Origin of the sequence: Paracraurococcus lichenis (genome assembly GCF_030657435.1) — a bacterium.
Lineage (GTDB): Bacteria > Pseudomonadota > Alphaproteobacteria > Acetobacterales > Acetobacteraceae > Paracraurococcus > Paracraurococcus lichenis.
On sequence record NZ_JAUTWS010000019.1, the window covers coordinates 1 to 111,283 of the forward strand.

105 protein-coding genes (1 of these 105 cut by a window edge) are annotated in these 111,283 nt (G+C 71.7%); 56 read left to right on the forward strand and 49 right to left on the reverse strand.

Translation table 11 applies throughout. From position 1 onward, the window contains the following. Window positions 1–312 precede the first annotated feature (312 nt). Complete coding sequence (locus tag Q7A36_RS19460; protein WP_305105401.1) at window positions 313–1,398, forward strand: GNAT family N-acetyltransferase; 1,086 nt, start codon at window positions 313–315, stop codon at window positions 1,396–1,398. Window positions 1,399–1,967: 569 nt separating this feature from the next. Here the strand turns inward: Q7A36_RS19460 and Q7A36_RS19465 are convergent. The 8 genes from Q7A36_RS19465 to Q7A36_RS19500 all read right to left on the reverse strand — a co-directional run bounded on the left by Q7A36_RS19465 (window position 1,968) and on the right by Q7A36_RS19500 (window position 9,575). Continuing rightward, window positions 1,968–2,867 carry a hypothetical protein gene (locus Q7A36_RS19465; protein WP_305105402.1) on the reverse strand — a complete coding sequence of 300 codons (900 nt, stop codon included), beginning with the start codon at window positions 2,865–2,867 and terminating at the stop codon, window positions 1,968–1,970. A gap of 200 nt (window positions 2,868–3,067) precedes the next feature. Then, complete coding sequence (locus Q7A36_RS19470; RefSeq protein WP_305105403.1) at window positions 3,068–3,604, reverse strand: IS5 family transposase; 537 nt, start codon at window positions 3,602–3,604, stop codon at window positions 3,068–3,070. Then, complete coding sequence (cbbX, locus tag Q7A36_RS19475) at window positions 3,601–4,485, reverse strand: CbbX protein (protein WP_305105404.1); 885 nt, start codon at window positions 4,483–4,485, stop codon at window positions 3,601–3,603. The genes Q7A36_RS19470 and cbbX overlap by 4 nt, the downstream gene beginning before the upstream one ends. Further along, window positions 4,482–4,907, reverse strand: coding sequence for a ribulose bisphosphate carboxylase small subunit (locus tag Q7A36_RS19480; protein WP_305105405.1), 426 nt, complete (start codon window positions 4,905–4,907; stop codon window positions 4,482–4,484). Before Q7A36_RS19480 ends, cbbX begins: the two co-directional genes overlap by 4 nt. A gap of 76 nt (window positions 4,908–4,983) precedes the next feature. Further along, window positions 4,984–6,438 (reverse strand): form I ribulose bisphosphate carboxylase large subunit, encoded by a 1,455-nt coding sequence (locus Q7A36_RS19485; RefSeq protein ID WP_305105406.1) that lies wholly within the window; start codon window positions 6,436–6,438, stop codon window positions 4,984–4,986. A 29-nt stretch (window positions 6,439–6,467) separates the two neighbouring features. Beyond that, window positions 6,468–7,553: a class II fructose-bisphosphate aldolase gene (gene fba / locus Q7A36_RS19490; RefSeq protein WP_305105407.1), complete on the reverse strand. Its 1,086-nt coding sequence runs from the start codon at window positions 7,551–7,553 to the stop codon at window positions 6,468–6,470. Between the two features lie 104 nt (window positions 7,554–7,657). Continuing rightward, window positions 7,658–8,533, reverse strand: coding sequence for a phosphoribulokinase (locus tag Q7A36_RS19495; protein WP_305105408.1), 876 nt, complete (start codon window positions 8,531–8,533; stop codon window positions 7,658–7,660). Window positions 8,534–8,543: 10 nt separating this feature from the next. Continuing rightward, complete coding sequence (locus tag Q7A36_RS19500; protein ID WP_305105409.1) at window positions 8,544–9,575, reverse strand: class 1 fructose-bisphosphatase; 1,032 nt, start codon at window positions 9,573–9,575, stop codon at window positions 8,544–8,546. Between the two features lie 109 nt (window positions 9,576–9,684). On the opposite strand from Q7A36_RS19500, the gene Q7A36_RS19505 reads away from it, so the two are divergent. The 7 genes from Q7A36_RS19505 (at window position 9,685) to Q7A36_RS19535 (ending at window position 17,762) form a co-directional block, all read left to right on the forward strand. After that, window positions 9,685–10,698 (forward strand): LysR family transcriptional regulator, encoded by a 1,014-nt coding sequence (locus tag Q7A36_RS19505; RefSeq protein WP_305105410.1) that lies wholly within the window; start codon window positions 9,685–9,687, stop codon window positions 10,696–10,698. A gap of 45 nt (window positions 10,699–10,743) precedes the next feature. Beyond that, window positions 10,744–11,655, forward strand: a complete 912-nt coding sequence (locus Q7A36_RS19510; protein ID WP_305105411.1) for a LysR family transcriptional regulator — start codon at window positions 10,744–10,746, stop codon at window positions 11,653–11,655. Between the two features lie 116 nt (window positions 11,656–11,771). Next, window positions 11,772–12,239: a formate dehydrogenase subunit gamma gene (locus Q7A36_RS19515; protein WP_305105412.1), complete on the forward strand. Its 468-nt coding sequence runs from the start codon at window positions 11,772–11,774 to the stop codon at window positions 12,237–12,239. Continuing rightward, window positions 12,236–13,789, forward strand: a complete 1,554-nt coding sequence (locus Q7A36_RS19520) for a formate dehydrogenase beta subunit (RefSeq protein WP_305105413.1) — start codon at window positions 12,236–12,238, stop codon at window positions 13,787–13,789. The genes Q7A36_RS19515 and Q7A36_RS19520 overlap by 4 nt, the downstream gene beginning before the upstream one ends. A 10-nt stretch (window positions 13,790–13,799) precedes the next feature. After that, entirely contained in the window at window positions 13,800–16,661 is a 2,862-nt protein-coding gene (fdhF, locus tag Q7A36_RS19525) for a formate dehydrogenase subunit alpha (RefSeq protein WP_305105414.1), read from the forward strand. Between the two features lie 10 nt (window positions 16,662–16,671). Next, window positions 16,672–17,481: a formate dehydrogenase accessory sulfurtransferase FdhD gene (gene fdhD / locus Q7A36_RS19530; RefSeq protein ID WP_305105415.1), complete on the forward strand. Its 810-nt coding sequence runs from the start codon at window positions 16,672–16,674 to the stop codon at window positions 17,479–17,481. After that, on the forward strand, window positions 17,478–17,762 hold the full coding sequence (locus Q7A36_RS19535; RefSeq protein ID WP_305105416.1) for a formate dehydrogenase subunit delta: 285 nt from the start codon (window positions 17,478–17,480) through the stop codon (window positions 17,760–17,762). Before fdhD ends, Q7A36_RS19535 begins: the two co-directional genes overlap by 4 nt. Before the next feature lie 58 nt (window positions 17,763–17,820). Here the strand turns inward: Q7A36_RS19535 and Q7A36_RS19540 are convergent, their stop codons facing one another. The 4 genes from Q7A36_RS19540 to Q7A36_RS19555 are packed head-to-tail and all read right to left on the reverse strand — an operon-like array spanning window position 17,821 to window position 24,398. After that, window positions 17,821–19,092, reverse strand: coding sequence for an NAD(P)/FAD-dependent oxidoreductase (locus Q7A36_RS19540; RefSeq protein ID WP_305105417.1), 1,272 nt, complete (start codon window positions 19,090–19,092; stop codon window positions 17,821–17,823). A gap of 30 nt (window positions 19,093–19,122) precedes the next feature. After that, on the reverse strand, window positions 19,123–20,700 hold the full coding sequence (locus tag Q7A36_RS19545) for an ABC transporter substrate-binding protein (RefSeq protein ID WP_305105418.1): 1,578 nt from the start codon (window positions 20,698–20,700) through the stop codon (window positions 19,123–19,125). Window positions 20,701–20,723: 23 nt separating this feature from the next. Next, window positions 20,724–22,376, reverse strand: a complete 1,653-nt coding sequence (locus Q7A36_RS19550; protein ID WP_305105419.1) for a hydantoinase B/oxoprolinase family protein — start codon at window positions 22,374–22,376, stop codon at window positions 20,724–20,726. A 6-nt stretch (window positions 22,377–22,382) separates the two neighbouring features. Then, a complete protein-coding gene (locus tag Q7A36_RS19555; RefSeq protein WP_305105420.1) occupies window positions 22,383–24,398 on the reverse strand; it encodes a hydantoinase/oxoprolinase family protein in 2,016 nt (671 codons plus the stop codon). A 115-nt stretch (window positions 24,399–24,513) separates the two neighbouring features. Between Q7A36_RS19555 and Q7A36_RS19560 the strand changes: the two genes are divergently transcribed. The 5 genes from Q7A36_RS19560 to Q7A36_RS19580 all read left to right on the forward strand — a co-directional run bounded on the left by Q7A36_RS19560 (window position 24,514) and on the right by Q7A36_RS19580 (window position 30,036). Continuing rightward, entirely contained in the window at window positions 24,514–25,119 is a 606-nt protein-coding gene (locus Q7A36_RS19560; protein ID WP_305105421.1) for a helix-turn-helix domain-containing protein, read from the forward strand. Between the two features lie 333 nt (window positions 25,120–25,452). Next, entirely contained in the window at window positions 25,453–26,007 is a 555-nt protein-coding gene (locus Q7A36_RS19565) for a hypothetical protein (protein WP_305105422.1), read from the forward strand. A 317-nt stretch (window positions 26,008–26,324) separates the two neighbouring features. Then, complete coding sequence (locus Q7A36_RS19570; protein ID WP_305105423.1) at window positions 26,325–27,380, forward strand: HlyD family secretion protein; 1,056 nt, start codon at window positions 26,325–26,327, stop codon at window positions 27,378–27,380. Beyond that, window positions 27,377–28,489, forward strand: a complete 1,113-nt coding sequence (locus Q7A36_RS19575; protein ID WP_305105424.1) for an HlyD family secretion protein — start codon at window positions 27,377–27,379, stop codon at window positions 28,487–28,489. Before Q7A36_RS19570 ends, Q7A36_RS19575 begins: the two co-directional genes overlap by 4 nt. Beyond that, on the forward strand, window positions 28,486–30,036 hold the full coding sequence (locus tag Q7A36_RS19580; protein WP_305105425.1) for a DHA2 family efflux MFS transporter permease subunit: 1,551 nt from the start codon (window positions 28,486–28,488) through the stop codon (window positions 30,034–30,036). The genes Q7A36_RS19575 and Q7A36_RS19580 overlap by 4 nt, the downstream gene beginning before the upstream one ends. A gap of 124 nt (window positions 30,037–30,160) precedes the next feature. Here Q7A36_RS19580 and Q7A36_RS19585 read toward each other — a convergent pair whose 3' ends face one another. Continuing rightward, entirely contained in the window at window positions 30,161–31,672 is a 1,512-nt protein-coding gene (locus Q7A36_RS19585; protein WP_305105426.1) for an ATP-dependent Clp protease adaptor ClpS, read from the reverse strand. Between the two features lie 238 nt (window positions 31,673–31,910). Between Q7A36_RS19585 and Q7A36_RS19590 the strand changes: the two genes are divergently transcribed. The 10 genes from Q7A36_RS19590 (at window position 31,911) to Q7A36_RS19635 (ending at window position 41,492) form a co-directional block, all read left to right on the forward strand. Then, window positions 31,911–32,111: a hypothetical protein gene (locus Q7A36_RS19590; RefSeq protein ID WP_305105427.1), complete on the forward strand. Its 201-nt coding sequence runs from the start codon at window positions 31,911–31,913 to the stop codon at window positions 32,109–32,111. A gap of 718 nt (window positions 32,112–32,829) precedes the next feature. Further along, window positions 32,830–33,594, forward strand: coding sequence for a PRC-barrel domain-containing protein (locus tag Q7A36_RS19595; RefSeq protein ID WP_305105428.1), 765 nt, complete (start codon window positions 32,830–32,832; stop codon window positions 33,592–33,594). A gap of 260 nt (window positions 33,595–33,854) precedes the next feature. Next, entirely contained in the window at window positions 33,855–35,057 is a 1,203-nt protein-coding gene (locus Q7A36_RS19600; RefSeq protein WP_305105429.1) for an aspartate aminotransferase family protein, read from the forward strand. A 5-nt stretch (window positions 35,058–35,062) separates the two neighbouring features. After that, window positions 35,063–36,007 (forward strand): ornithine carbamoyltransferase, encoded by a 945-nt coding sequence (gene argF / locus Q7A36_RS19605; RefSeq protein ID WP_456306817.1) that lies wholly within the window; start codon window positions 35,063–35,065, stop codon window positions 36,005–36,007. Then, on the forward strand, window positions 36,004–37,179 hold the full coding sequence (locus Q7A36_RS19610; protein ID WP_305105431.1) for a hypothetical protein: 1,176 nt from the start codon (window positions 36,004–36,006) through the stop codon (window positions 37,177–37,179). The genes argF and Q7A36_RS19610 overlap by 4 nt, the downstream gene beginning before the upstream one ends. Window positions 37,180–37,228: 49 nt before the next feature. Beyond that, window positions 37,229–38,938, forward strand: a complete 1,710-nt coding sequence (locus Q7A36_RS19615; protein WP_305105432.1) for a methyl-accepting chemotaxis protein — start codon at window positions 37,229–37,231, stop codon at window positions 38,936–38,938. A gap of 140 nt (window positions 38,939–39,078) precedes the next feature. Further along, window positions 39,079–40,056, forward strand: coding sequence for an Hsp33 family molecular chaperone HslO (hslO, locus tag Q7A36_RS19620; protein WP_305105433.1), 978 nt, complete (start codon window positions 39,079–39,081; stop codon window positions 40,054–40,056). Between the two features lie 43 nt (window positions 40,057–40,099). Continuing rightward, window positions 40,100–40,699, forward strand: a complete 600-nt coding sequence (locus tag Q7A36_RS19625; RefSeq protein WP_305105434.1) for a hypothetical protein — start codon at window positions 40,100–40,102, stop codon at window positions 40,697–40,699. 93 nt (window positions 40,700–40,792) lie between these two features. Beyond that, a complete protein-coding gene (locus Q7A36_RS19630; protein ID WP_305105435.1) occupies window positions 40,793–41,176 on the forward strand; it encodes a RidA family protein in 384 nt (127 codons plus the stop codon). Between the two features lie 67 nt (window positions 41,177–41,243). After that, on the forward strand, window positions 41,244–41,492 hold the full coding sequence (locus tag Q7A36_RS19635) for a hypothetical protein (protein ID WP_305105436.1): 249 nt from the start codon (window positions 41,244–41,246) through the stop codon (window positions 41,490–41,492). Between the two features lie 82 nt (window positions 41,493–41,574). Here Q7A36_RS19635 and Q7A36_RS19640 read toward each other — a convergent pair whose 3' ends face one another. The 13 genes from Q7A36_RS19640 to Q7A36_RS19700 all read right to left on the reverse strand — a co-directional run bounded on the left by Q7A36_RS19640 (window position 41,575) and on the right by Q7A36_RS19700 (window position 55,417). Next, a complete protein-coding gene (locus Q7A36_RS19640) occupies window positions 41,575–42,654 on the reverse strand; it encodes a sulfate/molybdate ABC transporter ATP-binding protein (RefSeq protein ID WP_305105437.1) in 1,080 nt (359 codons plus the stop codon). Continuing rightward, window positions 42,651–43,490 carry a sulfate ABC transporter permease subunit CysW gene (gene cysW, locus Q7A36_RS19645; RefSeq protein WP_305105438.1) on the reverse strand — a complete coding sequence of 280 codons (840 nt, stop codon included), beginning with the start codon at window positions 43,488–43,490 and terminating at the stop codon, window positions 42,651–42,653. Before cysW ends, Q7A36_RS19640 begins: the two co-directional genes overlap by 4 nt. After that, window positions 43,487–44,338: a sulfate ABC transporter permease subunit CysT gene (gene cysT / locus Q7A36_RS19650; protein ID WP_305105439.1), complete on the reverse strand. Its 852-nt coding sequence runs from the start codon at window positions 44,336–44,338 to the stop codon at window positions 43,487–43,489. Before cysT ends, cysW begins: the two co-directional genes overlap by 4 nt. After that, complete coding sequence (locus Q7A36_RS19655; RefSeq protein ID WP_370655685.1) at window positions 44,335–45,360, reverse strand: sulfate ABC transporter substrate-binding protein; 1,026 nt, start codon at window positions 45,358–45,360, stop codon at window positions 44,335–44,337. Before Q7A36_RS19655 ends, cysT begins: the two co-directional genes overlap by 4 nt. Before the next feature lie 228 nt (window positions 45,361–45,588). Continuing rightward, window positions 45,589–46,761, reverse strand: coding sequence for an acyl-CoA dehydrogenase family protein (locus Q7A36_RS19660; RefSeq protein ID WP_305105440.1), 1,173 nt, complete (start codon window positions 46,759–46,761; stop codon window positions 45,589–45,591). A 55-nt stretch (window positions 46,762–46,816) separates the two neighbouring features. After that, complete coding sequence (locus Q7A36_RS19665; protein WP_305105441.1) at window positions 46,817–47,758, reverse strand: LLM class flavin-dependent oxidoreductase; 942 nt, start codon at window positions 47,756–47,758, stop codon at window positions 46,817–46,819. Beyond that, window positions 47,755–48,594 (reverse strand): LLM class F420-dependent oxidoreductase, encoded by an 840-nt coding sequence (locus Q7A36_RS19670; RefSeq protein ID WP_305105442.1) that lies wholly within the window; start codon window positions 48,592–48,594, stop codon window positions 47,755–47,757. Before Q7A36_RS19670 ends, Q7A36_RS19665 begins: the two co-directional genes overlap by 4 nt. A 69-nt stretch (window positions 48,595–48,663) precedes the next feature. Continuing rightward, the gene (locus Q7A36_RS19675) at window positions 48,664–49,605 is read right to left on the reverse strand and encodes a dihydrodipicolinate synthase family protein (protein WP_305105443.1); all 942 of its coding nucleotides are present in this window, start codon (window positions 49,603–49,605) and stop codon (window positions 48,664–48,666) included. 73 nt (window positions 49,606–49,678) lie between these two features. Then, window positions 49,679–50,665 (reverse strand): Bug family tripartite tricarboxylate transporter substrate binding protein, encoded by a 987-nt coding sequence (locus tag Q7A36_RS19680; RefSeq protein WP_305105444.1) that lies wholly within the window; start codon window positions 50,663–50,665, stop codon window positions 49,679–49,681. Window positions 50,666–50,674: 9 nt separating this feature from the next. Next, window positions 50,675–52,393 (reverse strand): N-acyl-D-amino-acid deacylase family protein, encoded by a 1,719-nt coding sequence (locus tag Q7A36_RS19685; protein ID WP_305105445.1) that lies wholly within the window; start codon window positions 52,391–52,393, stop codon window positions 50,675–50,677. A gap of 163 nt (window positions 52,394–52,556) precedes the next feature. Beyond that, window positions 52,557–53,480 carry an amidohydrolase family protein gene (locus tag Q7A36_RS19690; RefSeq protein WP_305105446.1) on the reverse strand — a complete coding sequence of 308 codons (924 nt, stop codon included), beginning with the start codon at window positions 53,478–53,480 and terminating at the stop codon, window positions 52,557–52,559. Then, window positions 53,477–54,148, reverse strand: coding sequence for a cyclase family protein (locus Q7A36_RS19695; protein WP_305105447.1), 672 nt, complete (start codon window positions 54,146–54,148; stop codon window positions 53,477–53,479). Before Q7A36_RS19695 ends, Q7A36_RS19690 begins: the two co-directional genes overlap by 4 nt. A 21-nt stretch (window positions 54,149–54,169) precedes the next feature. Next, window positions 54,170–55,417, reverse strand: a complete 1,248-nt coding sequence (locus tag Q7A36_RS19700) for an MFS transporter (protein WP_305105448.1) — start codon at window positions 55,415–55,417, stop codon at window positions 54,170–54,172. A gap of 98 nt (window positions 55,418–55,515) precedes the next feature. On the opposite strand from Q7A36_RS19700, the gene Q7A36_RS19705 reads away from it, so the two are divergent. Both Q7A36_RS19705 and Q7A36_RS19710 read left to right on the forward strand, forming a co-directional pair. Then, window positions 55,516–56,679, forward strand: a complete 1,164-nt coding sequence (locus Q7A36_RS19705) for a serine hydrolase domain-containing protein (RefSeq protein ID WP_305105449.1) — start codon at window positions 55,516–55,518, stop codon at window positions 56,677–56,679. 76 nt (window positions 56,680–56,755) lie between these two features. Beyond that, a complete protein-coding gene (locus Q7A36_RS19710; RefSeq protein ID WP_305105450.1) occupies window positions 56,756–58,396 on the forward strand; it encodes a flavin-containing monooxygenase in 1,641 nt (546 codons plus the stop codon). Here the strand turns inward: Q7A36_RS19710 and Q7A36_RS19715 are convergent. From Q7A36_RS19715 to Q7A36_RS19730, 4 genes are all read right to left on the reverse strand, one after another. After that, the gene (locus Q7A36_RS19715; protein ID WP_305105451.1) at window positions 58,372–58,782 is read right to left on the reverse strand and encodes a helix-turn-helix domain-containing protein; all 411 of its coding nucleotides are present in this window, start codon (window positions 58,780–58,782) and stop codon (window positions 58,372–58,374) included. The two genes, Q7A36_RS19710 and Q7A36_RS19715, sit on opposite strands and share 25 nt — an antisense overlap. Then, entirely contained in the window at window positions 58,779–59,387 is a 609-nt protein-coding gene (locus Q7A36_RS19720) for a Smr/MutS family protein (RefSeq protein ID WP_305105452.1), read from the reverse strand. Before Q7A36_RS19720 ends, Q7A36_RS19715 begins: the two co-directional genes overlap by 4 nt. Window positions 59,388–59,393: 6 nt before the next feature. Next, complete coding sequence (locus Q7A36_RS19725; protein WP_305105453.1) at window positions 59,394–60,158, reverse strand: LutC/YkgG family protein; 765 nt, start codon at window positions 60,156–60,158, stop codon at window positions 59,394–59,396. 116 nt (window positions 60,159–60,274) lie between these two features. After that, the gene (locus tag Q7A36_RS19730; RefSeq protein ID WP_305105454.1) at window positions 60,275–61,708 is read right to left on the reverse strand and encodes a LutB/LldF family L-lactate oxidation iron-sulfur protein; all 1,434 of its coding nucleotides are present in this window, start codon (window positions 61,706–61,708) and stop codon (window positions 60,275–60,277) included. A 198-nt stretch (window positions 61,709–61,906) separates the two neighbouring features. Between Q7A36_RS19730 and Q7A36_RS19735 the strand changes: the two genes are divergently transcribed. The 14 genes from Q7A36_RS19735 to Q7A36_RS19800 all read left to right on the forward strand — a co-directional run bounded on the left by Q7A36_RS19735 (window position 61,907) and on the right by Q7A36_RS19800 (window position 77,124). Further along, on the forward strand, window positions 61,907–63,019 hold the full coding sequence (locus Q7A36_RS19735; protein WP_305105455.1) for a hypothetical protein: 1,113 nt from the start codon (window positions 61,907–61,909) through the stop codon (window positions 63,017–63,019). 91 nt (window positions 63,020–63,110) lie between these two features. Then, window positions 63,111–63,689, forward strand: coding sequence for a ribosome maturation factor RimP (gene rimP, locus Q7A36_RS19740; RefSeq protein ID WP_305105456.1), 579 nt, complete (start codon window positions 63,111–63,113; stop codon window positions 63,687–63,689). Between the two features lie 14 nt (window positions 63,690–63,703). Then, window positions 63,704–65,260, forward strand: a complete 1,557-nt coding sequence (gene nusA / locus Q7A36_RS19745) for a transcription termination factor NusA (RefSeq protein ID WP_305105457.1) — start codon at window positions 63,704–63,706, stop codon at window positions 65,258–65,260. Further along, complete coding sequence (locus Q7A36_RS19750) at window positions 65,238–65,906, forward strand: RNA-binding protein (protein ID WP_305105458.1); 669 nt, start codon at window positions 65,238–65,240, stop codon at window positions 65,904–65,906. Before nusA ends, Q7A36_RS19750 begins: the two co-directional genes overlap by 23 nt. Before the next feature lie 131 nt (window positions 65,907–66,037). After that, window positions 66,038–68,899: a translation initiation factor IF-2 gene (gene infB, locus Q7A36_RS19755; RefSeq protein WP_305105459.1), complete on the forward strand. Its 2,862-nt coding sequence runs from the start codon at window positions 66,038–66,040 to the stop codon at window positions 68,897–68,899. An 82-nt stretch (window positions 68,900–68,981) separates the two neighbouring features. After that, window positions 68,982–69,398, forward strand: a complete 417-nt coding sequence (gene rbfA, locus Q7A36_RS19760; RefSeq protein WP_305105460.1) for a 30S ribosome-binding factor RbfA — start codon at window positions 68,982–68,984, stop codon at window positions 69,396–69,398. Window positions 69,399–69,649: 251 nt separating this feature from the next. Further along, window positions 69,650–70,612 carry a tRNA pseudouridine(55) synthase TruB gene (gene truB / locus Q7A36_RS19765; RefSeq protein WP_305105461.1) on the forward strand — a complete coding sequence of 321 codons (963 nt, stop codon included), beginning with the start codon at window positions 69,650–69,652 and terminating at the stop codon, window positions 70,610–70,612. Between the two features lie 62 nt (window positions 70,613–70,674). Continuing rightward, window positions 70,675–70,947 carry a 30S ribosomal protein S15 gene (gene rpsO, locus Q7A36_RS19770; RefSeq protein WP_305105512.1) on the forward strand — a complete coding sequence of 91 codons (273 nt, stop codon included), beginning with the start codon at window positions 70,675–70,677 and terminating at the stop codon, window positions 70,945–70,947. A gap of 508 nt (window positions 70,948–71,455) precedes the next feature. Continuing rightward, window positions 71,456–73,690, forward strand: a complete 2,235-nt coding sequence (gene pnp, locus Q7A36_RS19775; protein WP_305105462.1) for a polyribonucleotide nucleotidyltransferase — start codon at window positions 71,456–71,458, stop codon at window positions 73,688–73,690. Between the two features lie 157 nt (window positions 73,691–73,847). Beyond that, window positions 73,848–75,248: an NAD(P)H-dependent flavin oxidoreductase gene (locus Q7A36_RS19780; protein ID WP_305105463.1), complete on the forward strand. Its 1,401-nt coding sequence runs from the start codon at window positions 73,848–73,850 to the stop codon at window positions 75,246–75,248. A gap of 6 nt (window positions 75,249–75,254) precedes the next feature. Continuing rightward, entirely contained in the window at window positions 75,255–75,548 is a 294-nt protein-coding gene (locus Q7A36_RS19785) for a hypothetical protein (protein ID WP_305105464.1), read from the forward strand. Next, window positions 75,545–76,054 (forward strand): hypothetical protein, encoded by a 510-nt coding sequence (locus Q7A36_RS19790; protein WP_305105465.1) that lies wholly within the window; start codon window positions 75,545–75,547, stop codon window positions 76,052–76,054. The genes Q7A36_RS19785 and Q7A36_RS19790 overlap by 4 nt, the downstream gene beginning before the upstream one ends. A gap of 69 nt (window positions 76,055–76,123) precedes the next feature. After that, on the forward strand, window positions 76,124–76,792 hold the full coding sequence (locus tag Q7A36_RS19795) for a cysteine hydrolase family protein (protein WP_305105466.1): 669 nt from the start codon (window positions 76,124–76,126) through the stop codon (window positions 76,790–76,792). Window positions 76,793–76,902: 110 nt separating this feature from the next. Continuing rightward, complete coding sequence (locus Q7A36_RS19800) at window positions 76,903–77,124, forward strand: hypothetical protein (protein ID WP_305105467.1); 222 nt, start codon at window positions 76,903–76,905, stop codon at window positions 77,122–77,124. A 7-nt stretch (window positions 77,125–77,131) separates the two neighbouring features. On the opposite strand, the gene Q7A36_RS19805 is transcribed toward Q7A36_RS19800, so the two are convergent. The 4 genes from Q7A36_RS19805 to Q7A36_RS19820 form a co-directional block, all read right to left on the reverse strand. Further along, window positions 77,132–77,662: a gamma carbonic anhydrase family protein gene (locus tag Q7A36_RS19805; RefSeq protein ID WP_305105468.1), complete on the reverse strand. Its 531-nt coding sequence runs from the start codon at window positions 77,660–77,662 to the stop codon at window positions 77,132–77,134. A 46-nt stretch (window positions 77,663–77,708) separates the two neighbouring features. Beyond that, window positions 77,709–77,924, reverse strand: a complete 216-nt coding sequence (locus Q7A36_RS19810) for a DUF2934 domain-containing protein (RefSeq protein ID WP_305105469.1) — start codon at window positions 77,922–77,924, stop codon at window positions 77,709–77,711. 63 nt (window positions 77,925–77,987) lie between these two features. Then, window positions 77,988–78,710, reverse strand: coding sequence for an LrgB family protein (locus Q7A36_RS19815; protein ID WP_305105470.1), 723 nt, complete (start codon window positions 78,708–78,710; stop codon window positions 77,988–77,990). Beyond that, on the reverse strand, window positions 78,710–79,054 hold the full coding sequence (locus Q7A36_RS19820; protein ID WP_305105471.1) for a CidA/LrgA family protein: 345 nt from the start codon (window positions 79,052–79,054) through the stop codon (window positions 78,710–78,712). Before Q7A36_RS19820 ends, Q7A36_RS19815 begins: the two co-directional genes overlap by 1 nt. Before the next feature lie 126 nt (window positions 79,055–79,180). On the opposite strand from Q7A36_RS19820, the gene Q7A36_RS19825 reads away from it, so the two are divergent. Both Q7A36_RS19825 and coaBC read left to right on the forward strand, forming a co-directional pair. After that, window positions 79,181–80,059, forward strand: coding sequence for a TauD/TfdA dioxygenase family protein (locus Q7A36_RS19825; RefSeq protein WP_305105472.1), 879 nt, complete (start codon window positions 79,181–79,183; stop codon window positions 80,057–80,059). Then, window positions 80,059–81,246 carry a bifunctional phosphopantothenoylcysteine decarboxylase/phosphopantothenate--cysteine ligase CoaBC gene (gene coaBC, locus Q7A36_RS19830; RefSeq protein WP_305105473.1) on the forward strand — a complete coding sequence of 396 codons (1,188 nt, stop codon included), beginning with the start codon at window positions 80,059–80,061 and terminating at the stop codon, window positions 81,244–81,246. The genes Q7A36_RS19825 and coaBC overlap by 1 nt, the downstream gene beginning before the upstream one ends. Window positions 81,247–81,293: 47 nt before the next feature. Here the strand turns inward: coaBC and Q7A36_RS19835 are convergent, their stop codons facing one another. Then, entirely contained in the window at window positions 81,294–82,532 is a 1,239-nt protein-coding gene (locus Q7A36_RS19835; RefSeq protein ID WP_305105474.1) for an amidohydrolase/deacetylase family metallohydrolase, read from the reverse strand. Window positions 82,533–82,612: 80 nt separating this feature from the next. On the opposite strand from Q7A36_RS19835, the gene solA reads away from it, so the two are divergent. Continuing rightward, window positions 82,613–83,743, forward strand: coding sequence for an N-methyl-L-tryptophan oxidase (gene solA / locus Q7A36_RS19840; protein WP_305105475.1), 1,131 nt, complete (start codon window positions 82,613–82,615; stop codon window positions 83,741–83,743). Window positions 83,744–83,863: 120 nt separating this feature from the next. Here the strand turns inward: solA and Q7A36_RS19845 are convergent, their stop codons facing one another. Next, window positions 83,864–84,907, reverse strand: a complete 1,044-nt coding sequence (locus tag Q7A36_RS19845) for an alpha/beta hydrolase (RefSeq protein WP_305105476.1) — start codon at window positions 84,905–84,907, stop codon at window positions 83,864–83,866. A gap of 123 nt (window positions 84,908–85,030) precedes the next feature. On the opposite strand from Q7A36_RS19845, the gene dut reads away from it, so the two are divergent. Genes dut through Q7A36_RS19865 form a run of 4 tightly spaced genes read left to right on the forward strand, consistent with a single transcriptional unit; the run spans window position 85,031 to window position 87,742 of the window. Continuing rightward, the gene (gene dut / locus Q7A36_RS19850) at window positions 85,031–85,504 is read left to right on the forward strand and encodes a dUTP diphosphatase (protein WP_305105477.1); all 474 of its coding nucleotides are present in this window, start codon (window positions 85,031–85,033) and stop codon (window positions 85,502–85,504) included. Between the two features lie 32 nt (window positions 85,505–85,536). After that, window positions 85,537–86,361, forward strand: coding sequence for a HesA/MoeB/ThiF family protein (locus Q7A36_RS19855; RefSeq protein WP_305105478.1), 825 nt, complete (start codon window positions 85,537–85,539; stop codon window positions 86,359–86,361). After that, the gene (locus Q7A36_RS19860) at window positions 86,362–86,736 is read left to right on the forward strand and encodes a DsrE family protein (RefSeq protein WP_305105479.1); all 375 of its coding nucleotides are present in this window, start codon (window positions 86,362–86,364) and stop codon (window positions 86,734–86,736) included. It begins immediately after the preceding gene. 37 nt (window positions 86,737–86,773) lie between these two features. After that, a complete protein-coding gene (locus Q7A36_RS19865; protein ID WP_305105480.1) occupies window positions 86,774–87,742 on the forward strand; it encodes an SH3 domain-containing protein in 969 nt (322 codons plus the stop codon). Here Q7A36_RS19865 and Q7A36_RS19870 read toward each other — a convergent pair. The 7 genes from Q7A36_RS19870 to rpmI all read right to left on the reverse strand — a co-directional run bounded on the left by Q7A36_RS19870 (window position 87,717) and on the right by rpmI (window position 94,787). Further along, window positions 87,717–88,469 (reverse strand): N-formylglutamate amidohydrolase, encoded by a 753-nt coding sequence (locus Q7A36_RS19870; RefSeq protein WP_305105481.1) that lies wholly within the window; start codon window positions 88,467–88,469, stop codon window positions 87,717–87,719. The two genes, Q7A36_RS19865 and Q7A36_RS19870, sit on opposite strands and share 26 nt — an antisense overlap. Then, entirely contained in the window at window positions 88,466–89,407 is a 942-nt protein-coding gene (locus Q7A36_RS19875) for a transglutaminase domain-containing protein (RefSeq protein WP_370655686.1), read from the reverse strand. Before Q7A36_RS19875 ends, Q7A36_RS19870 begins: the two co-directional genes overlap by 4 nt. Beyond that, window positions 89,401–90,333 carry a transglutaminase family protein gene (locus Q7A36_RS19880; protein ID WP_305105482.1) on the reverse strand — a complete coding sequence of 311 codons (933 nt, stop codon included), beginning with the start codon at window positions 90,331–90,333 and terminating at the stop codon, window positions 89,401–89,403. Before Q7A36_RS19880 ends, Q7A36_RS19875 begins: the two co-directional genes overlap by 7 nt. Window positions 90,334–90,528: 195 nt before the next feature. After that, on the reverse strand, window positions 90,529–93,000 hold the full coding sequence (gene pheT, locus Q7A36_RS19885) for a phenylalanine--tRNA ligase subunit beta (protein ID WP_305105483.1): 2,472 nt from the start codon (window positions 92,998–93,000) through the stop codon (window positions 90,529–90,531). A 1-nt stretch (window position 93,001) separates the two neighbouring features. Continuing rightward, complete coding sequence (gene pheS / locus Q7A36_RS19890; protein WP_370655687.1) at window positions 93,002–94,093, reverse strand: phenylalanine--tRNA ligase subunit alpha; 1,092 nt, start codon at window positions 94,091–94,093, stop codon at window positions 93,002–93,004. A gap of 100 nt (window positions 94,094–94,193) precedes the next feature. Then, entirely contained in the window at window positions 94,194–94,568 is a 375-nt protein-coding gene (gene rplT, locus Q7A36_RS19895; RefSeq protein ID WP_305105485.1) for a 50S ribosomal protein L20, read from the reverse strand. 12 nt (window positions 94,569–94,580) lie between these two features. Then, window positions 94,581–94,787: a 50S ribosomal protein L35 gene (gene rpmI / locus Q7A36_RS19900; protein WP_305105486.1), complete on the reverse strand. Its 207-nt coding sequence runs from the start codon at window positions 94,785–94,787 to the stop codon at window positions 94,581–94,583. A gap of 210 nt (window positions 94,788–94,997) precedes the next feature. Between rpmI and Q7A36_RS19905 the strand changes: the two genes are divergently transcribed. The 7 genes from Q7A36_RS19905 to Q7A36_RS19935 all read left to right on the forward strand — a co-directional run bounded on the left by Q7A36_RS19905 (window position 94,998) and on the right by Q7A36_RS19935 (window position 102,229). Further along, window positions 94,998–95,423 (forward strand): lysozyme inhibitor LprI family protein, encoded by a 426-nt coding sequence (locus Q7A36_RS19905; RefSeq protein WP_305105487.1) that lies wholly within the window; start codon window positions 94,998–95,000, stop codon window positions 95,421–95,423. Window positions 95,424–95,463: 40 nt separating this feature from the next. Next, window positions 95,464–97,104, forward strand: coding sequence for a helicase HerA-like domain-containing protein (locus tag Q7A36_RS19910; protein ID WP_305105488.1), 1,641 nt, complete (start codon window positions 95,464–95,466; stop codon window positions 97,102–97,104). Window positions 97,105–97,217: 113 nt separating this feature from the next. Next, a complete protein-coding gene (dapF, locus tag Q7A36_RS19915; protein WP_305105489.1) occupies window positions 97,218–98,045 on the forward strand; it encodes a diaminopimelate epimerase in 828 nt (275 codons plus the stop codon). Beyond that, window positions 98,042–99,358: a tRNA (N(6)-L-threonylcarbamoyladenosine(37)-C(2))-methylthiotransferase MtaB gene (gene mtaB / locus Q7A36_RS19920; protein WP_305105490.1), complete on the forward strand. Its 1,317-nt coding sequence runs from the start codon at window positions 98,042–98,044 to the stop codon at window positions 99,356–99,358. Before dapF ends, mtaB begins: the two co-directional genes overlap by 4 nt. A 494-nt stretch (window positions 99,359–99,852) precedes the next feature. Next, window positions 99,853–100,740: a signal recognition particle-docking protein FtsY gene (gene ftsY, locus Q7A36_RS19925; RefSeq protein ID WP_305105513.1), complete on the forward strand. Its 888-nt coding sequence runs from the start codon at window positions 99,853–99,855 to the stop codon at window positions 100,738–100,740. Window positions 100,741–100,868: 128 nt separating this feature from the next. Further along, window positions 100,869–101,441 (forward strand): peroxidase-related enzyme, encoded by a 573-nt coding sequence (locus tag Q7A36_RS19930; RefSeq protein WP_305105491.1) that lies wholly within the window; start codon window positions 100,869–100,871, stop codon window positions 101,439–101,441. Further along, window positions 101,441–102,229 carry a creatininase family protein gene (locus tag Q7A36_RS19935; protein WP_305105492.1) on the forward strand — a complete coding sequence of 263 codons (789 nt, stop codon included), beginning with the start codon at window positions 101,441–101,443 and terminating at the stop codon, window positions 102,227–102,229. The genes Q7A36_RS19930 and Q7A36_RS19935 overlap by 1 nt, the downstream gene beginning before the upstream one ends. Before the next feature lie 29 nt (window positions 102,230–102,258). On the opposite strand, the gene Q7A36_RS19940 is transcribed toward Q7A36_RS19935, so the two are convergent. After that, entirely contained in the window at window positions 102,259–102,621 is a 363-nt protein-coding gene (locus tag Q7A36_RS19940; protein WP_305105493.1) for a hypothetical protein, read from the reverse strand. After that, window positions 102,621–103,169, reverse strand: coding sequence for an NUDIX hydrolase (locus tag Q7A36_RS19945; RefSeq protein ID WP_305105494.1), 549 nt, complete (start codon window positions 103,167–103,169; stop codon window positions 102,621–102,623). Before Q7A36_RS19945 ends, Q7A36_RS19940 begins: the two co-directional genes overlap by 1 nt. Window positions 103,170–103,391: 222 nt before the next feature. Here Q7A36_RS19945 and Q7A36_RS19950 point away from each other — a divergent pair, with 222 nt between their 5' ends. After that, a complete protein-coding gene (locus Q7A36_RS19950; protein ID WP_305105495.1) occupies window positions 103,392–104,909 on the forward strand; it encodes a KAP family P-loop NTPase fold protein in 1,518 nt (505 codons plus the stop codon). A 19-nt stretch (window positions 104,910–104,928) separates the two neighbouring features. Here Q7A36_RS19950 and Q7A36_RS19955 read toward each other — a convergent pair whose 3' ends face one another. The 4 genes from Q7A36_RS19955 to tkt all read right to left on the reverse strand — a co-directional run bounded on the left by Q7A36_RS19955 (window position 104,929) and on the right by tkt (window position 109,805). Next, window positions 104,929–105,162 (reverse strand): hypothetical protein, encoded by a 234-nt coding sequence (locus tag Q7A36_RS19955; protein WP_305105496.1) that lies wholly within the window; start codon window positions 105,160–105,162, stop codon window positions 104,929–104,931. A gap of 161 nt (window positions 105,163–105,323) precedes the next feature. Continuing rightward, on the reverse strand, window positions 105,324–106,514 hold the full coding sequence (locus Q7A36_RS19960; protein ID WP_305105497.1) for a phosphoglycerate kinase: 1,191 nt from the start codon (window positions 106,512–106,514) through the stop codon (window positions 105,324–105,326). A 91-nt stretch (window positions 106,515–106,605) separates the two neighbouring features. After that, window positions 106,606–107,622: a type I glyceraldehyde-3-phosphate dehydrogenase gene (gene gap, locus Q7A36_RS19965; RefSeq protein ID WP_305105498.1), complete on the reverse strand. Its 1,017-nt coding sequence runs from the start codon at window positions 107,620–107,622 to the stop codon at window positions 106,606–106,608. A gap of 143 nt (window positions 107,623–107,765) precedes the next feature. Continuing rightward, window positions 107,766–109,805, reverse strand: coding sequence for a transketolase (gene tkt / locus Q7A36_RS19970; RefSeq protein WP_305105499.1), 2,040 nt, complete (start codon window positions 109,803–109,805; stop codon window positions 107,766–107,768). Window positions 109,806–109,949: 144 nt separating this feature from the next. Here tkt and Q7A36_RS19975 point away from each other — a divergent pair, with 144 nt between their 5' ends. Both Q7A36_RS19975 and Q7A36_RS19980 read left to right on the forward strand, forming a co-directional pair. Continuing rightward, window positions 109,950–110,519: a hypothetical protein gene (locus Q7A36_RS19975; RefSeq protein ID WP_305105500.1), complete on the forward strand. Its 570-nt coding sequence runs from the start codon at window positions 109,950–109,952 to the stop codon at window positions 110,517–110,519. Between the two features lie 45 nt (window positions 110,520–110,564). After that, on the forward strand, window positions 110,565–111,283 hold the 5' portion of the coding sequence (locus tag Q7A36_RS19980) for a VIT1/CCC1 transporter family protein (protein WP_305105501.1). 28 nt of this gene lie beyond the right edge of the window; only the first 719 of its 747 coding nucleotides appear in the window; its start codon is at window positions 110,565–110,567; its stop codon lies beyond the right edge, outside the window.

Genomic DNA, 111,283 nt, shown 5'->3' on the forward strand with positions numbered 1-111,283 from the left:
GGTATGTTGGCTTCTTCCTGTTTCGTGGCCAGATGGCCCCGCTATCCGCGTTCCGCGCGGGCGTCCACCAAGCACTGGACGCGGAAGGCCGAATGGCGAGGGACCACGTGTTCAACTTCGTTTTCCTGCCCGGATCGCCCCCTTAGTCAGGCCACTGGCGCGGCAGAGGGGCGAGTGGTGGCGCAGGTCAACGCCCGTCGCGCAGCCCAGGGACCGGTCGTCCCGTCCTTCTCGAAGGGCGAACCAACTTAGCGCCGGGTCGTGGGGGCGGTAACCGCCGTTCCCAGCACCCGGCTCGAGACTGCCGCACGCATGCCCACTCGCCCCGCCGCCCGCCTGCTGCCGGCCGCGCCCACCGGTCTCCCCGGCTGGTGCGACCGCTTCCTTGCCGACCCCGTGGCCGGCGAGTTCTTCGCAAGCCGCGCCTGGTACGACACGCTGCTTGCCGGCGCCCTGCCGGCCGGCACGCAGCCGGTCCTCGCCCTGGTCGGGGAGGCCGCGCTGCTGCCGTTGCTGCGCCAGGGGGGGCGGCTTGGCGGGCGGCTCGCGGCGCTGGTCTCGCCCTACACGCTGGACTGGCGGCCCCTGGCCGCGCCCGGCGCAGATGCGGCGGTGCTGCGCGCGGCCGGCGCCGCGCTGGGCCGCCGGCTGCGGCGCCGGCCGCCCACCCGGCTGGACACGCTGGACCCGGAGGCGCCGGGTCTCGTCCCGTTGCTGGAGGGGCTTTCGGCCGCGGGTCTGCGGCCGCTGCGCTTCCTGCACACCGGCAACTGGCACGAGGCGCTGGCGCCCGGCACGGGCTGGGAGGACTACCTCGCTGGCCGGCCGCCGGCGCTGCGCAACACCATCGCCCGCAAGCTGCGCGCGGCGCGCGGCGCGGGCCTCGACTGGCTGGCGGCGCCCGGCCGGGCGCTCGAGGAGGGAATCGCCGCCTATGCCGATGTCCGCGCCCGGAGTTGGAAGCCGGACGAGCCCTTCCCCGAGTTCGATGCGGCGCTGATGCGCGTGGCGGCCGGGCTCGGGGTATTGCGGCTGGGGGTGCTGCGGGACGCCGCCGGCCGGGCGATGGCGGCGCAGTACTGGATCCTTGATCGCGGCGGACGGCGCGCGACCGTGCTCAAGCTCGCGCATGCCGAGGACAGCCGCGCCGCCTCCCCAGGCACGGTGCTGACGGCGCGCATGATCCGGCGGCTCCTGGAGGAGGGCACCGCCGAACTCGATTTCGGCCGGGGCGACGACGACTACAAGCGGCTCTGGGTCGGGGCGCGGCGGCAGCGAATCGGGCTGCTGCTGGCGGACCCGATGCATCCGGCGGGGCTGCTGGCCCTGGCGCGGCAGGCGGCCGGGGCGCTGCGCCGGCGGCTCCGGCCGGCGGCAGGCGAGGTCCTGCCTGGCTGAACACCCCTGGCAGACCGACCCGAAGCGGCTGCCCTGGACCGTGCGGGGCATAATCGTGCGAGCAAAGTCGTTCACAAGTTAGGGAGCAATCCCATCGCCGCTGCCGGTCAGTATCCTGCCCGGTGTCACCGGAACAGGAGTACGATACCGCCGAGGACACCCCAGGTGGCGAGCGAGATCAGCGCGATGACCAGGATCGCGGTCGGCCAGGGCAGATATGGCTGCGCCTCCATTCTTAGCAGGCCCAGGCGTAGCGCCAATTCCTCTGTGCACCTTTGGGTCTGCTGCCCCTTCACCGCTGTCCTCCGAACTTGAAATGGCGCGCGGAACGGGCCGACGCCTTTCGTCAAATTAATGATAAATTCTAAAAAATTGGTAAATGCGAGTAGCCAGCATACTTTGATGAGGCGCTAGTGATAAATGGGTGTGATGGCAGGATAGGTGGCTGGAAAGCCGAAAGTTGGTGTCCCGGGCGGCGCGCAATCCCCGGCGAGTCCGGCGATGCCGAATATCGAGACGCGGCCAGACAATCCAACAAGAACTGCGGTGCCAGACCGCAGACGTCCAGCTTAGGACGGCAGCCCCGATGAAAGCTCCGACGCAGTTGCTCCTTTTTCGCGCTGCATGAGGGCTGTTGCACGGAATTCCGCTGCCAGTTTTTGATATATCCGTTTCGGCTTTAGGCCAATGAAGTGGGCAAATGTAGGGGACAGTTTGGTCACCTTGCGAGGCAGGAATGGAAGTTGGAAAAGGTGATCATCACCCTTATAGATGGTGGATACTCCCTGATGTGGTCGGAAGTCGCACCATAACGCCCGCCATGTTGAAACCATCCAGGAATTTTCTCCTAAATTCGCCACGTTGGTGCAGTCCATATTATTTTTCCCCATAAATAATCCTAGATACAATTCGAATGATTGGCTATTCGGGCCTTTATAGTTGGAAATTGAGAGACGTTCCTTACTCTTCACGTAATAATCTTTAAGACCTTTGAAAAAATCTTTCCCAGAATCCGACTTGTCGAAATAATAGACTCCAGCGTTCATTTTAACTAAATAGTTAATGTTCTCCTGCCGGATTACGTCCTCGATTTTTACGCCCTTCCATTCACCTGCCGTTTGCGGCAGACCGGTAATGGAGAACGCGCGCTGAGATGAAGCCCGCCACCAATGATCCACATCGTTCTTCACAAGTAAACAATCGGCATCAACAAACATACTAGCGTCGTATGGCGAATTGTCGAAAACCCTGATCTTGTTCATTACGTGCGGATATTGAGAATCTTGAGGCAGAACTATGATGTCTCGAAATAAGAAACGCGCAAACTCATCTGGCTTGTATGTTTCGTCACAAAACAGACATATGGGTCTTTTCGGATCCATTACCTGCAAAGACGCTGCAAGATTAATAGCCATATCAGTATATTTCTTGGGTCCTGTCGCGAGTGTTAGATAACCTTGTTTGATCATTTTTTTCCGTCTCTCAGCAGTCGGCTTCTCGCCTTGGAGGCGTATGTCTACCGCAAAAATACATCTAAGGGGAGTGCGGCATTAAAACGTCCTCGCCCGAGCAGGCCGCTTGAGAACGTCCAGGCCCGAAATTGAGGCAAGCCAGCGCCGCGTCCGGATGCGACGCTACGGTGCGGTCTCTAAAAGCCGGTCCGAGAAGTTTATGAGCGTGCCAAGCCCCTTGCCATGAGCTTGATCATCGCCAGACGGATCAGGGCAACCGAGGTTCGGACCAGATTTTCGAGGTTACGCGCGAGACGGCGACAGCAGGTCAGCCACGACAGCGTCCGCTCGACAATCCACCGCTTCGGCAACACGACGAAGCCGCGCCTACCCTCGGCGCGAGGGACAATGTGCAGCCGCCATCGGCCGCTTCGCCGCGCCGCGCTGGCCGCACGTGGTCCCTGGTATCCGGCATCGGCGAAGATGGTGCCGAGGAAGGGGAACAGGGCCCTGGTGCGGCGATCGAGCACGAGTGCCGCGCCGTCGCGGTCCTGCAGGTTGGCCACGTGCACGACGATGCTCAGCAGCAAGCCGAGCGTGTCGACGAGGACGTGGTACTTGACCCCCTTGATCTTCTTCCCTGCGTCGTAACCAACCGGGTCGACCGACGGACCCCGATGCTCCGTCGGGGCTCCTGCTTCCCGGCTTTCTGGAGCCCCGCAGGACCACGCCAGTTTTCCCGCCGCACGGATCACGTGGCGCGGTCCGCGGCAAGCACGCGGCTGGCCAGGATCTCCTCCGGCCCGATGGTCATGAGCTCCTCCGGCGTCACCGTCCCGCGGGCCTCGAAGAGCCGCACTGCCTGGCGCAGCCGTGCCCGGTCCAGCGCGTTGCGCACGCTGCGGGCATTCGCGAAGTGCGGCTGCGTCATCCGCGCCGCGAGATAGCGGCCGAAGGCCTCGCGCGCCGCCGGGCTGAAGCGGTAATTCTGCCCGGCAAGCATGAGTTCCGCGATGCGCATCAGCTCCTCTCCCGTGTAGTCCGGGAAGTCCACATGGTGGGCGATGCGGGACCGCATGCCGGGGTTGGAGGTGAAGAAGCGCTCCATGCGGTCGGCATAGCCGGCCAGGATGACCACCAGGTCGTTGCGGCGGTTCTCCATCACCTGCAGCAGGATCTCGATCGCCTCCTGCCCGTAGTCGCGCTCGTTCTCCGGCCGGTAGAGATAATAAGCCTCGTCGATGAAGAGCACGCCGCCCATCGCCTTCTTCAGGATCTCCTTGGTCTTGGGCGCGGTGTGGCCGATGTACTGCCCGACCAGGTCGTCGCGCGTCACGGAGACGAGCTGGTTCGTCCGGATGTAGCCGAGGCGGTGCAGGATGTCCGCCATCCGTGCCGCCACCGTCGTCTTCCCCGTACCGGGATTGCCGGTGAAGGACATGTGCAGTGTCGGCGCCTCGCTGGTCAGCCCGAGGTCGCGGCGCAGCCGGTCCACCAGCAGCAGCGCCGCGATCTCCCGGATGCGGCGCTTCACCGGGGCAAGGCCGACCAAGGTGCGGTCCAGCTCCTCCAGCACCGCGCCGAGGCCGGAGTCCTCGAAGGCGGCGCGCAGGTCGACGCTCGCCGGCGTGCTCATGCCCCGTACCGCGCGCCCGTCGGCTTGGCAGCGGCATAGGCGCGCGTGGTGTAGCGAAGGTTGCGGCCATCCGCCTCCGCGCGCTCCAGCGCGAAGCCGGGCTCCTCCGCCGGCCGGTCCGTCAGGAAGGACAGCCGCAGGCTCTCCCAGGTATGCGTGCTGTCGAAGGCGGAGATGCGGATATAGGCGCGGCCGCCCTGCACCTTGCGGCACTCGCCAAGCTCGTAGAGCACCGCGGCAGGGTCCTTGAGGTCGAACATCGGCAGGCCCCACATCTCCCAATAGGTGTTCCGGGGATGCGGGTCGTCGGTGTACTCGATGTTCACCGCCCAGCCCTGGCGGATGCAATAGGCGACCTGCTTGCCGATCTGCTCGTCGGTCAGGTCGGGCAGGAAGCTGAAGGTGCCCTGGGTCAGGCGCATGGGTGCGGTTCCCTGCTATGTTGAGCGGGCCGATTCAGGCCTCCGCGCCTTGCGGCGCTGCGGCCACCGGTCCGCGTCAGGCGACGGAGACGGTGGGGACGAAATCGGGCGTGTCGGTGGAGGCGTAGTTGAAGGTCACGTCCTTCCAGACCTCCAGCGCCTGGGCCAGCGGCGTGCAATGCCGCGCCGCGGCCTGCAGGATCTCCGGCCCCTCGGCCATGATGTCGCGGCCTTCGTTGCGGGCCAGCACCATGGCTTCCAGCGCCACGCGGTTGGCGATGGCGCCGGCCGCGATGCCCATGGGATGGCCGATGGTGCCGCCGCCGAATTGCAGCACCACGTCCTCTCCCAGCAGCGTCAGCAACTGGTGCATCTGCCCGGCATGGATGCCGCCGGAGGCGACCGGCATCATGCGCCGCAGGCTCGCCCAGTCCTGCTCGAAGAACAGCCCGTGCTCGAGGCACAGCGGGTTGTGGGGCTCGCGGCAGATGTCGTAGTAGCCGCGCGTCGTCGCCGGGTCGCCTTCCAGCTTGCCGACCACCGTGCCGGCATGGATGTGGTCGACGCCCGCGAGCCGCATCCACTTGGCGATGACGCGGAAGCTGACGCCATGCGTTTTCTGCCTGGTGTAGGTGGAATGCCCGGCACGGTGCAGGTGCAGGATCATGTCGTTCCGCCGCGCCCATTTCGACATGGACTGGATGGCGGTATAGCCGATGACGAGGTCGATCATGATGATGGTGGAGCCGAGCTGCCTGGCGAATTCTGCCCGCTCGTACATGTCCTCCATCGTCCCGGCGGAGACATTCAGGTAGGTGCCCTTCACCTCGCCGGTCATGGCCTGGGCGCGGTTCACCGCCTCCATGCAGTACAGGAACCGGTCGCGCCAGTGCATGAAGGGCTGGCTGTTGATGTTCTCGTCGTCCTTGGTGAAGTCGAGCCCGCCCTTCAGCGCCTCGTAGACCACGCGGCCGTAGTTGCGGCCGGAGAGGCCGAGCTTCGGCTTCACCGTCGCGCCGAGCAGCGGCCGGCCGAATTTGTCGAGCCGCTCGCGCTCCACCACGATGCCGGTCGCCGGCCCGTCGAAGGTCTTCACATAGGCGGTCGGCAGCCGCATGTCCTCGAGCCTGAGGGCCTTCAGCGGCTTGAAGCCGAAGACATTGCCGATGATGGAGGCGGAGAGGTTGACGATCGAGCCCGGTTCGAACAGATCGAGGTCATAAGCGATATAGGCGAACCAGGAGCCGGGCGCGCCCGGCACCGGGTCGATGCGGTAGCACTTGGCGCGGTACTTGTCGGCCGCCGTCAGCCGGTCGGTCCAGACCACCGTCCAGGTGGCGGTCGAACTCTCGCCGGCGACGGCGGCCGCCGCTTCTTCCGGGTCCACGCCGTCCTGCGGCGTGACGCGGAAGCAGGCCAGCACGTCCGTGGGCTTCGGCTCGTAGTCGAGGTCGAAATAGCCCATCTCCTTGTACTTCATCACGCCGGCGTCGTAGCGGCCCTTGCGTGCGGGCGGGGAGGCGACGTTCATCACGTAGATTCCTTCGCTGGCATGGGATGTCAGGCGGCGCGGGCGGGGGCGGACCCGATGACGGGGTCGAGCGCGCCCTTGGCATAGGCCGCCGCCATGGCGGGCAGCGGCACCGGCTTGAGCTTCGGCGCCTGGCCGGCGGTGCCGAACTCCTCGAAGCGTCGGGCGCAGAGCGCGGTCAGCGCCGCCATGGCCGGCTTCATGAAGGCGCGCGGGTCGAATTCCGCGCGCTTCTCCTGCGCCACCTTGCGGAACTGCCCGGCCATGGCGATGCGGCAATCGGTGTCGATATTGATCTTGCGCACGCCGTGCCGGATGCCCTCCTGGATCTCGGCGACCGGCACGCCCCAGGTCTGCGGCATCTGCCCGCCATGGGCGTTGAAGATGTCCTGCAGCTCCTGCGGGACGGAGGAGCTGCCATGCATCACCAGATGCGTATTGGGCAGCAGCGCGTGGATGGCGCGCACCACCTCGATGGCCAGGATGTCGCCGGTCGGCTCACGGGTGAACTTATAGGCTCCGTGGCTGGTGCCGATGGCGACGGCCAGCGCATCCACGCCGGTGCGCGCCACGAAGTCGCGCGCCTGATCCGGGTCGGTCAGGAGCTGCTCGCGGGAGAGCGTGCCCTCCGCGCCATGCCCGTCCTCCTGCTCGCCATGCCCGCTCTCTAGCGAGCCGAGGCAGCCCAGCTCCCCCTCCACCGAGACGCCGACGCTATGCGCCAGCTCGGCGACCTTCGCCGTGACTGCGACGTTGTAGTCGTAGTCGGCCGGCGTCTTGCCGTCCTCCCGCAGCGAGCCATCCATCATCACGCTGGTGAAGCCGTGCTGGATGGCGGAGAGGCAGGTGGCGGTACGGTCGCCATGGTCGAGATGCAGGCAGACCGGGACATCCGGCCAGGTGGCGACGGCCGCCTCCACCATCGCCTTCAGCATCAGGTCCCCGGCATAGGAGCGGGCGCCGCGGCTTGCCTGCAGGATCACCGGCGCATCGGTCCGCGCCGCCGCCTGCATGATCGCCAGGAGCTGCTCCATGTTGTTGATGTTGAAGGCCGGCACGCCGTAGCCGTGCTCGGCGGCGTGGTCCAGCAACTGGCGGAGCGTGACGAAGGCCATCCTTGTTCTCCCAGAGCGTGATCGTCGAAAGGTAGAGCCCGAAGGCGTGAATCACGCGACCAAACAACATCGAAGGCAGCGATCCCTGGATCGCGGCCCGGAGATCAGCGGGCGCGGCGGCTGCGGTCGACCAGTTGCAGCACCATCGGTGTCATGATGAGCTGCATGGCGAGGTCGAGCTTCGAGCCGGGGATGACGATGGAATTCGCCCGGGACATGAAGCTGTTCTGGATCATGCTGGTGAGGTAGGCGAAGTCGATGCCGCGGGGGCTCTTGAAGCGGATCACGACCATCGACTCGTCGGGCGTCGGGATCCAGCGGGCAATGAAGGGATTGGAGGTGTCGACCGTCGGCACCCGCTGGAAATTCACGTCCGTCTCGGTGAACTGCGGGCAGATGACGCGGACATAGTCCGGCATGCGGCGCAGGATGGTGTCCATGACCGCCTCGGTGGAGTAGCCGCGCGCCGACCGGTCGCGGTGGATCTTCTGAATCCATTCGAGGTTGATGACCGGCACCACGCCGATCTTGAGGTCGGCATGCCGTGCGAGGTCCACGCGCTCGGTCACGACCGCGCCATGCAGCCCCTCGTAGAACAGCAGGTCGGTGCCGTGCGGGAAGTCCTCCCAGGGCGTGAAGGTGCCGGCCGGCGCGCCGTAATGGGCAGCCTCTGCCTCGTCATGGATGTAGTGCCGGGTGCGGCCGCGCCCGTCGCGGCCATAGGCGGCGAAGACGCCCTCCAGCTCCTCCAGCAGGTTCGCCGCCTCGCCGAAATGGCTGAAGTGGCGGTTGCCGGAGGCCTCTGCCTCGGCCATGGCTTGGCGCATCTCGGCGCGGTCGTAGCGGTGGAAGGCATCCCCCTCGATCCAGGCGGCGGCCAGCCCCTCGCGCCGGAAGATCTGCTCGAAGGTGTGCTTCACCGTGGTGGTGCCGGCGCCGGAGGAGCCGGTGACGGAGATGATGGGGTGCCGGACGGACATCGCGCGCCCCTCAGGACCGGAACAGGCCGCGCGCGCCGAAGAGCGGGCGCTGCCCCGCATCCGGCACGCGTTCCAGGTGCATCTGCACGACGCGGGAGACCTTGTCGTGCGAGCCGAAGATCAAGGGCACGCGCTGGTGCAGGCTGCGCGGCGGGATCTCGAGGATCGGGGTGAAGCCATCCGTCGCGGTGCCGCCGGCCTGCTCCAGCAGCAGGGCGATCGGGTTCGCCTCGTAGACCAGGCGCAGCCGGCCGCGCTCGTAGCCGGGCCGCGCATCCCCGGGATAGAGGTAGATGCCGCCGCGCAGCAGGACGCGGTAGGCCTCCGCCACCACGCAGCCGAGCCAGCGGGTGTTGTAGTCCACCCCGCGCGGCCCGGCGGCGCCGGCGATGCATTCCTCGACGAAGGCGCGGATCGGCAAGGGCCAGTGCCGGGCATTGGCGGCGTTGATGGCGTATTCCCGCCGCGCCTCCGGGATCCGGACCAGCGGCCGGGTCAGGCGGAACTCCCGCGTGCGGCGATCCAGGGTGAAGGCCTGCACGCCTTCGCCGAGCGTCAGCATCAGCACCGTATGCGGCCCGTAGAGCACGAAGCCGGCGGCGAGCTGCCGGTCGCCGGTGGCGACGAAGGGCAGCCGCGGGTCGTCCTGCCGCTCGCTCGGCAGCAGGGTGAAGAGGCTGCCCATCGGGGCATCGATGTCGATGTTGTTGGAGCCGTCGAGCGGGTCGAGCGCCACCGCGATGGGCGAGGCGCCGCGCAGCTCGATGGCCTCGGGCATCTCCTCCGAGGCCACGGCGGCGACGGGCGCCGCGCGGAGGTGGTCGAGGAAGAGGTCGTTGGCGCGGACATCGAGCGCCTTCTGGCCGTCGCCATCCTCGCTGGCGCCGATCACCCGGCCGAGCTCGCCCGCCAGCGGCCCGTCGGCCACGATCTCCGCAAGATCGGTGGAGGCGCGGGCGAGCGCCGCGACGGTCTCCGCGATGGCCTGGCGCCCAGCGCTGGCGCCGGCCCAGACCCTCAGATGTTCCGCGAGCAGCGTCACTCGGCGTCCCTCCTCCTGCCCTGCGCCTTGTCCGGCGCATCGGCGGGCTCCGATGGAGCGACACTAGGAGGGCTGGCGCTTCAAAGAAATTCCTTTAATCTTGCTGTCAATGAAAGAAAAACTTGTCAACTTCGCCCGTCGCACCTCGCTCCGGCAGCTCCGCGCGCTGGGTGCGGCGGCGCGCACGGGCAGCGTGACAGCGGCGGCGGAGCAGCTTGCCGTTACTCCGCCGGCCGTCGCGCAGCAGTTGCGGCTGCTGGAGGAGGCACTGGACGGCATGCCGCTGCTGGAGAAGACTCCGGGCGGCCTGCGCCCGACCGAGGCGGGGCGCGAGGCGCTGGCCGCGCTCGCGCGGATCGAGGCGGCGCTGGCCGATTGCGCCGCGGCGGTCGAGGCGTTGCAGGGCATGGAGACGGGCCGCGTCGCCGTCGGCGTCACCAGCACGGCCAAGTATTTCGCGCCCTTCGCGCTGGCCGCCTTCCAGCGTGCCTATCCGCGGATCGAGCTGCGCCTGCTGGTCGGCAACCGCGAGCAGACGGTCGCGGCCCTGGAAGCCTTCGAGCTGGACGTCGCGGTGATGGGCTACCCGCCGGAACGCTTCCCGGTGGAACGGGCGGTGATCGGCGACCACCCGCATGTGATCATCGGCGCGCCAGGCCATCGCCTGGTCCGCCGCCGCGGCATCCCGCTGCGCGAGGTGACCGACGAGACCCTCCTGCTGCGCGAGCCGGGTTCCGGCACGCGCGACCTGATGCAGCGCCTCTTCGCCGCCGCGGGCCTGGCGATGCCGGCGGCGCCGAGCCTCGAGATCGGCAGCAACGAGACGATCAAGCAGGCGGTCATGGCCGGCATGGGCATCGCCCTGATCTCGGCCCATACCATCGCGGCCGAGGTGCGGGACGGAAGGCTGGCAATCCTCGACGTCGAGGGGCTGCCGGCAGTGCGGCAGTGGTTCGCGGTGCGGCGGTCGGAGAAGCGGCTGCTGCCGGCGGCACGGGCCATGTGGGACCACCTGCTGCGGCACGGCGCCGGCTACCTGCCCGCGGTCGGTGCGCCCGCGCAATCCGGCATTGCCCGGGCACCCAACGCGGCGCGATCATCGCGCGGCCGCGTTGACCGCTGACGCGACAGGGACAGGGACAGGGACAGGGAGGCGTCCGGGACCGGCGTGATCGACAAGCTTGAGATGCTGCTCGCCCTCGCCTCCGAACGGCATTTCGGCCGCGCGGCGGAAGCCATCGGGGTGACGCAGCAGAGCCTCTCCAGCGGCATCAAGCAGCTGGAGGAACGGCTCGGCGTGCTGCTGGTGCAGCGCGGTTCGCGCTTCCAGGGCTTCACCGCCGAGGGCGAGAAGGCGCTGGACTGGGCGCGCCGCATCGTCGGCGACGTGCGGGCGATGCGGCAGGACCTCCGCACGCTGAGCCGCGGCCTGGACGGGCACCTGCGCATCGCGGCGATCCCGACGGCGCTGCCGGTCATCGCCTCCCTCACCACGCCCTTCCGCGCGCGCCACCCGGATGTCCGCTTCACCATCCGCTCCACCACCTCGGCCGAGATCCTGAGCCTGCTGACCAACCTCGAGGCGGATGTCGGCCTGACCTACCTGGACAACGAGCCGCTCGGCCGCGTCACCGCCCTGCCGCTCTATCGCGAGAGCTACCGGCTGCTGACGGCCGCGGATGCGCCCTTCGGCCGACGCGATGCGGTGACCTGGGCGGAGGTGGCGGGCATTCCGCTCTGCCTGCTGACGCCGGACATGCAGAACCGCCGCATCATTGACGCGCATCTGCGCGCGGCGGGCGGGGAGCCGGCACCGACCCTCGAATCCAATTCCATGATCGTGTTGATGACGCATGTCCGCACCGGCCGCTGGGCCAGCGTGATGCCGCGCGTCCTGGCGGAGGTGCTGGGCCTGACCGAGCATGTGCGGGCCATCCCGATCACCGGGCCGGAGGTGTCCTACACCATCGGCCTGGTCGCGCCGCACCGCGACCCCGCCCTGCCCCTGGTCGGCGCCTTCCTTGCCGAGGCGCGGGAGGCGGCGCTGCGCCTGAGCGGGACGGACGACACCCTCGTCTGACGCTGCGGCGCAGCAGGGTCTCGACAGGCTTTGCCTGTCGCCCGACGGAACGGCTTGCTTGACCCGGACGCAACCGGGACGCGTCATCCTCCCAAGGATTGTCAGGGACGGAGACTGTGCAGGAACGCGAGTCCTGGGATGCCGCGCGCGCCGCGGCCATCATCGCCGGGCATGCCGGGATGGAGGGGGCGACGCTGCCCATCCTGCACGCCCTGCAGGAGGCTTTCGGCCACGTGCCGCCACAGGCCGTGCCGATGGTGGCGGAGGCGCTGGACCTCTCCCGCGCCGAGGTGCATGGCTGCCTCACCTTCTATCACGATTTCCGGCGGGAGCCGGCCGGGCGCCATGTGGTGAAGCTCTGCCGCGCCGAGGCCTGCCAGGCGGTCGGCGCCGATGCCCTGCATACCGAGTTGCTGGCGGCGCATGGCATCGGCTGGCACGGCACCACGCCCGACGGGCGGGTGACGGTGGAGTCGGTCTTCTGCCTCGGCCTCTGCGCCAATGGCCCGGCCGCGCTGGTGGATGGCGAGCCGGTCGCGCGGCTGGATGCCGCGACGCTGGCGCTGCGGCTGGGGGCGGCATGATCCGGGTCTTTCTGCCGCAGGACAGCGTGGCGCAGGCCTTGGGCGCCGAGGCGGTGGCGCAGGCGCTGCGGGACGGCGCGCATCGCCGCGGCCTCGACATCGCGATGGTCCGCACCGGCTCCCGCGGCATGCTCTGGCTGGAGCCGCTGCTGGAGGTGGAGACGCCCGAGGGCCGCATTGCCTATGGCCCGGTCGCGCCCGGCGATGTCGAGGCACTGTTCGAGGCCGGGTTCCTCGCCGGCGGCGCGCACCCGCTGCGGCAGGGACGGCCGGAGGAGATGCCCTGGCTGGCGCGGCAGCAGCGCCTCACCTTCGCCCGATGCGGAATCATCGACCCGCTCTCCTTTGCCGACTACCGCGCGACGGGCGGGCTGCGCGGGCTGGAGGCGGCCCTGGCCATGGGTGGGGAGGCTGTCGTGGCGGAGGTCACGGCCTCCGGCCTGCGCGGCCGCGGCGGCGCCGGCTTCCCCACCGGCATCAAGTGGCGCACCGTCCGCGCCGCCGCGGCCGACCGCAAATACGTGGTCTGCAACGCCGACGAAGGCGACAGCGGCACCTTCGCCGACCGGATGCTGATGGAAGGCGATCCCTTCACGCTCATCGAGGGCATGGTGATCGCCGGCCTGGCGACCGGCGCGACCAAGGGCTTCGTCTATCTCCGCTCGGAATACCCGCTGGCGCATCGCATGCTGCGCGCCGCCATCGCGGTCGCGGAGGGCGCGGGGCTGCTCGGCCCCGATATCCTCGGCAGCGGGCAGGCCTTCCACCTGGAGGTGCGGCTCGGCGCCGGCGCCTATATCTGCGGCGAGGAGACCTCGCTGCTCGAGAGCCTGGAGGGCAGGCGCGGCATCGTCCGCGCCAAGCCGCCCATCCCGGCGCTGCGCGGGCTGTTCGGCCGGCCGACGCTGGTCAACAACCTGCTCTCCTTCGCCGCCGTGCCCTGGATCCTGACGCATGGCGGCGCGGCTTATGCGGAGTGCGGCATGGGCCGCTCGCGCGGGACCATGCCCTTCCAGCTCGCCGGCAATGTCCGGCGCGGCGGGCTGGTGGAACTCGGCTTCGGCCTGACGCTCCGCGATCTCGTGGAGGGCTTCGGCGGCGGAACGCGCAGCGGCCGGCCGGTGCGGGCGGTGCAGGTGGGCGGCCCGCTCGGCGCCTATTTCCCCGAAGGCATGCTGGACCTGCCGCTGGACTACGAGGCGCTGGCCGGCGCCCGCGGCATGCTGGGCCATGGCGGCGTCGTGGTCTTCGACGACAGCGTGGACATGGCCCGGCAGGCCCGCTTCGCCTTCGAATTCTGCGCCGCCGAGAGCTGCGGCAAGTGCACCCCCTGTCGCATCGGCGCGGTACGCGGGATGGAGACATTGGACAAGGTGATCGCCGGCCGCGAGCCGCAGCGCAACCTCGCCCTGGTGAAGGATCTTTGTGAGGTCATGCAGGACGGATCCCTCTGCGCCATGGGCGGGCTGACGCCGCTGCCGGTGATGAGCGCGCTGACGCATTTCCCCGAGGATTTCGCGCCCGAAGCGGCGCCGCTGGCAGCGGAATAGGGTACGCGACATGGGCCTGATCCGCGAAGCCGATACCGGCACCCCGATCCGCCCGGCGGCGGAAAGCGTGACGCTCACCATCGACGGCCAGGCCGTGACGGTGCCGGCCGGCACCTCCGTCATGGCGGCGGCGGCGCTGCTCGGGACCAGGATCCCGAAGCTCTGCGCGACGGACATGCTGGAGCCCTTCGGCTCCTGCCGCATGTGCCTGGTCGAGATCGAGGGACGGCGGGGCACCCCCGCCTCCTGCACCACCCCGGCCGAGCCGGGCATGGTGGTGCGCACCCAGACGGAGCGGCTGGGGCGGCTGCGGCGCGGGGTGATGGAGCTCTATATCTCCGACCACCCGCTGGACTGCCTGACCTGCGCGGCCAATGGCGATTGCGAGTTGCAGGACACCGCGGGGCAGGTCGGGCTGCGCGAGGTGCGCTACGGCACGGAGGGCGCCAACCACGTCCACGCGGACTCGCCGCTGGCGCTGCCGAAGGACAGGACCAACCCCTATTTCACCTACGACCCGTCCAAATGCATCGTCTGCAACCGCTGCGTCCGGGCCTGCGAGGAGGTGCAGGGCACCTTCGCGCTGACCATCGAGGGCCGCGGCTTCGACAGCCGCGTCTCGGCCGGCGGCACGGACTTCTTCGCCTCCGATTGCGTCTCCTGCGGCGCCTGCGTGCAGGCCTGCCCGACCGCGACGCTGATCGAGAACACGGTGATCGAGCAGGGCCAGCCCGAGCATTCCGTCGTCACCACCTGCGCCTATTGCGGCGTCGGCTGCTCCTTCAAGGCGGAGATGCAGGGCAGCACCGTGATCCGCATGGTGCCCTACAAGGCTGGCCGCGCGAACGAAGGCCATTCCTGCGTCAAGGGCCGCTTCGCCTGGGGCTATGCCCACCACAAGGACCGGATCACGCAGCCGATGATCCGGGCGCGGATCACCGATCCCTGGCGCGAGGTCTCCTGGAAGGAGGCGATCGCCCATGCCGCCTCGGAGTTCCGGCGGATCCAGGCGCAATACGGCCGCGACGCGGTCGGCGGCATCACCTCCTCCCGCTGCACCAATGAGGAGACCTACTTGGTGCAGAAGCTGGTCCGCGCCGGCTTCGGCAACAACAACGTCGATACCTGCGCGCGGGTCTGCCACTCCCCCACTGGCTACGGGCTGAAGGCGACGCTCGGCACCTCGGCCGGCACGCAGGACTTCCGCTCGGTCGAGCAGTCCGACGTGGTGCTGGTGATCGGCGCCAACCCGACGGAGGGGCATCCGGTCTTCGCCTCCCGCCTCAAGAAGCGGCTGCGGGCGGGGGCGAAGCTGGTGGTCATCGACCCGCGGCGGATCGACCTGGTGCGCGGCCCGCATATCCGCGCCGCGCACCACCTGCAGCTCCGCCCCGGCAGCAACGTCGCCGTGGTGAACGCCATGGCGCATGTCATCGTCACCGAGGGGCTGGTGGACGAGGCCTATGTGCGGGAGCGCTGCGAGATCGGCGACTTCGAGGTCTGGGCCCGCTTCATCGCCGAGGCGCGGCACGCGCCCGAGGCGGTGGAGGACCTGACCGGCGTGCCGGCGGCGGAACTCCGCGCCGCGGCGCGGCTCTATGCCACCGGCGGCCGCGCGGCGATCTACTATGGCCTCGGCGTCACCGAGCACAGCCAGGGCTCGACCATGGTCATGGCCATGGCGAACCTCGCCATGGCCACCGGCAATGTCGGGCGGGAGGGGACCGGAGTGAACCCGCTGCGCGGGCAGAACAACGTCCAGGGCTCCTGCGACATGGGCAGCTTCCCGCATGAGTTGCCGGGCTACCGCCATGTCGCGGACGATGCCACGCGGCAGAGCTTCGAGGCGCTCTGGGGCGTGCGGCTCGAGGCCGAGCCGGGGCTCCGCATCCCCAACATGCTGGACGAGGCGGTGGAGGGCCGCTTCCTCGGCCTCTATGTCCAGGGCGAGGACATCGCCCAGTCCGACCCGGACACCCAGCACGTCACCGCCGCGCTGCGCGCCATGGAATGCGTCGTCGTCCAGGACATCTTCCTGAACGAGACGGCGAAATACGCCCATGTGCTGCTGCCGGGATCGAGCTTCCTGGAGAAGGACGGCACCTTCACCAATGCCGAGCGGCGCATCAACCGCGTGCGCAAGGTCATGGAGCCGCTGGGCGGCCTCGCCGACTGGCAGGTGACCATGGCGCTGTCCAGTGCCCTCGGCTATGCCATGACCTACGCGCATCCCTCCGAGATCATGGACGAGATCGCCGCCCTGACGCCGAGCTTCGCCGGCGTCAGCTATGCGAAGCTCGAGGCCCTAGGCTCCATCCAGTGGCCCTGCAACGAGGCCGCGCCCGAAGGCACGCCGATGATGCATGTGGACCGCTTCGTGCGCGGCAAGGGCCGGTTCATGCTCACGGACTTCGTCCCGACCGAGGAGCGGACCGGGCCGCGCTTCCCGCTGATCCTGACCACCGGCCGGATCCTCACGCAGTACAATGTCGGCGCGCAGACCCGCCGCACGCAGAACAGCCGCTGGCACGAAGAGGACGTGCTGGAGATCCACCCCTTCGATGCCGAGTTGCGGGGAATCAGGGATGGCGACCTGGTCTCGGTCGAGAGCCGCTCCGGCGACATCGCGATCCGCGCTCGGATCACCGAGCGCGTGCAGCCCGGCGTGGTCTATACCACCTTCCACCACGCCAAGACGGGCGCCAATGTCATCACCACGGACTTCTCGGACTGGGCGACCAACTGCCCGGAATACAAGGTGACGGCGGTGCAGGTGCGGCGAACCAACCGGCCGTCGGACTGGCAGGCCCGCTTTTTCGAGGAGGACGCGGCGCTGACCCGCCGCGCCGCACCCGCACATGCCGCCGAGTAGGGCGCTCCCCGTGGGTGCCGTCCCGGCCAGGGCGGTGGTCCTGCCCTTCGAGGGCGAGCCGGAGCATGGCGAGCGCGCCGTGCCGGAGGAGGTGGCGGTGAACATCGCCTATGCCAGCGTGCCCTTCGCCGTCATGATGGCGACGCCCGCCGACCTGGAGGATTTTGCCTATGGCTTCAGCCTGACGGAAGGCGTCATCGGCGCGGCCGCCGACATCCGGGGCGTGGTGGTCGAAGAGGAGGAGCGTGGCCTCCGCCTCACGGTGAACCTGGCGCCGGCCCGCCTGCATGCGCACCTGTCACGGCGGCGCGCCATGGTCGGCCGCACCGGCTGCGGTCTCTGCGGCATCGAGGCGCTGGAGGATCTGCCCGAGGCGCCGCGCGCCGCCGGGCCCGCGCCGCGCCTGGCGCTGGGCGCGGTGCGGCGCGCGCTGGCGGCGCTGGAGGCGCGCCAGCCGCTCGGCGATGCGACCCGCGGCGTGCACGCGGCGGCCTTCGCCGACGGGGCGGGGCGGCTGGTGCTGGTGCGGGAGGATGTCGGGCGGCACAACGCGCTCGACAAGCTCGCCGGCGCCATGCTGCGCGGCGGCATCGCGGCCGCGGACGGCTTCGTCCTCGTCACCAGCCGCTGTTCCTTCGAGATGGTGGAGAAGACGGCGATGCTCGGCGCGCGCGCGCTCGTCGCCATCTCCGCGCCGACCTCCCTCGCGCTCGAGCGCGCCCGGCACCACGACATGACCCTGCTGGCCATCGCGCGGCGCGATGCCGTCACCGTCTTCCACGGCGCAGAGCGCGTGCTGACCGAAGCGGTGCCGGCATGAGCAGGCAGGCCGAGACGCTGGTCCGCATGGCGAACCAGATTGCCGCCTTCTTCCACCCCTATCCGGAGGCCGAGGCGGTGGCGGGCACGCGCGAGCACCTCGTCGCCTTCTGGACGCCGCGGATGCGCGACGACCTCCTCGCGCTCTGGCGCGCCGGGGCGGCGGGCCTCGACCCGGTGGTGGTGTCCGCGCTGCGGGGCATGCCGGGCGGCGATAGCCCCATCGAAAAGGCGGTGGCCGGGCCGGAGACCGCCGGGGCATTGACGAGCGATGCCGGGTGACCGGCGGCGCCTCCGCCCCGGCGCGAAAGCCGGAAGCGGAGGACTGCTTCGAGGCTGATCACAGTCCCAGCCGGTCGCGCAGCCGTCCCTCCAGCACCTTCGCCGCCACGCCGACCCGCCAGAACCCGTGGAACGGCATGGGCCGGATCGGCGTCACCGGCATGGCGATCTCCGCGGCCGGGGTGCCCGTCGCCAGCCGCGCGATCTCGCCGCCCATGGCCGTCGCCAACGCGACGCCGCGGCCGTTGTAGCCGAGGCAGCAGATCAGCCCCGGCGCCGGCTGGTGGAGATGCGGGTAGTGATCCCGCGTCATCGCCAATTGCCCGTTCCAGCCATGCGTCCAAGCCACGCCGGCCAGCCCGGGCCAGAGCCGCTCCGCATAGCGCATCAGGTAGGCGACGGGCGAGGGATCGCCGATCGGCCGCTGCGGCCCGCGACCGCCCATCAACAGCCGGTCCTGCTGATCGACCCGCAGATAGACCGTGATATGCCCGCTCTCGTACAGCGAGGCGCGCATCGGCATGATGCCCCGCACTGCGGCGGCCGGCAGCGGCGCCGTCGCCGCGATGGAGCTGAAGACCGGCACCACGCTGCGCCGCAGCCCCGGCCAGAGGTCGTCCGTATAGCCATTGGTGCCGAGGACGACGGTATCCGCCGTGACCGTCCCCGATGGCGTTGCGATGCGCCAGCGACCCTCCGCGCGGGTCAGGGCGGTCACCGGCGTGCCGCCATGCACCCGCGCCCCCGCCTGCGTGGCCGCGCGCGCCAGCCCGCGCGCATAATCGAGCGGCTGCAGATCGCCGCCGCTCGCATCCCGCATCACCGCGGCATAGCGGTCCATACCCGTCGCATCCCGCGCCGCGTCGCGCTCCAGCAGCGTCACCGGGAACCCACGCCGCATGCCCTGCTCGGCGGAGCGACGCACGCCCTCCGCCGGCGCCGGCTGGTAGGCGGCGCGCAGCGTGCCGCCCTGGCGCGCATCACAGGCGATCTGCCAGCGCCGGATGAGCGCGAAGGTCGTCTCCGGCGCGCCCCAGGCGAAGCGCACCATGCGGCCGCCGAGCTCCGGCCCGAAATCCGCCTCCACCTGGTCGGGATCGGCCTTCAGGCCGGGATTGACCTGCCCGCCATTGCGCCCGGACGCGCCCCAGCCCGGCTCCTGCGCGTCCAGCACCACCACATCGGTGCCGCGCTCCGCGAGGTGCAGCGCCGTGGAAAGCCCGGTGAAGCCGGCGCCCACCACCACCACATCGGCCCGCCGGTCGCCCTGGAGCGGCGGCGTCGGCACCGCAGGGCGGGCAGTGGCGGCATAGAGGCTCGGCGGCAGCATCGGCGAACTCCTGGACCGGCCCGCGACCGGCTAGCCCTTGCGCAGGTTGTAGAAGAGCGGCATGCCCGAGAGCATCCCGGTCAGGTTCCGCCGATAGGCCGTCAGGTCCTTCCACTGGCCCGTCGGAATATAGGGCACGTCCTGGAAGGCCTGCTCCTGCAACTGCCGGGCGATCGCCTGCCGCGAGGGCACATCCGGTGCCTCCACCCATTGGGCTCGCAGCCTCTCCAGCGCCTCGCTGGTCGGCCACCCCGGCCAGGCGGCGAGGCCATTGCCGCGCAGGCCGAGATGCGCGGTGGGGTCCCAGAGGTCGAGCCCGGGCAGCAGCGTCGTCGTGCAACTCCAGCCGCCCTGATCGACCGGGCCGCGATTGGCGCGCCGCTGCAGCCAGACGCCGAAATCGACGGGAATGACCTCGACATTGAGCCCCGCGCGCGCGAACTGGTCCGCGGCGACGTCCACCTGGCGTGCCATGGTCCCGAAATTCACGGCGGAGAGGAAGCCGATCTTCTCTCCCCTGTAGCCCGCGGCTTCGAGGTCGCGACGAACCTTGGCGTAGTCCCGCGGCCCGTTCAGCACCGCCATGCCGGCATCCGAGGCCATGGGGGAGGCGGGGCAGAAGACGCCGACCTTCGCGTTCCAGAGCGCGGGATCGCTGCCCGCGACCGCCGTCATGATCTCGGCCTGGTCGATCGCGCCCAGCAGGGCGCGGCGGATGGCCGGGTTGTCGAAGGGCGGCTGCAGATGATTCAGCCGCAGGATGCCCATATTGCCGGCAGGGTTGTAGCTGCCGATGGTCACATTGCGCTCCCGCCGCAGGACGGGAAGCAGGTCGAGCAGCACGTCCTCGTACCAGTCGACCTCGCCGCTGATGACGGCCGCCGCGGCGGTGGAGTGGTCGGGGATGATGCTCCACTCGACGCGCTCGATATGGGCGTGCTTGGGACCGGCGGTGAATTGCGGCACCCCGTCCGGCCGCGGCACGTAGCCTTCGAACTTCTGCCAGACGGAACGGGCGCCGTTCACCCGCTCACTCGCCAGGTAGCGATAGGGCCCGCTGCCCACCACCTCGGTCACCTGTTTGGTGGGATCGGCGGCGAAGAGCCGCTCGGGCATCATGACCGGGATGTAGCTCGTGCTCTTGGCGAGCGCATGCAGCAGCAGCGGGAAGGGATGCTTCAGGCGGAAGACGATCGTCCGGTCGTCCGGCGCCGAGAGGTCATCCGTCGCGGCCATCAGCATCTGGCCCATGACGTCCACGCGGCCCCAACGGCGAAGGCTCGCCACGCAGTCGCTGGCCCGCACGGGCTCGTTGTCGTGGAACCGCAGCCCCTCCCGCAGCGTGATGCGCCAGAGCCTGCCCTCGTTCTCGGTGACGTGGCCCGCGGCCATCTGCGGCTGCGGGTTCAGCGCATTGTCCATGCCGTAGAGCATGTCGTAGCTCAGCAGCGCCAAGTACCGCGTGGAGAAGGCGGTGCTGAAGAGCGGATCGAGGATGGTCGCATCCGCATTCGGCTTGAAGCGGATGACGCGCGAACCCTGGGCCTGCGCCAGGGCAGGCGCCATCAGCGCGGCGCCCGCCGCCTGGAGGAAGGACCTGCGCTGCATCACCGTGTCTCCCCTGGCCGGCGCTATTGCGCCCAGGCCGCCGCGAGGTCTCTCGTGACGATCCCGTCCTCGACGTCGCGTGCGATCAGCGCGGCCGGGCGATCCGCGGGCGCGCCGTAGCCGCCGCCGCCGCCGAGGCTGATGGTCACCAGGTCGCCCCGGCGCAGCGCGAAGGAGACCTTGCTGTCGAGGCTGATGATCTCGTTGCCGCGGCGCACCTCGCATTTGCCCGAAGCGCCGGTGCCGCCGCCGAAGAGCCCGGCCGCTGCGCCGGTGAAGCGGTCGCTGTAGTAGGAGACCAGCGCCTCCTCGGCGAGGATCTCGTAGCTGCGGCTGAAGCCGGCGCCGCCGCGCCGTGCGCCGCGGCCGCTGCTGTCCGGCCGCAGCGCGTATTCGGTCACGCGGAAGAAGGAGAAGTCCTGGTCCATCGCCTCGACCGGCGTGTTGGAACAGTTCGACAGCGGATTGTCGACGGCGTCGCAGCCGTCATTGGCGAGGCCCGCGCCATAGCCGCCGCCATAGACCTCGAGATAGACCGACCAGCCCTTCGGCCCGAGCCAGGAGAGGCAGAAGGCCGTCGTGGTGTCGTAGCCCTGGGCGATCGCCTTCTCCGGCGCGGCCTGTGCCACCGCCATCATCACCGCGTTCCAGGCGCGCGAGGCGGAGATCATGCGCGCGCGCACCGGCGCCGGATGGTTCGGGTTCAGCAGCGAGCCCTTGGGCGCCGTCACCCGGATCGGCCGCAGCGCGCCGTCGTTGAAGGGGATGTCGGGGCTGGTCAGCGCCGCCTTGAGGCAGGAGACCGAGGCCGAGATCAGCGAGGCGAAGGGGCAGTTGAGGTTGGTGCCCACCTGCGGATCGGTGCCGGCGAAGTCCACCGCGATGGAATCGCCCGCGACCGTCACCGCCACGCACACGGTGATGGGCCTCTTGCCGAGGCCGTCGTCGTCCATCTGCGCCTCGCCGCGATAGGTGCCGTCGGGCACCTGCGCGATGGCCGCGCGCATCCGGCGCTCGGAATAGTCCTGCAGCGCGGCCATGGTCGCCTTGACCTTCGCCTTGCCGTAGCGCGCGGCCAGTTCCTGCACGCGCAGCACGCCGATGTTGTTGGCGGCGATCTGCGCGTCGAAATCGCCCATGGTCTGCTGCGGCACCCGGACATTCGCCCGCAGCAGCCGCTGGAAGCCGCCGCCGTGCCAGTCGCGCGCCATGTTGAGCTTCATGGGCGGGATGATGAGGCCCTCGGCATAGACGTCGCGCGCGGCCGCGTTCAGCCCGGGCGCGCCGCCGCCGAGGTCGAGATGGTGCGCGACCGAGGCGGCGAAGCCGATCACCTCGCCCTCCACGAAGATCGGGTGGAAGAAGAACACGTCCTGGAGGTGCTGGCCGCCGGAATAGGGGTCGTTGATGACGAGGAAGTCGCCCTCCTCCAGCGTTTCCCTCGGGAACATCGCCTTGCAGGGCTGGAAGATCGGGCCGATGCTGCCGAGCTGCATCGGGATCAGCTCGGCCTGCGCGACGGTGAAGCCCTCGGCGTCGAGCAGCGCGGCGGAGCCGTCCCGCGCCTCGCGCAGGATGGTGGAATAAGCGGAGCGGATGAGCTTCGCGCCCATCTCGCGCGCGGCCGCGATCACCGACTGGCTGAGGATCGCGTATTCGACCGGGTCGAGTTCCATGGGTGCCTAGCCCTCCCTCCGCAGCAGCATGTTGCCCGCGGCGTCGCGGGCGCCGTTCCAGCCGGGCGGGACCCAGGTGGTCGAGGAATAGCCCTCGATCAGCGCCGGGCCCTGCACCACCTCGCCGAGGCCGAGCGCCGCAGCATCGGCGAGGCGCGCCTGCACCGTGGCGGCGCCGGTCACGACCTCGGCGGTCGCCGGGCGCCGCAAGCCGGCCGCGCGCTCCCGCACCTCGGGCAGGGCGTCGAGCCGGCGGCGCAGGCCGAAGCGAAGCCCCACCAGCTCCACCCGCCGCCCGGGCTCGCCGCCATGCAGGTAGACGCGGCGATGCTCGTCCGCGAATCGCGCGCCGAGATCGGCGGCGGAGAGGGAACCGACCGTCGCGGGATCGACGGTCACCGGGATCTCGAAGGCCTGGCCGATGAAGCGCATGTCGAGCTCGAGGCTCGGCTCCAGCGGTCCGGTGAGGCCGAGCGCGGCGAACTCCGCCTCTGTCGCCTGGCGGAGCCGCGCGCAATCGGCGGCGATGACGCCGGGCGTCGCCTCGTCCAGCGTCACGCGCCGCGTCACGCCGCGCACCGTCACATAATCCGCCGAGAGCAGGCCGAGCGCCGAGATCACCCCGGGATTGGGCGGCACCAGGATCTCGCGGATGCCGAGTTCCTCGGCGATCTCCGCCGCCAGCAGCGGGCCCGCGCCGCCGAAGGGCAGCAGCGCATAGTCGCGCGGGTCGCGGCCGCGCTCGGTGGAGACGAGCTGCATGGCGCGGACGATGTTGGCGACCGCGAGCCGGATGGCCGCCGCGGCGGCGCCGCGGATATCGGTGCCGAGGCGCCTCGCCACCTCCTCGAAGGTGCGGTGCGCGGCATCCGGGTTGAGCGACATGCCGCCGCCGAGGAAGGCATCCGGGCGGATGGTGCCGCGCACCACATGCGCATCCGTCACGGTCGGCATGGTGCCGCCGCGGCCGTAGCAGGCCGGCCCCGGCTCTGCGCCCGCGCTGCGGGGACCCACGCGCAGCATGCCGCCGTCGTCGATCCAGACCAGGCTGCCGCCGCCCGCGCCCACGGTGACGATGTCGAGCACCGGCGTGCGGATCGGCAGCCCGTCCACCTCCGTCTCGGCGGCGAGCGCGGCCTCGCCATCCTGCACCAGCGCGACATCGGTCGAGGTGCCGCCCATGTCGAAGGTGACGAGGTTGCCGCGGCCCGACCGGGCCGCCTGCCGGATCGCGCCCACTACGCCCGCCGCGGGGCCGGAGAGCAGGGCGGAGATGGCGTTGCGCCGCATGGCGGCCGCCGGCATGCGCCCGCCATTCGACTGCATGACGCTGAAATGCCCGGCGAATCCGGCACCGGCCAGCGTCGCCTCGAAGCGCGCGAGATAGCCGTCGATCACCGGCTGCACATAGGCCGAGAGCGCTGTCGTGGAGGCGCGCTCGAACTCGCGGAACTCCGGGGCGATCTCGTGGCTGGCGGTGATGGTGACGCCGGGCAGCGCGGCGGCGATCAGTTCCTTCAGCCGCATCTCGTGCGCGGGCGAGGCATAGGCGGACAGCAGGCAGATCGCGATGGCGCGGTAGGCGCCCGCTTCGAGCGCGGGCAGCAGGTCGCGGGCCACCGCCGCCTCGTCCAAGGGCTGGATCACCGTGCCGTCGGCCCCGATGCGCTCGGTGACCTCGAAGCAGTCGCGCCGGCGGACGGGCGGGGCGGGCTTGGCATAGTGCAGGTCGTAGATGCGGCGGCGGTCGTGCCGCTGCATAAACAGGATGTCGCGAAAGCCGCGGGTGGCGATGAAGGCGATGTCGGCGCCGCGCCGCTCCAGGATGGCGTTGGTGGCGATGGTGGAACCATGCACCAGGTCGGTCACGCTCCCGGCGGGGATGCCGGCGGCGCCGAGCGCATTGAAGGCGCCGATATCGGGGCTGCGGGGCGTGGAGGGCACCTTGACGACGCGAACCTCGCCCCGGTCCACGGCGACCAGATCGGTGAAGGTGCCCCCCACCTCGATCCCTACGCGCATGCTTTGCTTCCTGGACTGCCGGCGACTACCTTACCGAAGCACGGCAGCTCTGCAACCCCATTGAAAAAGCAGGGCGAAATTTTTCAATGTCGAGGAAGGCCTGAGGACCACGGCGATGCCCGATATCCCCCCTGCGCCAGGGGCCGCGACCGCGGCGCCGGAGCGTGAACCCATCCTTGGGCTGCGCCTGCGCGGCATGCGCCAGCGGCGGGAATGGACCCTGCAGGATCTTTCGGCGCGCAGCGGGTTGTCGGTCGGGATGTTGAGCCAGATTGAACGCGGAGTCTCCGCGCCCTCGATCCGGTCGCTGCAGAAGCTCGCCGAGATCTTCGCGGTGCCGATCGGCTGGTTCTTCAGCGACCCCGGCGCCGCGCCGCAGGGGCCGGCCTGGATCCAGCGCCGCGCGCAGCGCCGCGTGCTCGACCTCTCCGCCAAGGGCATCACGAAGGAGTTGCTGAGCCCCGAGGGCGACGGGAAGATCGAACTGATGCTGATCACCATCGAGGCCGGCGGGTCCTCCGGCGAGGCGCCCTACCGGCATGCGGGCGAGGATGCCGGGACCGTGCTGGAAGGCGTGCTGGAGCTCGAGGTGGATGGCACCGCAGGCCTGCTGCAGGCGGGCGATTCCTTCCGCTTCCTCAGCACCCTGCCGCACCGCTTCGCCAATCCGGGGCCGCTGCGCTGCGTCGTCCTCTGGGCGGTGACGCCGCCGCTCTACTGAACGAAGCATCCCGAACGTGGTCGGGCGGATCGGCCGCCCCGAAGGATCCGGTTGCGGGCTGTCCCGGCGGCCACCATCACCGCCTCCGCGCCGCGCGGCCCACACCGGCAGGCCGACGAGGATACCAGCCGGTGCAACATGCCGGCCCCATGCCCGTTACGTCGTCAGGGCCGGCAGTGTGGGGCACCTCACGGCAGGCGGCGCGGGCGAAGCGGTACGCCACGACCCGAAGACATCGTCGGAGACTGGCGCCGCCTTCTCCCCGGCCCAATTGCTGCCGAAGTTCGGCCGCCTTGTCCTGCTTTCTGATACGCGAAAATCCGGGACGTAGCCATGTCGACCGACAGTTCCAGCGCCAATAGCCCACCGCTCGAGGCCGTGCTCTCGGCACTCGACCGTCTCGCAGGCGATCTGCGCCTTCGCGCCGAGGCAGCGGAGCGACGCGCGGAAGCGGCGGAGAGCCAGATTGACCTGGAACGCGAAGCCCGGCTCAGCGCCGAGGCCCGCGCGGCGCAGTGCGACCAGAGCGCCCGCGACATGCTCCGGCGCGCGGAAGCCATGGAAGCCGCCGTGCAGGACAGGATCGAACGGTTGCGCCACGATCTGCTGGACGCGATCGGTGAGGCTGTCACCGCCGCGCGAGGCACGACGGCAGCGCACCAGTCTCGCCCACCCGATGACGCAGGCCGCTTTGCCGCGGAGCGCCAGGAGCGTGTTCCTCCCCTGAAGCTCGGTCCGGAACTGGCCCATATTCCGCAACCGGCGGCCGGCAGGATGTCGGGTTCGTCCGAACCCTCCCCCCGGAAATGGGGCGAGGAGCGGGGCTATGCCTGGGTCGAGGATGAACCCGGTCCGTCCTGGTGGAGCAGATTGTTCCGCCGCTATTGAGCCGGCCCGGGCCGAGGGAGTGCATCGGCCCGATGCGATGCTTCCCTGCCGGGCGACGCGGCCTTTCGCGGCGATGAACGGGATGGGGCATGCGCAGCGGTCGCGCGTCCCGGTCCGATGCCCTTCGCGGCTGTCATCCGCCTTCCGAAGCGGCACCGCGTCGCCTCGCCGCGCCCACCTGCCCGGTGCCGCGAACCGGCCCCCGGCAACGACACACAATCGGTTGATGGCCCCCGCGGTCGCCTCTCCTGCGCCTTCTGTCCCGGCCGTGCGATGCGGCATAGGGCCAGGATTGCAGACCGGAGAGCGCTGCATCGATGCCACCTCGATCCTTCCTGCTGTTCCTCCTGGGTGTCACGGCGGTGGTCGGGGCGGCCATGCTCGTGCTCGGGACCCGCAGCGCGCTGAACCGGCGTGACGACCCGGTCACCGTGGATGCCTATGTGGACGGCGACCGGACGCCGCTCGCCTCGCACCTGCCGGCCTATGTCCGCCGCGTGCCGGTCGCGGACAACCAGCCGGTGCGCCGTGGCGACCTCATCGTCGAGTTGGTGGACGACGACTATGTCGCCGCCCGCGACCAGGCCCGCGCCAACCTCGTCGCCGCCGATGCCGCGATCCGCTCCCTGCAGGAGCAGCAGGGCGTGGTGGAGCAGGTGATCGAGCAGGCCCGCGCCGCGGTCCTGGCGATCGAGGCCGGGATGCCGGCCATCGCCAACGAATTGCAGCGGCAGCGGACCCTGCTGCCGACCCTGGCCGGCACGCGACGCAGCTTCGAGGCGGCGGAGGCCGACCAGATGCGCAGCCTTGCCACCCATGCCCAGGCGCAGGCGCAGCTCGCCCTGCGGGAGCGGCAGCGGGCGGTGCTGGCGGCGCAGCTCGACCAGGCCCGCGCCCGCCAGGCCGCCGCCGCGGCCGAGCTGCGGCTGGCCGAGCTGAACCTCGGCTGGACGCGCATCACCGCCCCCATCGACGGCAGGCTCGGCGCCCGGCAGGTGAGGGAGGGGTCCCTGGTCGCGCCCGGCACCGTCGTGGGCACGGTCACGCCGCTCGAGGGCGTCTGGGTGAGCGCGAATTTCACCGAGCGGCAGATCACCGATATCCGCCCCGGCGCGCGGGCGGAGGTGCGCGTGGACAGCTTCGGCCGCACCGCCATCCCCGCCCGCGTCGCCGGCATCGCACCGGCCACGGGCGCGCAGTTCAGCCTGGTGCCAGCCGACAACAGCACCGGCAATTTCACCAAGGTGGTGCAGCGGGTTCCGGTGAAGCTCGCGCTCGACCTGGCGGGCACCGGGCTCACGGGACGCGTCGCCCCGGGCATGTCGGCACGCGCCCAGGTCTTCACCCGCGCCGCGGCGGAGGCAGGGCCATGACGGAGCTGCGCGACCTGCGGCCGCAGACCTCCGCCCCCCTCCCGGCCGCGCCCACCGCACCGCCCCCGCCAAGCCTGCGCGGCATCGTCGTGCGCGCCGTGGTGGTGGCGCTCGGCCTGCTCGCCGCCGGCGTGTTGGTGGTGGACTGGGACGAGCTGCTGCTCGGTCAGTCGCGGCAATGGACCAACGACGCCTATCTGCGCGGCGATCCGCGGCAGCTCAGCGCCCGGCTCTCCGGCTATGTCGGCCGCGTCGCCATCGCCGACTACCAGGTGGTGAAGGCCGGCGACCTGCTCTTCGAGGTGGAGGATGCGGACTACCGCGCGCAGCGCGACCGCGCCCAGGCCGCCCTCGCCCAGGCCGAGGCCGCGCAGGCGTTGGCGCAGGCCCAGGCGGCGCAGCAGGAGAGCCAGGTGGAGGTCGCCCGCCGCACCATCGACGCCACCGCGGCCGACCTGCGCCGGGCGCAGCTCGAGCAGGTGCGGCAGGAGGAGCTGCGCAACACGCCCGCCTTCATTCCGCGCATCTGGGACCAGGCATCGGCGGATGCCCAGCGCTTGCAGGCGACGATCGCCGGCAATCGCGCCGATCTCGGCGCGCAGCAGGCGCAGCTTGCGGTGCTGCGCGCCGGGCTGGAACAGGCGGCCGCGGCGGTGCTCGGCGCCCGGGCGGCGCTGGAACAGGCGCAGGTCACGCTGCGCTACACGCGCGTGGTCGCGCCGGCGGACGGCATGGTCGGCAGCCGCGCCGTGCGGGTCGGCCAATATGTGCAGCCCGGCACGCTGCTGACGCAATTCGTGCCGCTCGACCATGTCTGGGCGGTGGCGAATTTCCGGGAGAGCCAGCTCGGCCGCATGCAGGCCGGGCAGCGCGCCCAGGTCACGGTGGATGCCTATCCCGGCACCGTCCTGCACGGCCGGGTCGACAGCTTCGAGCCGGGCAGCCAGGCGCTCGGCAGCCTGTTGCCGCCGGACCGCGCGGTCGGCAGCTTCACCAAGATCGTGCAGCGCCTGCCGGTGAAGATCCTGCTCGACGATCCCGGCCCGCTCGCCGGGCGCCTGCTGCCGGGCCTCTCGGTCGAGGTCACGGTCGAGACGACCGATCCATGACCCTAGGCCACCTGCTGCGTGCCCTGCAGCCGCCGCTGCGGGATCCGGCGCCTGCCGGTCCGCCGCCGCTGACGCCGCGGCTCCTGCTCGGCCTCGCCGGCGCCTGGCTGGCGGCGCTGATGGCGCTGCTGAACAGCCGCCTGGTGAGCTTCGGCCTGGCCGACCTGCGCGGCGCGCTGGGCGTCGATACCATCGACGGCACCTGGCTCTCCGTCGCCTATTCCATGGGCGAGATCGCGGTGGTGCCGCTGACGCCCTGGCTGGCCGGCATCTTCACCGGCCGGCGTGCGATCGTCGCGGCAACGCTGACGCTGACCGGCGCCGGCCTCGTCTGCAGCACGCAGCCCGGCTACCAGGTCCTGCTGGTCAGCCGCTTCCTGCAGGGCCTCGGCGGCGGGGCGCTGATCCCGCTGCTGCTGATGTCGCTGCTGCGCTTCCTGCCGCTGCACCAGCGCGCCTGGGGCTTCGCCGCCTATGCCTGCGTCACGGTGCTGACGCCGACCATCGCCGAGACGCTGGACGGCTGGTACACCGAGGCGCTGACCTGGAAGGCGATCTTCTGGCAGAACCTGCTGCTGGCGCCGCCCGCCTGCTTCCTGGTGCTGGTCGGCCTGCCCACCGAGCCGGTGCGGCTGGAGGCCTTCCGCCGCGGCGACTACTTCGCGCTCGGCACCAGCGCCGTCGGCCTCGCCGCCCTGGTCGCGGCGCTGCTGCAGGGGCAGAACCTCGACTGGTTCGATTCGGGCACCATCAACGGCCTCTTCCTGCTGGCGGGCGTCATGCTGGCCGCCTTCGTCGTGCACGAGTTGAGGCGGCCCAATCCGGTGATCGACCTGCGGCTGCTGCGGAAGCCGAACTTCACCCTCGACCTCGTGCTGATCCTCGGCTTCAACATCGCCCTGCTCGGGCCGGCCTATGTGCTGCCGCAATATGCCGTGCAGGTGCAGGGCTACCGCGAGGCGCAGATCGGCACGATCCTGATCTGGCTGGCGCTGCCGCAGATGCTGCTCGCGCCGCTGGCCGCGCTGCTGCTGCGGGTGATCGACGCGCGCCTGGTCCTGGCCTTCGGCTTCGCGCTCTTCGTCACGGGCGCGGGCCTGACGCTGCGCATGACCGGCGAATGGGTCGGCGCCGACCTGCTGCCCGGGCTGGTGATCCAGGGCTGCGCCTTTCCCTTCGTCATGACGCCGCTGGTCTTCATCGCGACCTCCAGCCTGCAGATGCAGGATGCGCCCTCCGGCGGGGCGCTCTTCAACATCGTCCGCTCGCTCGCCGGATCGCTGGCGAGCGCCGTGGTCGGCGCGGTCATCACCGTGCGGGAGCGCGTGCATGACGCGGTGCTGCTGGAGCATCTGGGGGGAGGCGCCCTCGCCGGCACGCCCGCGGCGGAGATCGCCGCACGAGCGCGCAATCAGGCTTTCGTGCTGGCCTGCACCGATGCCTATGGCCTGATCGGCCTCGCGGGCCTTGCGGCGCTGCTGGTCGTGCTGCTGATCCGCGAGACGCCGCGCTTCCCGCGCCCCGGGGCAGCGCGCTCGCCGGCGTGAGCCACCGCGGCGCGCAGGCATGCAGCGGCCCGGTCCACCGCTCAACGGTCGCGCCGCGGAGCGAAGGTTCCGAGCCGGTGCCGCGCGCCGACGCCTCGCACGACCCGGCCACCTGCCCGCGGCGTCAGAAGCAGTCGATGGTCGGAAAGCCGGCCTCGCCCGAGAGGCAATCGGCCAGGTAGACCGCGAGGCCAAGATCGCCGGTCCAGAGCGAGTAGCGGCCCTGCCCATGGCGTGCGCGGGCGTCGCGGTATTGCCGGATGGCGGCCGCCGCGAAGGCGCGCGCCCTGGCCAGCCAGGCAGCGTCGCCGGTATGCCGCCAGAGCTTCAGCAGGGCATAGCCATTCCCGGCGGTGCCGTGGCACAGCCCCGGACCCTTGGCGAGCGGACCGGCCCGCCAGACCAGTTCGCCCGCCGCGAGCAGCAGTGCGTCAAGATCGGCCGTGCGGACCGGCCCATCGGCGAAGCTCGTCACCATGCCAGGCGCGCCATGGCAGTGCTGCAGCAGGCGCGGCGGCGAGGCACGGGTCGCGACCGCGTGCCAGTTCACCGTAGTGCCATCCCCGGACCGCCAGGCGGTGGCCGCGAGGGTGCGGGGCACAGCCTCCGCCACCCGGGCGCGCTGTCTGGGCTCCAGCCACGCCCAGCCCCGCAGCAGCGCCAGCATGTTGCCGGCGAAGCCGTGAACGGGGCCGAGATAGCGTGCCCGCTGCCCGTACAGCTCCTGCGTCCAGAGCGGCCCGTCCCCGGTCTCCTCGAGGCAGCCGAGCAGGCGTTCCGCCTGCCGCGCATGGAGCGCGCGCCAGCGCTCCTCGCCGCCGGTCAGCCGGTCGGCCACGAGGCAAGCGAGCATGCTGCCGGGCAGGCCCCACATGAGCTCCAGCACGGGCAGGTCGAGATTGGCGGCGCAGCGCGCATGGAGCTCGTCCGCGACGGCGGCGCTCGGGGCGAGGCGCAGCGCGAGCGCCAGCACCCCGACCTCTCCCATCAGCCAGGAGGCATGCCGGGGATAGGGGCCGCGCGCCACTTCCTCCCGGCTCGCCGCCAGCAACCGCGGCAGCAGCGGCACGAGATCGCGCGCGACGCGCGCCGCCCCACGCCGGCGCAGGTGGTCGAGCGCCCAGACGACCCCCGTGGCGCCGAAGTAGAGGGATGCCGCCCCGTCCGCGAGCCCCTCGTCGAGCGGGTGCGCCGGCCAGAGCCGGGTCTCGTTGAATTGGTCGAGGGCGTCGTCGACGATCTCCTGGATGCCCGCGCGTGGCGCCTCCGGATCCCAGGCCTCCGGCCCGGGTGCCGGGAGGTGGCGCGCGGGCTCGGCCAGGGGCGCCCCGTCCGCCGTCTCGCCGGGCAGGTCGCCGCGCGGCTCGGCGCGGAAGGTGAGGGGGTGGCCGGCCTGGCGGGCGAGCGCCGCCGCCTCCGCCACCTTCGCCTCGGCCTCCGGTCGCGGATGGATACCGCAGGTGCTGCGGCCGAGCCGGTGCGCCTCGATCGCCGTCGCATAGGCCTGCTCGCGCGTCATGCCGCACAGCGTCTCGAGCACCGAGAGGACGAAGTCCAGCGGCGTCCGGTCGTCGTTCAGGAGCAGCAGTCGGAATGGCTCGGTGCCGCCATCGGTCGTCGCGGGCGCGCCGTTCATCCTCTGGATCCTCCTGCCGCCGTGCCCTCGGCAACTGCCCTGCGGCGGGCCGCGGCGCCCCGCCACATGCGGCCGCGAGGTGGCGCCGGGGCCGGTCACCGGCAAGTGCGGCACCGCACGCCCTGGATGGACGTAACCGTCGCCGAGCTTTGATGCCACCGATGAGGGCCGGCATCGTTCGATGTGGTGAATCCCGGGCGGCGCAGCCGGGGTGCTCTCACAGGTGCGGGCAGACACCATGACGCGCATCACGATCCTGACCCTATGCGTGGCCTTCGCACTGATCGGGGTGGCGGCCATCACGACCGGAAGCTCCGCGGCCAAGGTCGACCGGACCCAGGACCCGGACTGGCTGCTCGCCTTCGATACCGCCTGGAACGCGCCCCGCACCCAAGGCTTCTCCATGCCGAGGAACACGCCGCATATCCGCGGCTGGTGATCCTGCCCCGGACCGGCTGTTCGTCGCCGGGCAAGAGAGTCGATGACGTGCCGTCATGCTCCAGGAGTTGCAGACTGCCCGGCGCAGCCCTCTTCAGCGTGCGGCTCGGTGCAGGGCGTTGTCGGCGGTGCGTGCTGCGCGCAAACGCATAGCTATGCCCGTCAGGCGTCCAGTGGAGGCGGGCCGACCGGCCGCGTGCTGCTGACGGTGCCGGTCGGGTCCAGGATCATGGTGCGGGCTCTCCGGGTGGCCCACCGGCCTCGACCGGATCGGCACGGTCAGGGCAGAGGAACAGGGTGACGCGGGCCGCGAGGTCGTCGGCATCGAATTCGACCTGCGGAGCGACAGCGCGACCGAATTCCCCGCGAGTTGCGCATCCAACGAAGCGGCGGTTCGCGCCATAGGCAGCTTGGCCTCGACCCACGCCTTGCCTGCTTCGACCAGGTCAACTGCCACTCGGCGCAATTCTGCCGGGGTAGCCGGATGGAACATGCGCAAGCCACGATGGAGGGCGATGCCCCGGACGAATCACCGCCAGGCAGGGCGAGGTCCCGACCCGCATCGAGACTGAATCGCACCCCGACGGAACGATCCGGTGACCCGACCTGCAGGCGCGGTCCCGGGGAGCAAACCGCCCTCGTTGCGCGGCGTTGCTGCGGCTTGCACCGGCCCGGGGGGACCCGCGGCCGGCAATCCGGCAAGGAGGCAACGCCGCCCCATGAGCCCACGCCAGCGACTCCTCTCCCTGACGGCCGCCGCCCTGCTCGGCGCGCCCACCCTCGGCCTCGCCCAGGGTTCCTCCGGCAGTTCCATGATGCCGCAGACCACCCAGACCGGGCCGCAGCAGGGGCCGCTCTCCGGCACGCCGGGCGCCCGGGCCGGGGCGAATGCCGGCCAGGCCACCGGCCAGCAGATCCAGGGCGACAATGCCGGCAGCCCGACCGCGGGCGGCGCCGCGCCCGACCGGCAGACCCCGCCCAACATGCGCGCCCAGGGCCAGCCCGCCGGCCCGCAGTCCCGCAGCGCCGACAGTCGGGACGGCACGCCGGCGCCGAACCCGCCGAGCGCGGCCAATACCGGCACCGCCAGCCCGGCCAATGCCGGCAGCGCCCCGTCCGGCGCCAATACGGCCCGCAGCGCCACGGCGGCCGGCGCCACCACCGGCGCGCTCGCCGTGGACAGCGCCGCACTCCGCAACGGCCGGCGCGCCAGCAAGCTCATCGGCTCCTCGGTCTACAACGAGAACAACGAGAGCATCGGCGAGGTGGATGACATCATCATCCCGCCGGGCGGCAGCGGTCCGGTCGCGGTCATCTCGGTCGGCGGCTTCCTCGGCATCGGCGCCAAGCTGGTGGCGGTGCCCTATGACCGCCTGCAATCGGCCGGCAGCGGCAATCGCTGGACGCTGACCGGCGCGACGAAGGAGAGCCTAGGCAGCCTGCCGACCTTCACCTATGACAACACCGCGGAGAAGCGGGGCTAGCGAAGTTCGCCGCAGGGTGGAAAAGCCCGAGGGCCTATCCGATCCGTCGAGGACGGGATGGAGCATCCCCGCGCTGCCCGGTCGGCCTGAGGATCCTCCATGCATGGCCGCGGCGGCACGCGCCCCCGTCACGGCAGCACCCTGAAAATGTCACCCCGGACCGTTTGACGGGCGGGGGCGTTTCCGGCCAAATCCCAGGCTTCCCCGGAGGAGCGCCCGCAGGACCGCGACGGCGCAGGGGAAGTCTGGAGACCACACCGGTGATCCCCGCCCTGATGCCGACCTACAACCGCGCCGACCTCGCCTTCGAGCGGGGCGAGGGCGCCTGGCTGTGGACGGCGGAGGGGCGACGATTCCTCGATTTCGGCTCCGGCATCGCCACCGCCTCCATCGGCCACGCCCACCCGCACCTGGTGCAGGCGATCGCCGAGCAGGCGGGGCGCGTGATGCACACCTCGAACCTCTACCGCATCCCGCAGGCCGAGCGGCTGGCGGCGCGGCATGTCGAGGCCTCCTTCGCCGACAGCGTGTTCTTCTGCAATTCGGGCGCCGAGGCGAACGAGGGCCTGATCAAGGCCGTGCGGAAGTACAACTCGGAGGAAGGCCATCCCGAGCGCTTCGGCATCATCTGCTTCGAGGCCGCCTTCCACGGCCGCACCCTGGCGACGCTCTCCGCCACCGGGAACGAGAAATACCTCGCCGGCTTTGGCCCGCCGGTCGAAGGCTTCAAGCACGTTCCCTTCGGCAACATGAACGCCGTGCGGGACGCGATCGACGGCAGCATCGGCGGCATCCTGGTCGAGCCGGTGCAGGGCGAGGGCGGCGTGCGCCCGGCGAGCCTGCAATTCCTCCGCGACCTCCGCGCCTGCTGCGACGAGTACGGCATCCTGCTCGCGCTCGATGAGGTGCAGACCGGCATGGGGCGCTCCGGCAAGCTCTGGGCCCACCAGTGGGCCGGGATCGAGCCGGACGTCATGTCCTCGGCCAAGGGCATCGGCGGCGGCTTCCCGCTCGGCGCCATCCTGGCCAAGGAGAAGGTGGCGAAATACCTCAAGGCCGGCACCCATGGCAGCACCTACGGCGGCAACCCGCTCGCCTGCGCCGCCGGCAATGCGGTGCTGGATGTCGTCCTCGCGCCCGGCTTCCTCGACGGCGTGGACAAGGTGGCCCGCCATCTCTGGCGCGGGCTGCTGGATCTGGCGCAGCGGCATCCCACGGTGATCGAGGGCATCCAGGGCGCCGGCCTGCTGCTCGGCATCAAGCTGCGGTCGGAGGTGTCGAACGGGGAGGCGCAGAACGCCGCCGCCGCCGAAGGGCTGCTGACCGTCGCCGCGGGCATGAACGTGCTGCGCCTCGCGCCGCCGCTCATCATCACCGCGGCGGAGGCGGACGAGGCGCTGCGGCTGCTCGACCGCACCATGCTGCGCATCACCCCGTCCCAAGCCAGGGACGCGGCAAAGTGAGCGCGGTGGTGGCCCTGAAGTCCGGGGGGGAGTCTCCCCCCCGGCACTTCCTGGAACTGATGGATTTCGAGGGCGCGACGCTGCGCCGCATGCTCGACCTCGCGGCGCAGACCAAGCGCGGCGCCGTCGCCGGCAAGCCGCTCGCGGGCAAGACGGTCGCGCTGATCTTCGAGAAGCCCTCGACGCGCACCCGCGTCAGCTTCGAGGTCGGCGTCACCCAGCTCGGCGGCCATGCCGTCGTGCTTTCCTCGCGCGACATGCAGTCCTCCCGCGGGGAGGAGATGAGCGACACGGCCAAGGTGCTGAGCCGCTATGTCGACGCCATCATGATGCGCACGCATGACGTGAACCGCATCCGGGAGCTGGCGCGGCATGCGACGGTGCCGGTGATCAACGGCCTGACCGACATCTCCCACCCCTGCCAGCTCATGGCCGATGTGCTGACCTTCGAGGAGCATCGCGGCCCGATCGCCGGGCAGGTGGTCGCCTGGATCGGCGACGGCAACAACGTGGCGCAGAGCTTCATCCAGGCCGCCACGCGGTTCGGCTTCACGCTGCGGCTGGCGACGCCAGCCGCGCTGCGGCCACCGCAGGCGCTGGTGGACTGGGCGCGCAGCCAGGGCGCGACCATCGAGCTGACCGAGGACCCGGTGGAGGCCGTGCGCGACGCGCGCTGCGTCGTCACCGATGCCTGGGTCAGCATGAACGACGAGACCGACGACAGCGGCGCGCCGAACCGGCACAACCTGCTCGCTCCCTATCAGGTGACGCCGGAGCTCATGCGCCATGCGGCTGCTGACGCGATCTTCCAGCACTGCCTGCCCGCCCATCGCGGCGAGGAGGTGGCGGCGGAGGTGATCGACGGGCCGCAGAGCGTCGTCTTCGACGAGGCCGAGAACCGCCTGCACGCGCAGAAGGGCGTCCTGCTCTGGGCCTTGGGGGCGGGGTGAGCGACCTCGCCGTCGCGGCCTCCGCCCCGACGGCGATGGCGCCCGGGAACGTCCCCGGGGACCTCCTGGTCCGCGCCGGCCAGGTCACCGCGCTCCGGCTCTTCGACGTCGCCTATGCCGTCGACCTGAAGCGGGCCGAGACGCTCTGGGCCGCGCGCGCCGCCCGCGCCGGCGAGCGCCGCGGCCTGACCGGCACGCCACCCAAGGCCATGGCCTTCGGCGAGCCGCCGCTGACGCTCCGCCTGCCGCCCGTCCCCCTCGCGCTGCCCGGCGGCGATGCCGAGGCGCAGGTGACGGCGCGGGTCTATGATTTCGGCGTCGTCTCCCTCGCCTTGACGCTCCCGGTCGCCGACCTGCCCTGGTCCGCCTTCACCGTCCGGGTGAACCGGCTGCAGCAGGCCGTCGGCCCCGGCGCGGCCGCGGGCGATCTCTGGCGCGGCCTGCTTGAGGCCGTGCGCGCCCCGCTGCGGGAGGCGCTGGAGCGCCCGACCGGCCGGGTGCTGGAGGAGGACTACCTGCTGGCGGTGGTGAACCGGCTGGAGGAACCGCTGCCGGCCGAGGCGCTCGCCGAGTGCGTCGACCTCGTCCCGCTCCTCTCCGGCGAGACCCGTCCGCTCTCGGCCGGCGCCCGGGCCGAGCTGCTGCGCCAGCGCTTCAGCTACTATGCCGACGACCTCGTGGTCCTCACCTGGGACCGCGCCTTCGTCTACGAGCCGCGGCAGGAGACCGATGTGCTCGACGTGCTGGAGGTGGCGAACGCCCAGCTCCTCGAGATGCGGTTCTACGACGAGCTGCTGGATGAGGAGCTGCCGCGCATCTACGACCTGGTGGAAGCCGCCCGCCGCGCCCCGACCCTGCTCTCCGCCCGCCGCTATGCCCGCCTCGCCCGCCGCCTGCACGGGCTGGTCGCGGAGGTGACGGAGCTGACAGAGCGCGTCGACAATGCCCTGCAGGTGACCGAGGACGTCTACCTCGCCCGCGTCTATGCGGCGGCCATGGCACTGTTCCGCGTGCCCGTGGTCTCGGCGGCGGTGGACCGCAAGCTGCAGACGGTGCGGGAGACCTACCAGGCGCTTTATGACGAGGCATCCTCCAGCCGGGCGGAGCTGCTGGAGATAGCGATCCTGCTGCTGATCGCACTGGAGATCGTGCTCTCCCTGGTCCGCCACTGATCGCGGGATTCATCCACGATTCACCCATGCGCCGGTATGTGACCCTGCCATGCCGTGGGATCCCATGCTCGACCGCGCCCGCCAGCTTCTCGCCCGCATCAGCCTGCGCGCGCGGGTGCTCGCCCTCGTCCTCGCCCTGGTCGGCCTCGGCTTCGCCGGTTTCGGCGCGACCACCGCCTGGCAGGTCACGGCGCGGGAGGAAGCGGCGGTTGCCTCCCGGCTTGAGACCGCGCTTCGCCTGCTCCGCAGCCTGGCGGAGGAGAAGGGGGAGGACTGGCGGCTGGACCCGAACGGGCGGCTGCTGCGCGGCACGGTCGCGCTGAATGACCTGAACGCCCTGCCGGACCGGGTGAAGGCGGTGACCGGCGCCGTCGCCACCGTCTTCGCCGGGGAGACCCGGGTCGCCACCAATGTCCGCAAGCCCGATGGCAACCGTGCCACCGGCACCGCCCTCGCGCCCGGCCCGGCGCTGGAGGCCGTCCGGCGCGGCGAGGTCTATCGCGGCAGCAATACCATCCTCGGCGCCCCGCACGTCACGATCTACGAGCCGCTGCGCGACCAGAACGGCCGGCAGGTCGGCATCCTCTTCGTCGGCCTGCCGCTGACGACGGTGGCGGAGGCGGAAGCGGCGGCCCTGCGGCTTGCCCTCGGCCAGGGCGCGGTGGTGCTGGGGCTGGTCGGCCTGCTGCTCTGGCTGGCGCTGCGCTGGATGCTGCGGCCGCTCGGCGTGCTTGCCGCGGCGCTGCAGGGCCTGGGCGAAGGCCGGCATGACGTCGTGGTGCCCTGCACCGACCGGCGGGACGAACTGGGCCGGATCGGCCGCACGGTCGCGGCGCTGCGCGACGCGACGCGGGAGGCGCGGACGCAGGAGGCCGCGGCGGCCGCGGCCCGGGCGGAGGCGGAGCGGCAGCGGCGGGAGGCGCAGGCCCGCATCGCCGAGAGCCTCGAACGCGCCATCGGCCATGTCACTGACCGGCTGGCGGAGGCGGCAGGCGGCCTCGGCGGCGCGACCGACACGGTGGCCGCGGTCTCCGCCGGCACGGCGGGGCACGCTGCCGCCACCGCGGTGCGGGTCGGGGAGGTCACCGGGCATGTCCGGGCGATGGCGGAGGCGACGCGCGCCCTCTCCGGCTCGGTGGACCAGATCGCGCAACAGGTTGGCGAGGGCGCCCGCATTGCCGCCGAGGCGGCTCAGGTCGCCCGCGCGAGCGATACGACCGTCACAGGCCTTGCCGATGCCGCCGGGCGGATCGGTGATGTGGTGCGGCTGATCGGCGACATCGCCGGGCAGACCAATCTGCTGGCCCTGAACGCGACCATCGAGGCGGCGCGGGCCGGCGAGACCGGCAAGGGCTTTGCGGTGGTGGCGGGGGAGGTGAAGGCGCTCGCCGGCCAGACGGCGAAGGCGACCGAGGAGATCTCCGCCCAGATCGGCGCCATGCGCGCCGCGACCGGGGAGGCCGTGGGCGCGCTGCATGCCATCGCCACGGCGGTGACGCGGATGGAGGAGGTCACGGCGACCATCGCCGAGGCGGTGGAGCACCAGGGTGCCGCCACGCGGGAGATGGCCCGCAGCGCCGCCGCCGCCGCCGACGGCACCGCCGAGGCGCAGGAGGCCATGCGCCGCCTGCAGGTGGAGATCGCCGCCGCGGATGCCAGCGTGGAGCGCCTGCGGGAGGCCGGCACGGCGGTGACCCGGGAGGGGACCGCCCTGCGGAGCGAGGTCGCGGGCTTCGTGACCCGGCTGCGCGCGGAGTAGCACGGACCTGGCGGGTGGGCGGCGGCGCCCCGCCGATCCGACATGCCGGACAAGGGCGGCGGGACGGATGGCCGCGGGCCGGCGGAGAACCTATCTATGGTCCAGCCATCCCCCGACCCAGTCCCAGGGTACCCCCTGCATTGCCAGATCCCACCCAGCCCTCCGCCACGCCCGATTTCCTGCAGCATGACCGCCCGCCGGTACCCGACATCGTGGTGCCGCGCGGCCTCCAGCCCTTCCACCTGCATGCGCAGCCGGTACGCGGGCGCCTCATCCGCCTCGGCCCGCTCGCCGATGCCTTGCTGACCCGGCACGACAACCACCCCTCCGTCACCCGGCTTGCCGGGCAGACCCTCGCGCTCGCGGCGGGGCTTGCCGGGGCGCTGAAGTTCCGCGGCAGCTTCTCCATCCAGGCCAAGGGCAACGGGCCCGTCCCGATGCTGCTCGCCGACTGCACGGAGGGCGGCGCGCTGCGCGGCTATGCCCGGGCGGAGGCCGACCGCCTGGAGAGCCTGCTGGAGGAGGCGTCGATGCCGGAGGCGGGCGCGCTGCTCGGCAGCGGCTATCTCGCCTTCACCTGCGACCAGGGCCCGGAGATGGACCGCTACCAGGGTATCGTCGCAATCGAGGGCGAGACGCTCGCCGAGATGACGGACCACTATTTCCGCACCTCCGAGCAGCTCCGCACCTTCGTCCGCCTGGCCTGCGACCGCACCCCGGCCGGCTGGCGCGCCAGCGCCTTCATCATGGAGAAGGTGGCGGGCGAGGGCGGCATCGACCCCTCGCTGGATGCCGAGGCGCAGGAGGAGGCCTGGCGCACCGCCCTCGCCCTGGCCGGCACCCTGACGGATGCCGAGATGCTGGACGACGCGCTGCCCTCGCCCCAACTCCTGCACCGGCTCTTCCATGCCGAGGGCCTGGCGCTCGACCGGCCGCGCAGCCTCTCCTATGGCTGCCGCTGCTCCCGCTCGCGGCTCGCCGGCGTGCTGCAGGGCTTCCCGGAGGACGACCTCGACCACATGGCCGAGGACGGCCGCATCACCATGACCTGCGAGTTCTGCAACCTCGACTTCCGCTTCGACCGGGCGGAGGTGCGGGGTAGCGCCGGGCGAGCCTGAGCCGTACACAGACCGCACCGATCCGATGCGGGAGCCTCCCCTGATGCCGACCCGGCGCGCCGCCCTGCTGCTGCCGCTTGCCGTCGCCGCCTGCGGCGGGCCGGAGCCGGCCGATGTCCCGCCCGGCCCGATGGGCTTCACCTACCTCATGCCGCTGCCGCTCAACGTCGTCAGCATCGAGATGGCGGAGGGCGGCCCGCCGCCGCAGCCCGGCGATGTCGGGGCGCGGCTGCTGCCCTCCCCGGTCGAGGCGGTGCGCATCATGGGCCGCGACCGGCTGGTGGCGGCCGGCACCACCGGGGAGGCGCGCTTCGCCGTGACCCAGGCGGCGCTGATCTCCGGCCGCGACAGCCTGACCTGCCTGCTCGGCTGCCGGCTTGAGATCCTCTCGGCCGAAGGCCAGCGCATGGGCTTCGTCGAGGCGCAGTCGCGCCGGGCGGTCAATGGCACGGATGCCACCCGGCCCCGCGCGGCCGAGGCGCTGCTGCGCCGGACCATGGACGACCTGAACGTGGAGTTCGAGTTCCAGCTCCGCCGGTCCCTGCGCGACTGGCTGGTGCCGATGGTGCCCGGGCCGGACGGGACGCTGGCGCCGCCGCCGGCGCCGGGCGGCGTGACCGTCGAGGAATTGCCGAAGACCTAGATCGAGGGGGATTGGACGCGGTGCGCCCGATCCCCGCAAACTCCCCCGACCCCGGCCTGAACCTGGCCGGATAAGGAAGGGGAGGGATGACCCATGCCGCTCGAACTCTCGAACCCGCCCGGCGTGCACAAGCCGGGCGCCTATTCCCATGCCGTGCTGGTACGCGACGCGACCAGGCGCCTCGTCATCTCCGGCCAGGTCGGCACCGCGCCGGACGGCACCATCGCCGAGGGCGGGGAGGCGCAGATCGACCAAGCGCTCGCCAATCTCGGCAGCATCCTCGCCGCCCACGGCATGACGCCCGCCAATCTCGTGAAGATGACGGTCTTCCTGACCGATCCGGCGCTGATCGCGGCCTGGCGGACGAAGCGCGCCGCCTGGATGGGCGATCACCGCTCCGCCAGCACGCTGCTGGTCGTCGCCGGCCTCGCCGATCCGCGCTTCCTGGTGGAGGTGGAGGGCGAGGCCGCGGATTGATCCGCCGGGCGGGAACCGTCCCCGGCGCAGGGCGATGAGGCGCGTTGCACCCGGAAAGGAGTCCCGCATGCGCAACGTCGCCCTGTTCCTCTTGATCGCGCTCACCCTGCCCGCCTGCGTCGTGCGGCGGGAGGTCAGCGCGCCGCCAGCCTATTCCCAGGCCTCGCCCTATGCCGCGCCGGTCGCGCGCGACGGCTACTGCGCCGAGTCGATCGCCCAGGCGCAGGACGCCGCCGCCCGCGCCGCCGTCACCGGCAGCGGGCGCGACGCCAACCGCGCCGACCGCACCGCGAGCTACGCCCGCCGCGACTGCTGAGGCAGCGTGGGCCGGCCGGCCGGTCGGCTTCACCGCCCGTCACTCCGGCTGGCCTCTCGCGGCAGGGACCGGCCCCCGGCCGTCACCAGGCAGGCTCGGCCGCGTGCGGCCGGGCCAGCGCGCGGGCGCCGTCCGCGCCGAAGACCTGCGCCGAGGCGATGCGCAGCCGGCAGGGCGCGCCGCGCGCGGCCCAGCCCGGCGGGTCGGGCGCCAGCAGGGTATCCAGGGTGACGCCGCCCGCCTCCACCACTGCGCGCAACTCGCCCTCGGCGGTCGCGCGCAGCAGCCGGATCGCGGCCCCGCCAGGGCCGGGCAGCGCCTCCGCCTCGCGCGGGCGGAGGAAGGCGGTGGCCGGCCCGTCCGGCAGTTCCACCCGCAGCGGCGGCAGGGCTGATACGGCGAAGCGCAGCACGCCGCCGCACACCATGCCGGAGAGGCGCGCGACCTCCCCGACGAAGCCGGCGACGAAGGGCGTGGCCGGTGCCGAGAGCAGCATGGCCGGCGGATCGAATTGCACCACGCGCCCGCGCTCCAGCACCGCGACGCGGTCGGCGAGCTCCATCGCCTCTTCCTGGTCATGCGTGACCAGGATGGTGGTCAGGCCGATCCTGTCGTGCAGGCCGCGCAGCCAGCGCCGCACCTCCCGCCGCACCAGCGCGTCCAGCGCGCCGAAGGGCTCATCGAGCAGCAGCAGCCGCGGCTCGATCGCCAGGGCCCGGGCCAGGGCCACGCGCTGCCGCTGCCCGCCCGAGACCTGGTCGGGATAGCGCCGCTCGAGCTCCGGGATCTGCACCAGCTCCAGCAGCTCCCGCACCCGCCGCGCCACCTCGGCCCGGCCCGGGCGGAGCGCGCGTGGGCGCACGCGCAGGCCGAAGGCGACGTTCTCGAAGACCGTCATGTGGCGGAACAGCGCGTAGTTCTGGAAGACCACGCCGATGCCGCGCTCCCGCGCCGGCACGCCGGTCATCACGCGGCCGGCGATGCGGACCTCGCCGGCCTCGCTGCCGTCGAGCCCCGCCAGCACGCGCAGCAGCGTGGACTTGCCGGAGCCGGAGGGGCCGAGCACCGCGACGAACTCGCCCTCCGCGATCTCGAGCGAGACGCCGTCGAGCGCCGCGGTCGGGCCGAAGCGACGAACGAGGCCGCCGACGGAGACGGTCATGCCGCCCGCCCCCCGGCGCGGCCGGTCAGGCGTTCCAGCACCGCCTTGGCCGCCAGCGTCACCAGGCCGAGCAGCGCGAGCAGCGCGGCGACCGCGAAGGCACCGGCGAACTGGTACTCGTTGTACAGGATCTCGACATGCAGCGGCATGGTGTTGGTCTGGCCCCGGATATGCCCCGACACGACGGACACCGCCCCGAACTCGCCCATGGCGCGAGCGTTGCAGAGCAGCACACCCGAGAGCAACGCCCATTTCACGTTCGGCAGGGTCACGTGCCACAGCGTCTGCCAGCCGGAGGCGCCGAGGGTCGCTGCCGCTTCCTCCTCCTCCCGCCCTTGTTCCTGCATCAGCGGCAGCACGGTGCGCGCGACGAAGGGAAAGGTGACGAAGAGCGTGGCGAGGACGAGGCCGGGCAGGGCGAAGACCACCTGGATGCCGTGCTCCTGCAGCGATGCGCCGAGCCAGCCCTGCATGCCGAAGATCAGCACGAAGACCAGGCCCGAGATGACCGGGGAGACCGAGAAGGGTAGCTCGATCAGCGTGGTCAGCACGCGCTTGCCGGCGAAATCGTGCTTGGCGAGGCACCAGGCCGCGGCGAGGCCGCCGAGGGTGTTCAGCGGCACCGCGATGGCCGCGACCAGCAGGGTCAGGCCGATCGCGGCCTGGGTATCGGGCTCGGCAATCGCCGCCGCCGCGACCGCCCAGCCGCGCCGCAGCGCCTCGGCGAAGACGGCGGCGAGCGGCAGCGCCAGCACCAGGACGGCGACGGCCAACGCCAGCAGGGCGAGCAGGATGCGGGCCCAGCGCGCCTCCTCGGTCGCGGGGCGCAGCGTCATGCGCGACCCCGGCGGAGCAGGCGCTGCAGCAGGTTGAGCGCGAGCAGGATAGGGAAGGCCAGCAGCAGCATGGCGAGGCCGATGGCGGCGGCGCCGGCATAGTCGAACTGCTCGAGGCGCACCACGATCAGCAGCGGCGCGATCTCGCTGACCATCGGCATGTTGCCGGCGATGAAGATGACGCTGCCGTATTCCCCGACCGCGCGGGCGAAAGCGAGGCCGAAGCCCGCGAGCAGCGCCGGCAGCAGCGCCGGCAGCACCACGCGCGCCAGGGTCTGCGGCCGCGTCGCGCCGAGGGTGGCGGCGGCCTCCTCCGCCTCCGGGCCCAGGTCGCGCAGCACCGGCTCCACCGTGCGGGTGACGAAGGGCAGGCCGACGAAGACCAGGGCGGCGACCACGCCCCAGGGGGTGAAGGCGATCTTCCAGCCGAAGGCGGCGGCGAGCGGCGCGCCCAGCCAGCCATTCGGCGCCAGCAGCGCGGTCAGCGCGATGCCGGCCACCGCCGTCGGCAGGGCGAAGGGCAGGTCGATGGCGGCGTCCAGCAGGCCGCGGCCGGGAAAGCGCAGCCGCACGATCGCCCAGGCCAGCAGCAGGCCGAGCGGCAGGTCGATCGCCGCCGCCAGCAGCGCCGCGCCGAAGGAGAGCCGCAGCGCGGCCAGCACGCGGGGCTCGGTCAGCGACTCCCAGAGACCGATAGGGCCGAGTTCCCAGGGCCGGATCGCCAGCGCCGTCAGCGGCAGCAGCACGATGGCGGAGAGCCAGAGCAGCGTGATGCCGAAGGCCAGCCCGAAGCCCGGGATGGCGCGGAGGCGCCCGGGCCGCGCCGGCAGGGCGAGGGTCGCGCTCATCGTCCCGGCCGGTAGATCCGGTCGAAGACGCCGCCATCGCCGAAATGCGTGCGCTGCGCCGCCTGCCAGCCACCGAAGGCGCCGTCCACGGTGACAAGCTCCATGGCCGGGAAACGCGCGGCATCGGCGCCCGCCGCGCCGGCCTCGCGCGGCCGGTAGAAATGCTTCGCCGCCAGCGCCTGGCCCTCCGGCGCGTAGAGGCCCTGCAGATAGGCCTCCGCCAGGTCGCGCGTGCCGCGGCGGTCGACGTTCCGGTCCACCACGGCGACCGAGGGCTCGGCCAGGATGGAGAGGGAGGGATAGACGATGTCGAGCCTCGCCTCGCTGAACTCCTGCCGGGCGAGATGCGCCTCGTTCTCCCAGGCCAGCAGGACATCGCCCTGGCCGCGCTGGACGAAGGTGGTCGTGGAGCCGCGGGCACCGGTATCCAGCACCGGGACCTGGCGGTAGAGCGTGGCGAGGAATGCTTCCGCCGCCTTGTCGTCGCCGCCCGGCTGCGCCTTCGCCCAGGCCCAGGCCGCGAGGTAGTTCCAGCGCGCGCCGCCCGAGGTCTTGGGGTTCGGCGTGATGACGGCGATGCCGGGCTTCACCAGGTCGCCCCAGTCGCGGATCCCTTTCGGGTTCCCCTGCCGCACCAGGAAGACGATGGTGCTGGTATAGGGGGCGCTGTTGTGCGGCAGGCGCGTGATCCAGTCGCGCGCGATCAGGCCGCGCCCGGCAATGGCGTCCACGTCATAGGCCAGCGCCAGGGTCACCACATCGGCGGCCAGCCCATCGATCACCGAGCGCGCCTGCCGGCCGGAGCCGCCATGCGAGGTGCTGACCCGCACCGCCTGCCCGTTGCGCGCCTGCCAGGCGCGGGCGAAAGCGGCATTGTAGTCCCGGTAGAACTCGCGCGTCGGGTCATAGCTGACATTCAGCAGTTCGCGCGCCGCCTGGGCCCGCGCCGCCAGCGAGGGCAGCAGCATCGGCGCGGTCAGCAGGGCGCGGCGGGTGCTCACGGCGGGCGAGGTCCGGGTCATCGGGCTGCCTCCTCTCGAGGAATGCGCGACGGCCGGATGCGCGGCATCCTCCGCCAGGGTGCCGGCCAGCTAACACGCCCTGCTATCGTTTGAGAAGAAGTTACACTCTGTCCGATCGGGTGAACGGGACCGCCATCGGTCCGCTGCCGCAGGGAGGGGAGGCCGGTCCTGGCGGATTTTTCCGGAACGATATCGTGCAATCCCGCCCGGGCCGCAGCGCCCCGGCGGCTACAGGAAGCCGATGGGCGCCCGGTCCAGCATCACCTGCCCGGCCGCGGCGAAATGCCCACTGCGCGACTGGATCTGCTGCGACAGGGTATGGATGTCGCGGAAGCGCCGCTCGAAGGGGCTGCCGGGGAAGATCGCGTCCACCCCCGCCGCCTTGTAGGTGAAATCCGCCACCTCGATCGCGGCGTGGATGGCATGGGTGCAGCCGAGCCGCAGCCTCGCCCGCGCCTCCACCGGCAGCGGCATATCGGGCCCGGCCTCGCGCCACATCTCCTCCAGCATCTCCAGCAGCCAGGCGCGCGCGGCGCCGAGCTTCGCCGAGGACCGCGCCACCTCAGCCTGGATCGTCGCGTCGTCCGCCAGCAGCGCCTGGCCGCGCGGCACCTTGCGCGTGGCCAGCGCCATGAAGGCTTCCAGCATCGCGCCCGCGGTGCCCAGCGCCACGCCGGCGACGCCGAGGGCATAGAGGCCCTGCTGCGTGAAGGCGTAGAGCCGCCCGCGCTCCCGCCGCAACGTCGGATCCTCCCGCGTGCTGCTGAAGGCTTCCGGGACGAAGAGGTCCTCCACGGAGTAGGAGTCGGAGGCCGTGCCGCGCAGCCCGATCGGGTTCCATGTATCGAGCAGCCGGGCCTCGGCCACGGGGAAGAGCAGCGTGCGGATCGCCGGGCGGCCGAGATGGTTCGGCCGCAGCGACCCGTCCGGCTCCCGCACCCGGCAATGCACGCCCATCCAGGTGGCCAGCCGGCAGCCGCTGGCGAAGTCGAAGCGGCCGGAGACGCGGTAGCCGCCCGGCACCGCCTCGGCGATCGTCTCATTCGGCGGGCCCCAGGCGACGACGCTGCGCGGATCGCCGAAGACCTCCCGCGCGATCTCCGGCGGCAGAAAGGCGGCGATCAGGTCGGCGCTGTTGCCGACGAAGATGTTCCAACCGACCGAGGCATCGTGGCGCGAGACCTCCTCGATCGCGCGCAGATAGGTGCCCGGATGCACCTCGTCGCCGCCGGCCGAGCGCGGCAGCAGCATGCGCAACAGGCGGGAGCGGTGCAGCGCCTCGACCAGGTCGGGCGGGATGCGGCGCGTCGCCTCGATCTGCGGCGCGGCCTCCGCGATGGTTGGGCCCAGGGCGCGGGCCTCGGCGACGCTATCGCGCGCCGCAATGATCGGGTGGTCCATGGCCTGGCCCCGCTTCCTCTCCGGTCGCCATTGCGGACCGCGCGGGCCGGGGCTGTCAATCGATCCTTTGTTTCGGCCAGCGCGCGGCGAGGCGCGGCAGGACCTGCTCCAGCAACAGCCGCGTCTGGACGAGCGGCACCTCGTCCCCCTGGCCGACGGGGCGGAGGACGAACTTGGTGACGCCCGCGCCGACATAATCGGCGATGCGGTCCAGGATCGCGGCGGCGTCGCCCGCGACGATGCCGCGCGCAGGGTCGCGCCCGGTGCGCGCCCTGTAGGCGGCCATGGCGCGCTGCGGTTCGGCATCGGAGGGGCTGCCGAACCAGAAGGCGAAGCCGGCGCCGTAGTGGTCCTCGTCGATGCTGCGGCCGGCCTCGGCGGCGGCATGTCGGATGGCCGCGATCACCGCGCGCGCCTCCTCCGGCGTCTCGCCGCCCGCCTGCCAGCCGGTGCCGAAGCGGGCGGTGCGGCGGATCGCGGCCTCCGACCCACCGCCGATCCAAACCGGGATCTCCGCCTGCAGCGGCCGCGGCGCGATGGAGGCGCCGGAGAGCCGCCAGTGCTGCCCGGCGAAGTCGACGCTCTCCTCCCGCCAGAGGCGGGTGACGATCTCCAGCGCCTCGTCCGTCCGGCGGCCGCGCGTCTTCGTCGCCAGACCCAGCGCCTGCCATTCCGGCGCCAGCGGGCTGCCGATGCCGAAGGCGGGCAGCAGACGGCCCTCGCTCAGGACATCGATGGTGGCGCATTGCTTGGCCACCAGCACCGGGTCGCGGAAGGCGAGCGAGAGCACGTTCATGCCGAACTTCATCCGCCGCGTCCGCCCGGCAAGCGCCGCCATGACGCTCAGGCATTCCAGGATGGGCGAGCGGCTGACGATGCGGTCGGTCTGCCAGATCGAGTCCGCCCCGGCCTGCTCGCAGAGATCCACCCAGCGCCAGAAACCGGCGGCGCTGGCGAAGGGGTACTCCGCCAGGCCGAGGCCGAGCGCGACCTTCATGCGCCGACCAGCGGCGCCAGCTCGTCCAGCCGCTTCAGGATGCCGTCGCGGTCGAGGTCGGGCACCTCCAGCAGCACGCGGTCGATTCCGGCCTCGCGGTAGCGGGCGAGCGTCGCGGCCTCGGGCGGGGCACGGAAGACCGTGGTGGAGAGGGTCTTCGGGTCGCGCCCGCCCTTCTCGGCGGCGGCGCGCAGCCGGGCGACCGCGGCCGCCGGGTCGAAGCCGGCGCCGGCGCGCGGGAACCAGCCGTCGCAGAACTCCACCACGCGCCGCAGCGTGTGGTCGGTCTCGCCGCCGAGCAGGACCGGCGGATGCGGGTGCTGCACGGGCTTGGGATACATCCAGGAGGGTTCGATGCGCACGAACTCGCCCTGGTAGCCTGCTTCCTCCTGCGTCCAGAGCGCCTTCATGGCCAGCACGCGCTCGCGCATCAGCTTGAAGCGCGTCGCATATTGCGCGCCGTGGTTCTCCATCTCCTCCACGTTCCAGCCGCCGCCGATGCCCAGCTCGAACCGCCCGCCGGAGAGACGGTCGAGGCTGGCGACGGATTTCGCCGTCACGATCGGGTCGTGCTGCGGCACCAGCAGCACGCCGGTGCCGAGGCGGAGGCGCTTCGTCGCGGCCGCGGCGAAGGCAAGCGCGACGAAGGGATCGTGGGTATGCTTGTAGCGCTTCGGCAGCTCCCCGCCGCCCGGGAAGGGCGAGCGGCGGCTGACCGGGATATGCGTGTGCTCGCAGACGAAGAGCGCGTCGAAGCCCCGCTCCTCCAGCGCCCGGCCGAGCTCGCCCGGGTCGATGCCGTAATCGGTCGGGAAATAGAAGACGCCGGTCCGCACGATGCTCCTCCCTCGGTCGCGTCGGCCAAGACGTCCCGTATTTCGGCGCCCCTGTCCACCGGCGGGCGGTCAGCCCGCCGGCGCGAGCCGCGCGCGCGGGTCGGTGCGGCCAAGCCGCCCCAGCAGGTACTCCACCTCCGTCCGCGCCCTGGCGGAGAGCGCCGAGCCCGGCCGGCGCTGTGCGTCGGAGCCGATGATGCCGCGCCGCATCATGACGTATTTCCGCACGGCGAGGCCGACGCCGAATTGCTGCTCGTAGCGGATCAGCGGCAGATGCGCGTCGAACAGGTCATGGGCCTTGTCGCGCTCCCCGGCCGCGGAAAGCTTCACGAGGTCCACCAGCATGTCGGGGAAGGCGTAGCCGGTCATGGCGCCGTCGGCGCCGCGCTCCATCTCGAAGTCGAGGAAGAGTCCGCCATTGCCGCAGAGGATGCTGAGCGGCCGCAGCGAGCCATCGGCCTGGAAGCCGCGCAGTGCCGAGATCTTCTCGAGGCCCGGCCAGTCCTCGTGCTTCAGCATGACGCAGGAGGGCAGGTCCTGCACGATGCGGCGGATCACGCCCGGCGTCATCTGCACGGTAAAGAGCAGCGGATAATCCTGCAGCACCCAGGGGATGTCGTCGCCGATCGCCTCCACCGCCTGGCGGAAATAGGTGACGATCTGGTCGTCGGTGCGCAGCGTGCTGGGCGGGGCGATCATCACGCCGGCCGCCCCGGCCTCCATCGCACCGCGGGCCAGCGCGCGCATGGCGGCGAAGCCCGGGGCGGAGACGCCGACGATGATCTGCGCCTTGCCGGCACGGCGGATGATGCGCTTGCTGATGTCGAGCGCCTCACCCTGGTCGAGCTTCGGCGCCTCGCCCATGACGCCGAGGATCGTCATGCCGTTGCAGCCCGCCTGCAGGAAGAAGTCGGTCATGCGGTCGGTGCTGGCATCGTCGATCCGGCCATCGGGCAGGAAGGGCGTGGGGGCGATCACGTAGACCCCCTTGGCGGTGTGGTCGAGCGGCATGGGTCGCGTCCTCGGAACGGCGGGGCGGCAGGATAGGGCGGCGGGCGGCCGGCGGAAATCCGCCCGGCGCGGCCTATTCCGGCGTGATGCCGGCCTTGCGCATCAGCCCCTCGTTCAGGGCGAGGTCGCGGCGGGTGCGGGCGCGCATCGACTCCGGCCCCAGCGGCAGGGGCAGCAGGCCGAACTCCTCGGCGAGGCGCCGGGCGGCAGGCCGGGCGACGGCATCCCGCGCGCCCTGGTCCAGCGCCGTGGCGAGCGGCGCCGGCAGCCCGGCCGGCGCGGCGAGGCACCACCAGGCGCTGACCAGGAATTCCGGCAGCCCGTGCTCGATCATGGTCGGCACCGCGGGCATGGCGGCGAGGCGCTGCTCGTGCGGCGCACCCAGCGCGCGCAACCGGCCTTCCAGCACATGCGCGCGGGCCGGGGCGAAGGTGGTGAACATCAGGTCCACGCGTCCCGCCAGGATCTCCGTCAGCGCCGGCGCCGGGCCGCCGAAGGGCACGTGCAGCATCTCCGTCCCCGTCCGCTCGTTCATGTCGAGCATGAGGACATGCGCGGTCGAGCCGACGCCCCAGGTGCCGTAGGAGAGCGTGCCCGGAGCGCGCTTCGCCGCCTCGATCACCTGCGCGAAGCTGCCCCAGCGCGGATGCGCCACCAGCAGATAGGCGGAGGCGTAGAGCAGGCTGATATGGGTGAAGTCGGCGAGCGGATCGTAGCCGGGATTGCGATAGGCGAAGGGCGCCATGGCGAAGGCGGAATTGCTGCCGACCAGCAGCGTGGTGCCGTCCGGCTTCGCCCGGGCGACGTAGCGGGCGCCAACCGTCGTGGAGGCACCCGGCTTATGCTCCATGACGAAATTGCCGCCGAAGCTCTCGGCGAAACCCTCCTGCAGGATGCGGGCGACGACATCGGTGCCGCCGCCGGGGGTGAAGGGGACGACGAGGCTGACGCTGCGCCCCTGCGGCCAGCCATCGGGCTCCTTGCCCTGGGCGCGGGCAAGGGCGGGCGCGGAGAGGCCGGCCGCGAGGCCCAGCGCGCCGCGGCGGGACAGGATGGTCATCGCGCCGGTTCAGATCCGCCCGGCGCGGACCAGCCTGCCGGGCAGCGCCCCGGTATGCTCGCCATTCTCGAAGACCGGCACGCCGGAGACGAAGGTGGCCTTGTAGCCCTCCACCCGCTGCATCAGGCGGCGGCCGCCGGCCGGCAGGTCGTACCAGACCTCCGGCTTGTGCAGGCGCAGCCCCTCGTAATCGAGGAGGTTGACGTCCGCCTTCTTGCCCGGCGCCAGCACGCCGCGGTCGTGGAAGCCGAAGAACTCCGCCGTCTCGCTGGTTTGGCGCTTGACCACGAATTCCAGCGGCAGCCGCGCGCCGCGGTGCCGGTCGCGCGCCCAGTGCGTCAGCATCCAGGTCGGCACGCCGGCATCGAGGATGGAGGAGCAATGCGCGCCCCCGTCGCCGAGGCCGAGCACCGTCGCGTCATCCGTCAGCATGCTGTGGATGACGTCGTGGTTGTCCACGTTGTAGCCGGTGACGGGGAAGAAGATCAGGTTGGCAGGGTCGGCCGCCATGTAGTCATAGGCGACCTCGTCCGGCGTGCGCCCTTCCCGTTCCGCGATCGCGGCGATGCTCTCGCTCGCCGGCGGCTCGTAGTCCGGCGGGTCGCCCAGCTTGAACATGCGGTGCCAGCGGCGGACGATGTGCTGGCGGAACTGGCTGAGCCGCCCGACCAGCGCCTCGCTGGGACGGTCGGCCAGGATCTCGGCCCGCACCGCGGGGTCCTGCAGGCGGCGCATGCGCTCGGCGATCGGCAGCTTCAGCAGCGCCTGGTAGCTCGGGCGGATGGAGAAGGGGTTCAGCGCCGTATCGGCGCCGAGCAGCACGCCGACCGGCCGGCCCGCCACCTGCGCCGTCACCATCGCGCCCTGGGCGCGGGCGGATTTCACGCCCTCCATCAGCCGGCGCCAGCGCTCGTCATCCGTCGGGCGGTCGGTCAGCAGGAACCAGACGGGGCGGCCCGTCTCCTTGCCCAACTGCGTCATCCAGGCGAGCTCGCTCTCCTCGATGTCGAAGTCGCTGTTCATGCCGAAGGCGCCATGGCCGACATCGCCGAGCGCGCGGCCGATGCCGAGCAGCTCGTCGACCTCCGAATAGCGGCTCGGGACCATGCCGCCCGTCAGCGTCTTGTGGCTGTTGGTGCGGGATGTGGTGAAGCCGAAGGCGCCGGCCTTCAGCCCCTCCGCCGTCAGCCGGCGCATGGTGGCGATGTCGTCGGCCGTCGCGGCCTCGAGGTCGATGGCGCGCTGGCCCATGACATAGACGCGCAAGGGGTGGTGCGGCACCTGCGCGGCGACATCGATGGTGCGCTGCATGCTGTCCAGCGCGTCGAGGAACTCCGGAAAACTCTCCCAATTCCATTTCAGCCCCTCGGCGAGGGCGATGCCGGGGATCTCCTCCACCGCCTCCATCAGGCCGATCAGCTCCTCATGGTGCGTCTGCCGCACCGGCGCGAAGCCCACGCCGCAATTGCCGAAGAGGATGGTGGTGACGCCGTGCCAGGAGGAGGGCGCGAGCACCGGGTCCCAGGTCGCCTGGCCGTCGTAATGGGTATGGGCATCGACCCAGCCCGGGGTGACCAGCAGGCCATCCGCCTGGATCTCCCGCCGCCCCGGCCCGGCCTTGCCGCCGACCTGGGCGATCCGCCCGCCCTCGAGGGCGACGTCGCCCGTGAAGGCGGGTTTGCCCGTGCCGTCCACGATGGTGCCGCCGCGGATGACCGTGTCGTGCATCGCGTCTGGTCCTTCTGTTTGGGCGGGGGTGCCGCCATGCATGCCGGGCGGGCCGATGCAGCCCTTCGGGCCACCCGCGGCCGTGCCGCGAACCCCTCCGGTTCTCATCCCGCCTTGGTCCGTTTCCCTCTGGGCGCGATTGAAGGCCCGGCCCTCCCCGGGGTCAAGGACTCAGTCGGTCGCCCGTCCTGATGCGGTAGGTCTCCGCCGCCGTGCCGTACAGGATCCGGCGCTGGTCGGCCTCCGGCAGGTCGGCGATGATCGCGCGCATCCCGCCCATGACCTCGTCGAAGGAGGCGAGCAGCCCGTCCACCGGGAAGTTGCTGGCGACCATGCAGCGCTCCGCGCCGAAGAGGCGGACCGCCTCCAGCACGACAGGCGCCTGCAGCGCCGGCGCCCAGGGCTGCCCCGGCACGCAGCAGCCGGAGAGCTTCACCCGGACATTCGGCGCCTCGGACAGGCGCGCCATCGCCTCCCGCCAGGCAGCGAGGCCGGCGGGGCTGCGGTCCGCGGGCAGGCCGAGATGGTTCAGCACGATCAGCGTTCCCGGGAAATCGCGCGCGAGGTCCAGCGCATCCGGCAGGTGCCACCAGGGCGCCTGCAACTCGAAATGCAGGCCGCTGTCCGCGAGATGCCGGTAGCCGGCGCGCCAAGCGGGGCAGCGCATCGAGCCGGGGATGCGGTGCGCCGGGTCGTAGTCCTGCGGCCGCGCCACGCCCTTCGGCTTGTGCCGCAGGCTGCGGACCAGCGGCATGGCGGCCTGGGCGCGGATCACCGCGGCGGCATCGGCGCGGTCGAGGAAGGCGGCACCGGCCATGGCGTCCGGCAATCCCTCCCGCGCCGCGATGTCGTGCACCCAGCGCGTCTCGCGCAGCGGGTCGGCGGGGTCGTGCTCGGCTTCCATGTAAACCGTGGCGAAGACCTTCTGCCGCGCGGCGTCGCGGCGGTAGTCGGCCGGCAGGTAGTCGCGGCGCAGCGCGCGGTAGTCGCCGTAGCGGAAGGGGATCGGCGGCTCCTCCTGCAGCCAGGGATGCCGGTTGGCCGCGAGGTCCCAGATATGGTGGTGCGCGTCGATGATCGGGATCATGCCGCCAGCCCCTCCAAGGCGAAGACGCGGGCCGGCGCGCCGTCCGCCCCCGGCACCAGCAGCGGCGCGGCGCAGAGGAAGGTCCGCGGCCCGGGCAGCGCGGTGGTATTCACGAGGTACTCGATCAGCGTGATCCCCCGCCGCAGCAGCACGTCATGCGTCACGTGCTGGTCGAAGGGCACCTCCTGCCTGTCGAGCAGCAGGCGGATGGGGAAGTCCTGCGGGAAGTCGAAGGCGACCGCCTTGGGTTCGCGCGAGAGCAGCCAGTCCGCTGCCTCCCGCGTCAGCCAGGGCGCCTCCTTCCAGAACTCCGGCGTGTTCCAGTCGCGCTGCCGGTCCCAGCCGGCCGAGAGCAGCAGGATCTCCCGCGCCGGGCCGCCCGGATCGGCCGCCGCCAGCCGCTCCGGCCCGATCGGCTGGTTGGCCGGCACGTCGCGCAGGTCCAGCACCCGGCAGGGGCCGACCACGCGCTCGAGCGGCGTCGCCTCGATGGTCGGGGCATCTGCCAGGATATGCGCCGGCGCGTCCACATGGCTGAAGCCATGGCAGGCGGCATCGAGGCGGGAGATGCGGAACTGGTCCCCCGCCCTGATGTCGCCGGTGACGCTGACCTGCGTGCGCCAGCGGAAATGCGGCGCGATCGGCATGGAGAGATCGACGATGCGCATGGGTCCTCCCGAAGCCTGTTCTTATTGAGCGCGCGGCCTCGGCGGTCGCCGCAGCGCGTAGAAGGCGACCGAGCCGGCGACATAGGCGATGACCGAGCCGATGAAGGCGACGCGGTAGCTGCCCGTCACGTCGAAGACGAAGCCCGCGGCCCAGGAGCCGATGGCGGCGCCGAGGCCGGAGCCGATGGTGATGACGCCGAGGATGGTGCCGAGCCGCGGGCCGGGGAAGAGATCCGCCGTCTTCGCCGTAATTGCGGGGCCGCGCGCGCCCCAGGTCAGGCCGAAGAAGCAGGCATGCAGCCAGAGCAGCATGTGATCGCCCGGCCCGGTGATCGCCATGGCGCAGAAGACGCCGATGATGGAGATTCCATAGGCCAGCAGCGCCGACCACTCGCGTCCGATATAGTCGGAGAGGGTGCCGGTCGCGATCACCCCGGGCATGGCGAGGAAGCTGCCCATCCCCAGCACGCCCGCGGCATAGAGCGGATCGAAGCCGACATCGACCGCGAAGGCGATCTGGTGCAGGGAGACCAGGAAGCTGCCGATGCTGGTGAACATGTAGACGAGGAAGAGCAGCCAGAACTGCGGCGTGCGCACCGCCTCGCCCAGCGTCCAGCTCCGCACGGCCGCGGCGGCGGGCGCGGCGGCGGCACGGGCCACCCCGCCGCGCCGGTCGAAGAGGAAGGAGAGCGGCAGCAGCACGGCGGCGGCGACCGCGGCCGCGACGAGGTAGGCGCCGCGCCATCCCAAGCCCTCGATCAGCACCTGGCTGGCCGGGGCGGAGGCCGCGCGGCCGAAGCCATTGGCCGATTGCAGGACGGAGATCGCCATGCCCCGCCGCGTGGCAAACAGGCGCGAGATCAGCGGCACGAAGACCAGCAGGCCGACGCAATTGGCGCCGAAGGTCATCACCACGCCGTAGAGGAACACCACCTGCCACAGCGCCCCCGCCTGCGCGCTGCCGACCAGGCCCAGCACCAGCAACGCGCCGCCCAGCAGCACCATCCGCCGCACGCCCAGCCGGTCCACCATGCTGCCCACGAAGGGCGAGCTGGCGCCGCCGACGAGCTGCCCGACGGAATAGGCCAGCGAGCTCTCCGCCCGCGTCCAGCCGAAATCCGCGACGAAGGCCAGCAGGAAGACGGTGTAGGAATGCATGACGCTGGCGCCGACCGTGAAGGCCAGGAAGGCGCTGCCGAGGATCAGCCAGGCACGGCGGCCAGCCAGAAGGTTGTCCTGGGATAGGTCTTCTTGGGACGCTGGCGGCATGGCGGCGATGCTACGACCCGGCTGCGCGGGGTGGCAAATCGCCCTGCCTTGCCTGGCTCCGGGCTTCGCCGGAGACTGCGGCCGAGGGGGATAACGCCATGCCGAACCGCGCCGCCATTGATGCCGTCCTGCAGCGGACCGTGGAGGCGGGCGCGGTGCCGGGCGTCGTCGCCCTCGCCGCCGACCGGAACGGGGTGGTCTATGAGGGCGCCTTTGGCCGCCGCGACCTCTCGGCGGCCGCGCCGATGACCCTCGACACGGTCTTCTGGATCGCCTCCATGACCAAGGCGGTGACCTCGGTCGCTGCCATGCGGCTGGTGGAGGAGCGCCGGCTCGAGCTCGACGCGCCGCTCGGCGGGCTGCTGCCGGACCTCGCCGCGCCCGAGGTGCTGGAGGGATTCGCGCCGGACGGCACGCCGCGGCTGCGGCCGGCGAAGCGCCCGATCACCCTGCGGCATCTGCTGACCCATACCGCCGGCTTCTCCTACAATACCTGGAATGCCGGGATGGCGCGGTACATGGAGATCACCGGACTGCCGGCGCCGCGCAGCGGCAGGCTGGCCTCGCTTCGCGCGCCGCTGGTGCGCGACCCCGGCGAGGCCTGGGAATACAGCATCGCCACCGACTGGGCCGGCCGCGTGGTCGAGGCCGCGGGCGGCGCCGGCCTCGACGTGCTGCTGCGCGGCCTGGTGCTCGGCCCGCTCGGCATGGCCGATACCGGCCATGTCCCGGGACCCTCGCAGCAGGCGCGGCGGGCGCGGGTGCACCAGCGCGACGGGCAGGGCGCGCTCTCGCCCATCGACTTCGCGCTGCCGGAGGCGCCGGAGTTCCTGGGCGGCGGGGGTGGCCTGCTCTCGACCGGGCTGGACTATCTCCGCTTCCTCCGCATGCTGCTGGGCGGCGGCGCGCTGGACGGGGCGCGGGTGCTGCGGCCGGAGACGGTCGCCGAGATGGCGCGCAACCAGATCGGCGCGCTGGAATTCCGCCCCCTGCGCACGACCATGCCGGCGGTCTCCAACGACTTCGACCCCTTCCCGGAGATGTCGCGCAAATTCGGCCTCGGCTTCCTGATCAACACGCAGGACCTGCCGGGGCGGCGCGCAGCGGGCAGCCTGGCCTGGGCCGGGCTCGGCAATACCTGGTTCTGGGTGGACCCCGGGCGCGGCATGGCCGGCGTGCTGCTGACGCAGATCCTGCCCTTCGCCGACCATGCGGTGCTGGACCTGCTGGCCGGGTTCGAGACCGCCGTTTACGCCGGCTGAGGCTGCGAGGCGCTCGCGATTTGCCGCCCGGCGCCGGCCGGGGCTAGCCTTGCGGCAAACCCGGAGGAACGATGCGATGACCGCCGCGCAGGACATGCTGGAGCGCGCCGCCCCCGCCACCGCCACCCGGTTCGACGCCATCGTCATCGGCGCCGGCATGTCGGGCATGTACCAGCTCATCCGCCTGCGCGAGCTCGGCCTGACCGCCCGGGTCTTCGAGGCTGGCACGGGCGTCGGCGGCACCTGGTACTGGAACCGCTACCCCGGCGCGCGCTTCGACTCCGAGAGCTATTCCTACGGCTTCTCCTTCTCCGAGGAGCTGCTGCAGGATTGGAGCTGGTCGGAGCATTTCGCGCCGCAGCCGGAGACGCTGCGCTACCTGAACCACGTGGCCGACAGGTTCGACCTGCGCCGCGACATCCAGTTCAAGGCCCGCGTCAGCCGCGCGGCGTGGCGGGATGCGACGCGGGACTGGGCGGTGACGCTAGAGGACGGCAGCGAGTTCACCTGCCGCTATCTCATCACCGCCATCGGCGTTCTCTCCACCCCGACCCTGCCGCGCTTCGAGGGGATGGACAGCTTCCGGGGCCTCTCCTTCCACACCGCGCGCTGGCCGCATGAGAAGGTGGACTTCGCCGGCAAGCGCGTGGCCGTCATCGGCACCGGCGCCACCGGCGTGCAGACCATCCAGGAGGTCGCCAAGACCGCCGGGCACCTCACGGTCTTCCAGCGCACGCCCAACTGGTGCGCGCCGCTGCACAACCGCCCGATCACCGAGGAGGAGCAGAAGGAGATCAAGGCGAACTACGCCGAGATCTTCCGCCGCTGCCAGGAGACCTTCTCCTGCTTCCTGCACACGCCCGACCCGCGCGGCACCTTCGAGGTGACCAAGGAGGAGCGCGAGGCCTTCTACGAGCAGCTCTACGCCTCCCCCGGCTTCGGCATCTGGGTCGGCAATTTCAAGGACATGCTGACCGACCCGGCGGCGAATGCGGAGATCTCCGACTTCGTCGCGCGCAAGATCCGCCAGCGGGTGAAGGACCCGAAGGTGGCGGAGATGCTGATCCCGAAGAATCACGGCTTCGGCACCCGCCGCGTGCCGCTCGAGACCCGCTACTACGAGGTCTACAACCAGCCCAATGTCCTGCTGGTGGACAGCAAGGCGACGCCGATCCGGCGCGTCACGCCGACCGGCCTCGAGACCAGCGAGCAGGCCTACGAGTTCGACATCATCATCTACGCCACCGGCTTCGATGCGCTCACCGGCGCCTTCGACCGCATCGACATCCGTGGCGAGGGCGGGCTGACGCTGAAGCAGAAGTGGTCGGCCGGCGCGCAGACGCTGATGGGCATGCTGGTGGAGGATTTCCCCAACATGTTCATGCTACTCGGGCCGCACACGGCGCTCGGCAATATCCCGCGCAGCATCGAGTACAACGTGGACTGGGTGACGGCGCTGCTGCGGCACATGCAGGCCCGCGGCCTGACGCGGGCCGAGGCGCGGCCGGAGGCGATGGCGGCCTGGACCGAGCATGTGAAGGCGGTGGGCGCCGGGCTGCTGACCAACCAGGTCGATTCCTGGATGACCGGCGTGAACCTCAACGTGGAGGGCAAGCAGACCCGCACCATCGCCCGCTACAGCGGCAGCGCGCCGGAATACCGGGCGTGGTGCGACCGCATCGCGGCGGGCGGCTACCGGGAACTGGACCTCGCCTGAGGGCGGCTCCGGGCTGCCTGCCCCTCCGCCGCGGCGGCGCCGTCCAGCACCGCCTCGAGCGCCGCGATCGTCTCCGGCGGCAGGCGCCGGATCTCCCGCGCGATGCGGTTCGCCAGCGCCGTCGCCTCGGCCGAGAGGCCGGCGGTGTCCACCACCACCCGCGGATGGGAGAGGCGGGCGAGCCGCGCCACCTCCTCCGCATCGTCCCAGATCAGGCCGAAATACTCGTTCACCTGGTGGATCAGGCCGGAGGAGGGCCGGCCGCGATGCCCGTGCTCGAGCGCCGAGAGATAGGCGGGCGAGACCTGCAGGGCGCGGGCGAGATCGGTCAGGGTGACGCCCTTCGCCTCGCGCAGGGCGCGCAGCTTGGCGCCGAAGGGCGTCATTCCCGCGGGCCGCGGAGGCGGCGGAGCAGCAGCACCACCGCGCCGGGATTGCCGGCGGCGTAATGCGCGGCGCCGAGGATCAGGGGCCGCATGTCGGGCGCGTTCAGCCAATGCGGCAGTTCCCGCCGCAGCACGCCCATCTCCTGCCCGACCGAGCCCTTGCCGGTGACGATGGCGACGCAGCGGCAGCCCTCCGACTGGGCCTGATGCAGGAAGCGGCGGACGGCGGCATGCGCGTCCTGGGCGCGGCGGCCATGCAGGTCCAGCGTCCGCTCGGGCCGCGTCTCGCCCCGCCGCAGCGACTTCCAGCGCTTGCCGTCCAGGCCGGCGGGCTGGGCGCCGACCTGCAGCTCCACCGGGCGGTGCGGGACGGGCTTCGGCGCGGGGGCGGGCGCCGGCACGGCGACCGGCTGCGGGGCGGGAAGCGGCGCGACGGCCGGCGCGGGCGGGGTCAGGGCCTTGCCCGGCAGCGGCGCCACCTGGGCGCGCGCGGTGTAGAGGTGCCAGAGCGCGCGGTCGGCCTCGGTCAGGCTGCGCCGGGCGCGCGGGCGCGAGGCGGGCGCCGCCGGCCAGTCCTCGCCCGCCACCGGGCGCCGTGGCGCCATGGCGGATCAGTCGCCGGGCGGGGCGAGGCCGCCGGGCTCGGCGGTGCGCGGGGGCGCCACGGCATCGCCCATGGGCAGCGCGGCCGGGTCGTCATCCACCAGGATGATGTGCAGCCGGCGCGGGCCATGCGCGCCGAGCTCCAGCGTCTGCTCGATATCGGCGGAGCGCGAGGGGCCGGTCACGAACATGATGTTGCGCGGCATGAAGCCGCCGGACAGCGCGTCCTCGTGCTCGGCCCGCAGCCGGTCCCAGGCTTCCTCATAGGCGCCGGCGATCGCGGTGGCGCGCAGCACCACGACCTCGGTCTCCGCCAGCAGGTTCAGCGTGGTGGGGCGGCCGGGGCCTGAGGGGAGCATGAGCGTCCCCGTCTCGGCGATGCCGGCCCAGCCGTGCTGGACGCTGACCTGGTCGGTGGGCTGGGCGCGGCGGCGCTCGAATTCCAGCAGCGGGCGGTCGGACCAGGGGATGGCCTCGAATTCGGGGTTCGGGGCGAGGGCGAAGCGCGGCGGCAGGTTCTGCGCGGCGAGGTAGTCGGCCAGCGCCGCCGGGACCGCGGCCAGGTCCGGCACGCGGGTGACGGTGCCGAACTCCTTCTCCACGTTGCGGATGAAGAGCGCGACCTGGTCCGGCCGCGGCAGGCGGGAGCGGGCCGGGATCAGGTGGCGCGGATGGGTGGCCAGTCGCCCGGCCAGCATCGCCTGCTGGTCCGCCGGCAGCGGCCCGCGCTTCAGTCCGCGCCGGATGGCGCCCAGGATGGCCTCTTTGGTCATGCGGTGGGTGCTACTCCCTGGCGCGGGTGGCGGGAAGCCCGAGCGGGGTCAGCGCGCCGGCTCCACCAGGTCGAGCCGGCGGAGAGAGATCAGTACCAGGTTGTCGGGCCCCTCGCTCATCGCCCCGATCCCTGCTTCGCCTTGGCATAGCGCGCCATGAAGGTGCCCCCCGGCTCCGGCGCCGGCAGGTCGCGCCCCCGGGTCCAGCCGCCGGCCAGCGGCAATGCCTTGAACGCACCCTTGCCGCGGCCGAGCAGCCCGAGCGCGCCGATCGCCGCCCGCGTCGCCAGCCGGTAGGCCGCGGGCCGCCGGGCGAACCAGCCCCAGAGGCCGAGATTGGTCCTCTGCGTCGCCGGGGTCAGGTGCCGCTCGAACTCCCGCTCCCGCCAGTGCCGCATCAGCTTGGGCAGCGGGATCTTCACGGGGCAGACGCTCTCGCACTTGCCGCAGAAGGTCGAGGCATTGGGCAGCAGCCCGGTCCGGTCGATGCCGACCAGGGAGGGCGTCAGCACCGAGCCCATCGGCCCCGGATAGACCCAGCCATAGGCATGGCCGCCCACCGCGCCATAGACCGGGCAGTGGTTCATGCAGGCGGCGCAGCGGATGCAGCGCAGCATCTCCTGGAACTCGGTCCCGATCATGTTGGACCGGCCGTTGTCCACCAGCACCACATGGTATTCCTCGGGCCCGTCGAGGTCGGCGGGGCGGCGGGCGCCGGTCGAGAAGGTGGTGTAGACCGAGAAGTCCTGGCCCGTGGCGCTGCGCGCCAGCAAGCGCAGCATGTTGGTCGCGTCCTCCAGCGTCGGGACCAGCTTCTCGATGGAGGCCAGCGCGATATGCACCCGCGGCAGGGTCTGGGTCAGGTCGCCATTGCCCTCGTTGGTGACGATGACGCTGCTGCCCGTCTCGGCAATCAGGAAATTGGCGCCGGTGATGCCGACATCGGCGGCGAGGAACTTCTCCCGAAGCTTGCCGCGCGCCTCGGCCAGGATGTCGCGCCGCTCGGCGAAGACGCGGTCGGCGGGCAGGTCGGTGTGCAGGCGGCGGAAATCGGCCTCCCAGTCCTCCCGGTTCAGGTGGAAGGCCGGGGCGATGATGTGGGAGGGGTGCTCCTGCCGGAGCTGCAGGATATACTCGCCGAGATCGGTCTCGACCGGCTGGATCCCGTTGGCCTCCAAATGGGCGTTGATCCCGAGCTCCTCGGAGATCATGGACTTGCCCTTCGTGACGGTGCGGGCGCCCGCCTTGCGGCAGATCTCCAGCACCGCGGCGCGGGCGTCGTCGGCCGTGCTGCACCAGTGCACCTGGCCGCCGGCGGCCTTCACCTTCGCCTCATAGGCTTCCAGGTAGAAGTCCAGGTTGGCCAGCGTATGGTTCTTGATGTCGCGGCCGATGTTCCGGAGCTGCTCGAATTCCGGCAGGTTCGCCACGGCCTGGGCGCGGCGCTGCAGGAAGGCGCCCTTGGCGGTGCCCAGCGCCTTCTGCAGGCCGGGATCGGCCAGGGCGCGGGCGGCATTCTCCTTGAAGGCGGGCGAGGTGACGGCGACCACGGGCAAGCTCCTGTCCTGCCGTACAATGTAGCGCCGCGGGGCCGGGCGGTCAGGGGGCCGCAGCGGGAAAGCGCCCCTCCGCCCCGGCCATTCCGCGCCCGCGTCACGGCAGGGCCAGCGGGTCCGCAGCGGCCCCGTGCCGCCACTGCCGCAGCACAAGGACTCGGCGCGTGGCGGCGCCGAGGGCAGGAGGGCGGGATGGAGCGCGGGCAGAACCGCCGCTGGGCGAGGGCCGCCCTGGGCCTCGCCCTGCTGCTGGTCGTCAGGCCCGCCGGCGCCCTGCCGCCGCCCGACTGCATCCATGCGCTGGAGGGCGCGACCGCCCGCATCCCGCTGCCGCCCGGCCCGGGCGCCTGGGCGGTGCGGGACCAGGCCGGCCGGCCGGTCCGCCCCGCCGGCCCGGCCGATGCCGATGGCGGGCTGCGTGTGCCGCCCGGCGGCTGGTACCGGCTCTACCGCGACGACGCCCCTGTCGGCGGGCGCTTCGCGGCCGGGCATGTCGTGCTGGTCACCGGCCAGTCCCAGGCGGGCGGCCTGTTCTTCGCGACCTGGCCGCAGGTCGGCGCGCATCCCGTCGGGCCGGCCGACCCGCCGGCGCCGCCGGTCTCCGCCGTGCTGGAGGGCTGTCGCGAGCCGGCCGGCTGCCCCTGGGGCGAGACGCGCTGGCGCCCGGCCGGCGAGGCGCTCGGTGCCCGCATCCTGCTGGCCGAGCTCGCCCGGCTGCGGCCGGGAATCCCGGTCGCGCTGGCGGATACCAGTTGGGGCAATGCCGGCATCCTCGACCTGCTGGACCCCGCCGGGCCGGCACGGCCCTACCTGGTCCGGGTGGCCGAGGCGGCGGCGCCGGCCTCGGCCCTGCTGGTCCTGGCGCACGGCACCTCGGATGCCCTCGCGCGCACGCCGCCCGCGGCCTATGCGGCGGGGGTCGGGGCTCTGGCTGGGCTGCTGCGGGCGGCCGGCGGCAATCCGGCCATGCCGGCGCTGCAGGCGCCGTTGGCGCCGCTGCGGGACGCGGTCGCGCTGCTCGGCTCCGGCCGGCTGGCGGGCCTGGCGGGGATCACCTCGGCCGGCCACTGGACCCTCGCGCTCGGCCTGGCTTGGCACCGGCCGCTGGACCCCGCCACGGCGGCGCAGGCCGGGGCGATCCGGTACGCGCAGGCGGAGGCTGCGCGGCGCTTCGGCCTGCTCCCGGGCGGCGACATGGCGGCTGTCGAGAGCGGCGCCGATGGCATCCACTGGTCGGCCGAGGGCGTCCGGCGGGCGGCGCGGGAGGCGGCGGCGGCGCTCGCCGCCGCATTGCCGCCCCCCTGAACCTGCTTGCACCGGGGGAGCGAGGCTCCTATGTTTCACCCATCAATCACCATCCGGGCTTGCGGGGGGTGGCCTGAAAGGGCCGCCTTTTTTGTTTTTGGGCACCGAGATCGAACGACCGCACCACGAGGGGCTGGAGGCGCGCATCGCCGACGCCATCGCCCCCACCATCGAGCACATGGGCTACGAGCTCGTGCGCGTTCAGGTTTCCGGCAAGGAAAGGCCGGTCGTGCAGATCATGGCCGACCGCGCCGATGACGCGCCCTTCCGCGTCGAGGATTGCGAGGCGATCAGCCACGCCGTCGGCGCCGTGCTCGATGTCGAGGACCCGATCAAGGGCGAGTGGACGCTCGAGGTCTCCTCGGCCGGGATCGACCGTCCCTTGACCCGGGCCAAGGACTGGAACCGCTTCGCCGGGCATGTCGCCCAGGTCGAGCTGCTGGTCCCGCTCGAGGGCCGCAAGCGCTTCAAGGGCATCGCGCTGGGCGCCGATGCCGAGACGGCGCGGCTGCGGCTGGAAGACGGGAGCGAGGCAAGTTTCCCGCGGAGCAACATCCGCCGCGCCAAGCTGGTGCTGACCGACGAACTGATCGCCGCGACCGCGGCACCCCCCGCCGGATCGCCGGGCGCCGATGGCGCGGAGCGAGACTCCGGCGGGAAACCCCACTGAGGAGAACCGAGGCCATGGCCGTGGATGTCGCGATCGCACGCCCCGAATTGCTGCAGGTCGCCGATGCCGTCGCGCGCGAGAAGATGATCGAGCGCGAGGAGGTGCTGGAGGCGATGGAGCAGGCCATCCAGAAGGCCGGCCGCGCCAAGTACGGGCACGAGAAGGACATCCGCGCCGTCATCGACCGCCGCAGCGGCGAGGTCCGCCTGTCCCGCTGGACCGAGGTGGTGGAGCAGGAGCCGGTGGAGAACGAGGCGACGCAGATCCCGCTGCGCATCGCCCAGAAGTTCAAGCCCGGCATCCAGGCCGGCGAGTTCATCGTCGACCCGCTGCCGCCGATCGATTTCGGCCGCATCGCCGCCCAGACGGCGAAGCAGGTGATCGTCCAGCGCGTGCGCGAGGTCGAGCGCAAGAAGCAGTTCGACGAGTACAAGGACCGCGTCGGCGAGATCATCAACGGCATCGTCAAGCGGACCGAGTACGGCAACCTGATGGTCGACCTCGGCCGGGCCGAGGCGCTGCTGCGCCGCGACGAGACCATCCCGCGCGAGGCCTTCCGGAATGGCGACCGCGTCCGGGCCTACATCTATGATGTCCGGGAAGAACCCCGCGGCCCGCAGATCTTCCTGAGCCGCACCCATCCGGGGTTCCTGGCCAAGCTCTTCGCCCAGGAAGTGCCGGAGATCTACGACGGCATCATCGAGATCAAGGCGGTGGCGCGCGACCCCGGCAGCCGCGCCAAGATGGCCGTCATCTCCCGCGACAGCTCGATCGACCCGGTCGGCGCCTGCGTCGGCATGCGCGGCAGCCGCGTGCAGGCCGTGGTGCAGGAGCTGCAGGGCGAGAAGATCGACATCATCCCCTGGTCGCCCGACAACGCGACCTTCGTGGTGAATGCCCTCGCCCCGGCCGAGGTGACGAAGGTCGTCCTCGACGACGATGCACGCAGGGTTGAAGTCGTCGTCCCCGACGACCAATTGTCCCTCGCGATCGGGCGCCGCGGGCAGAATGTCCGCCTCGCCTCCCAGCTCACCCGCTGGGACATCGACATCCTGACCGAGGCCGAGGAATCGGAGCGCCGGCAGGAGGAATTCCGCAAGCGCACCGGCCTCTTCGTCGAGGCGCTGGACGTGGACGACGTGATCGCCGGCCTGCTGGTGACCGAGGGCTTCACCTCGGTCGAGGACGTCGTCGCCGTCGAGGACGAGGAGCTGGCGGGCATCGAGGGCTTCGACGAGACCGTCGCGGCCGAGCTCAAGCGCCGCGCCGAGGCCTTCCTCGAACGGCGGGATGTCGAGCTGGACGAGAAGCGGCGCGAGATGGGCGTCGAGGATGCGGTCGCCGAGGTCGGCGGCTTCACCCCGGCGCAGCTCGTGGCGCTGGGCGAGAAGGGGGTGAAGTCGCTCGACGACCTGGCCGACCTCGCCTCCGACGAGCTGATCGAGATGCTGGGCGAGGACTCCATGGACGAGGAGACCGCCAACGCCATCATCATGGCGGCCCGGCAGCACTGGTTCGAGGACGGGGAGGCCGCTCCGGAGGCGGTGGATGGCGACGGCACGCCCGGCTGAGGCGGCCCCGCCCGAGGCGGCGGAGGACGAGCCCGAGAAGGGCCCGCTTCGCCGCTGCATCGTGACGCGGGAGAGCCGACCGAAGGAGGCGATGCTCCGCTTCGTGCTGGGGCCGGACCGGACCCTGGTCGCGGACTTGGCCGGACGGCTCCCGGGCCGGGGAATGTGGTTGTCGGCAAGGGCCGATGTGTTAGAACGCGCGATCAAGCGCGGCGCCTTCGCGAAGGCGGCACGCGGGACCGTGCACCTGCCCCCTGACCTTGCCGCGCGGATCGAGGACGGCCTTCGGGTCCGCATCCGCGATCTCATCGGCTTCGCCCGGCGGAGCAGCCAGGCGGTCTGCGGGCGGGAGACCGTCCGCGAGTGGATGCAGGCCGGCAAGGCCGGCCTGCTGGTGGAGGCTTCGGACGGCAGCCCGGCGGAACGGGCGCGGCTGGTCGGCGGGTGGGACCTGCCGGTGATCGCGCCCATGCCGGCCGCGATGCTCGGCGGCATCTTCGGCCGGGACCATGCCGTTCATGTGGCGATCGCGCGCGGGCGCCTCGCCGATGCGATCGCGGTGGAGGCGACGCGGCTGGCCGGCATCGGCGGCGCGGCCCCTGCACCGCCGGAGGGCAAGAGGAGTAGCGGCCCGATGGGCCAATGAGCGGGTGAGGTTGGGCGCGCCATCTCGCGCCCGGTGGAATGACCGGACATGCCAGGCGGGAGCTTCCCGGGGGCGTGTCCCTTGGCACGAGTGGCATGACGGCAGCAGACGGATCGGGTTCGGATCAACGAATGAGCGACCAGAACGACCAGGACGCGGGCAAGAGCAGGCTGAGCCTCAGGCCGGCCGGCGGCCGCCTGGAGCTGGGCAAGACGGTGGACGCGGGCAGCGTGCGCCAGAGCTTCAGCCATGGGCGGAGCAAGACCGTGCAGGTCGAGGTGGTGAAGAAGCGGACGGGTGCGCCCGCGCCGCGCCAGGCGGCCGGTCCGGCCGCGCCGGTGCCCGCGGGCGGTGGCCCGCGCCCGGCGCAGCCGCGGGCCGGCGGCCCGCAGGCGCGCGGCCCGCAGCCGGCGGCCGGCACACGGCCCCTGACGGCGGCCGAGCAGGCGGTGCGCCAGCGCGTGCTGGAAGAGCAGCGCCGGCTGGAGGCGCAGCGCCAGCGGGAGGAGCGGGAGCGTCAGGCGCTCATGGTCCGCTCCGCCGCCGAGGAAGCGCGTCGGCGCGAGGAAGAGGAAAAGCGGGAGGCTGAGGAAGCGGCCCGCCGCGCCGAGGAGGAGGCCGCCCGCGCGAAGCAGGAGGCCGAGGAGGCCGCCCTCCGCGCCGCCGAGGAGGCCGAGCAGGCGCAGGTGACGGCCCGCCAGGTCCCGGCGGCCGCACCGGCCCCCGCCCCGGCGGAGGCCCGGACCCCGGCCCAGCCGGCCGCGCCCGCGCGCCCGGCGCCGGTGCGCCCGGTCGCGCCGCCGCTGCGGACGCCCGGCCGTCCGGGGCCGATCCCGGTCGGCCCCGGCGCCCAGCGCCCGCGTCCGGGCGGCCCGGCCCAGCCGCAGGCCCCGGCGGCCCAGGCCGCCGCGGCGCCTGGCGCCGCCGCCACCCCGGCGGCGGCCGCGGCCAGGCTCTCGCTCCGTCCCCGCACTGCGGAGGAGGAGGACGAGGCGCGCCGCACCGCCGCCCGCCGTCCCGGCCTGCCGGCCGCGGCACCGAAGAAGCCGGCGCTCGCGCCCGCCAGGAAGGGCCTGCCCGGCCCGGACCGGCGGGGCGGCGGTCGCATCGACGTCCAGGCGGCGATCGAGGGCGAGGACGAGCGCAGCCGCTCCATCGCCTCGCTCCGCCGGGCGCGTGAGCGCGAGCGGCGCCAGCAGGAGCTGGCGCGGCTGCGCTCGGGCACCGAGCGCGTGGTGCGCGACGTGGTGGTCCCTGAGGCGATCACGGTCCAGGAGCTCGCCAACCGCATGGCCGCCCGCGGCGGCGAGGTGGTCAAGGCGCTGTTCCGCATGGGCGTGATGGCGACACTCACGCAGACCATCGACGCCGACACGGCGGAGCTGGTGGTGCAGGAGTTCGGCCACCGCGTCCGCCGCGTCTCGGAATCCGACGTCGAGCTGGGCCTCGAGGGCGTGGCGGACGAGGATACCGACCTGCAGACCCGGCCGCCGGTCGTCACCATCATGGGCCATGTCGACCACGGCAAGACCAGCCTGCTGGACGCGCTGCGCAAGGCCGATGTCGCGGCGCACGAGGCCGGCGGCATCACCCAGCATATCGGCGCCTACCAGGTGCAGACGCCGGACGGCGGCAAGGTGACCTTCATCGACACGCCGGGCCACGCCGCCTTCACCGCCATGCGCAGCCGCGGCGCGCAGGTGACGGACATGGTGGTGCTGGTGGTCGCGGCCGATGACGGCGTCATGCCGCAGACGGTCGAGGCGATCAGCCACGCCAAGGCGGCGAACGTGCCGATCATCGTGGCGGTCAACAAGATCGACAAGCCGGGCGTCCGCCCCGAGCGCGTGAAGCAGGAACTCCTGCAGCACGACATCGTGGTGGAGAGCCTGGGCGGCGAGACGCAGGAGGTCGAGGTCTCGGCGACGCAGAAGATCAACCTCGACAAGCTGCTCGAGGCGATCCAGCTGCAGGCCGAGATCCTGGACCTGAAGGCCAACCCGTCGCGGGCGGCCGAGGGCACGGTGATCGAGTCCAAGCTCGACCGCGGCCGCGGCCCGGTGGCGACGGTGCTGGTCCAGAAGGGCACGCTGCACCAGGGCGACATCGTGGTGGCCGGCACCGAATGGGGCCGGGTGCGTGCGATGCTCGACGACAAGGGCCGCCAGTTGAAGGAGGCGCCGCCCTCGCTCCCGGTCGAGATCCTCGGCCTCTCGGGCGTCCCCGCCGCGGGCGAGAATTTCGTCGCGGTCGAGGACGAGGCCCGGGCGCGCGAGATCTCCGATTTCCGCCAGCGCAAGGCGCGGGAGAAGCAGGCGGCCACCGCCATGGCCGGCCGCGGCACGCTGACCGACATGCTGGCCCGCATCCAGGCGGGCGAGCAGAAGGAGGTGGCGGTCGTCGTCAAGGCCGATGTGCAGGGCAGCGCCGAGGCGATCGGCGTCGTGCTGGGCAAGCTGGGGAACGAGGAGGTGCGGGTCCGCGTGCTGCACAGCGCGGTGGGCCAGATCACCGAATCCGACATCCAGCTCGCCAAGGCCTCGAATGCCGTGCTGGTCGCCTTCAATGTCCGCGCGACCTCGCAGGCGCGGGAGCTGGCGCAGCGGGAGGGCGTGGACATCCGCTACTACTCGATCATCTACGAGGTGTCGGACGACATCGAGAAGATGTTCAAGTCGAAGCTGGCCCCGGTCGCCCGCGAGAACTTCCTGGGCTACGCGCAGATCCTGCAGGTCTTCGAGGTCAAGCGGGTCGGCAACGTGGCGGGCTGCCGCGTGACCGAGGGCGTGGTGAAGCGCGGCTGCGGCGTGCGCCTGATCCGCGACGGCGTCGTGATCCACCAGGGCGAGCTCAGCACGCTCCGGCGCTTCAAGGACGACGTGAAGGAAGTCACCAACGGCTACGAATGCGGCATGTCCTTCGCCAACTACAACGACATCCGCGTCGGCGACCAGATCGAGTGCTACGAGACGGAGATGGTGAGCGCGGCCTGACCCGCGCCACCCTCCGGCGTTGAACCGGGGCGCGGCGCCGAGAGGTGCCGCGCCCTTTCTCTTTGCGAAGGGTCCCGACCCCATGACCAAGCGGCACGCCGGCCACGGCGACGGCCCGTCCCAGCGCCAGCTCCGCGTCGCGGAGGAGGTGCGCCATGCCCTCGCCGCGCTCTTCGAGCGGCGCGACTTCCGCGACCCGGACCTCGCCAATATCCATGTCACGGTGACGGAGGTCCGCGCCTCCCCCGACCTCAAGCACATGACGGCCTTCGTCAGCGGCCTCGGCCGCGACCTGCCGGAGGCACAGTTCCAGGCGCTGAAGCGCGCTGCGCCCTTCCTCAGGACGCAGGTGGCCAAGGCGGTGCGGCTGAAATACGCGCCCGACCTGCATTTCCAGCCGGACACCGCGCTCGACTACGCCATGCAGATCGACCGGGCGCTGCGGCAGCCGGAGGTGGCGCGGGATCTCGGGCCGCGGGAGGAGAGCGGCGAGGAGTGATGCGGCGGCCCGTACCGGGGCCCTGGTCGATCCCGCATGCGCCGCGGTGCCGGCCCGCTTCACGCGGCGAGGCCAGCGGCAGCGCGGTGCGCGGGATGCTCACCTCGGCGGGGCGCAGCGGTCCCTGACATCGCCCAGGGTGGCCGGATCATCGCCTTCGCCGCGTGCAACGACGTGCGCCCCACCCTGGCCATCCCCGCGGAAGCGGGTAGAACCCCACCCCCTTTCACACCGGTCCGAACCCGCACCCTATGTCCCGCTTTCCCCGCCGCAAGCCCAAGGGCCAGCCGATCGATGGCTGGCTGATCGTCGACAAGCCCACCGGCATGGGCTCCACCGATGTCGTCAACCGCCTCAAGCGCCTCTTCCAGGCGCAGAAGTGCGGCCATGGCGGCACGCTCGACCCGCTGGCGACCGGCGTGCTGCCCATCGCCTTCGGCGCCGCCACCAAGACCGTTCCCTATGTCATGGACGGCACCAAGACCTACCGCTTCACGCTGCGCTTCGGCGAGGCCCGCGACACCGACGACGCGGACGGGAAGACCATCGCCACCTCCGACATCCGGCCGACCGACGCGCAGATCGAGGCGGCGCTGCCCGCCTTCCGCGGCGACATCATGCAGGTGCCGCCGATCTTCTCCGCCATCAAGGTGGCGGGCGAGCGCGCCTATGATCTGGCGCGCGAGGGGCAGGTGGTGGAACTCCAGCCCCGCCCGGCCCGCGTCGACCGGTTCGAGCTGGAGAGCCGCCCGGACGCCGACACCGCCATCTTCACGGTGCAGAGCGGCAAAGGGGTCTATATGCGCTCCCTCGCCCGCGACCTGGCGAAGGCCTGCGGCACGGTCGGCCATATCGCCGCGCTGCGGCGCATGCGGGTCGGGCCCTTCCACGAGGACAAGGCGATTCCCCTGGACAAGCTCGGCACGCCGGGCGATACCCCGCCCCCTTCCCCGGACCTCCTGCTGCCCGTGGCGACCGCGCTGGCCGACATCCCGGCGCTGGCCCTCTCGGAGGCGGAGGCCGTGCGGCTGCACCAGGGCCAGGCGCTCAGCCTGGTCACCCTGATGGGCCGCATTCCGGGCGACGCCAATCCCGATGGAGGGCTGGTGCGCGCCATGGCGGGGGGACGGTTCGTGGGTCTCTGCCGCCTGGACTCCGGCATGATGGTGCCGGAACGCCTGGTGGCGCAGGAAGGACCCGCGGCCGGCGGTTGAAGCATGCCGAAGGCGCCCCAGGGGATACCTGCTTGCGCCCGGCCAAGACGGAGAACAACCCGATGTCGGCCATTCCCGCGGAGCGCCGCCAGGCGATCATCGCGCAGTATCAGACCAAGCCCGGCGACACCGGCTCGCCGGAGGTGCAGGTCGCCCTGCTCTCCGAGCGCATCTCGGGCCTGACCGAGCACCTGAAGACCCATGCCAAGGACTTCCACAGCCGGCGCGGCCTGCTGGTCCTGGTCGGCCAGCGGCGCGGCCTGCTGGACTACCTGAAGGGGAAGGACCAGGGCCGGTACGAGCGGTTGATCGGCAGCCTCGGCCTGCGCCGCTGATCCCTGCCCTCCCTGCCGCCCCCGACCCGGGGGCGGCCTGAGCCTCTGGCCTGGGGGGGCGCAGATTTCCATGGAAATCCGCGCCCGACCGGGCCATATGTGCTGCCCGCAGCCGGCCGGCCGATGTGGCATCGAGCACCGGCCGGCATCCGCCGCGCACGCAGCGGGTTGACAGGATCGCGCCGCGACCCCGCCAGGGCTGGCAGCGGCGTTTCCGGCCACATGGATCCCCGGGCTCCGGGGGCGACCTCCCCAGCCGATGCGTTGGATGGTTCGCATTCCATGCAGCCCGAAGCGCCGGGCCTGAGCCCGCCGCGGGCGCCCCGCCATGCATATGCGGGGCCCTCGGCCGAAGACCGGCATCCCACCGCGTCGCACCACCCGGACCGCCAGCGGGGCAACCCCGCGGGCTGTCCGGCCTTGAAGCAGCGCCGGGTCCCCGATGGGTCCGGCCGGACCGCCAGCGCCGGGAGAAGCCCTGGCCGGCGGTCCCGCGAAGGAACGACGCATGTTCGAGAATTACTTCAAGAAGGATATCGCCTGGGGCGGCCAGCTCCTGACGCTGGAGACGGGCAAGATCGCCCGCCAGGCGGACGGCGCCGTCATGGCCCGCCTCGGCGACACCATCGTGCTCTGCACCGTGGTCGGCGCCCGCTCGGTGAAGCCGGGCCAGGACTTCTTCCCGCTGACGGTGAACTACCAGGAGAAGGCCTTCGCGGCCGGAAAGATCCCGGGCGGCTTCTTCAAGCGGGAGGGGCGCCCCTCCGAGAACGAGACGCTGGTCTCCCGCCTCATCGACCGGCCGATCCGCCCGCTCTTCCCGGACGGCTTCCGCAACGAGGTCCAGGTCATCGCGACCGTGCTGTCGCATGACATGGAGAACGACCCCGACATGGTGGCGCTGGTCGGCTGCTCCGCCGCCCTGACGCTCTCGGGCATTCCCTTCTTCGGCCCGGTCGGTGGCGCCCGCGTCGGCTATGTCGATGGCCAGTATGTCCTGAACCCGACGGCCGCGCAGCGCCAGCAGTCGCAGCTCGACCTCGTCGTCGCCGGCACCGCCGAGGGCGTGCTGATGGTCGAGTCCGAGGCGCAGGAGCTCTCGGAAGAGATCATGCTCGGCGCCGTCGAGTTCGGCCACAAGGGCTTCCAGCCGGTCATCCAGGGGATCATCGAGCTGGCCGAGGTCGCGGCGAAGGAGCCCTGGCCGCTGCCCGAGCCCTCGGAGGCGGAGAAGGCGCTGAAGGCCCGCATCGCCGAGCTCGGCCGCGACCGGATGGCCGAGGCCTACAGGGAGACCCAGAAGCTGGTCCGCCAGGGCAAGGTCGGGGAGGTCAAGAAGGCCGTCCTCGCCCAGCTCGAGGCCGAGGGGCTCGACGTCAACGCCGCCAAGGGCCTGCTGAAGGAGCTCGAGGCGGATGTGGTCCGCAACAGCATCCTCGACACCGGCCTGCGCATCGACGGCCGCAACACCCGCACCGTCCGCCCGATCACGGCCGAGGTCGGCATCCTGCCGCGCGCCCATGGCTCGGCGCTCTTCACCCGTGGCGAGACCCAGGCCTTCTGCGTGGCCACCCTCGGCACCGGCCAGGACGAGCAGATCATCGACAGCCTCACGGGCGAGTACCGTGAGAACTTCATGCTGCACTACAACTTCCCGCCCTACTCGGTGAACGAGACGGGCCGGATGGGCAGCCCGGGCCGGCGCGAGATCGGCCACGGCAAGCTGGCCTGGCGCGCCATCCACCCGGTGCTGCCGGAGAAGGAGAAGTTCCCCTACACGCTGCGGGTGGTCTCCGAGATCACGGAGAGCAACGGCTCTTCCTCCATGGCGACCGTCTGCGGCACTTCGCTGTCGCTGATGGATGCCGGCGTGCCGCTAAAGCGCCCCGTCGCCGGCATCGCCATGGGCCTGATCAAGGAGGATCGCGGCTTCGCGGTGCTCTCCGACATCCTCGGCGACGAGGACCATCTTGGCGACATGGACTTCAAGGTGGCCGGCACGGAGCAGGGCGTGACCTCGCTCCAGATGGACATCAAGATCACCTCCATCACCTTCGACATCATGCGCCAGGCGCTGGCCCAGGCGCGCGACGGCCGGGTGCACATCCTGGGCGAGATGGCGAAGGGCCTGTCGGGCTCCCGCGGCGACGTGGCGGTGAATGCGCCCCGCATCACCATCATCAACGTCCCGAAGGAGAAGATCCGCGACGTCATCGGCTCCGGCGGCAAGGTGATCCGCGAGATCACCGAGAACACCGGCACCAAGATCGACATCGAGGATGACGGCACCATCAAGGTCGCCGCGACCAGCACGGAAGCCGCGCAGAAGGCGATCGACTGGATCCGCGGCATCGTGGCGGAGCCCGAGATCGGCGTGATCTACAACGGCAAGGTGGTGAAGACCGCCGATTTCGGCGCCTTCGTGAACTTCCTCGGCGCCCGCGACGGCCTGGTCCATATCAGCGAGCTGACCAACGACCGCGTCAACCGGACCAGCGACGTGGTCAATGTCGGCGACGCGGTGAAGGTGAAGGTGCTGGGCTTCGACGACCGCGGCAAGGTGAAGCTGTCCATGCGCGTGGTGGATCAGGCCACCGGCGCCGACATCACCGAGCAGGTCGGCGCCCGCCGGCCGCGCGAGGATCGCGGCGAGAACGGCGGCGAGGAGCGCGGCGACCGCGGCCCGCGGCGCGACCGCGGCGACCGGCGCGAGCGCCGCGACCGGCACGAGACGGTGGAGTAGGGGAAACGACGGCCCGGACGGCGCGCCGCGAGCGCGCCCGCCCGGGCCGGCCGGCAGGCCCCGCGGCCTGTCCCGTGTTGCAAAGGCTGGGTCTGGAGTCCGATCGCCGCGGCGACGGGCTCCGGGCGGGCGTCCAGGGTCATCGAGGGTCAGTGGCGTGAAGGCGATCAACGCGATCCGCATGGGCGGGGTCGAGGTGCTGCCGTTGGTGGAAGGCGGCAAAGGCGTGGCCGTGTCGAACGGCGCGACCTGCGGCGGCTGGGCCTCGGGCGGCGGGGTCGGCACCTTCTCCGCCGTCAATGCCGACAGCTACGAGGCCGACGGCACCGTCATCCGGCAGGTCTATCACGGCAAGACCCGGCGGGAACGGCACGAGGAACTGGTCGCCTACGGCATCGCCGGCGGCATCGCCCAGGCGCGGGAGGCGCATGAGCGCAGCAACGGCCAGGGCCGCATCCACGCCAATATCCTCTGGGAGATGGGCGGGGCGGAGCGGGTGATCCGCGGCGTGCTGGAAGGCGCGAAGGGCCTGATCCACGGCATCACTTGCGGCGCCGGCATGCCCTATCGCCTCGCCGACATCGCCCGTGAATATGCGGTGCACTACTACCCCATCGTCTCCTCCGCCCGCGCGTTCGGCGCCCTCTGGAAGCGCAGCTACCACAAGGCGAAGGACTGGCTGGGCGGCGTGGTCTACGAGGATCCCTGGCTGGCCGGCGGCCATAACGGGCTGTCCAATTCCGAGGACCCGCTGAAGCCAGAGGCGCCCTATGCCCGCGTCCTCAAGCTGCGCCAGCAGATGCGCGACCTCGGCCTCGGCGAGGTGCCGATCATCATGGCCGGCGGCGTCTGGTGGCTGGAGGAATGGGAGGACTGGATCGACAACCCGGAACTCGGGCCCGTCGCCTTCCAGTTCGGCACCCGCCCGCTGCTGACGCAGGAGAGCCCGATCAGCGAGGCCTGGAAGCAGCGCCTGCTGACCCTGAAGGACGGCGACGTGCTGCTGCAGCGCTTCTCGCCGACCGGCTTCTATTCTTCCGCCGTACGCAACGACTTCATCCACGAGCTCGAGGCGCGCAACGAGCGGCAGGTGGCCTACAGCGCCGAGCCGGTGGGCGACCACACGGCCGAATACGGCGTCGGCCCGCGCAAGCGGAAGGTCTGGCTGACCCCGCACGACCTGGAGCGGGTCCGTGGCTTCGAGGCCGAGGGCTTCACCGAGGCCATGCGCACGCCCGACAGCACGCTGATCTTCGTGACGCCGGAGAAGCAGGCGGAGATCGTCAAGGACCAGGTGGACTGCATGGGCTGCCTGTCCTCCTGCCGCTTCAGCAACTGGTCGCAGCACGAGCCGGACTTCGACACCGGCAAGAAGGCCGACCCGCGCAGCTTCTGCATCCAGAAGACGCTGCAGGACATCGCGCATGCCGGCACGACCGAGCACAACTTGATGTTCGCCGGCCACAACGCCTTCCGCTTCGCGAGCGACCCGTTCTACTCGAACGGCTTCATCCCGACGGCGAAGCAACTGGTGGAGCGGATCCTGACCGGGAGGTAGGTGGCCATGTGGGCACTGGACCGTGCGGCGCAGGAAGCAGATCTCGCCAAGGCGCGCGAGGTCCTGTCGAGCACCCCGCTGCCACCCGAGCTGGTTCTCCAGGGGATCGAGCCGGGTGAGGACCATGCCGGCGAGCCGGCCCTGTGGTTGGTTTACGCTGTAAGGCTGCGCAACGGCGATCTGCCGGACCGGGCGCGAATGCGGGAGTTGGCACGGTTCGTTGCTGACCGTGCGGCAGATGTTGTGGCGGCCGGGACCGTATCCTGGCCCTATGTGCGCATGACAGAGATCGAGGGTTGAGCCTCCCTGACGATCTGCTGCGGCAAGCCGCGCACCTGGTCGTCTTCGACATCGACAACCCTACGCAGGCGAATCTGCGGCGTGCCGTGTCGGCCGCCTATTACGCCCTCTTCCACCTTCTGACAGCGGTCTGCGCAGCGCAGGCGGCGCCAGCGGAACCGCAATCGCTTCGGTCGGTCCTTCGCCGCGCGCTTACGCATGACGGCATGCGTCGGGCTTGCCAAGTCTTCGCACGAGCCGTTGGTAAGCCGCCGGACGCCGTTACGCCGCTGATCCCGGCTACCGTGCCACCGGCCCTGGCGGTGGTGGCCCAGCGCTTTTGCCTGTTGCAGGCCGCGAGGCATGCCGCTGATTACGACACGGATCTGCCTGTCACGCGAGCGGATGCCGAGGACGCCATTGCCTGGGCCCAGGAAGCGATAACCTCCTGGCAGACTGTGGAGGCCATGCCTGAGGCTCGCGCCTTCCTTCTCGCCATGCTGGTCATGGGCCGCCGCAACGGCTGAGCCCGCCGGTCCAAGGTTTGGCATCATTCTTGCAAGAGCGCTGTCCGAGACAGCCGGAGCGCGGTGTCCATGTCCATCCGCATCGACGCCGAGCCTGAAGCGGTCACCGCCGAGCGTGCCTCGACCGCCCTGCTGATCATCGACATGCAACGGGACTTCCTCGAGCCGGGCGGCTTCGGCGAGAGCCTCGGCAACGACGTCTCCCGCCTCGCGGCCGCCATTGCCCCCTGCCAGGCGGTCCTCGCCACCGCCCGCGCCGCCGGTCTGCTCGTCATCCATACGCGGGAGGGGCACCGCCCCGATCTCACCGACTGCCCGCCGGCGAAATGGGAGCGCGGGCTGCCCGGCCGGCGGATCGGCGATCCCGGCCCCATGGGCCGCATCCTGATCCGCGGCGAAGCGGGACACGACATCGTCCCCGCCCTGGCCCCCGCCCCGGGCGAGGTGGTGTTGGACAAGCCCGGCAAGGGCGCTTTCTGCGAGACCGACCTCGACCTCATCCTGCGCAACCGGGGCATCCGCACCCTGCTGGTCTGCGGCGTGACGACCGAGGTCTGCGTGAACACCACGGTGCGGGAGGCCAATGACCGCGGCTTCCGCTGCGTGGTGCTGGCCGATTGCTGCGGCTCCTACTTCCCGGATTTCCACGCTGCCGGCCTCGCCATGATCAAGGCCCAGGGCGGCATCTTCGGATGGGTCTCCGACTCCGCTGCGGTCGTCAGGGCGTTGGCGGGCTGACGGGCCGCCTCACCCATAGGTCATTTGCCGCACGCGCTTGCGAATAGGCTGCTTACCGCCTTCGCAACATATTGGTTGCTCTTGGCAGCCAGGAATGCGCGGGGAAGTGCATGGCGAAGCGGGTGATCGAAACAGTTGGGACGGATGGCGTGACGCCGCCCCTCTATTTCCTGGGCTATCGTGACCATGGTCAGGGCTGGGAATGCCTCTGGACGCCGAGTCGCACGCGCGCGCGCTTCTTCGACGCGGACGAGGCCGAGATCGAAATCCGCCTGATCGCGCCCTTCGTGGAGCCGCGGCGGATCCTCTCAGCCCAGCCGGTCCTGGCCTGATCGAAGTTCAGCCGATCAGCCGCAGCCCGGCGGCGAAGCGCTGCCAGTTCGCGACGTAATGAGTGGCCGAGGCGCGGAGCTGCTCGGCGACCGAGGGCGGCAATTCCCGCACCACCTTGGCCGGGCTGCCGACGATCAACGAGTAGTCCGGGAACTCCTTGCCCTCCGTCACCAGCGCGCCGGCGCCCAGGATGGAGAAGCGGCCGATCCTGGCCCGGTTCAGCACCGTCGCCCCCATGCCGATCAGGGTGCAGTCGCCCACCGTGCAGCCATGCAGGATAGCGTGGTGGCCGACCGTCACCTCCTCCCCCACCGTCAGGGGGCTGCCGCGGTCGGAATGCAGCAGGGCGGCTTCCTGCACGTTGCTGCGGGCGCCGATCGCCATCGGCTCGTTGTCGGCGCGGATGACGGCGCCGAACCAGACGCCGACATCCTCGCCCAGCGTCACGTTGCCGATGACATGCGCGTCCGGCGCCACCCAATAGCGGCCGGCGGGCGGCAGGGTCGGCACCAGGTCGTTCAGCGCATAGACGGGCATGGGCGGGTCCTCCTGCCCGCCGTCATACGCCCTGCCCGGCGGCCGGTCAGCCCCGGCCTGCGCCGGTGATGGGGGTGTGGGAGGGAGGGTCGCTCGCCGGGAAGCTTTCCATGCTCTCCTCATCCACCGCGGCCTCGTGCTCGGCCTCCTCCTGGGCGGCGCGCACCCAGTGTGCGTCGGCGCGCCCCTCCGGCCGGCCCTCGGCCTCCCACAGGTGATAGGCCCTTTCGCGGACCCGCTGCTCCCGGTCGGTCTCCGACATCGCTCTCTCCCATGCTCCGCCGGCGCAAGGCGGCGGCGGGCGGATCGTTGCCGCCGCCCCACATCAACCGCCCGCCAGCAGCCGCCAGAGCAGCGGCAGCAGCAGGGCGGTGGCCAGCGCGTTCAGCCCCATGGCGAGGCCGCTGAAGGCCCCGGCCGTGGCATTGACCGAGAGCGCCCGCGCCGTGCCGATGCCATGCGCGGCGGTGCCGATGGCCAGCCCCCGCGCCCGCCAGTCCCGGACGCGGGCGAGGTCCAGCACCGCCGGCCCCAGCGCCGCCCCGACCACGCCGGAGCAGATGACCACCGCGGCGGTCAGCGAGGGCAGGCCGCCGATCCTCTCCGCGATGCCCATGGCGACCGGGGTGGTGACGGAGCGCGGGGCGAGGGAGGCCGTCACCTCCGGCGTCGCGCCCAGCGCCAGGGCGAAGGCGACGCCTGCCGCAGCGGCGAAGACCCCGCCGCCGACCACGCTCAGCACCGCGGCGAGGGCCGAGCGGCGGACGAGCTGCCATTGCCGGTGCAGCGGCACGGCCAGCGCCACGGTGGCGGGGCCGAGGAGGAAATGGACGAATTGCGCGCCCTCGAAATAGGCGCGGTAGTCGATGCCCGAGAGCAGCAGCCCCGCCGCCAGCAGGGCGACGGCGAAGAGCACGGGATTGGCCACCGGATGCCGCCGGCAGAGGCGCTGCAGTTGCTGCGCCCCGAGCCAGGCGAGCAAGGTCGCCGTCAGCGCGGCCAGCGGCGCCCGGGCCAGGTAGACCCAGATCTCCGACAATTCCTGCATCAGCCGAGCCTGCGGAGCAGCGCCTGGGCCAGCCGCCCCGTCGCGGCGATGGCCAGCAGCGTGCCGGCCAGCACGGCCAGCGAGATCGGCGCCCAGTCCCGCGCCAGCAGCGGCAGGTAGAGCACCACCCCGACCCCGGCCGGGACGAAGAGCAGGCCGAGATTGCCGAGCAGCGCATCCGCGGTGGCGCCGAGCGCGGCCGGCGCCTCCCGCCCGCGCAGGACGAGGGCGGCGAAGAGCAGCACCATGCCGAGCACCGGGCCCGGGACCGGCAGGTGCAGGGCGCGGACCAGGACCTCGCCGGCCAGCTGGCAGGTGAGCAGGGTGGTCAGGGCGGCGATCATGCGGGGGTCCTCCGGGCGGTTGCGGCCATGGCCTGCCATCCTATCGCCCATGGGCCGGCCCGGATTGGCGCCCGCCATGCCGCGGCGCTAGCCTTCCGGCCACACGGCCCTGCAAGGAAAACCGGCATGTCCTCCCTCAGCGCCCTCGACGGCCCCCGCATCAAGGCCCGCGACGAATCCGGCCGCCCCTACGAGACCATCCGGATCGACCGCCTGACGCCGGTGATCGGCGCCGAGATCAGCGGCGTGGACCTGGCCGCCCCGACCAACCACCAGATGGACGAGATCCACCGGGCGCTGGCGGAGCACCTGGTGATCTTCTTCCGCGACCAGCACATGTCGCAGCAGCAGCACCTGGATTTCGGCCGCCGCTTCGGCGAACTGCACCTGCACCCCGCCGCGCCGCACGAGCCTGGCCACCCCGAGCTCATGGTCATCAAGGCCGACGAGAATTCCCTCCGCGCCAATGGCGAGGGCTGGCACTCCGACGTCTCCTGCGACGAGTATCCGCCGATGGGCAGCATCCTCTACATCAAGGAATGCCCGCCGGCCGGCGGCGACACGCTCTTTGCCAGCATGTATGCGGCCTATGACGCGCTGTCGGACCGGATGAAGGCCTATCTCGAGGGCCTGACCGCCGAGCACAGCGGCGAGCATGTCTATCGCGGGATGTTCGCGAAGGAGGGGGTGGCGGACAAGGCCAGCTACCCCCGCGCGGAGCACCCGGTGGTGCGCAGGCATCCCGTGACCGGGCGCCGCGCGCTCTACGTGAACCGCGGCTTCACCACGCGCATCCTCGGCATCCCGCGCGACGAGAGCGACGGGATCCTGCGCTATCTCTACGAGCACATGGAGAACCCGCTCTTCCAGTGCCGCTTCCGCTGGCAGCCGAACTCGGTGGCCTTCTGGGACAACCGCTGCGCCCAGCACCGGGCGATGTGGGACTACTGGCCGCACCGGCGCTACGGCAACCGGGTGACGGTGAAGGGCGAGCGGCCGGTCTGATGCTGACCGACCGCCGCGTACTGCTGGTCGTCTCCGGCAGCATCGCCGCCTACAAGGCGCTGGACCTCGTGCGCCTGCTGCGCAAGGCAGGTGCTGCAGTGACGGCCATCCTGACCGCGGGCGGCGCGCGCTTCGTGACGAAGGAGGCGCTGGCGGGCATCACCGGCCAGCGCGTGCATGACGACCTCTGGGCCGCCGAGGCGGAGATCGGCCATATCCGCCTGGCGCGCTGGCCGGACCTCGTGGTGGTCGCGCCGGCGTCCGCAGGCCTGCTGGCGCGCATGGCGCAGGGGCTGACGGACGACCTGGCGGCGACGGTGCTGCTGGCGACGCGCGCGCCGGTGCTGGTGGCGCCGGCGATGAACCCGGCGATGTGGGAGCATCCGGCGACGCGGGCGAACATGGCGGCGCTGCGGTCGCGCGGGGTGCGCGTGGTCGGGCCAGGCACCGGCGCGATGGCGGAGCCGGAAAGCGGGCCCGGACGCCTCGCCGAGCCGCCGGAGATCCTGGCGGCCATCGAGGCGATGCTCGCGCCCGGCGGGCGGCCGCTCGCGGGGCGGCATGCCCTGGTCACCGCCGGCCCGACGCATGAGCCGATCGATCCCGTGCGCTACATCGCCAACCGCAGCAGCGGCAAGCAGGGTTATGCCATCGCCGCGGCGCTGGCGGCGCTCGGCGCGCGCGTCACGCTGGTCAGCGGCCCGGTGATGCTGCCCGACCCGCCGGGCGTCACTGCCGTGCGCGTCGAATCGGCGCGCGAGATGCTGGCGGCCTGCGAGGCGGCGCTGCCGGCCGACATCGCCGTGATGGCGGCGGCGGTAGCGGATTGGCGCGTGGCGCGGGAGGCGACGCAGAAGCTGAAAAAGGAGCCGGGGGCGGCGGCGCCGGTGCTGGAGATGGCGCTGAACCCGGACATCCTGGCGACCCTCTCCCGCCATGCGCAGCGGCCCGGCCTGGTGGTGGGCTTCGCGGCGGAGACGGAGAAGGTGGTACAGCATGCGACGGAGAAGCGGCTGCGCAAGGGCTGCGACTGGATCGTCGCCAACGACGTCTCGGGCGACGTCATGGGCGGCGAGCGCAATACGGTCCACCTGGTGACGGCCGAGGGTGTGGAGGACTGGCCGGAACTGCCCAAATCCGAGGTCGCCGAGCGCCTCGCCCGCCGCATCGCGGAGGCGATGGCGTAAGCGAGCGCGCCGTCTGCGCGCTCGACGCGGTTGAAGGCGCCTCCGCCCTATGGCCAGGCAAACGGCGAAGGGAACGGCCGCCCGAAGGGGCGCCCGGCCTTCACCACCTGCACCGGCTTCAGCCACTGCTCCCCGCGCCGGCGGTTGTTGCGGGTGTCGACGAACTCCACCGGCTCCCGCACCAGTTCCAGGATGGAGACATCGCCCGGTGCGCCGACCTGCAGGGTGCCGAGCTTCTCCACCCGGTCGATGATGCGCGCCGGCGCGACGGTCGCCATCGCCACCACCTGCTCCAGGCTGTAGCCGTTGTTCAGGAACTTGCTCATCACCCAGGGCAGGAAGGGCAGGCCCGGCGTATTGCCGGAGACGGCGTGGATGTCGCTGCTGATCACGTCCGGCCCGAAGCCCTGGTCGCGCGCCGGCTCGAAGACCGTGTAGTCGAAGCTGCCGCCGCCATGCCCGACATCGATCACCACGCCGCGCTGCTTCGCCCGCAGTGCCGCCGGCACCACGCGGCCGTTCTGCACCGTATTGTTGCCCGCGCCGCTGAAGGCATGCGTCAGGATGTCGCCGGGGCGGAGCAGGTCCAGCAGTTCCTCGATGTTTCCCGGCGCGTTGCCGATATGGCACATCACGCGCGCCCAAGGGCCGGCCATCTCTGCGGCGCGGATGGCGCGCTTCAGCGGCTCCAGCCCGTTGTTGCCCACCACCTCCTGCGTCATCCGCACCTTGATGCCGAGGCAGACATCGCGGTTCTCCGCCGCGGTCTTCGCCGCCAGCTCCACCATCGCGTGGTCGATGTTCAGCATCTCCCCGACGGGGAAGCCGGCCAGGCCGAAATTGGCGATGTGGCAGAAGCCCAGCAGCCGCGTGCGGGCCCGCGCCATGACCGCATGGCGGAAGAGCGAGAAGGTGCTGCTGCCGGCATCGCCCGCACTCACATAGGTCGTCGTCGCGGTGAAGGGCACCAGCTCGTCGGCCGGCAGGCCGATGGCCGAAACCTCAGGATAGACATGCGCGTGCAGGTCCACGAGGCCGGGGCAGACCAGCTTGCCCGTCGCGTCGATCACGGCCGCGGCGCGGTCGGCGGGGATGTCGGTCTCCACCGCCGCAACGAGGCCGTTGCGGATGGCGACGTCCCGCCGGCCGCGCAGGGTCTGCGAGGGGTCCACGACCTCCCCGCCCTTGATCAGCAGGTCGTGCCGCAGGGTCTGCCCGCCGGCGGCGGTGCCGAGGGCGAGCGTGGCCGCCCCGCCCAGCAGGGCGCGGCGCGGGATGTCGTGCATGGTGTCCTCCCCTGGCGCGGCGGCCTATGGCACGCCGGCGCGGTCGTGGCAGGATGCCACGGTTCGGAGCGGGGTGCGCAATGGCCTTCGACGTCATCGTGGTGGGCATCGGCGGCATGGGCAGCGCCACCGCCTGGCAATTGGCACGGCGCGGCCAGCGCGTGCTGGGGCTGGAGCGCTTCGACATCCCGCATGCCATGGGCTCCTCGCACGGGGTCACGCGCATCATCCGCCTGCCCTATTACGAGGACCCGGCCTACGTCCCGCTGCTGCACCGCGCCTATTCGCTGTGGCGGGAGCTGGAGGCGGCGACGGGGGAGCGCGTGCTGCACATCCATGGCTCGCTGGATGGCGGCCTCGAGGAAGGCGTCGTCTTCAACGGCGCGCTGCACTCGGCCCGGCTGCACGACCTGCCGCACGAGGTGCTGACGGGCGAGCAGGTGAATGCCCGCTTCCCCGGCTATGCCATGCCCGCCGGCATGCGCTTCGTCCTGCAGCCCCAGGGCGGCTATGTGATGAGCGAGCGCGCGATCGTCGCGCATGTCCGCGCCGCCCAGGCCGCCGGCGCCGAGATCCATGCGCGCGAGCGGGTGCTGGGCTGGGAGGCGCGGCCGGGCGGCGAGGGCGTCGTGGTCACCACCGACCGCGGCCGCTACGAGGCGGCGCGGCTGGTGCTGACCGCCGGCGCCTGGATGGCCGACCTCGCCCCGCTGCTGCAGGGCGTGGCCGTGCCGGAGCGGCAGGTGCTGGCCTGGCTGCAGCCGCAACGCCCGGACCTGTTCGTGCCGGAACGCTTCCCAGTCTTCAACCTCGAGGCAAAGGAGGGCCGCTATTACGGCTTCCCGGTGGTGGAGGTGCCCGGCTTCAAATTCGGCCGCTACAACCACCGGCAGGAGCGGATGCCGGCCGAGCGGATGAACCGCGAGGTGGAGGCCGAGGACGAGGCGATCCTGCGCGCCTTCGCCGGCCGCTACTTCCCGCAGGGCACCGGCCCGACCATGGCGCTGCGTGCCTGCATCTTCACCAATACCCCGGACGAGCACTTCATCCTCGACCGGCATCCGGCCCACCGCCAGGTGGTGGTCGCCTCGCCCTGCTCCGGCCACGGCTACAAATTCTGTTCCGTGATCGGGGAGGTGCTGGCCGACCTCGCCACCGGTGACGGGACGACGCGGCACGAGATCGGCTTCCTGCGGCTGGGGCGGCTGTAAGGCTGGGGAGGAGATGTTTTTTGTGAGTCGGGTGCCGCCGCGCGGCAGATGCCGACTCACAGAAATAGAGGTGGGGCTCGGGGAGGATACTTCCTCCCCGACTTTGTGCCTGTGCTTCGCCTACTTCGCCAGGTGCTTGTCGAAGAACCCGGCGATCTCCGAAAACGCCTCGCGGCTCTCGGGCGCGGTGTCGTCGCGGTAGTAGTGCGCGTGCGACTGACCCTCGAAGACCTGCAGCGCCGCCTCCACCCCCGCATTGCGCAGCTTGCGGTGCATCCGCACGGTGTTGCTCAGCAGCAGGTCGCGCGTGCCGGTCGTCAGGATGGTCGGTGGGAAGCCCGTGACGTCGCCATGGATGGGCGAGAGCAGCGGGTCCTTCAGGTCGTGCCCCTTGGCGTAGAACTGCGTCGCCGCATGGCAGAAGCCGTCCACCGCGACCAGCACGTTGTCCACCAGCGCATTGGTCTGGAAGCTGTCCCCGACGCCCGTCACGTCGGACATGGGCGTGCCCGGCGCGATGGCGGCGGGCAGCGGCAGCCCCTCGGCCTTGGCGCGCAGCACCATCTCCAGCGTCAGCGCCCCGCCAGCCGAACTGCCGAAGACCGCCATGCGCTTCGGGTCATTGTCGCGCAGCGCCGCCTTCCACACCGCCAGGACGTCATCCAGCGCCGCCGGGAAATAGGCCTCCGGCGGCATCCGGTAGTCCACCGAGATCACGCGATAGCCGCCGAAGCCGGCCATGAAGATCGCCTCGGGCAGCCCGGCCTCGCCCGGGTTCAGCACGTAGCAGCCGCCATGGATGTGGATCAGCAGGCGGTTGCGGTTCTCCGGCCGGATCTCCTTCGGCGTGACCCTGAAGACCTTCACCCCGCCCATCTCGCCGGGCTCGACATCCACCTTCAGCCGGTCCTTGAGGCCAGGCAGCGCCTGGCGAGTCGCGGCCGCGCCGGTCTCGGCCAGTTGCCGCCAGCCCTCCGGCGTGGTGGGCGGCGTGTTCCAGCCGGTCCGCAGCGGCGCGGCGATCAGACGCTGCACCTGCGGGCTGACATCGCCGGGCACGGGCAGGCTGCGGGCCGGCACCTCGCGCGGCGGCTGCCCCTGTGCGAAGGCGGCGGGCGAGAGGCCGAGCAGCGCCGCGGTCAGCATGAGGCGCGGGATGGACATGGCCGATTCCTCCTCGGTTTCGCCCATCCCACCGGAAGCGCGGGGCGGCGGCAAGCCACCGGGGCTTGACCCGGGCCGCGTTTCCGGGCCGAACCGCAGCCGGACAGGGCCAGGGGGCGGGCAATGGGCGGACCGGTGATCGAGCTGAAGGTGCTGGACGCGCGCCTGCACGGCTGGGGCATGCCGCGCTACCAGACGGCGATGGCCGCCGCCATCGACCTGCATGCCTGCCTCGACGCCCCCATCGAGATCGCGCCGGGCAGCCCGCCCGCCCTGATCTCCTCCGGCATCGCGGTGCATATCGGCGACCCCGGCATGGCCGCCCTGGTCCTGCCCCGCTCCGGCATGGGCCACAAGCAGGGCCTGGTGCTGGGCAACCTCGTCGGCCTGATCGACGCCGACTATACCGGCCCCATCATGGTCAGTGCCTGGAACCGCAACGGCCCGGGCACGCCGCCCATCCGCCTCTCGCCCGGGGACCGCTTCGCGCAGATGGTCTTCGTGCCCATCCTGCGGCCGGAATTCACGGTGGTGGAGGAGTTCACCGCCCCCTCCGAGCGCGGCGCCGGCGGCTTCGGCTCCACCGGGCACCGCTAGCCGCGCGTGCCCGGCCGCCCCATATCGGCTCCATGGACCTCGATTTCACCGACGCCGAGCTGCATCGCTATTCCCGCCACATCCTGCTGCAGGATGTGGGCGCGATCGGCCAAGCGAAGCTGCGCGCGGCGAAGGTGCTGATCGTCGGCGCCGGTGGGCTCGGCGCGCCGCTCGCCCTCTACCTCGCGGCGGCCGGCATCGGCACGATCGGCATCGTCGACCACGACGCGCTCGAGCTCTCGAACCTCCAGCGCCAGGTGATCCACGCCACCGGCCGCCTCGGCCGCAACAAGGCGGAGAGCGCGGCGGAGACGCTCTCGGGCCTTAACCCCGAGATCCGGATCGATGTCCATGCCACCCGGATGGATGCGACGGCGGCCCGCGACCTGATCCCGCGCTATGACATCGTCTGTGACGGGACCGACAACTTCCCCACGCGCTTCCTGCTCGGCGATGCCTGCCACCTGCTGGGACGGCCGCTGGTCTCGGCCGCGGTGCTGCGCTTCGAGGGACAGCTCTCCACCTACAAGTCGCATTGCGGCCCGCCGCATCCCTGCCACCGCTGCCTGCATCCGGAGATGCCGCCGGAGGGGCTGGTGCCGAGCTGCTCCGAGGCCGGCGTGCTCGGCGCGGTCACGGGGGTGATGGGCACGCTGCAGGCGACGGAGGTCCTCAAGGAAATCCTCGGCATCGGGGAGGGCATGTCGGGCCGCCTGCTGCTCTGGGACGCGCTCGACACCCGGTTCCGCACGGTGAAGCTGCGGCGCGACCCCGGCTGCGCCCTCTGCGGGGAGCACGCGACCATCCGCGACCTCTCGGCACATGCCGTGCCGGCGCTGGTCGCCTGCGCGGTCTAGATGGCGAAGCCCCTCGGCGTCCTGCTGCTCTCGGGCGGGCATGATCGCGCCCATTACGCCCTGGTCGTCGCCACCGGCGCCGCCGCGCTGGGGCGCGACGTCACCCTCTTCGTCACCAATGCGGGTTGCCGGCTTCTCCTCGCCGAGCAGCCCCTGCTGGCCGATCCGCGGGAGGCCGCGCTCGAATCCCGCGGCGTCGCCGGCATCGCCACGCTGCTCTCGGCCGCCGAGGAGCTCGGCATCCGCCGCATTGCCTGCGAGGCCGGGCTGCGCGCGGAGGACCTGACCGCCGCCCCGCTGCGCCCTGGCGTGGAGGTTGCGGGCGTGGCCACTTTCCTTGCATCCATCGGCGATGGCCAGGTCATCACGCTATAGCTTGACCCGAGGGGCATCGGCTTGGCATGGCGGGTCCGTGACCCGCCCCATCCGCGCCGCGCTGCCGATTCTCCTCCTCCTCGCGCCGCCGGCCCTGGGGCAGACCAGCCTCGGCCAGCCCGGCAACCTGCCGCCGCCACGCCCGGCCGGGCAGGCGCAGCCCTCGGCGCCCACCACGGCCCCGGCCGCGGCGCCGAAGCCACCGACGCCGCCCGCGCGGCCCCAGGTCGCGACCCCATCCGCACGGCCGGGAGGCGCAACGTCGCCCGCGCGGCCGGAAGCCACAACATCACCCGCGCGGCCGGAGGCCGCGACGCCCGCCAGGCCGCCCGCGCCGCCACACCGCCCGCCGGCCACCACCCCGACGGTGCAGCAGCGGCCGGGGACCAGCAATTCCCCGAAGCCGGCGACGACGGCGGCGCCCGCCAGCCCGGCCCAGTCCTCCGCCCGGAAGAAGACTGCGGCGGCCGCGGCCGGGGCCGCTGCGGGCTTGGCCGGCGCGGCCGCGCTGAACGCCGCCCGCCCGCCGGAGCCGGCGCAGCCCGCCGCGCCGCCCCAGCCGCCCGCGCCGAAGGTCGGCAGCGCCACCGGCCTGCCGCTGCCGCGCTATGCCGCGCTGGGCTCCAACCAGGTGAACCTGCGGATCGGCCCCGACCTCCGCTACAAGATCGAGTGGACCTACCAGCGCAAGGACCTGCCGGTGCAGATCGTGGAGGAGCACGACATCTGGCGCCGCATCCGCGACCCGGAGGGCACCGAAGGCTGGGTGCAGCGGCCGCTGCTCACCTCCCGCCGCACTTTCCTGGTCGAGGGGGCGGAGCGGGTGCTGCGCAGCCGCCCGGCCGAGAATGCCGAGGCGGTCGCGCGCCTCAAGCCCGGCGTTATCGGCAGCTTGCGGAAATGCGATGCCGAGAGCACCTGGTGCGAGGCCCGGGTCGGCGACTACCGCGGCTGGATCAAGCGCAGCGAGATCTGGGGCGTCACGCCGGACGAGGCGGTGAACTGAGCGCGTCCCGCAACGCACGGGCGAGGCGCTGCGCCCAGGCCTCGATCCCGGCCGCCTCGCCGAGCAGGTCCTGCCGGACCTCGAGCAGCGCGGCGTCCAGCCCGCGCGCGTCGCCGTGCCGCGGCACGGTCCAGTCCATCTCCGCCTCGATCCGGTAGGGCTCGTTGTCACCCACGGTCAGACCCGGTTCCGCCCGCAATGCGGCGACCAGCGCGGTGCCGAAACGCCGGGCCTCGCCATAGAGGATGCCGGCCTGCCAGGGGCGCGGCACGCCCAGATAGACCGGGGTGAAGCTGTGCACCCCGACCACCACCGCCTGCCGCCCGGCCGCCGCGCGGGCATCCAGACAGCGCGCGACGGCGGCGTCGAAGGGCGCGAACCAGGCCGCCGCCCGCCGCGCCCGCTCCGCCGGCGTGATCCCGGCATTGCCGGGGATGGCGGTCGCCTCGCTCACCTCCGGGATGCTGGTGGGGGAGCCGGGCGGGCGGTTCAGGTCGATCACCAGCCTCGACACGCCGCCGAGGAAGAGCGGCGCATCCAGCAGCGCCGAGAGCCGCCGCGCCAGCGCCGCCGCGCCGATGTCCCAGGCGATGTGCCGCCGCAACTCCGGGTCCGGCAGGCCGAGGTTGCCATGCTCCGCCGGGACCTGGTTCGAGGCATGCTCGCAGAGCAGCACCAGCGGCGAGGCGCCGCCCTCGTTGACCAGCGTGACCGGCGCCGGCGTCATCCGAGCGGCCGGCCGCGGTCGTCCGACAGCGCTTGGCTCATGGAGGCCGCGCCGCCCGGCACGTCCGGAATGGCGGCCGGCGCCGGCGCGTCGTCATGCGGCGCGGGGTGCCAGGCCTGGCCCACCGCCTGCGGCGCGACCTCGTCGGTGATGACCTTGAAGCCGGCCAGGATGCTGGGCCCGAAGACGGTGCTGATGGCGACGTCGGTCGCGTCCCGCCCGCGCGCCATCAGGATGCGGCCGATGCGCGGCGTGTTGTGCCGCGCGTCGAAGGTGTGCCAGTGGCCGCCGAGATAGGCCTCGAACCAGGCGCTGAAGTCCATGGGGTAGTCGACCGGCGGGATGCCGATATCGCCGAGATAGCCCGTGCAGTAGCGCGCCGGGATGTTCATGCAGCGGCAGAGCGTGACGGCGAGGTGCGCGAAGTCGCGGCAGACGCCGCGGCGGTCGGTATGGCCGCCATGCGCGGTGCGGGTCGGGTCGGCATGCTCATAGCCGAAGGTGATGCGATCATGGACATAGTCGCAGATCGCCTGCACCCGCGCCCAACCCGGCGGCGTATTGCCGAACAGCGCCCAGGCGGTGTCGAGCAGCTTGTCCGTGTCGCAGTAGCGGCTGCCGAGGAGGTAGACCAGCACCTCGTCCGGCAGCGCCTCCACCGGGTGCTGCACCGCCTCCGGCACCACGGCGTCGGGCGTGCCGGGGTCCTGCACCAGGAACTCGGCCGACATGGTCAGCCGCCCCGCGGGCGCGACGATGCGGTGGCAGATATTGCCGAAGCCGTCACGGTATTCGGTCGCGCCGATCGGCGGGTCGAAGCGGATGGCATGCGCGCCGAGCACGTCCCGCATGCGGTCCGGGTGCACGCTCAGTGCCAGCAGCATGGGCGTCGGCTGCGGGCAATCATAGGCGATCTCGAAGCCGGCGCGGATCAGCATGCTGGCGTGCTCCTCTTGGGAACCGGGGTGGCAGCGACGGGGATGGCGGGCACAGGGGCGGCGGTGACGCTGACCTCGACCTCCATGCCGAGGCTGTCGGCGGGGAAGCCGGTCCAGGTGCCGTGCAGGGGCAGGGCCTGCGCCGGGTCGCGGGCGATGGCGACCCGGATCAGGTCGCGGTTGCCGAGGATGCCGTTGGTCGGGTCGAACTCCACCCAGCCGGCGCCGGGCAGGTAGATGCGCGCCCAGGCATGGGTATTCCCGCCGCCGCGGTGCCCTTCGCCGTCGCGGCCGGGGCTGTAGAGGTAGCCGGAGACGAAGCGCGCCGCGAGGCCGAGGGAGCGCGCCGCCTCCATCATCAGCACGGCGAAGTCGCGGCAGGTGCCGCTGCCGAGGGCGAGCGTCTTCGCCGGTTCCTGGATGCCGCGCTCGTGCCGGGGGATATAGGTCAGCTCCTCCCGGATCGCATGCGTCATGGCCTCGAGCAGCGCCATGGTGCCGGTCGGGCCGCCGCGGCGGAGGAAGCGGCGCGCCCAGCGGTCCACGGCCCGCTCCGGGTCCCGCCAGTGCCGCTCGATGGAGCGGGCGAGATCCGGCATCTCCTCCGTATCGTAGGCGAAGGGCCAGATCTCGGCGTGCTCCGCCAGCGTGAAGTCGAGGGCGTTGAGCGGCCGGTGGTCGAGCCGCACGCGGCTGTCGAAGCGCAACTCCCGGTGGCGGCCGGCGAAGCGGGCGATGGCGACGCTGTTGCCGAAGACGTCGTGCAGCCAGCGCAGGTCGCGCGGGGCGGGCACGATGTCGAGCGAGGCCTCGATCAGCCGCTGATCATGACCCTCCCGCGGGCGGAGCATCATCCGATGCTCGCCGAAGGCCACCGGCTGGCGGTAGCGGTAGGTCGTGACGTGGCGGACGGTGAGCAGGGGCAAGGTGCTGCCTCAGCCCCGGATCGTTGCCGCGGTTCGGTGCGTGATCATCGCGGGATGGAACCGTCGTCCCCGCCAGAAGTTCGCCGCGGCGCAGCAATTTTGCGGTCCGGTGTCAGCCCCGGGCCGGCCGGAGGTCCGGAAGCGGACTCACAGAAATAGAAGGGGGTGCGGGGGAATACCTTCCCCCGCCCCTTGTCAGGCCCGCAACGTCGCGCCCGTCGCCTTGGTGACGGCCGCGACGATGCGGTCGGCCGCCGCCTCGATCTGCACATCCGTCAGCGTCGCCTCGCGCGGTTGCAGTGTGACCTGGATGGCGAGGCTGACCTTGCCCTCCGGCAGCTTGTCCCCGGCATAGCGGTCGAACAGCGCCACCTCGGTGATCAGCGCCTTGTCGGCGCCGCGGGCGGCGCGCAGCACCGCCTCGGCCGGCACGCCCGCATCCACCAGGAAGGCGAAGTCGCGCCGCAGCGGCTGGAAGGCCGGCAGGTCGGGCGCGCCCTTCTTCCGGCGCTTCGGCTCCTGGATGGCATCGAGGAAGACCTCGAAGGCGACCGCCGGCCCGGCCAGGTCGAGCGCGGCGCGGACCTTCGGATGCACCTCGCCGAAGGTGGCCAGCACCGTCTTCGGCCCCTGGCGCAGCACGCCGCTGCGGCCGGGGTGGTAGAAGCCCGGCGCATCGGCGGTGACCGTCACCGCCGCCATCGGTACGCCGAGCGCGGCCAGCACCGCCAGCGCATCGCCCTTGGCATCCATCGCGTCCACGGCACGGGAGGGCTCCGCCCAGTGCCGCGGCGTGTTGCCGGCCCGGATGCCGGCGACCACGGACAACTGCCCGGTCGGCGAGGGGTCGCGGTAGGCCGCACCGAGCTCGGCCAGCGCCACGTCCGGCCAGCCGCGGGCGGCATTGCGTGCCGCGGCCAGCAGCAGGCTGGCGACCGGCGTCGGGCGCATCTGGTCGAGGTCGGCGGCGATCGGGTTCTCCAGCCGGGTCGCGTCCGGGGTCTCGCCGAAGAGCGCCGCGGTCTTCCGCTCGAGGAAGCCGAAGCTGACGCAGTCCAGCATGCCGCGCGCCGCCAGCACCCGCCGGGCCAGCGCCGCGCGCGCCTGCTTCGGCGTCAGCGCCGGCGGCGGGACGATGCCTGCCACGGGCAGCGACATGGCCGGGATGGTGTCGAGGCCGCGGATGCGCAGCACCTCCTCCACCAGGTCGGCCTCCGGCTCGACCGCGGCGCAGCCCTCGGCCGCGGCGCGGGCGCGCTCGGGCGGCAGCCCCGGGTCCTGGTCGAGGTGCATCGGCGCCGCGATGTCGTTGCGCCAGGAAGGGACGGCGACCGTGACCTTCGCCGCATCGCGCGCCTGCACCGCGAAGCCGAGCCGCTCCAGGATGCCGACCGCCTCGTCCGGCGGGACCTCGGCGCCGCCGAGGCCGGCCAGCCGCTCGAAGCGGAGCGTCGCGCTGCGCTGCCAGGCGGGCGGCGTGCCGGCGGCGGAGACCTCGCTGGCCTCGCCACCGCAGAGCTCGATCATGAGCTGCGTGGCGAGGTCGAGGGCGAGCGGCGGCAGGGCCGGATCGACGCCGCGCTCGAAGCGGGCCCGGGCATCGGTGCGCACGTCATGCCGCCGGCCGGAGAGGGCGATGCGCACGGGGTCGAAGAGCGCGCATTCGATGAAGCACTCGGTGGTGCCCTCGTCGCAGCCGGAATGCTCGCCGCCGATGATGCCGCCCAGCGCCTCCGGCCCCGCCGCGTCGGCGATGATGCCGTCCTCGGGCGTGAGGTCGTAGGTCTTGCCGTTCAGCGCGACCAGGCTCTCGCCCTCCCGCGCCATGCGCATGGTGAGCACCTTGCCCTTCACCTTCGCCACGTCGAAGACGTGCAGCGGCCGGCCGAGGCCGTAGGTGAAGAGGTTCGTCACGTCCACCAGCGCGTTGATCGGGCGGAGGCCGATTGCCACGAGCCAGTCCTGCAGCCATTTGGAGCTGGGCCCGTTCCTCACCCCGCGGATGGCCCGGCCGAGGACATGGTCGCAGGCCCGCGGGTCGGCGATCTCCCAGCGCAGCGGCGAGGGGTAGGCCGCCTTGACCTCCGGCCGCGGCAGCGGCTTCAGCCGGCCGAGGCCCGCCGCCGCGAGGTCGCGCGCGATGCCGTGGACCGACAGCGCGTCGCCGCGGTTCGGCGTGACGCCGATCTCGACCACCGGATCGTCCAGGCCGGCCCAGGTCACGTAGGTCTCGCCGACCGGCGCGTCCTCGGGCAGGTCGATGATGCCGGTATGGTCGTCGCCGAGGCCAAGCTCGCGGGCGGAGCACATCATGCCCTCGCTCTTCACGCCGCGGATCTCGCCGGTCTTGAGCGTAATGCCGGTGCCCGGGATGTGGTCGCCCGGCAGGGCCAGCACGCCCTTCATGCCGGTGCGGGCATTCGGCGCGCCGCAGACGACCGAGAGCAACTTGCCGTCGCCGGGATCCACCTTCAGCGCGCGCAGCCGGTCCGCATTCGGGTGCTGCACCGCCTCGACCACATGCGCGATGCGGAAGGAGGCCAGCGCCGCGCCGCGGTCCTCCACGCCCTCGACCTCGAGGCCGATGCGGTTGAGCACCGCCAGGATCTCGGCCAGCGACGCCTCGGTTTCGAGATGCGCCTTCAGCCAGGACAGGGTGAACTTCATCTCACACGCCCTCCGCCAGCGAGGGGGGCGAGAGCGGGTCGGAGGCCCAGTGGCGCAGCCAGCGCACATCGCTCTCGTAGAAGGGCCTGAGGTCGGGCATGCCGTGCTTCAGCATGGTGATGCGCTCGATGCCCATGCCGAAGGCGAAGCCCTGCCACACCCGCGGGTCGATGCCGCAATTGGCCAGCACGCGCGGGTGGACCATGCCGCTGCCCAGGATCTCCAGCCAGTCGCCGCCCTTGCCGAGTTCGCCTGTCTTCCGGTTCCAGCCGATATCGACCTCCATGGAGGGCTCGGTGAAGGGGAAATACGAGGCCCGGAACCGGACGGGCAGGTCGCCGATGCCGAAGAAGGCTCTGAGAAAGTCGATCAGGCAGCCCTTGAGATGGCCGAGGGTGATGCCGCGGTCGATCACCAGCCCCTCCACCTGATGGAACATCGGGCTGTGCGTCGCGTCGTGGTCGGCGCGCCAGGTACGGCCGGGGACGATGACGCGGATCGGCGGCTCCTGCGCCACCATGGTGCGGATCTGCACCGGGCTGGTATGGGTGCGCAGCACCGGCCGCCGCCCGTTCGAGCCGGGGGCGACGGGCAGGTAGAAGGTGTCGTGGTCCTGCCGGGCCGGGTGGTGCTCCGGGATGTTGAGGGCGCCGAAATTGTGCCAGTCGCTCTCGATGTCGGGTCCTTCCGCCACCGAGAAGCCCTGCGCGCCGAAGAGGGCGATGAGCTCCTCCATCGTCCGGCTGATCGGGTGGATGCCGCCCTGCTCGGCGCCCGCCGGCGGGTACACGCGCGGCGGCAGGGTCACGTCCATGCGCTCGGCCCGTAGCCGGGCCTCGAGCGCGGACTCCTCCAACGCGACGCGGCGGGCCTCGATCGCCGCCTCCAGCGACTGCTTCAGGCGGTTGAGCGCGGCGCCGCGCTCCTTCCGCTGCTCGGCCGGCACCTGGCCGAGGCCCTTCAGCAGCGCGGTCAGCCTGCCGCTCTTGCCCAGCGTGCCGACGCGCACCGCGTCCCAGGCGCGCAGGTCGGCAGCGGCGGCGAGGGCGGCCGCGGTCTCGGCCTCCAGCGCGGCGAGGTCGTCACCCGACATGGTCGTCTCGCTCATGGATCTTGGTTCCGGATGAACAGAAAGGGCCGCACCCTGCCGGGAGCGGCCCTTCCTTGGCGTCGGTCTTCCGAAAAGGGAAGGGTCAGGCGGCCTGCTTGGTCACCGGACGCGCGGCGCGGGCCTTCTCGACCAGCGCGGCGAAGCTCGCCGGGTCGTCGAAGGCGATCGCCGCCATCACCTTGCGGTCCAGCTCGATCCCCGCGGCCTTCATGCCGGCGATGAACTGGGAATAGGTCATCCCGTGCTCGCGCGTCGCGGCGTTGATCCGCTGGATCCACAGCCCGCGGAAGTCGCGCTTCTTGTTGCGGCGGTCGCGATAGGCGTATTGCAGCGCCTTCTCGACCCGCTGCAGCGCGGGGCGGTAATTCGTGCTGGAACGACCGACATAGCCCTTGGCGAGCTTGAGGATCTTCTTGTGACGGGCGTGGGCGGTGACGCCGCGCTTCACACGTGCCATGGCGCGCTCTCCTTACCGGACCAGACCGTAGGGGGCCCACTGCATGACAGTGAGGCCGTCCTGGTGGCGCAGCACCTGCGTGCCGGTGTTCTGCCGCTTCACCTTGGAGGAGCGGTTGCGCAGCATGTGCCGCTTCTTGCCCGGGCCGGCCAGCACCTTGCCGGTGGCGGTGGTCTTGAAGCGCTTCTTCACAGAAGACTTCGTCTTCATCTTGGGCATTTCGGACCTCCTGGGGTCGGGAAGCGTCCCCATAGGCGGAATGCCTGAAGGGGACGCGGGAACGCGGCCGGGCATGCCCACACAAGCACCGGCGCGCGGAGAGGGGCGGCGTATAGCCATGTGTCCCGGCGGTTGCAAGCGCGATCGGGCTTGCGCCGCCCCCGGGCCGCCCCATAGCAGGCGGCAGGACGCACCGCGGAGGGCCCGCCCATGCACCGCCTGCTGCCGGCCCTGGTCGGCCCGATGCTGCTCGCCGCCGCCGCCGCGGCGCAACCCGCCGCCCCGCCCGGCTGGGAGAGCCGCGACTACACCGCCTGCCTGGACCGCGCCGGCGGCGTCACCCCGGCCATGATCCAGTGCAGCGGCGAGGAGACGGCGCGCTGGGACCGCCGGCTCAACGCCGCCTATGGCACCATCCAGCAGGACCGCCGTTGGAGTGCCGGGACCAAATCCCTCCTGCGGGAGGCGCAGCGGGCCTGGATCGCCTATCGTGACGCCGCCTGCCGGGCCGAGGGCGAGCTGGAAGCCGAGGGCGGCACCCTGGCCCGCATCGTCGCGGCGGACTGCGTGGCCAGACTGACGGCCGGGCGGGCCGGCGAGCTCGAGCAGCTCCTGCGGGATCAGGCCAGGCAATAGGCAAGGGGCCCGCATCCGGGACGGCAATGAGAGGGAGACGATGACCGAGGGCATCCTGATCGGCCGGGGCGACCGGCCCTGCGAGCTCCTGCTCAGCCGCGCCAGCCGCCACGGCCTCGTCGCCGGCGCGACGGGCACGGGCAAGACCGTGACCCTGCAGGTGATGGCGGAGGCCTTCTCCCGCGCCGGCGTCCCGGTCTTCTGCGCCGACATCAAGGGCGACCTCGCCGGCATCGCCGCCCCGGGCAGGCCGAACCCGAAGCTCGAGGCCCGGGCGCATGAGCTGGGCGTCGCGGGTTTCGCCTATGAGGCGGCGCCGGCCATCTTCTGGGACGTCTTCGGCCAGCAAGGCCACCCCTTGCGCGCGACGGTCGCCGAGATGGGCCCCCTGCTGCTGTCGCGCATGCTGGAGCTGAACGACACGCAGGAGGGCGTGCTCAACATCGCCTTCAAGGTGGCCGACGACGACGGGATGCTGCTGCTGGACTTCAAGGACCTCCGCGCCATCCTGACCCATGTCTCGGACCGCGCGGCGGAGTTGCGCGGCCATTACGGCCAGGTCTCGAAGACCACCATCGGCACCATCCAGCGCCGGTTGCTGGTGCTGGAGCAGGCCGGGGGCGAGCAGTTCTTCGGCGAGCCGGCGCTCTCGCTGCAGGACCTGATGCTGGTCACGCCCGACGGCCGCGGCGCGGTCAACGTGCTGGCCGCCGACAAGCTGATCCACAGCCCGCGCCTCTACGCCACCTTCCTGCTCTGGCTGTTGAGCGAGGTGTTCGAGAAGTTGCCGGAGGTCGGCGACCTCGACAAGCCCAAGCTCGTCTTCTTCTTCGACGAGGCGCATCTGCTCTTCCGCGACGCGCCGAAGGCGCTGGTCGAGAAGGTGGAGCAGGTGGTCCGGCTGATCCGCTCCAAGGGGGTGGGGATCTATTTCGTCACCCAGAACCCGCTCGACCTGCCGGCTGCCGTGCTGGGGCAACTCGGCAACCGGGTGCAGCACGCGCTGCGCGCCTTCACCCCGGCCGAGCAGCGGGCGGTGAAGGCGGCGGCCGAGACTTTCCGGCCCAACCCGCGCCTCGACGTGGCCGATGCCATCACCCACCTGGCGGTGGGCGAGGCGCTGGTCTCCACCCTGCAGGCGGACGGCACGCCGAGCATGGTGGAGCGCGCCCGCATCGTCCCGCCGCGCGGCCGCATCGGGCCGCTGACGCCGGAGGAGCGGGCCGAGGTCATCCGGCGCAGCCCGCTGGCCGGCCATTACGACCAGGCGGTGGACCGCGAGAGCGCCTATGAGATGCTGGTGGGCCGCGCGACCGCGGCGCCGGCCTCCGGCCCCTGGCAGGCGGCACCGGCGCCGGTGCGCAACGACAATCCCTGGGGCGGCGTCAGCCTGCCGCCGCGGCCGATGCCCGAGGCGCCGGCGCGCCATGGGAACGTGCCGCAGGCCCCTCGCCGCGAGGCGCCGGGGCCCTGGGGCGGGTCGGCGCCGCCGCAGCCAGGGGCCCAGGGCGGCGGATGGGGCGACATCCTCGGCACGGTGCTGACCGGCAACCACGGGCGGCGGGAAGGTGCCCTGGAATCCATGGCGAAGAGCGCGGCGCGCAGCGTCGGCAGTTCGGTTGGGCGGCAGATCGGCAATGCCGTGCTGCGCGGGGTGCTGGGCAGCCTGATGAAGCGGTAGCCGGAGGCGCGCCGACGGTTGGGGCCGTCATGCCAGCCATTCCGCCGCTGGCGGCCCCCGGTGGTAGGCAGGGCTTGGCCCGGGGGCAGGCGGGGGGCATATCTGCCCCCGCCATGGTTCCCTTCCGCAAGATGCACGGCCTGGGCAACGACTTCGTCGTGCTCGATGCAAGGCGCAGCGACCTGCCCATCACCCCCCACCGGGCTGCGGCCATCGCGGACCGGCGCTTCGGCGTGGGCTGCGACCAGTTCATCCTCCTGGAGCCGGGGGCGGAGGGCGCCGATGTCTTCATGCGCATCCGCAACCCCGACGGGTCGGAGGCCGGGGCTTGCGGCAATGCCACGCGCTGCATCGCCTCCCTGGTCGCGGCGGAGGCGGGCAAGGATCGCGTCGTGGTCCGCACCGTCGCCGGCGACCTGCCGGTGGAGCGCCTGCCGGACAATCTCTGGCGCGCCGATATGGGCCCGGCGCGCCTCGGCTGGCGGGAGGTGCCGCTGGCGCGGGAGGTGGACACGCTGCACCTGCCCATCGGCGCCGGCCCGGTCGCGGACCCGGCGGCCTGCTCCATGGGCAACCCGCACGCGACCTTCTTCGTCCGGGACCTCGCGGCGCTGGACCTGGCCGCGATCGGCCCGGTGCTGGAGCACGACCCGATTTTCCCCGAGCGGGCCAATATCGGCTTCGTCCAGGTCCTCTCGCCGGAGCACATCCGGCTCGCGGTCTGGGAGCGCGGGGCGGGGCTGACGCTTGCCTGCGGCTCCGGTGCCTGCGCCGCGCTGGTCAATGCCGCCCGCCGCGGCCTGACCGGGCGGCGGGCCACGGTGACGCTGCCCGGCGGCGACCTGGTGATCGAGTGGCGGGAGGACGGGCATGTCCTGATGACCGGCCCGGTCGCCACTGCCTTCACCGGCGAGATCGACCTCGAGGCCTATCCGGCATGAGCGGCCCCGAGCAGGTCGAGGCGCCGGCCGCCCTCGGCGACGCCGGCGGCATCGAGGTCCTGACCTTCGGCTGCCGGCTCAACACCTACGAGTCCGAGGCCATGCGCGACCTGGCCGCGAAGGCCGGGCATGCGCGGACCATCGTGGTGAACACCTGCGCCGTGACGGCGGAGGCCGAGCGGCAGGCCCGTCAGGCCATCCGCAAGGCGTCGCGCGACAACCCAGGCGCGAACATCGTGGTAACAGGCTGCGCCGCGCAGATCGCGCCGGAGCGCTGGGCCGGCCTGCCCGGCGTCGCCCGCGTCATCGGCAATGCCGACAAGCTGAAGCCGGAGACCTGGGCGCTTGACGCCCCGCCCGCGCCGGTCACCGACATCATGGCGGCGACCGAGACCGCGGCGCATCTCGTGACGGACTTCGCCGGCCGCGCCCGCGCCTTCGTGCAGGTGCAGCAGGGCTGCGACCACCGCTGCACCTTCTGCGTCATCCCCTTCGGCCGCGGCCCCTCGCGCAGCGTGCCCATCGGCGCCATCGTTGAGCAGGTGCGCGCCCTGGTCGCGCGCGGCTACCGCGAGGTGGTGCTGACCGGCGTCGACATCACCAGCTACGGGCCGGACCTGCCGGGGCGGCCGAGCCTTGGGCAGATGGTCCGCCGCCTGCTGGCCCTGGTGCCGGAGCTGCCGCGGCTACGGCTCTCCTCGCTCGATCCGGTCGAGGTGGATGACGACCTCTGGCGGCTGATCGAGGGCGAGGAGCGGCTGCTGCCGCACCTGCACCTCTCCCTGCAGCACGGCGCCGACCTGATCCTGAAGCGCATGAAGCGGCGGCACCTGCGCGCCGATGCGCTGGCCTTCGCCCGGCGGGCCCGGGCCCTCAGGCCGGACATGGCCTTCGGCGCCGACCTGATCGCCGGCTTCCCGACCGAGACGGAGGCGCAGTTCCGCGAGACCCTCGACCTGGTGGCCGAGATGGAACTCAGCTTCCTGCATGTCTTTCCCTATTCCGAGCGGCCGGGAACGCCGGCGGCACGCATGCCGCAACTGCCGGTGCCGCTGCGCAAGGAGCGCGCCGCGCGCCTGCGGCAGGCCGGGGCCGAGGCCGCGGCGCGCTTCTACGCGGGACGGCTGGGGCGGGAGGAACAGGTGCTGTTCGAGCGTGACGACCGCGGCCACACCGCGCATTTCGCCCCCCTGCGCCTGGTCGGCGGCACCGCCGCACCGGGCGAACTCCGCCGCGTCAGGGTGACCGGCATGGCGCCGGACGGTCTGCTGGCCGAAAGCGAAGCGCGCAGCCCGCACGCGGATGCCGCCTGATGGCGCTGCGCGACTGGATCACCAAGCTCCGCGGCAAGGAGGCGCCGCCCGCCGAGACGCCGCTCTCCCCGCCGCCGGGCGTGCCGGCACCGCCGGTGCCGCCGACCGGCGCGCCGACCCTGCCGCCGCCGGCCGCGCCCGACATCCCGGTGCCGCCCCTGCCGCCGGAGCCGGTGCCCTTCACGCCGCCGAGCCCCCTGGCCCGCACCGGCAGCGAGCCGGCGCCCCTGGCCGAGCCGCCGCCGTCGCCCGAGACGGAGCTTCGCCCGCGCGACGACGAGGCCGCGCTGCGGGAGGTGGAGGCGCGCGAGGCGGCGGAACGCGACCTCGCCGGGCCCGAGGGGCTGGAGGGCGCCGCGACGCCCTTCGAGCCGTTGCCGACCGACGACGCCGTCCCGGCGCCGGTCCCGGCCGGGCAGGCCGAGGCCGGGACGCCGGAGCCGCAGGACGGCGCCGATGGGCGCCGGGGTTGGTTCTCCCGCCTCCGGGCCGGGCTGTCCCGCTCCACCGCCAAGCTGACCGAGAGCGTCACCTCCCTCTTCAAGAAGCGCCGCCTGGACGAGGAGGCGCTGGAGGAGCTCGAGGAGACGCTGATATCGGCCGATCTCGGCGTCGCCGCCTCCCGCCGCATCGTCGAGGGCTTCCGCCGGACGCGCTTCGGCAAGGAGGTGACGGACGAGGAGGTGAAGGCGGCGCTGGCCGAGGAAATCGCCGCCATCCTCGCCCCCGTCGCGCAGCCCATGCCGCTGGACCCGGCGCGGGCGCCGCATGTGGTGCTGGTGGTCGGCGTGAACGGCACCGGCAAGACCACGACCATCGCCAAGCTCGGGCAACAGTACCGGGAGCAGGGCCTCGCCACCGCTTTCGTCGCCGGCGACACCTTCCGCGCCGCGGCGGTGGAGCAGTTGCAGATCTGGGGCGAGCGCACCGGCTGCCGGGTGCACACGCCGGTGAAGGAGGGCGCGGATGCCGCCGGCCTCGCCTTCGACGCGCTGAAGGCGGCGCGGGAGGACGGCACCCAGGTGCTGCTGGTGGACACCGCGGGCCGGCTGCACAACAAGTCGGCGCTGATGGAGGAGCTGCGCAAGGTCATCCGCGTGATGAAGCGGGTGGACGAGAGCGCGCCGCATTCCGTGCTGCTGGTGCTGGACGCGACCACCGGCCAGAACGCCATCCAGCAATGCAAGGTGTTCGGGGAGATGGTGAACGTCAGCGGCCTCTGCGTCACCAAGCTGGACGGGTCGGCCAAGGGCGGCGTGGTGGTGGCCCTGGCGCAGGAATTCGCCCTGCCCGTGCATTTCGTCGGCGTCGGCGAGAAGGCCGGCGACCTCCGGCCCTTCGAGGCGCGCGACTTCGCCCGTGGGCTGATGGGGCTGGACTGACCGGCGCGGGGGCTTAGGGTCGCCCGGGACGGATCGCCGGAAGGCCGGATGGCCCGGGGGCGTGAATCCGCCTCGACACCGATCATGCCTGGCGGGCCGGATGGCCCGTCCGGGTGGAGTACCCCGCCATGACCGCTGCCCCGATCAGCCGCTACCCCGTCCCGCGCCTCTCCGACCTGCCGGAGGACATCCGCGCCCGCATCGAGAAGGTGCAGGAGAAGTCGGGCTTCATCCCGAACGTCTTCCTCATGCTGGCCTACCGGCCCGAGGAGTTCCGGGCTTTCATGGCCTACCACGACACGCTGATGGACAAGCCCGGCGGCCTCTCCAAGGCGGAGCGGGAGATGATCGTGGTCGCCGTCTCCTCCCACAACCAGTGCCAGTACTGCGTCATCGCGCATGGCGCGATCCTGCGCATCCGGGCGAAGAACCCGCTGATCGCCGACCAGGTCGCCGCCAATTTCCGCAAGGCCGACATCACGCCGAAGCAGAAGGCGATGCTGGAATTCGCCCTCAAGGTCACCCAGCGCGCCAACGAGGTGGAGGAGGCCGACAGCGCGGCGCTGCGCGACCTCGGCTTCAGCGACGACGACATCTGGGACATCGCGGCCATCGCCGCCTTCTTCGGCATGTCGAACCGCATGGCCAACATCACCAGCCTGCGGCCGAACGACGAGTTCTATTCGATGGGGCGCGGCTGATGACGGAACTGCGCTGGGAGCGGATGACCGGGCCGGAGCTGAAGGCCCTGGCCGCGAGGGATGCGCTGGCGGTGCTGCCGGTCGGCAGCCTGGAGCAGCACGGGCCGCACCTGCCGGTCTGGACCGACAGCTTCTGCGCGCATGAGATCGCGCTGCGCGGCGCCGCCGCGGCGGGCGACCTGCCTGTCGTGGTGCTGCCGCCGATGTGGATGGGACTGTCGGAGCATCACCTGCCCTTCGGCGGCACCATCACCCTGGACCATGCCACCTTCCACGCCGTGCTGCGCTGCGTCGTGCGCTCGCTGCTCGCGGATGGCTTCCGCCGGCTGCTGATCGTCAATGGCCATGGCGGCAACAAGGACCCGCTGGCGGTCAGCACGCGGGAACTGGCAGTGGAGTTCGGCATCCCCATCGTGGTCACCACCTGGCCGAGCCTGGCGCCGAAGGCGATTGCGGACACGCTGACCACCCAGCCCGGGATCCAGCACGCCTGCGAGGGCGAGACGAGCCTCTGGCTGGCGCTGGATGCGGCGCAGGTCCGCAAGGACAGGCTGGAGGCGGCGATCTCCAACCCGCCGCCCGACCCGCCGCCCGGCATGGTGCGCTTCTGGTCCTTCGAGGAGCGGGCGCCGCGCACCGGCGTCCGCGGCGACCCGCGGGCCGCGACGGCGGAGAAGGGCGAGGCCATCCTGGCCGCGGTGACGCAGGCGCTGGCCGCGGCCATGCGCGACAAGGCGCTGTGGAGCACGCCCGATGACGTCTGGACACCCGGCCGCGGCCAGCGCTGACCCAGGCCGGGGGCCAGGGAAATCCTCCCTCAGTAGGAGAACGGCGCCTGCAGCCTGACCCCCGGCGCGGGCTTGAACAGCTTGTCCTCCAGCAGGTCCGGGCTGCCCTGGTCCACCTGGCCGCGGCCGGGCATGCTGCGGTTGATGATGCTGGGGTTCAGCCGGGTACGGTCCTGTTCGACCACCTTCGGCCCTTCCCGGCTGCGGTCAGGCACCGGCGCCGCGCTGGAATTCGGAACCTGGCCGCCCTTCATCGAGGGCGGCGGTACGGCGGGCTGCTTCGGCAGTTCGAGCGGCGGCGGCTTCCGCCCGCCACGCCCCACCTGCTGCGCCCCGGCCGGCAGGGCGGCCAGCGCCAGGGCCAGTGCGGCCAGCAGGCCCCGTCGGCGCATCACAGCGCGGCTTGCCGCGGCATCGGCCGCATGCCGCGCGGGTCCTCGGCCGGGTTGCCCACAGGCGCGCCGAGCGCCTGGCCCTCCAGCGCGCGCCAGCGGTGCAGCGCCCAATGGACCGAGGGGAAGGCGATCTCCTCCCAGGGGAGTTCCTCCCAGGCGAAGAGGCGGCATTCCAGGCTCTCCGGCCCCGGCGCGAAGCCCGGGCTCTCGAAGCCGGCGCGGAAGATCACCTGCACCTGGCCGATGCGGGCGATGGAATAGACCGCCATGACGCCCTCGAGCGCGATGCGGGCCTGGGCTTCCTCCCAGGCCTCGCGCCTCGCGCCTTCCTCCACCGTCTCGGCCATTTCCATGTAGCCCGCGGGCAGGGTCCAGAAGCCGCGGCGCGGCTCGATCGCCCGGCGGCAGAGCAGGATCCGCCCGCCTTCCGAGACGACGCTGCCCACCACGATCTTCGGGTTCTCATAGGCGACGAAGCCGCAATCGGGGCAGGTCAGCCGCTCCCGGTCGTCGCCGGGCGGAACGGTGCGGATGAAATCCGGCATGGCCCGACGATGGGCGGGACCGGGCGCGCATGCAAGGGGGCAGGAAACGGCAGGTGGAAAGCCGCTCGCGCTTCATCCTGTGCTCCGGAACACAGGGTGATGCCCCTCGATGATCGTATTTCCAGGAATGGGAATGCCGGACACGGGGCATCTCCGACACTCTCCTGACGCTGGCTTCAGGCTGCCGGCGGCGCCCTGCACCATCGCGCTAGGCAACGTCCAATGACACAAGTCGACTCCGATCTTGCATGGCTTCGCAGCTATGCACCCGAGGACACCGCGCCACCGCTGCAGCGGGCACGCGTTCAGCAGCTTCACAAGACCCTCACTGCCGCGATCGCCGGCGGCCGGCTGCCCTTCACGATCGGCATGTTCGGGGGGTGGGGCACGGGCAAGACGACCACCCTCGGTCTGCTGGCCAACCGCATCCTGGACGGCGGAGCGGACGCGCCCCGCGTGATCTACTTCAATGCCTGGAAATATGCAGGCTTCATGGAGATCGTGCCGTCGCTGATCTACAAGGTCCTGAAATACGGCAACCACCCGCAGAAGGATATCGGCGCGCGGATCAGCGCCATCATGCTGTCGCTCGGCAAGGCCTATGCCGACCGGCTCGGGGGCTGGGCGGCCCATTGGTGCGGCTTCGACCCGACCGAGGTGGCGCGTGAGACCTACGAGGCTGTGCAAATAGTCCGGGACGGCATCGCCGCCGTGCCGCCGAAGGTGGTGGACGCCTACTATACCCAGATCGACCAGGCGCAGGACCTCCTCGCCAGCGTATTTTCCGACCCGAAGAGGGTGACGGTCGTCCTGGTGGACGAGCTCGACCGCTGCGACCCCGATGAGGCCTTCGCCGTCATCAAGCAGCTCCGGGTCTTCTTCGCCATGCGGAACCTGCCGATCGCCTTCGTCATCTGCGCCAACCCCGAGCCGATAGGACTGTCGGTCCGACATAAATTCGGTCTGCATGACGCCGGCAGCGACTACGAGAACCGCCTGATCCTGGAGAAGTTCATCGACATCTACGTCGACATGACCGAGCCGCTGGAGCTGGGAAGCTTCGTCCGCTGGCTCTGGGAGCAGCAGAAGCGGAACATCGGCGATCATGCCCTGGTCCATAGACTGGACGAGCTCTATGTGAAATGTGACCCGCAAGAAGACACGATGCGGAACGTCACGGCATTGCAGGCGATCACTTCGGACAATCCGATGTATGCCAACCTTCGCCTGCTCCGGAAGACCTTCGAGCGGGTCTGCTCGCGCAGGTTCTCGAACAGCCACATGCTCTGGACGGCATGGCATCTCGAACTGGCGGAGCAGATGGACCAGCCCTTCCGGCGCGATATCGCGACGACTTCCCTCGAGATCAGGCATGTCGCCATCGACGCCTATCGTCGGGTCTTTCAAACCCCCCTGGATTGGGCCGGCAACAAGCTCCGGTTGCAGAGCAATCCCGAGGGCACCGTGTTCTGTGCCTATCGCAGCGCGTTCTGGGAAGCGTACAGGGCACGCTATGCCGACATAAAGGACCAGCCGGACCCGGAACTTCGCCAGCGCGCGACCATCATGGGCCAGTGGATGCGGGATTACCGGCGCATGGAGTTCCTCGCATTGCTAAGCCTGTTGCCCGCGGCAAAGCCGGACGCCCGCGGCGAGCGGGGCGCCCGCAACCTGAGCGCCTTCCTGCCCGGGATCGAGGAAACCCAGGGCCAATTCGGCTGGCTCCTGGCGAATTACTGACGGCGCGCTGCGGCTCGCGTCAGACGCGCAGGTCGAGCAGCGAGCCGCGCGGCATGGGCCGGCCCGGCTGGGGCGGCACGGCCTCCAACGGGCGCTGCGGGGCGGTGGCGCCGTCCTGCGCGCGGGTCGGTGCCGCCGGCGCGATGCCGCGGACCGGCTGGGTCTCCCCCGGGCGGCCGACCGCGGGGGTGAAGGCGCTGAGCGAGTTGGTGGCGATCATGCGCAGGATGGTCGCACCGAGCGCCGAATCCACGGTTAAGGCCACCCGCCGGGGCGGGCGGTACCGGGAAGCGGCGGGGGCGGCGGCGATGCGCATGCCCCCGCCTTACGCGAGGCGGGCGTTAACCTGCCAATAACCAATGGTTGGGTCGCGGAAAGGCGATCACGCCCATGGGGCCTGTGCCCTCCGGCGCCCTATTCGAGCGCGGCCACGCCCGGCAGGGTCTTGCCCTCCAGCCATTCCAGGAAGGCGCCGCCGGCGGCCGAGACATAGGTCATGCGGTCCGCCACCCCGGCATGCTTGAGGGCGGAGACGGTGTCGCCGCCGCCGGCGATCGATTTCAGCCCGGCCGACTGGGTCAGCGCCGCCACCGACTGCGCGACCGCGACCGTCGCGGTGTCGAAGGGCGGCGTCTCGAAGGCGCCGAGCGGGCCGTTCCAGACCAGGGTGGAGGCCTGGCGCAGCCGCCCCTCGATCGCCGCCACCGTGTCCGGCCCGACATCGAGCGCCATCATGTCGGCCGGCACGGCATCGATGCCGACGGTGCGGGTCGGGACATTCGCCGCGAAGGCGGCCGCCACCACGAGGTCGATGGGCAGCAGGATCTCGCAATTGTTGCCCTTGGCCTCTTCCAGGATCTGCCGGGCGGTGTCGTGCATCTCGGCCTCCTGCAGCGACTTTCCGACCGAATGGCCCTGCGCCGCGAGGAAGGTATTGGCCATGGCGCCGCCGATGACCAGGACATCCACCCGAGAGGAGAGATTGCCCAGCAGGTCGAGCTTGGTGCTGACCTTGGCGCCGCCGACGATGGCGACCACCGGGCGGGAGGGATTGCCGAGCGCGGCATCCAGCGCCTCGAGCTCGGCCTGCATCAGGCGGCCGGCATAGGCCGGCAGCAGCTTCGCCACGCCCTCGGTCGAGGCATGCGCCCGGTGGGCGGCCGAGAAGGCGTCGTTGACATAGGCATCCGCGAGCTTGGCGAGGCCCTTGGCCAGCTCAGGGTCGTTCTTCTCCTCGCCGGCGTGGTAGCGGGTGTTCTCCAGCAGGATGACGTCGCCGTCGCGCATCGCCGCGGCGGCCGCCTCGGCCTCCGGCCCGATGCAGTCGTCGACGAAGCTGACGGGCCGGCCGAGCGCCTCGCTCAGCGCCTCCGCCATCGGCCGCAGCGACATCTCGGGCACGCGCTTGCCCTTGGGGCGGTCGAAATGGCTGCAGACGATGACGCGGCCGCCCTTCTCCGCGAGCTCGCGGATGGTGGGTGTCAGGCGCTCGATGCGGGTGCGGTCGGTGATGCGGCCGTCCTTGACCGGGACGTTCAGGTCGGCGCGGAGCAGGACGCGCTTGCCGCGGGGGTCGAGATTGTCGAGCGTGCGGAACTTGGCCATCGGGAAGGTCCCTTCGATGGCGCCCGCCGCAACGGCGCCCCCCGACCTCCGGGATCGGGGGAAGGTCGGGTGGGCGCCGGGGTGGTGAGGCTCAGAGCTTGCCGAAGAGCGCCATCGTGTCGCTCATGCGGTTGGAGAAGCCCCACTCGTTGTCGTACCAGGACAGCACGCGGACCAGCGCACCATCGACCACCTGGGTCTGGCTGGCGTCGAAGGTGCTGCTGTGCGGGTCGTGGTTGAAGTCGATGCTGACCAGCGGCGCGGTGTTGTAGCCGAGGATGCCCTTCAGCTCGCCCTCGGAGGCCGCCTTCATCGCGGCGTTCACCGCCTCCTTCGTCACGCCTTCCTTCTTCGGCACGAAGTCGAGGGAGACGAGCGAGACGTTCGGCGTCGGGATGCGGATGGCGGTGCCGTCCAGCTTGCCCTTCAGCTCCGGCAGCACCAGGCCGACGGCCTTGGCCGCGCCGGTCGAGGTCGGGATGGCGCTGACCGCCGCGGCGCGGGCGCGGTGCAGGTCCTTGTGCAGCGTGTCCACCGTGTTCTGGTCGCCGGTATAGGCGTGGATGGTGACCATGTAGCCGCGCTGGATGCCGAAATTGTCGTGCAGCACCTTCGCCACCGGCGCGAGGCAGTTGGTGGTGCAGGAGGCGTTCGAGATGACCGTCATCTCCTTGGTCAGCGTGTTGTGGTTCACGCCGTAGACGATCGTCGCATCGGCATTGTCGCCGGGGGCGGAGATGACGACCTTGCGCGCGCCGGCCTGGATCAGGGCGGAGGCCTTCTCCTTCGACGTGAAGATGCCGGTGCACTCGGCGGCCACGTCGACGCCCTGGAAGGGCACCTTGGTCGGGTCGCGCTCGGCGCTGACGGTGATCGGCGCATAGGTGCGGCCATTCGCCTTGATCAGCAGCTTGTTGCCCTCGACCCCGACCTCGCCGGGGAAGCGGCCATGGACGCTGTCGTAGCGCAGCAGGTGGGCATTCGCCTCGACCGAGCCGAGATCGTTGATGGCGACGATCTCGATATCGTCGCGGCCGCTCTCGATGGCGGCGCGCAGTACCAGGCGCCCGATGCGCCCGAACCCGTTGATGGCGACCTTCACGGCCATTGTTCGTCTTCCTTCTTCCGAACCGCTATCCTAGAGCATCCCCCCGCCGCCTGTGCAGCGGCGGGATGCTCCCGCCCGTTGATTTGCGGAGCAGATCCACACCGCCGCGTGTTTCCGGCCTGCGGCGGTCTGCTCCGGGGGTCTCAGCCCAGCCGCTTCTTCACCGCCGCGGCGACCGCCTCCGGCGTGATGCCGAAATGGCGGAACAACTCCTCGGCCGGCGCCGAGGCACCGAAGCCGCTCATGCCGATGAAAAGGCCGTCCGGCCCCAGCCAGCGTTCCCAGCCGAAGCCGATCGCGGCCTCCACCCCGACCCGCAGCGCGCTGCCCAGCACCGCATCCCGATAGCTGGCGTCCTGCGCGGCAAAAAGTTCCCAGCAGGGCAGGGAGACGACGGCCACCGGGACCCCCTCCGCCTCCAGCGCCGTCCGGGCGGCCAGCGCCGTGCTCACCTCGGAGCCGGTGGCGATCAGCGTGGCGCGGCGGGGGCCGCTCGCCTCCTCCACCACATAGCCGCCACGGGCGCAGCGGTTCTCCCCGGCATCGCCGCGGAAGGCCGGCAGGTTCTGACGGGAGAGGGCGAGGACCGAGGGGCCGTCGGCGCGCTTGACCGCCAGTTCCCAGCACTCGGCCGTCTCCATCGCATCGCCCGGGCGGAAGACCGCGAGGTTCGGGATGCACCGGAGGCCGGCGAGCGTCTCGACCGGCTGATGGGTCGGGCCATCCTCGCCGAGGCCGATGCTGTCATGCGTCAGCACATGGATCACCCGCTGGCGCATCAGCGCCGCGAGGCGAATGGCCGGGCGCATGTAGTCGGCGAAGACCAGGAAGGTGCCGGAATAGGGGATGATGCCGCCATGCAGCGCCATGCCGTTCATGGCGGCGGCCATGCCGTGCTCCCGCACGCCCCAATGGATGTAGCGGCCGGCGAAATTGCCGCGCTGGACGGAGGGGACGCCCTTCACATTGGTGTTGTTGGAGCCGGTGAGGTCGGCCGAGCCGCCCACCATCTCCGGCACCGCCGGCACCAGCGCCTCGAGCGCCTTCTGCGAGGAGACGCGCGTGGCGAGCTTTGGCTTGCCCTCGGCGAGCGAGGCGCGGAGCGCCGCCAGCGGCTCGTGCCAGGCTTCCGGCAGCCGGCCGGCCATGGCGCGCTCGAACTCCGCCTGCATCGGGTGCTTGGCGAGGCGCTTCAGCCAGGAATGCCGCGTGCCGGCGCTGCGGCGGCCGGCGGCCTGCCACTTCTCCCGTAGCCCGTCCGGCACCTCGAAGGCCGGGTAGTTCCAGCCGAGCGCGCTCTTGGCCGCCTCTGCCTCCTTCGGGCCGAGCGGGCTGCCATGCGAACCGGCGGTGCCGGCCTTGGTCGGCGCCGAGAAGCCGATGATGGTACGGCAGGCGATCAGGGTCGGCTTGTTCGACTTGCAGGCCCAGGAGAGCGCCGCCGCGACCTCGGCCGGGTCATGCCCGTCCACCCGGCGGACCGCCCAGCCATAGGCCTGGAAGCGCTTCAGCGTGTCGTCGGTGAAGGAGAGGCCGGTGTCGCCGTCGATGGTGATGCTGTTGTCGTCGTAGAGGACGCAGAGCTTGTCGAGCTGCAGATGGCCGGCGAGCGAGGCGGCCTCGTGGCTGATGCCTTCCTGCAGGCAGCCGTCGCCGCAGATCGCCCAGGTACGGTGATCCACGAGGGACTTGCCGAAGCGCGCGGCCAGCAGGCGCTCGGCCAGCGCCATGCCGACGGCATTGGCGATGCCCTGGCCGAGCGGGCCGGTCGTGGTCTCGATGCCCGGATGCTCGCCGTATTCCGGGTGGCCGGCGGCGGGGGAATGGAGCTGGCGGAAGCGCTGCAGCTCCTCGATCCCCATGCCGGCATGCCCCGTCAGGTGCAGCAGGGCATAGAGCAGCATCGAGCCGTGGCCGGCCGACAGCACGAAGCGGTCGCGGTCCGGCCAGCGGGGATCGGCGGCGTCGAATTTCAGGAATTTCGTGAAGAGCACGGTGGCGGCATCCGCCATGCCCATGGGCATGCCGGGATGGCCGGACTTCGCCTTCTCCACGGCATCAATTGCGAGCGCCCGGATCGCGTTCGCCATCTGCCGCTCTTCCGTCACGGGCCGGGCAAGGATCGCGGCCTGCGCCTCGAGGGCCGGATTGGGGGCGTCGGGGCTCGGGGCAAGACTGGCCACAGCAGAGGTCTCCGGATCGCCCGGCCCTATACGTCGATGGGCGCGGGGCGGCAACCGCGACCGGCAGCCGCTGGGATGGCGACTGCCGGTATTGCCGCGCCGGAAGGAGAGTTTATTCTGACATCGTCAGGAGCTGCCGGGCCGATGCGCGTGGTCGACCAGATTCCGAAGATGGAGCCCGCCGCCCTGGCGGCGCTGCGCGCCAATGCCATGCGGTGGATCGAGCAGGGCACGGACCGGCAGAAGCGCGAGGCCGAGACCATCCTGCTGGCGATCGAGGTCGAGGAGCGTTGCCGTGTCCGCGCGAAGTCGGAGGCGGAACTCGGGCGCAAGGCCGCGATCGCCGAGCGGACGCGCAACCGGGGCCTGCACGACAGGGTGGTGGAGGCGTGCAGGGCAAGGCCGCTCGCGGCCTGGGAGGTGGAGGTTCTCCGGGCCATCGCGGCCGATCCGGGGCGCGATTCCGACAGCCTGGCGGAAGCCATCAACAAGGGCGGCGGGGGCTACATCAACCTTGCCGTGGGAAGCCTCTGTTCGGAGCGCGAGCCCTGGCTTGGGACCGCGCCGCCGGCCGAGGACGGCTCCGCCCCCAAGGTCTATTCGGCCCTGCTGATCGACTTCACCCGCCATGAGGATGCTTCGGGCCGCGTCTGGCACGGCTGGACGCTGAAGCCCGCGGCCGAGACTGCCCTGCGACAACTCGGCATTCTCTGAGCGGCGCTGGCGGCGCGCCGCTGCAGCGCGGTATAGAGCACGTCCATGGATACGCCCGCCCCCGCTCCCTACCGCGAAGGCCTGCCGCCACAGCCGCCCGGGCCGCCGGAGGGCGAGCAGCATTTCACGAGTTCCGAGACCGTCCGCGACCTCGTGATCGGCATGGCCGATGGGCTGACCGTGCCCTTCGCGCTGGCGGCCGGCCTCTCTGGCGCGGTGGCCGCCAACCCGCTGATCGTGACCGCGGGCCTTGCCGAGATCGCCGCGGGCTGCGTTGCCATGGGCCTCGGCGGCTACCTCGCCGCGCGGACGGATGCGCAGCACTACACCGCCGAGCGACAGAGGGAGGAGGCGGAGACCCACAGCTACCCCGACCGGGAGAAGTGGGAGGTCGCCGCCATCCTCCACCGCTACGGGCTGCGTGGCGAGACGCTGCAGCGCGCGACGGAGGCCGTCGCCTCCGACCGCCGGCGCTGGGTGGACTTCATGATGCGCTTCGAGCTGGAGCTGAGCGAGCCGGCGCCGGGGCGCGCGGCCCAATCGGCGGCGACGATCGGCGGCGCCTATGTGGTGGGCGGGCTCATCCCGCTCTCGCCCTATATCCTGCTGACGGAGACCGCGACGGCGCTGGCGGTGAGCTGCGCGCTGACCGGCGCGGCGCTGTTCGGCTTCGGCTGGCTGAAGGCGCGGGCGACCGGCCTGCCGCCGCTGCGCGCAGCGGCGCAGACGCTCGGCATCGGCGGGCTGGCCGCGGCCGTCGCCTA

Excerpts from the sequence above, each read along its gene's own strand:
- Q7A36_RS19825 (WP_305105472.1), top strand. The coding sequence starts at position 79,181 with ATGTCCTCCCTCAGCGCCCTCGACGGCCCCCGCATCAAGGCCCGCGAC.
- Q7A36_RS19750 (WP_305105458.1), top strand. The coding sequence starts at position 65,238 with ATGGCGACGGCACGCCCGGCTGAGGCGGCCCCGCCCGAGGCGGCGGAG.
- Q7A36_RS19685 (WP_305105445.1), bottom strand. The coding sequence starts at position 52,393 with ATGCACGACACGGTCATCCGCGGCGGCACCATCGTGGACGGCACGGGC.
- Q7A36_RS19555 (WP_305105420.1), bottom strand. The coding sequence starts at position 24,398 with ATGCGCGTAGGGATCGAGGTGGGGGGCACCTTCACCGATCTGGTCGCC.
- Q7A36_RS19570 (WP_305105423.1), top strand. The coding sequence starts at position 26,325 with ATGCCACCTCGATCCTTCCTGCTGTTCCTCCTGGGTGTCACGGCGGTG.
- Q7A36_RS19520 (WP_305105413.1), top strand. The coding sequence starts at position 12,236 with ATGATCCGGGTCTTTCTGCCGCAGGACAGCGTGGCGCAGGCCTTGGGC.
- Q7A36_RS19695 (WP_305105447.1), bottom strand. The coding sequence starts at position 54,148 with ATGCGCATCGTCGATCTCTCCATGCCGATCGCGCCGCATTTCCGCTGG.
- Q7A36_RS19590 (WP_305105427.1), top strand. The coding sequence starts at position 31,911 with ATGACGCGCATCACGATCCTGACCCTATGCGTGGCCTTCGCACTGATC.
- truB (WP_305105461.1), top strand. The coding sequence starts at position 69,650 with ATGTCCCGCTTTCCCCGCCGCAAGCCCAAGGGCCAGCCGATCGATGGC.
- fba (WP_305105407.1), bottom strand. The coding sequence starts at position 7,553 with ATGGCCTTCGTCACGCTCCGCCAGTTGCTGGACCACGCCGCCGAGCAC.
- Q7A36_RS19485 (WP_305105406.1), bottom strand. The coding sequence starts at position 6,438 with ATGAACGTCGCCTCCCCGCCCGCACGCAAGGGCCGCTACGACGCCGGC.
- Q7A36_RS19550 (WP_305105419.1), bottom strand. The coding sequence starts at position 22,376 with ATGGAACTCGACCCGGTCGAATACGCGATCCTCAGCCAGTCGGTGATC.
- solA (WP_305105475.1), top strand. The coding sequence starts at position 82,613 with ATGGCCTTCGACGTCATCGTGGTGGGCATCGGCGGCATGGGCAGCGCC.
- Q7A36_RS19810 (WP_305105469.1), bottom strand. The coding sequence starts at position 77,924 with ATGTCGGAGACCGACCGGGAGCAGCGGGTCCGCGAAAGGGCCTATCAC.
- Q7A36_RS19860 (WP_305105479.1), top strand. The coding sequence starts at position 86,362 with ATGGCGAAGCCCCTCGGCGTCCTGCTGCTCTCGGGCGGGCATGATCGC.
- Q7A36_RS19460 (WP_305105401.1), top strand. The coding sequence starts at position 313 with ATGCCCACTCGCCCCGCCGCCCGCCTGCTGCCGGCCGCGCCCACCGGT.
- Q7A36_RS19820 (WP_305105471.1), bottom strand. The coding sequence starts at position 79,054 with ATGATCGCCGCCCTGACCACCCTGCTCACCTGCCAGCTGGCCGGCGAG.
- Q7A36_RS19950 (WP_305105495.1), top strand. The coding sequence starts at position 103,392 with ATGACACAAGTCGACTCCGATCTTGCATGGCTTCGCAGCTATGCACCC.
- fdhF (WP_305105414.1), top strand. The coding sequence starts at position 13,800 with ATGGGCCTGATCCGCGAAGCCGATACCGGCACCCCGATCCGCCCGGCG.
- Q7A36_RS19795 (WP_305105466.1), top strand. The coding sequence starts at position 76,124 with ATGTCCATCCGCATCGACGCCGAGCCTGAAGCGGTCACCGCCGAGCGT.
- mtaB (WP_305105490.1), top strand. The coding sequence starts at position 98,042 with ATGAGCGGCCCCGAGCAGGTCGAGGCGCCGGCCGCCCTCGGCGACGCC.
- Q7A36_RS19870 (WP_305105481.1), bottom strand. The coding sequence starts at position 88,469 with ATGACGCCGGCGCCGGTCACGCTGGTCAACGAGGGCGGCGCCTCGCCG.
- cbbX (WP_305105404.1), bottom strand. The coding sequence starts at position 4,485 with ATGAGCACGCCGGCGAGCGTCGACCTGCGCGCCGCCTTCGAGGACTCC.
- Q7A36_RS19705 (WP_305105449.1), top strand. The coding sequence starts at position 55,516 with ATGCCGAACCGCGCCGCCATTGATGCCGTCCTGCAGCGGACCGTGGAG.
- Q7A36_RS19625 (WP_305105434.1), top strand. The coding sequence starts at position 40,100 with ATGCCGACCCGGCGCGCCGCCCTGCTGCTGCCGCTTGCCGTCGCCGCC.
- Q7A36_RS19935 (WP_305105492.1), top strand. The coding sequence starts at position 101,441 with ATGACGGAACTGCGCTGGGAGCGGATGACCGGGCCGGAGCTGAAGGCC.
- cysW (WP_305105438.1), bottom strand. The coding sequence starts at position 43,490 with ATGACGCTGCGCCCCGCGACCGAGGAGGCGCGCTGGGCCCGCATCCTG.
- Q7A36_RS19505 (WP_305105410.1), top strand. The coding sequence starts at position 9,685 with ATGAAAGAAAAACTTGTCAACTTCGCCCGTCGCACCTCGCTCCGGCAG.
- rplT (WP_305105485.1), bottom strand. The coding sequence starts at position 94,568 with ATGGCACGTGTGAAGCGCGGCGTCACCGCCCACGCCCGTCACAAGAAG.
- Q7A36_RS19675 (WP_305105443.1), bottom strand. The coding sequence starts at position 49,605 with ATGCCGCTCGACCACACCGCCAAGGGGGTCTACGTGATCGCCCCCACG.
- Q7A36_RS19875 (WP_370655686.1), bottom strand. The coding sequence starts at position 89,407 with ATGCTGATCCGCGCCGGCTTCGAGATCGCCTATGATTGCCCGCAGCCG.
- coaBC (WP_305105473.1), top strand. The coding sequence starts at position 80,059 with ATGCTGACCGACCGCCGCGTACTGCTGGTCGTCTCCGGCAGCATCGCC.
- Q7A36_RS19855 (WP_305105478.1), top strand. The coding sequence starts at position 85,537 with ATGGACCTCGATTTCACCGACGCCGAGCTGCATCGCTATTCCCGCCAC.
- Q7A36_RS19710 (WP_305105450.1), top strand. The coding sequence starts at position 56,756 with ATGACCGCCGCGCAGGACATGCTGGAGCGCGCCGCCCCCGCCACCGCC.
- Q7A36_RS19465 (WP_305105402.1), bottom strand. The coding sequence starts at position 2,867 with ATGATCAAACAAGGTTATCTAACACTCGCGACAGGACCCAAGAAATAT.
- Q7A36_RS19800 (WP_305105467.1), top strand. The coding sequence starts at position 76,903 with ATGGCGAAGCGGGTGATCGAAACAGTTGGGACGGATGGCGTGACGCCG.
- rpmI (WP_305105486.1), bottom strand. The coding sequence starts at position 94,787 with ATGCCCAAGATGAAGACGAAGTCTTCTGTGAAGAAGCGCTTCAAGACC.
- dapF (WP_305105489.1), top strand. The coding sequence starts at position 97,218 with ATGGTTCCCTTCCGCAAGATGCACGGCCTGGGCAACGACTTCGTCGTG.
- Q7A36_RS19905 (WP_305105487.1), top strand. The coding sequence starts at position 94,998 with ATGCACCGCCTGCTGCCGGCCCTGGTCGGCCCGATGCTGCTCGCCGCC.
- Q7A36_RS19910 (WP_305105488.1), top strand. The coding sequence starts at position 95,464 with ATGACCGAGGGCATCCTGATCGGCCGGGGCGACCGGCCCTGCGAGCTC.
- Q7A36_RS19480 (WP_305105405.1), bottom strand. The coding sequence starts at position 4,907 with ATGCGCCTGACCCAGGGCACCTTCAGCTTCCTGCCCGACCTGACCGAC.
- Q7A36_RS19945 (WP_305105494.1), bottom strand. The coding sequence starts at position 103,169 with ATGCCGGATTTCATCCGCACCGTTCCGCCCGGCGACGACCGGGAGCGG.
- Q7A36_RS19660 (WP_305105440.1), bottom strand. The coding sequence starts at position 46,761 with ATGGACCACCCGATCATTGCGGCGCGCGATAGCGTCGCCGAGGCCCGC.
- Q7A36_RS19975 (WP_305105500.1), top strand. The coding sequence starts at position 109,950 with ATGCGCGTGGTCGACCAGATTCCGAAGATGGAGCCCGCCGCCCTGGCG.
- pheT (WP_305105483.1), bottom strand. The coding sequence starts at position 93,000 with ATGAAGTTCACCCTGTCCTGGCTGAAGGCGCATCTCGAAACCGAGGCG.
- Q7A36_RS19845 (WP_305105476.1), bottom strand. The coding sequence starts at position 84,907 with ATGTCCATCCCGCGCCTCATGCTGACCGCGGCGCTGCTCGGCCTCTCG.
- Q7A36_RS19580 (WP_305105425.1), top strand. The coding sequence starts at position 28,486 with ATGACCCTAGGCCACCTGCTGCGTGCCCTGCAGCCGCCGCTGCGGGAT.
- Q7A36_RS19835 (WP_305105474.1), bottom strand. The coding sequence starts at position 82,532 with ATGCACGACATCCCGCGCCGCGCCCTGCTGGGCGGGGCGGCCACGCTC.
- Q7A36_RS19680 (WP_305105444.1), bottom strand. The coding sequence starts at position 50,665 with ATGACCATCCTGTCCCGCCGCGGCGCGCTGGGCCTCGCGGCCGGCCTC.
- Q7A36_RS19735 (WP_305105455.1), top strand. The coding sequence starts at position 61,907 with ATGGAGCGCGGGCAGAACCGCCGCTGGGCGAGGGCCGCCCTGGGCCTC.
- nusA (WP_305105457.1), top strand. The coding sequence starts at position 63,704 with ATGGCCGTGGATGTCGCGATCGCACGCCCCGAATTGCTGCAGGTCGCC.
- infB (WP_305105459.1), top strand. The coding sequence starts at position 66,038 with ATGAGCGACCAGAACGACCAGGACGCGGGCAAGAGCAGGCTGAGCCTC.
- rpsO (WP_305105512.1), top strand. The coding sequence starts at position 70,675 with ATGTCGGCCATTCCCGCGGAGCGCCGCCAGGCGATCATCGCGCAGTAT.
- Q7A36_RS19575 (WP_305105424.1), top strand. The coding sequence starts at position 27,377 with ATGACGGAGCTGCGCGACCTGCGGCCGCAGACCTCCGCCCCCCTCCCG.
- Q7A36_RS19585 (WP_305105426.1), bottom strand. The coding sequence starts at position 31,672 with ATGAACGGCGCGCCCGCGACGACCGATGGCGGCACCGAGCCATTCCGA.
- Q7A36_RS19540 (WP_305105417.1), bottom strand. The coding sequence starts at position 19,092 with ATGCTGCCGCCGAGCCTCTATGCCGCCACTGCCCGCCCTGCGGTGCCG.
- Q7A36_RS19640 (WP_305105437.1), bottom strand. The coding sequence starts at position 42,654 with ATGACCGTCTCCGTCGGCGGCCTCGTTCGTCGCTTCGGCCCGACCGCG.
- rbfA (WP_305105460.1), top strand. The coding sequence starts at position 68,982 with ATGACCAAGCGGCACGCCGGCCACGGCGACGGCCCGTCCCAGCGCCAG.
- Q7A36_RS19690 (WP_305105446.1), bottom strand. The coding sequence starts at position 53,480 with ATGATCCCGATCATCGACGCGCACCACCATATCTGGGACCTCGCGGCC.
- Q7A36_RS19720 (WP_305105452.1), bottom strand. The coding sequence starts at position 59,387 with ATGGCGCCACGGCGCCCGGTGGCGGGCGAGGACTGGCCGGCGGCGCCC.
- dut (WP_305105477.1), top strand. The coding sequence starts at position 85,031 with ATGGGCGGACCGGTGATCGAGCTGAAGGTGCTGGACGCGCGCCTGCAC.
- Q7A36_RS19535 (WP_305105416.1), top strand. The coding sequence starts at position 17,478 with ATGAGCAGGCAGGCCGAGACGCTGGTCCGCATGGCGAACCAGATTGCC.
- Q7A36_RS19655 (WP_370655685.1), bottom strand. The coding sequence starts at position 45,360 with ATGACCCGGACCTCGCCCGCCGTGAGCACCCGCCGCGCCCTGCTGACC.
- Q7A36_RS19635 (WP_305105436.1), top strand. The coding sequence starts at position 41,244 with ATGCGCAACGTCGCCCTGTTCCTCTTGATCGCGCTCACCCTGCCCGCC.
- Q7A36_RS19715 (WP_305105451.1), bottom strand. The coding sequence starts at position 58,782 with ATGACGCCCTTCGGCGCCAAGCTGCGCGCCCTGCGCGAGGCGAAGGGC.
- pnp (WP_305105462.1), top strand. The coding sequence starts at position 71,456 with ATGTTCGAGAATTACTTCAAGAAGGATATCGCCTGGGGCGGCCAGCTC.
- Q7A36_RS19785 (WP_305105464.1), top strand. The coding sequence starts at position 75,255 with ATGTGGGCACTGGACCGTGCGGCGCAGGAAGCAGATCTCGCCAAGGCG.
- Q7A36_RS19595 (WP_305105428.1), top strand. The coding sequence starts at position 32,830 with ATGAGCCCACGCCAGCGACTCCTCTCCCTGACGGCCGCCGCCCTGCTC.
- Q7A36_RS19565 (WP_305105422.1), top strand. The coding sequence starts at position 25,453 with ATGTCGACCGACAGTTCCAGCGCCAATAGCCCACCGCTCGAGGCCGTG.
- Q7A36_RS19615 (WP_305105432.1), top strand. The coding sequence starts at position 37,229 with ATGCCGTGGGATCCCATGCTCGACCGCGCCCGCCAGCTTCTCGCCCGC.
- cysT (WP_305105439.1), bottom strand. The coding sequence starts at position 44,338 with ATGAGCGCGACCCTCGCCCTGCCGGCGCGGCCCGGGCGCCTCCGCGCC.
- Q7A36_RS19940 (WP_305105493.1), bottom strand. The coding sequence starts at position 102,621 with ATGCGCCGACGGGGCCTGCTGGCCGCACTGGCCCTGGCGCTGGCCGCC.
- Q7A36_RS19545 (WP_305105418.1), bottom strand. The coding sequence starts at position 20,700 with ATGCAGCGCAGGTCCTTCCTCCAGGCGGCGGGCGCCGCGCTGATGGCG.
- Q7A36_RS19560 (WP_305105421.1), top strand. The coding sequence starts at position 24,514 with ATGCCCGATATCCCCCCTGCGCCAGGGGCCGCGACCGCGGCGCCGGAG.
- Q7A36_RS19725 (WP_305105453.1), bottom strand. The coding sequence starts at position 60,158 with ATGACCAAAGAGGCCATCCTGGGCGCCATCCGGCGCGGACTGAAGCGC.
- Q7A36_RS19495 (WP_305105408.1), bottom strand. The coding sequence starts at position 8,533 with ATGTCCGTCCGGCACCCCATCATCTCCGTCACCGGCTCCTCCGGCGCC.
- Q7A36_RS19665 (WP_305105441.1), bottom strand. The coding sequence starts at position 47,758 with ATGAAGGTCGCGCTCGGCCTCGGCCTGGCGGAGTACCCCTTCGCCAGC.
- pheS (WP_370655687.1), bottom strand. The coding sequence starts at position 94,093 with ATGTCGGGTGACGACCTCGCCGCGCTGGAGGCCGAGACCGCGGCCGCC.
- Q7A36_RS19960 (WP_305105497.1), bottom strand. The coding sequence starts at position 106,514 with ATGGCCAAGTTCCGCACGCTCGACAATCTCGACCCCCGCGGCAAGCGC.
- gap (WP_305105498.1), bottom strand. The coding sequence starts at position 107,622 with ATGGCCGTGAAGGTCGCCATCAACGGGTTCGGGCGCATCGGGCGCCTG.
- Q7A36_RS19700 (WP_305105448.1), bottom strand. The coding sequence starts at position 55,417 with ATGCCGCCAGCGTCCCAAGAAGACCTATCCCAGGACAACCTTCTGGCT.
- Q7A36_RS19930 (WP_305105491.1), top strand. The coding sequence starts at position 100,869 with ATGACCGCTGCCCCGATCAGCCGCTACCCCGTCCCGCGCCTCTCCGAC.
- Q7A36_RS19805 (WP_305105468.1), bottom strand. The coding sequence starts at position 77,662 with ATGCCCGTCTATGCGCTGAACGACCTGGTGCCGACCCTGCCGCCCGCC.
- Q7A36_RS19815 (WP_305105470.1), bottom strand. The coding sequence starts at position 78,710 with ATGCAGGAATTGTCGGAGATCTGGGTCTACCTGGCCCGGGCGCCGCTG.
- Q7A36_RS19630 (WP_305105435.1), top strand. The coding sequence starts at position 40,793 with ATGCCGCTCGAACTCTCGAACCCGCCCGGCGTGCACAAGCCGGGCGCC.